At 60.7% G+C, this 115,343-nt stretch carries 99 protein-coding genes, 2 pseudogenes and 1 riboswitch (1 of these 102 cut by a window edge); of the genes and pseudogenes, 54 read left to right on the forward strand and 47 right to left on the reverse strand.

The genetic code is table 11. The features are described from left to right. Positions 1-30 precede the first annotated feature (30 nt). Positions 31-909 carry a LysR family transcriptional regulator gene (locus tag QRN36_RS14615; RefSeq protein ID WP_285424689.1) on the forward strand — a complete coding sequence of 293 codons (879 nt, stop codon included), beginning with the start codon at positions 31-33 and terminating at the stop codon, positions 907-909. A 115-nt stretch (positions 910-1,024) separates the two neighbouring features. Here QRN36_RS14615 and QRN36_RS14620 read toward each other — a convergent pair whose 3' ends face one another. After that, complete coding sequence (locus QRN36_RS14620; protein WP_285424690.1) at positions 1,025-1,918, reverse strand: LysR family transcriptional regulator; 894 nt, start codon at positions 1,916-1,918, stop codon at positions 1,025-1,027. A gap of 94 nt (positions 1,919-2,012) precedes the next feature. Here QRN36_RS14620 and QRN36_RS14625 point away from each other — a divergent pair, with 94 nt between their 5' ends. The 3 genes from QRN36_RS14625 to QRN36_RS14635 all read left to right on the forward strand — a co-directional run bounded on the left by QRN36_RS14625 (position 2,013) and on the right by QRN36_RS14635 (position 4,563). After that, complete coding sequence (locus tag QRN36_RS14625) at positions 2,013-3,179, forward strand: MFS transporter (RefSeq protein WP_285424691.1); 1,167 nt, start codon at positions 2,013-2,015, stop codon at positions 3,177-3,179. Between the two features lie 292 nt (positions 3,180-3,471). Further along, complete coding sequence (locus QRN36_RS14630; protein WP_285424818.1) at positions 3,472-3,669, forward strand: hypothetical protein; 198 nt, start codon at positions 3,472-3,474, stop codon at positions 3,667-3,669. A gap of 102 nt (positions 3,670-3,771) precedes the next feature. Next, complete coding sequence (locus QRN36_RS14635) at positions 3,772-4,563, forward strand: GIY-YIG nuclease family protein (RefSeq protein ID WP_285424692.1); 792 nt, start codon at positions 3,772-3,774, stop codon at positions 4,561-4,563. Positions 4,564-4,631: 68 nt separating this feature from the next. Here the strand turns inward: QRN36_RS14635 and QRN36_RS14640 are convergent, their stop codons facing one another. Beyond that, a complete protein-coding gene (locus QRN36_RS14640) occupies positions 4,632-5,072 on the reverse strand; it encodes a thiol-disulfide oxidoreductase DCC family protein (RefSeq protein ID WP_285424693.1) in 441 nt (146 codons plus the stop codon). A gap of 179 nt (positions 5,073-5,251) precedes the next feature. Continuing rightward, positions 5,252-6,439 (reverse strand): MFS transporter, encoded by a 1,188-nt coding sequence (locus QRN36_RS14645; RefSeq protein WP_285424694.1) that lies wholly within the window; start codon positions 6,437-6,439, stop codon positions 5,252-5,254. A gap of 110 nt (positions 6,440-6,549) precedes the next feature. Here QRN36_RS14645 and QRN36_RS14650 point away from each other — a divergent pair, with 110 nt between their 5' ends. After that, positions 6,550-7,470, forward strand: a complete 921-nt coding sequence (locus QRN36_RS14650; protein ID WP_285424695.1) for a LysR family transcriptional regulator — start codon at positions 6,550-6,552, stop codon at positions 7,468-7,470. Positions 7,471-7,539: 69 nt separating this feature from the next. Here QRN36_RS14650 and QRN36_RS14655 read toward each other — a convergent pair whose 3' ends face one another. Further along, positions 7,540-9,129 (reverse strand): diguanylate cyclase, encoded by a 1,590-nt coding sequence (locus QRN36_RS14655; RefSeq protein ID WP_373568751.1) that lies wholly within the window; start codon positions 9,127-9,129, stop codon positions 7,540-7,542. A gap of 112 nt (positions 9,130-9,241) precedes the next feature. Further along, positions 9,242-10,159: a LysR family transcriptional regulator gene (locus tag QRN36_RS14660; RefSeq protein WP_285424814.1), complete on the reverse strand. Its 918-nt coding sequence runs from the start codon at positions 10,157-10,159 to the stop codon at positions 9,242-9,244. 116 nt (positions 10,160-10,275) lie between these two features. Between QRN36_RS14660 and QRN36_RS14665 the strand changes: the two genes are divergently transcribed. The 3 genes from QRN36_RS14665 (at position 10,276) to QRN36_RS14675 (ending at position 14,345) form a co-directional block, all read left to right on the forward strand. Then, entirely contained in the window at positions 10,276-11,769 is a 1,494-nt protein-coding gene (locus QRN36_RS14665) for an MmgE/PrpD family protein (protein ID WP_285424696.1), read from the forward strand. A 78-nt stretch (positions 11,770-11,847) separates the two neighbouring features. Further along, a complete protein-coding gene (locus QRN36_RS14670) occupies positions 11,848-13,308 on the forward strand; it encodes an MmgE/PrpD family protein (RefSeq protein ID WP_285424697.1) in 1,461 nt (486 codons plus the stop codon). An 89-nt stretch (positions 13,309-13,397) separates the two neighbouring features. Continuing rightward, positions 13,398-14,345 carry a LysR family transcriptional regulator gene (locus QRN36_RS14675; protein WP_285424698.1) on the forward strand — a complete coding sequence of 316 codons (948 nt, stop codon included), beginning with the start codon at positions 13,398-13,400 and terminating at the stop codon, positions 14,343-14,345. Positions 14,346-14,378: 33 nt separating this feature from the next. Here QRN36_RS14675 and gstA read toward each other — a convergent pair whose 3' ends face one another. Then, a complete protein-coding gene (gstA, locus tag QRN36_RS14680; RefSeq protein ID WP_285424700.1) occupies positions 14,379-14,990 on the reverse strand; it encodes a glutathione transferase GstA in 612 nt (203 codons plus the stop codon). Between the two features lie 380 nt (positions 14,991-15,370). Further along, on the reverse strand, positions 15,371-15,763 hold the full coding sequence (locus QRN36_RS14685; protein WP_285424701.1) for a hypothetical protein: 393 nt from the start codon (positions 15,761-15,763) through the stop codon (positions 15,371-15,373). A 458-nt stretch (positions 15,764-16,221) separates the two neighbouring features. On the opposite strand from QRN36_RS14685, the gene QRN36_RS14690 reads away from it, so the two are divergent. Beyond that, on the forward strand, positions 16,222-18,177 hold the full coding sequence (locus QRN36_RS14690; protein ID WP_285424702.1) for a bifunctional diguanylate cyclase/phosphodiesterase: 1,956 nt from the start codon (positions 16,222-16,224) through the stop codon (positions 18,175-18,177). On the opposite strand, the gene thpR is transcribed toward QRN36_RS14690, so the two are convergent. After that, positions 18,174-18,707, reverse strand: coding sequence for an RNA 2',3'-cyclic phosphodiesterase (gene thpR / locus QRN36_RS14695; RefSeq protein ID WP_285424703.1), 534 nt, complete (start codon positions 18,705-18,707; stop codon positions 18,174-18,176). The two genes, QRN36_RS14690 and thpR, sit on opposite strands and share 4 nt — an antisense overlap. 137 nt (positions 18,708-18,844) lie before the next feature. Between thpR and QRN36_RS14700 the strand changes: the two genes are divergently transcribed. The 4 genes from QRN36_RS14700 (at position 18,845) to QRN36_RS14715 (ending at position 22,797) form a co-directional block, all read left to right on the forward strand. Then, positions 18,845-19,276, forward strand: a complete 432-nt coding sequence (locus QRN36_RS14700) for a LexA family transcriptional regulator (protein WP_093458193.1) — start codon at positions 18,845-18,847, stop codon at positions 19,274-19,276. Beyond that, complete coding sequence (locus QRN36_RS14705) at positions 19,263-20,543, forward strand: Y-family DNA polymerase (RefSeq protein ID WP_285424704.1); 1,281 nt, start codon at positions 19,263-19,265, stop codon at positions 20,541-20,543. The genes QRN36_RS14700 and QRN36_RS14705 overlap by 14 nt, the downstream gene beginning before the upstream one ends. A 166-nt stretch (positions 20,544-20,709) precedes the next feature. Beyond that, positions 20,710-22,005, forward strand: a complete 1,296-nt coding sequence (locus QRN36_RS14710) for an MFS transporter (protein ID WP_285424705.1) — start codon at positions 20,710-20,712, stop codon at positions 22,003-22,005. A 15-nt stretch (positions 22,006-22,020) separates the two neighbouring features. After that, positions 22,021-22,797 carry a substrate-binding domain-containing protein gene (locus QRN36_RS14715; RefSeq protein ID WP_285424706.1) on the forward strand — a complete coding sequence of 259 codons (777 nt, stop codon included), beginning with the start codon at positions 22,021-22,023 and terminating at the stop codon, positions 22,795-22,797. Here the strand turns inward: QRN36_RS14715 and QRN36_RS14720 are convergent. After that, positions 22,783-23,691: a LysR family transcriptional regulator gene (locus QRN36_RS14720; RefSeq protein WP_285424707.1), complete on the reverse strand. Its 909-nt coding sequence runs from the start codon at positions 23,689-23,691 to the stop codon at positions 22,783-22,785. The two genes, QRN36_RS14715 and QRN36_RS14720, sit on opposite strands and share 15 nt — an antisense overlap. A gap of 314 nt (positions 23,692-24,005) precedes the next feature. Here QRN36_RS14720 and QRN36_RS14725 point away from each other — a divergent pair, with 314 nt between their 5' ends. Beyond that, complete coding sequence (locus QRN36_RS14725) at positions 24,006-24,797, forward strand: phosphatase PAP2 family protein (protein ID WP_285424708.1); 792 nt, start codon at positions 24,006-24,008, stop codon at positions 24,795-24,797. On the opposite strand, the gene QRN36_RS14730 is transcribed toward QRN36_RS14725, so the two are convergent. The 5 genes and pseudogenes from QRN36_RS14730 to QRN36_RS14745 form a co-directional block, all read right to left on the reverse strand. Then, a complete protein-coding gene (locus QRN36_RS14730) occupies positions 24,714-25,151 on the reverse strand; it encodes a hypothetical protein (protein WP_285424709.1) in 438 nt (145 codons plus the stop codon). The two genes, QRN36_RS14725 and QRN36_RS14730, sit on opposite strands and share 84 nt — an antisense overlap. A gap of 124 nt (positions 25,152-25,275) precedes the next feature. Next, the gene (locus QRN36_RS14735; protein WP_285424710.1) at positions 25,276-25,551 is read right to left on the reverse strand and encodes a hypothetical protein; all 276 of its coding nucleotides are present in this window, start codon (positions 25,549-25,551) and stop codon (positions 25,276-25,278) included. Between the two features lie 70 nt (positions 25,552-25,621). Further along, positions 25,622-25,984 (reverse strand): annotated as a pseudogene (locus tag QRN36_RS27470) (hypothetical protein); the annotation flags it as partial. After that, positions 25,981-27,309 (reverse strand): voltage-gated chloride channel family protein, encoded by a 1,329-nt coding sequence (locus QRN36_RS14740; RefSeq protein WP_285424711.1) that lies wholly within the window; start codon positions 27,307-27,309, stop codon positions 25,981-25,983. The gene QRN36_RS14740 and the pseudogene QRN36_RS27470, both read right to left, overlap by 4 nt. Before the next feature lie 80 nt (positions 27,310-27,389). Then, a riboswitch (Fluoride riboswitch) is annotated at positions 27,390-27,462 on the reverse strand. Positions 27,463-27,647: 185 nt separating this feature from the next. Further along, the gene (locus QRN36_RS14745; RefSeq protein WP_285424712.1) at positions 27,648-28,541 is read right to left on the reverse strand and encodes a LysR family transcriptional regulator; all 894 of its coding nucleotides are present in this window, start codon (positions 28,539-28,541) and stop codon (positions 27,648-27,650) included. Between the two features lie 120 nt (positions 28,542-28,661). Here QRN36_RS14745 and QRN36_RS14750 point away from each other — a divergent pair, with 120 nt between their 5' ends. The 3 genes from QRN36_RS14750 (at position 28,662) to QRN36_RS14760 (ending at position 30,260) form a co-directional block, all read left to right on the forward strand. Continuing rightward, positions 28,662-29,108, forward strand: coding sequence for a GFA family protein (locus QRN36_RS14750; RefSeq protein WP_285424713.1), 447 nt, complete (start codon positions 28,662-28,664; stop codon positions 29,106-29,108). A 12-nt stretch (positions 29,109-29,120) separates the two neighbouring features. Continuing rightward, a complete protein-coding gene (locus QRN36_RS14755) occupies positions 29,121-29,588 on the forward strand; it encodes a GFA family protein (RefSeq protein ID WP_285424714.1) in 468 nt (155 codons plus the stop codon). 138 nt (positions 29,589-29,726) lie between these two features. Then, entirely contained in the window at positions 29,727-30,260 is a 534-nt protein-coding gene (locus QRN36_RS14760) for a GNAT family N-acetyltransferase (protein ID WP_285424715.1), read from the forward strand. A gap of 166 nt (positions 30,261-30,426) precedes the next feature. Here the strand turns inward: QRN36_RS14760 and QRN36_RS14765 are convergent. From QRN36_RS14765 to ehuB, 5 genes and pseudogenes are all read right to left on the reverse strand, one after another. After that, positions 30,427-30,621: pseudogene (locus QRN36_RS14765) on the reverse strand (nucleotidyltransferase family protein); the annotation flags it as partial. Positions 30,622-30,966: 345 nt separating this feature from the next. Then, on the reverse strand, positions 30,967-31,761 hold the full coding sequence (gene ehuA, locus QRN36_RS14770; RefSeq protein ID WP_285424716.1) for an ectoine/hydroxyectoine ABC transporter ATP-binding protein EhuA: 795 nt from the start codon (positions 31,759-31,761) through the stop codon (positions 30,967-30,969). An 86-nt stretch (positions 31,762-31,847) separates the two neighbouring features. After that, entirely contained in the window at positions 31,848-32,504 is a 657-nt protein-coding gene (gene ehuD / locus QRN36_RS14775; protein ID WP_285424717.1) for an ectoine/hydroxyectoine ABC transporter permease subunit EhuD, read from the reverse strand. Beyond that, the gene (gene ehuC, locus QRN36_RS14780; protein ID WP_285424718.1) at positions 32,501-33,160 is read right to left on the reverse strand and encodes an ectoine/hydroxyectoine ABC transporter permease subunit EhuC; all 660 of its coding nucleotides are present in this window, start codon (positions 33,158-33,160) and stop codon (positions 32,501-32,503) included. The genes ehuD and ehuC overlap by 4 nt, the downstream gene beginning before the upstream one ends. An 80-nt stretch (positions 33,161-33,240) precedes the next feature. Next, complete coding sequence (gene ehuB / locus QRN36_RS14785; RefSeq protein WP_285424719.1) at positions 33,241-34,101, reverse strand: ectoine/hydroxyectoine ABC transporter substrate-binding protein EhuB; 861 nt, start codon at positions 34,099-34,101, stop codon at positions 33,241-33,243. A gap of 322 nt (positions 34,102-34,423) precedes the next feature. On the opposite strand from ehuB, the gene QRN36_RS14790 reads away from it, so the two are divergent. The 7 genes from QRN36_RS14790 to QRN36_RS14820 all read left to right on the forward strand — a co-directional run bounded on the left by QRN36_RS14790 (position 34,424) and on the right by QRN36_RS14820 (position 43,126). Further along, positions 34,424-35,818 carry a PLP-dependent aminotransferase family protein gene (locus tag QRN36_RS14790; protein WP_285424815.1) on the forward strand — a complete coding sequence of 465 codons (1,395 nt, stop codon included), beginning with the start codon at positions 34,424-34,426 and terminating at the stop codon, positions 35,816-35,818. 132 nt (positions 35,819-35,950) lie between these two features. Then, positions 35,951-36,922: a hydroxyectoine utilization dehydratase EutB gene (gene eutB, locus QRN36_RS14795; protein WP_285424720.1), complete on the forward strand. Its 972-nt coding sequence runs from the start codon at positions 35,951-35,953 to the stop codon at positions 36,920-36,922. A gap of 31 nt (positions 36,923-36,953) precedes the next feature. Then, complete coding sequence (locus tag QRN36_RS14800) at positions 36,954-37,946, forward strand: cyclodeaminase (protein ID WP_285424721.1); 993 nt, start codon at positions 36,954-36,956, stop codon at positions 37,944-37,946. A 60-nt stretch (positions 37,947-38,006) separates the two neighbouring features. Continuing rightward, positions 38,007-39,197 carry an ectoine hydrolase DoeA gene (gene doeA, locus QRN36_RS14805; RefSeq protein ID WP_285424722.1) on the forward strand — a complete coding sequence of 397 codons (1,191 nt, stop codon included), beginning with the start codon at positions 38,007-38,009 and terminating at the stop codon, positions 39,195-39,197. Between the two features lie 3 nt (positions 39,198-39,200). After that, on the forward strand, positions 39,201-40,202 hold the full coding sequence (gene doeB, locus QRN36_RS14810) for a N(2)-acetyl-L-2,4-diaminobutanoate deacetylase DoeB (protein ID WP_285424723.1): 1,002 nt from the start codon (positions 39,201-39,203) through the stop codon (positions 40,200-40,202). Between the two features lie 63 nt (positions 40,203-40,265). Beyond that, positions 40,266-41,747: an NAD-dependent succinate-semialdehyde dehydrogenase gene (locus QRN36_RS14815; protein WP_285424724.1), complete on the forward strand. Its 1,482-nt coding sequence runs from the start codon at positions 40,266-40,268 to the stop codon at positions 41,745-41,747. After that, positions 41,744-43,126 carry an aspartate aminotransferase family protein gene (locus tag QRN36_RS14820; protein ID WP_285424725.1) on the forward strand — a complete coding sequence of 461 codons (1,383 nt, stop codon included), beginning with the start codon at positions 41,744-41,746 and terminating at the stop codon, positions 43,124-43,126. The genes QRN36_RS14815 and QRN36_RS14820 overlap by 4 nt, the downstream gene beginning before the upstream one ends. A gap of 255 nt (positions 43,127-43,381) precedes the next feature. Here the strand turns inward: QRN36_RS14820 and QRN36_RS14825 are convergent, their stop codons facing one another. Then, complete coding sequence (locus tag QRN36_RS14825; RefSeq protein ID WP_285424726.1) at positions 43,382-44,188, reverse strand: sulfite exporter TauE/SafE family protein; 807 nt, start codon at positions 44,186-44,188, stop codon at positions 43,382-43,384. Between the two features lie 119 nt (positions 44,189-44,307). On the opposite strand from QRN36_RS14825, the gene QRN36_RS14830 reads away from it, so the two are divergent. From QRN36_RS14830 to QRN36_RS14875, 10 genes are all read left to right on the forward strand, one after another. Next, positions 44,308-45,084: a helix-turn-helix transcriptional regulator gene (locus tag QRN36_RS14830; RefSeq protein WP_285424727.1), complete on the forward strand. Its 777-nt coding sequence runs from the start codon at positions 44,308-44,310 to the stop codon at positions 45,082-45,084. 197 nt (positions 45,085-45,281) lie between these two features. Then, positions 45,282-48,170, forward strand: a complete 2,889-nt coding sequence (locus QRN36_RS14835; protein ID WP_285424728.1) for a chemotaxis protein CheB — start codon at positions 45,282-45,284, stop codon at positions 48,168-48,170. Positions 48,171-48,182: 12 nt separating this feature from the next. Next, positions 48,183-50,381 (forward strand): bifunctional diguanylate cyclase/phosphodiesterase, encoded by a 2,199-nt coding sequence (locus QRN36_RS14840; protein ID WP_285424729.1) that lies wholly within the window; start codon positions 48,183-48,185, stop codon positions 50,379-50,381. 619 nt (positions 50,382-51,000) lie between these two features. Next, a complete protein-coding gene (locus QRN36_RS14845) occupies positions 51,001-51,717 on the forward strand; it encodes a gluconate 2-dehydrogenase subunit 3 family protein (protein WP_285424730.1) in 717 nt (238 codons plus the stop codon). A 5-nt stretch (positions 51,718-51,722) separates the two neighbouring features. Further along, a complete protein-coding gene (locus QRN36_RS14850) occupies positions 51,723-53,495 on the forward strand; it encodes a GMC family oxidoreductase (protein WP_285424731.1) in 1,773 nt (590 codons plus the stop codon). 10 nt (positions 53,496-53,505) lie between these two features. Beyond that, positions 53,506-54,837, forward strand: coding sequence for a cytochrome c (locus QRN36_RS14855; RefSeq protein WP_285424732.1), 1,332 nt, complete (start codon positions 53,506-53,508; stop codon positions 54,835-54,837). A 329-nt stretch (positions 54,838-55,166) separates the two neighbouring features. Next, a complete protein-coding gene (locus tag QRN36_RS14860) occupies positions 55,167-56,030 on the forward strand; it encodes an alpha/beta fold hydrolase (RefSeq protein WP_285424733.1) in 864 nt (287 codons plus the stop codon). 57 nt (positions 56,031-56,087) lie between these two features. Continuing rightward, entirely contained in the window at positions 56,088-56,936 is an 849-nt protein-coding gene (locus QRN36_RS14865) for a fumarylacetoacetate hydrolase family protein (RefSeq protein WP_285424734.1), read from the forward strand. A 203-nt stretch (positions 56,937-57,139) separates the two neighbouring features. Then, positions 57,140-58,069: an AEC family transporter gene (locus tag QRN36_RS14870; protein WP_285424736.1), complete on the forward strand. Its 930-nt coding sequence runs from the start codon at positions 57,140-57,142 to the stop codon at positions 58,067-58,069. Positions 58,070-58,184: 115 nt separating this feature from the next. After that, complete coding sequence (locus tag QRN36_RS14875; protein ID WP_285424816.1) at positions 58,185-60,314, forward strand: EAL domain-containing protein; 2,130 nt, start codon at positions 58,185-58,187, stop codon at positions 60,312-60,314. An 89-nt stretch (positions 60,315-60,403) separates the two neighbouring features. Here the strand turns inward: QRN36_RS14875 and QRN36_RS14880 are convergent, their stop codons facing one another. From QRN36_RS14880 to QRN36_RS14900, 5 genes are all read right to left on the reverse strand, one after another. Continuing rightward, the gene (locus tag QRN36_RS14880) at positions 60,404-60,667 is read right to left on the reverse strand and encodes a DUF2790 domain-containing protein (protein WP_285424737.1); all 264 of its coding nucleotides are present in this window, start codon (positions 60,665-60,667) and stop codon (positions 60,404-60,406) included. An 835-nt stretch (positions 60,668-61,502) separates the two neighbouring features. After that, positions 61,503-62,207, reverse strand: coding sequence for a XopG/HopH/AvrPtoH family type III secretion system effector (gene xopG / locus QRN36_RS14885; protein ID WP_285424738.1), 705 nt, complete (start codon positions 62,205-62,207; stop codon positions 61,503-61,505). A gap of 4 nt (positions 62,208-62,211) precedes the next feature. Beyond that, positions 62,212-62,700, reverse strand: a complete 489-nt coding sequence (locus tag QRN36_RS14890; RefSeq protein ID WP_285424739.1) for a hypothetical protein — start codon at positions 62,698-62,700, stop codon at positions 62,212-62,214. Positions 62,701-62,743: 43 nt separating this feature from the next. After that, positions 62,744-63,985: an MFS transporter gene (locus QRN36_RS14895; protein ID WP_285424740.1), complete on the reverse strand. Its 1,242-nt coding sequence runs from the start codon at positions 63,983-63,985 to the stop codon at positions 62,744-62,746. 74 nt (positions 63,986-64,059) lie between these two features. Beyond that, a complete protein-coding gene (locus QRN36_RS14900) occupies positions 64,060-64,965 on the reverse strand; it encodes a LysR family transcriptional regulator (RefSeq protein ID WP_285424741.1) in 906 nt (301 codons plus the stop codon). Positions 64,966-65,053: 88 nt separating this feature from the next. Here QRN36_RS14900 and QRN36_RS14905 point away from each other — a divergent pair, with 88 nt between their 5' ends. The 3 genes from QRN36_RS14905 (at position 65,054) to QRN36_RS14915 (ending at position 67,322) form a co-directional block, all read left to right on the forward strand. Continuing rightward, a complete protein-coding gene (locus QRN36_RS14905; protein WP_285424742.1) occupies positions 65,054-66,178 on the forward strand; it encodes an alanine racemase in 1,125 nt (374 codons plus the stop codon). Between the two features lie 68 nt (positions 66,179-66,246). Continuing rightward, positions 66,247-66,645 carry a RidA family protein gene (locus QRN36_RS14910; RefSeq protein WP_285424743.1) on the forward strand — a complete coding sequence of 133 codons (399 nt, stop codon included), beginning with the start codon at positions 66,247-66,249 and terminating at the stop codon, positions 66,643-66,645. Next, positions 66,642-67,322: an HAD-IA family hydrolase gene (locus tag QRN36_RS14915; RefSeq protein ID WP_285424744.1), complete on the forward strand. Its 681-nt coding sequence runs from the start codon at positions 66,642-66,644 to the stop codon at positions 67,320-67,322. The genes QRN36_RS14910 and QRN36_RS14915 overlap by 4 nt, the downstream gene beginning before the upstream one ends. A gap of 14 nt (positions 67,323-67,336) precedes the next feature. Here QRN36_RS14915 and alaE read toward each other — a convergent pair whose 3' ends face one another. After that, entirely contained in the window at positions 67,337-67,798 is a 462-nt protein-coding gene (gene alaE, locus QRN36_RS14920) for an L-alanine exporter AlaE (RefSeq protein WP_285424745.1), read from the reverse strand. 314 nt (positions 67,799-68,112) lie between these two features. On the opposite strand from alaE, the gene QRN36_RS14925 reads away from it, so the two are divergent. Then, the gene (locus QRN36_RS14925; protein WP_285424746.1) at positions 68,113-68,856 is read left to right on the forward strand and encodes an SDR family NAD(P)-dependent oxidoreductase; all 744 of its coding nucleotides are present in this window, start codon (positions 68,113-68,115) and stop codon (positions 68,854-68,856) included. 143 nt (positions 68,857-68,999) lie between these two features. Here the strand turns inward: QRN36_RS14925 and QRN36_RS14930 are convergent, their stop codons facing one another. Then, entirely contained in the window at positions 69,000-70,010 is a 1,011-nt protein-coding gene (locus QRN36_RS14930) for a DMT family transporter (RefSeq protein WP_285424747.1), read from the reverse strand. Between the two features lie 133 nt (positions 70,011-70,143). On the opposite strand from QRN36_RS14930, the gene QRN36_RS14935 reads away from it, so the two are divergent. After that, entirely contained in the window at positions 70,144-70,638 is a 495-nt protein-coding gene (locus QRN36_RS14935) for an Lrp/AsnC family transcriptional regulator (RefSeq protein ID WP_285424748.1), read from the forward strand. A 167-nt stretch (positions 70,639-70,805) separates the two neighbouring features. Here the strand turns inward: QRN36_RS14935 and QRN36_RS14940 are convergent, their stop codons facing one another. Continuing rightward, entirely contained in the window at positions 70,806-71,918 is a 1,113-nt protein-coding gene (locus QRN36_RS14940; RefSeq protein WP_285424749.1) for an L-dopachrome tautomerase-related protein, read from the reverse strand. A 105-nt stretch (positions 71,919-72,023) separates the two neighbouring features. On the opposite strand from QRN36_RS14940, the gene QRN36_RS14945 reads away from it, so the two are divergent. Continuing rightward, entirely contained in the window at positions 72,024-72,983 is a 960-nt protein-coding gene (locus QRN36_RS14945) for a LysR substrate-binding domain-containing protein (protein WP_373568754.1), read from the forward strand. Here the strand turns inward: QRN36_RS14945 and QRN36_RS14950 are convergent. The 3 genes from QRN36_RS14950 to QRN36_RS14960 all read right to left on the reverse strand — a co-directional run bounded on the left by QRN36_RS14950 (position 72,962) and on the right by QRN36_RS14960 (position 74,874). Then, positions 72,962-73,453, reverse strand: a complete 492-nt coding sequence (locus QRN36_RS14950) for a cupin domain-containing protein (RefSeq protein WP_285424751.1) — start codon at positions 73,451-73,453, stop codon at positions 72,962-72,964. The genes QRN36_RS14945 and QRN36_RS14950 overlap by 22 nt on opposite strands. A 78-nt stretch (positions 73,454-73,531) precedes the next feature. Then, positions 73,532-73,846, reverse strand: coding sequence for a putative quinol monooxygenase (locus QRN36_RS14955; protein ID WP_285424752.1), 315 nt, complete (start codon positions 73,844-73,846; stop codon positions 73,532-73,534). A 35-nt stretch (positions 73,847-73,881) separates the two neighbouring features. Then, complete coding sequence (locus QRN36_RS14960; RefSeq protein ID WP_285424753.1) at positions 73,882-74,874, reverse strand: zinc-dependent alcohol dehydrogenase family protein; 993 nt, start codon at positions 74,872-74,874, stop codon at positions 73,882-73,884. A 104-nt stretch (positions 74,875-74,978) separates the two neighbouring features. Between QRN36_RS14960 and QRN36_RS14965 the strand changes: the two genes are divergently transcribed. Continuing rightward, complete coding sequence (locus QRN36_RS14965; protein WP_285424754.1) at positions 74,979-75,869, forward strand: LysR family transcriptional regulator; 891 nt, start codon at positions 74,979-74,981, stop codon at positions 75,867-75,869. Between the two features lie 82 nt (positions 75,870-75,951). Here QRN36_RS14965 and QRN36_RS14970 read toward each other — a convergent pair whose 3' ends face one another. Beyond that, positions 75,952-76,791: an SDR family oxidoreductase gene (locus tag QRN36_RS14970; RefSeq protein WP_285424755.1), complete on the reverse strand. Its 840-nt coding sequence runs from the start codon at positions 76,789-76,791 to the stop codon at positions 75,952-75,954. An 11-nt stretch (positions 76,792-76,802) separates the two neighbouring features. Between QRN36_RS14970 and QRN36_RS14975 the strand changes: the two genes are divergently transcribed. From QRN36_RS14975 to QRN36_RS14995, 5 genes are all read left to right on the forward strand, one after another. Continuing rightward, a complete protein-coding gene (locus tag QRN36_RS14975) occupies positions 76,803-77,816 on the forward strand; it encodes an AraC family transcriptional regulator (protein ID WP_285424756.1) in 1,014 nt (337 codons plus the stop codon). 317 nt (positions 77,817-78,133) lie between these two features. After that, a complete protein-coding gene (locus tag QRN36_RS14980) occupies positions 78,134-79,396 on the forward strand; it encodes a c-type cytochrome (RefSeq protein WP_285424757.1) in 1,263 nt (420 codons plus the stop codon). Continuing rightward, a complete protein-coding gene (locus QRN36_RS14985) occupies positions 79,393-79,872 on the forward strand; it encodes a (2Fe-2S)-binding protein (RefSeq protein ID WP_285424758.1) in 480 nt (159 codons plus the stop codon). Before QRN36_RS14980 ends, QRN36_RS14985 begins: the two co-directional genes overlap by 4 nt. Then, a complete protein-coding gene (locus QRN36_RS14990) occupies positions 79,859-82,096 on the forward strand; it encodes a molybdopterin cofactor-binding domain-containing protein (protein ID WP_285424759.1) in 2,238 nt (745 codons plus the stop codon). Before QRN36_RS14985 ends, QRN36_RS14990 begins: the two co-directional genes overlap by 14 nt. Positions 82,097-82,352: 256 nt before the next feature. Beyond that, positions 82,353-82,613 carry a hypothetical protein gene (locus QRN36_RS14995; RefSeq protein WP_285424760.1) on the forward strand — a complete coding sequence of 87 codons (261 nt, stop codon included), beginning with the start codon at positions 82,353-82,355 and terminating at the stop codon, positions 82,611-82,613. A gap of 75 nt (positions 82,614-82,688) precedes the next feature. Here QRN36_RS14995 and QRN36_RS15000 read toward each other — a convergent pair whose 3' ends face one another. After that, positions 82,689-85,070 carry a TonB-dependent siderophore receptor gene (locus tag QRN36_RS15000; RefSeq protein ID WP_285424761.1) on the reverse strand — a complete coding sequence of 794 codons (2,382 nt, stop codon included), beginning with the start codon at positions 85,068-85,070 and terminating at the stop codon, positions 82,689-82,691. Positions 85,071-85,349: 279 nt separating this feature from the next. Beyond that, a complete protein-coding gene (locus tag QRN36_RS15005; RefSeq protein WP_285424762.1) occupies positions 85,350-86,255 on the reverse strand; it encodes a LysR family transcriptional regulator in 906 nt (301 codons plus the stop codon). Between the two features lie 191 nt (positions 86,256-86,446). Here QRN36_RS15005 and QRN36_RS15010 point away from each other — a divergent pair, with 191 nt between their 5' ends. Further along, a complete protein-coding gene (locus QRN36_RS15010) occupies positions 86,447-87,223 on the forward strand; it encodes an SDR family oxidoreductase (RefSeq protein ID WP_285424763.1) in 777 nt (258 codons plus the stop codon). Positions 87,224-87,248: 25 nt separating this feature from the next. On the opposite strand, the gene QRN36_RS15015 is transcribed toward QRN36_RS15010, so the two are convergent. Then, positions 87,249-88,166 carry a LysR substrate-binding domain-containing protein gene (locus QRN36_RS15015; RefSeq protein ID WP_285424764.1) on the reverse strand — a complete coding sequence of 306 codons (918 nt, stop codon included), beginning with the start codon at positions 88,164-88,166 and terminating at the stop codon, positions 87,249-87,251. 193 nt (positions 88,167-88,359) lie between these two features. On the opposite strand from QRN36_RS15015, the gene QRN36_RS15020 reads away from it, so the two are divergent. From QRN36_RS15020 to QRN36_RS15035, 4 genes are all read left to right on the forward strand, one after another. Beyond that, positions 88,360-89,109 carry an SDR family NAD(P)-dependent oxidoreductase gene (locus QRN36_RS15020; protein WP_285424765.1) on the forward strand — a complete coding sequence of 250 codons (750 nt, stop codon included), beginning with the start codon at positions 88,360-88,362 and terminating at the stop codon, positions 89,107-89,109. Positions 89,110-89,205: 96 nt separating this feature from the next. Beyond that, positions 89,206-90,507, forward strand: a complete 1,302-nt coding sequence (locus tag QRN36_RS15025) for an MFS transporter (RefSeq protein WP_285424766.1) — start codon at positions 89,206-89,208, stop codon at positions 90,505-90,507. Between the two features lie 19 nt (positions 90,508-90,526). Then, on the forward strand, positions 90,527-91,375 hold the full coding sequence (locus tag QRN36_RS15030) for a transketolase (RefSeq protein WP_285424767.1): 849 nt from the start codon (positions 90,527-90,529) through the stop codon (positions 91,373-91,375). Beyond that, entirely contained in the window at positions 91,372-92,379 is a 1,008-nt protein-coding gene (locus tag QRN36_RS15035; protein ID WP_285424768.1) for a transketolase family protein, read from the forward strand. The genes QRN36_RS15030 and QRN36_RS15035 overlap by 4 nt, the downstream gene beginning before the upstream one ends. A 54-nt stretch (positions 92,380-92,433) precedes the next feature. Here QRN36_RS15035 and QRN36_RS15040 read toward each other — a convergent pair whose 3' ends face one another. Next, the gene (locus tag QRN36_RS15040) at positions 92,434-92,904 is read right to left on the reverse strand and encodes a potassium channel family protein (RefSeq protein WP_285424769.1); all 471 of its coding nucleotides are present in this window, start codon (positions 92,902-92,904) and stop codon (positions 92,434-92,436) included. Positions 92,905-93,028: 124 nt separating this feature from the next. On the opposite strand from QRN36_RS15040, the gene QRN36_RS15045 reads away from it, so the two are divergent. Then, complete coding sequence (locus QRN36_RS15045) at positions 93,029-95,614, forward strand: EAL domain-containing protein (RefSeq protein ID WP_285424770.1); 2,586 nt, start codon at positions 93,029-93,031, stop codon at positions 95,612-95,614. Between the two features lie 70 nt (positions 95,615-95,684). On the opposite strand, the gene QRN36_RS15050 is transcribed toward QRN36_RS15045, so the two are convergent. After that, a complete protein-coding gene (locus QRN36_RS15050) occupies positions 95,685-98,090 on the reverse strand; it encodes a DUF3772 domain-containing protein (protein ID WP_285424771.1) in 2,406 nt (801 codons plus the stop codon). Positions 98,091-98,188: 98 nt separating this feature from the next. After that, positions 98,189-98,875, reverse strand: a complete 687-nt coding sequence (locus tag QRN36_RS15055) for a lipopolysaccharide kinase InaA family protein (RefSeq protein WP_285424772.1) — start codon at positions 98,873-98,875, stop codon at positions 98,189-98,191. A gap of 810 nt (positions 98,876-99,685) precedes the next feature. Here QRN36_RS15055 and QRN36_RS15060 point away from each other — a divergent pair. Together QRN36_RS15060 and QRN36_RS15065 are read left to right on the forward strand one after the other, a co-directional pair. Continuing rightward, positions 99,686-100,594 carry a hypothetical protein gene (locus tag QRN36_RS15060; RefSeq protein ID WP_285424773.1) on the forward strand — a complete coding sequence of 303 codons (909 nt, stop codon included), beginning with the start codon at positions 99,686-99,688 and terminating at the stop codon, positions 100,592-100,594. Positions 100,595-100,632: 38 nt separating this feature from the next. After that, positions 100,633-101,814 (forward strand): DUF2314 domain-containing protein, encoded by a 1,182-nt coding sequence (locus tag QRN36_RS15065; protein ID WP_285424774.1) that lies wholly within the window; start codon positions 100,633-100,635, stop codon positions 101,812-101,814. A 15-nt stretch (positions 101,815-101,829) separates the two neighbouring features. Here the strand turns inward: QRN36_RS15065 and tssA are convergent, their stop codons facing one another. The 9 genes from tssA to tssH form a co-directional block, all read right to left on the reverse strand. Continuing rightward, positions 101,830-102,930: a type VI secretion system protein TssA gene (tssA, locus tag QRN36_RS15070; protein WP_285424775.1), complete on the reverse strand. Its 1,101-nt coding sequence runs from the start codon at positions 102,928-102,930 to the stop codon at positions 101,830-101,832. Positions 102,931-103,031: 101 nt separating this feature from the next. Beyond that, positions 103,032-103,550 carry a type VI secretion system tube protein Hcp gene (locus tag QRN36_RS15075; protein ID WP_285424777.1) on the reverse strand — a complete coding sequence of 173 codons (519 nt, stop codon included), beginning with the start codon at positions 103,548-103,550 and terminating at the stop codon, positions 103,032-103,034. 165 nt (positions 103,551-103,715) lie between these two features. Beyond that, positions 103,716-106,211: a type VI secretion system membrane subunit TssM gene (gene tssM, locus QRN36_RS15080; protein ID WP_285424778.1), complete on the reverse strand. Its 2,496-nt coding sequence runs from the start codon at positions 106,209-106,211 to the stop codon at positions 103,716-103,718. Beyond that, on the reverse strand, positions 106,208-107,134 hold the full coding sequence (gene tagF / locus QRN36_RS15085) for a type VI secretion system-associated protein TagF (protein WP_285424780.1): 927 nt from the start codon (positions 107,132-107,134) through the stop codon (positions 106,208-106,210). Before tagF ends, tssM begins: the two co-directional genes overlap by 4 nt. Positions 107,135-107,165: 31 nt before the next feature. Next, the gene (locus tag QRN36_RS15090) at positions 107,166-111,089 is read right to left on the reverse strand and encodes a type VI secretion protein IcmF/TssM N-terminal domain-containing protein (RefSeq protein ID WP_285424781.1); all 3,924 of its coding nucleotides are present in this window, start codon (positions 111,087-111,089) and stop codon (positions 107,166-107,168) included. 30 nt (positions 111,090-111,119) lie between these two features. Beyond that, positions 111,120-111,833, reverse strand: coding sequence for a type IVB secretion system protein IcmH/DotU (icmH, locus tag QRN36_RS15095; protein ID WP_285424782.1), 714 nt, complete (start codon positions 111,831-111,833; stop codon positions 111,120-111,122). Next, complete coding sequence (gene tssK, locus QRN36_RS15100) at positions 111,830-113,173, reverse strand: type VI secretion system baseplate subunit TssK (protein WP_285424783.1); 1,344 nt, start codon at positions 113,171-113,173, stop codon at positions 111,830-111,832. Before tssK ends, icmH begins: the two co-directional genes overlap by 4 nt. Continuing rightward, positions 113,166-113,903 carry a type VI secretion system lipoprotein TssJ gene (gene tssJ, locus QRN36_RS15105; protein WP_285424817.1) on the reverse strand — a complete coding sequence of 246 codons (738 nt, stop codon included), beginning with the start codon at positions 113,901-113,903 and terminating at the stop codon, positions 113,166-113,168. The genes tssK and tssJ overlap by 8 nt, the downstream gene beginning before the upstream one ends. A gap of 39 nt (positions 113,904-113,942) precedes the next feature. Beyond that, positions 113,943-115,343, reverse strand: partial view of a type VI secretion system ATPase TssH gene (gene tssH / locus QRN36_RS15110; protein ID WP_285424784.1) — the 3' portion only. The gene runs 1,197 nt beyond the window's last position; the window shows 1,401 of its 2,598 coding nt (coding positions 1,198-2,598); the start codon falls outside the window, past its right edge; its stop codon occupies positions 113,943-113,945.

Consider the following 115,343-nt stretch of genomic DNA (forward strand, 5'->3'; position numbering starts at 1 on the left):
AATTGACTGATCCGCTGATGGAGCAATGTGTTGGAATATCTCAATGACATGGCGTTGTTTGTCGAGGTTGTAAAAGTGCGCAGTTTTCGGCGAGCTGCCGAAGCGCTGAACATGCCGAACTCCACGCTTTCGCGCCGTATCAGCGGCCTGGAGAAGGCCATTGGTCTTCGCCTGTTGCAACGTACAACTCGGAAGATTGAGCTGACCGAGGCGGGGCAGCTCTACTACGAACGCTGTAAACGGATCGTCGACGAGGCAAGACTGGCCCATGAGCAACTCGGCGAAATGCTGGCTCGGCCGAGCGGCTTGCTGCGGGCGTCGCTTCCCGTGGATTTTGCCAACGTCTATCTGGCGCCGCTCATCGCCGAGTTCGCCCAGCTCTATCCCGGCATCAGTTTTGACTTCGATCTCACCCCGCGTCAGGTGGATCTGGTCAGTGAGCCGGTGGACGTAGTCATCCGCATGGGAGAGCCTGCGAACTCCAATCTCATCGCGCGGAAGCTGGCGAGTATTCAACGCTTTCTCTACGCCTCACCTCACTATCTGCAAACGTCGGGTGAGCCGCAGTCGCCTTCGGACTTGAGCGGTCACGAATGCCTGCGGCTGCGCGGGCCAGACTCGGATCGCTGGACGCTTTCCGGTGGCGGTGAAACGCAGCAGGTCGATGTTGGCGGGCGCTTTCAACTCAACAGCGTGGGCATGCTGAGGCGCCTGGCCTCGTTAGGGCTGGGCATTACGTTGCTGCCCGAAGGTATTGCCGCTCAGGACGTGGCGGACGGGAAACTGCGACGGATCCTGGTGCAATGGCAAGCGTCACCGGTCTCGGTGTATGCCCTGACCGAAACGCGATTGCTCCCGGCCAAGACTCAGCGTTTTATCGAATTTGTGCGCGACAGGCTGCAGGCCTGAGTGGAATGCCAGTCCACCGCTTCCACGGCAAGCGGCAGGCAGGGCTATCACGCGCCGCCTGATAGGAGAAAGTGGTTCCGCTTCCGGCGATCAGCTGACCCGTTAGACGGCCGCTCTAAATCCGGTGATGCTCCACCAGAAAATCCACGAACAACCGAACCCGCGCCGGCATCGTCGCACCCCCGACGAACACGGCATGAATGGGCTCCTGATCGCCGGGGTTCCAGCTTTCCAGAAGCGGCAGCAGATCGCCGCGTTGCAGGTCTTCACTGACGGTGAAACGGCCGATGCGCGCAATGCCGGCGCCGACTCGCGCAAGCTGCGCGAGCGCTTCGCCGCTGCTGCATTCGATGTTGCCGCTGACCTGGAGGGAAAACTCTTTTCCGTCGCGCATGAACGGCCAGTTGGGTTCGGCACGCCGGAAATTGAAGCGCAAGCAGTTGTGGCGCAGCAGGTCTTCCGGCTCTTCGGGGATGCCGTGGCGCTGCAGATAATCAGGCGATGCCACGACCACCTGGCCGGTATCGCCGATTCGTCGCGCGGTCAGCGGACTGTCGGGCAGATGCCCGAAGCGGACCGCCACGTCGGCCTGACCGCCGAGAATGTCCACTACCTCATCGCCGAGTGTCAGGTCGACGACGATGTTCGGGTAACGGGCGCTGAACGCTGCCACCAATGGAACGATCGCCGTCCGCCCATGACCGAGGGCGGCGCTGACCCGCAACCTGCCTTTTGGAACGCCTTGGTCGGCGATGGCTTCTTCGACTTCCGCCATGTCGGCGAGGATGCGCATGGCGCCGCGTAGAAAGGCTTCGCCTTCGGCGGTGAAAGTGATCGCCCGGGTCGTGCGCAGCAGCAGGCGGGTGCCGAGGCGCTGCTCGGTACGCGCGATGATCCGGCTGATGGCCGAGGGTGTCAGGCCCAGTGCGCGTGCAGCGGCGGAGAGGCTGCCTTCCTGCGCCACGGTGGCGAACACAGCCATTTCACCTGACCTGCCGTTGACGTCCATTCGTGCTCCTCGCGCAAAGGTGATTGCCAAAAATGCCGTCTACCGGCTTCAGACGCTGGATCGTAGCATTAGCGGCATAGATAAGGAGCCTTCCATGCGTATCAATCCACCACTTGTCGCACTCGCCATGGGTGCCTTCGGCATCGGCGTCACCGAGTTCGCCCCCATGGGCATGTTGCCGGGCATCGCTGCCGATCTCGGCGTTTCCATTCCTGCCGCGGGGCTGCTGGTCAGCGCCTACGCCTTGGGCGTGTTGCTCGGCGCGCCGCTGATGACCCTGACCACCGGCCGGATTCCGCGGCGTTATCTGCTGATCGGACTCATGGCGATCTTTACCCTCGGAAATCTGATGTCCGCACTGGCGACCGATTACTACAGCCTCATGGTCGCCAGGGTGGTGACCTCCCTCAATCACGGAGCGTTTTTTGGCGTAGGTTCCATTGTCGCTGCCAGCGTCGTCGCCCCGGAAAAACGCGCCGGGGCAGTGGCCGCCATGTTCATGGGGCTGACCGTCGCAACGATCGGCGGGGTGCCGCTCGCCGCCTGGTTTGGCGAATTGTTCGGCTGGCGCACGGCGTTCTGGGGCATCACCGGCCTGGGCGTGATCGCGATGACTGCGTTGTGGTTCGCGCTGCCCAACCTGCGCTTGCCGCAGAGCGTCGGTGCACTGGCTGAAATCCGTGTGCTGGGCCGCGGCCCGGTGTTGGGCGCCTTGGCCCTGACGGTGGTGGGCTCGGGGGCAATGTTTACCGTATTCACCTACATCGCGCCGATCCTCAGCAGCGAGGCCCACGCGTCCACCGCTTTCATCACGGCGATGCTGGTGCTGTTCGGCGTGGGCTTGACGCTGGGCAACGTCTGGGGCGGCAAGGCTGCAGATCGCTCGATCGACCGGACGCTGATCGTCTCACTGAGCGTGCTGATCCTCGTCCTGCTGGCGTTCACGGTGCTCATGCAATGGCCGCTGCCCGCCGCCGTGGCGATCCTGATCTGGGGTATCGCCAGCTTCGCTCTGGTGCCGCCACTGCAGATGCGCGTCATGGAAGCGGCCAAAGACGCGCCCAACCTGGCATCGGCGGTGAACATCGGCGCCTTCAACCTCGGCAACGCCATCGGTGCAGCGCTGGGTGGCGCGGTGATCAATGCCGGCCTGGGATACCCGGCAATCTCCCTGGCCGGCGCCGCCATGGCGGCGCTGGGACTGCTGATGGTACTGGCCTTCGCCTGGCGCTCCAGAACGGTTGCCGCAGCGGTGGTGTGAGGAGAGGGAGCTTGAGTGCAGGGCGCAACAGCGGTTCTTGCGCCCAGATGCGTGGCCTGACTGAGCATCGACCACGTTGGGCCCGGAACAGATCCACCCGTGCTCTCGGGCGCAATAAGTGGCTAGGTGCATGAACGCTGCTTAACCACTAACTGCCGACAACGATCCTGAGCCTGACGCTGTCCAGCTCTTCTATTCCGGTAGTCATCCCGCACCGAAACTCACTTTCATGTGGCACATGGCCATAACTGGTTGTAAGCTGCGCCGCCCAAATTTGATATGGAATCAATGCATGAAACTGAACATCGCATGTCTGCTGCTGGCGGTCACCGCGCTCTCTGGCTGTGTCCAGACGGCTTACAGCAAAAGCATCACTGTCACCAAGGATGGGGAAGGCCGGGTCGTCCAGACCGTTGAGACGGAGACTGTCACCCAGCCAGGCAACGGTTACCAGATGCGACTTGAGAAGATCAAAGGCGTCCAGCCGTAATCCTTCTTGATAGAAAGCCGGCGTCATCCTCCCCGGAGCGCTGGCGATTTCCCACGACTGAATGGAATCTGACGCGTGTTTATAACCTTGTTGCGGCATTGCATGCCCGAGCTCGACTTGAAAAAAGCCAAGCTCCATCTGGCCGGATTCAACCAAGTTGAAGAGCCTATCGATCAGTTTATCGCGGGCACATTCGACAGGTGGCAGTCCTATCAGAATGCCAAAAATTTCAGCCGTCAGTATTTGATCAGCCTGATCCAGATCCCTGGCACGAAGCGTTGGCTCTTTGCGGGCGTCTACGACCAGTTGGTGCCAAAGGCCAGGCCGGAAGGCAAAAGAACCAAGTGGCAATACACCTACCGCCACCTTGAAGGGTTCGAAGAACTCGAGGGCAGGCTGATCCTCGAGTACGCACGCGCCGGCCGCCAAGCTTATGTCTATGCAGACAAAGTCGTCCCGGACATGCGAGTTCATTCCATTCGCCCCAAACGCCTGACCGTAGGCGACTTCCCCGGTTTCAAGGCTGTCGATATCAGCCACAGCACCCTGAAGGTGATCGTCAAAGAACAACTTGAATCCTGGAAAGCTGCCTTGAGCAGCGTTGCAGGTGTGTACCTCATCTCGGATCGTGAGCACCACATGCTTTACGTAGGAAGCGCGACGGGAGAGGACGGCATTTGGTCTCGATGGGCGACGTATGCTCACGGAGGGCACGGTGGCAATGTCAGGCTTAAAGCACTTGAGAAAGCAAAGGGCGCGATCTTCAGCAACGGCTTCTACTTTTCGATCCTGGAAATTGCAGACAAACATACCGGTGAAAAACAAATGACCAAGCTCGAAAACGAGTGGAAGAAGCGCTTGCTCACCCGGGACGCGGGTCTCAACGGTAATTGACGGCCTGCGCCGCGGACTGAGAGCACGCTTTGACCATCAAGCATGCTTACGAGGTTGCCAAAAGGCGCTTACCGTCTCAGAAAGCGTTTCGGGTGGTCGGAGGGCGGCGTGCGGCTGCTGTCGTACCTGCCGAACAGACGGTAGCGATTCAGCGCGACTTTGTCGTACATCCAGTCGCGGACCTTGCGCGGAACACATTTCGCTACCCTGAGCCAGGGCCACGGCGGCGGCAAGCGAGCGAGGATTTCGAACATCGCGTCAGAGCGAACGAAGAACCGGTCGTCAGTAATCAGCACCACGGTGTTGAATTGATCGGTTGGCAGCCCGGCCCATTTGAGCAGCGCCTGGCCTTGGGATGATTGCACCGTCGCGAGGAGAATCCGGCCCGGACGGTCATGTTGAATGATGAATTTCGCCCACCCGTTACACAGCTTGCAGGTGCCATCGAAGAGCACCACCGTTTCGCCGGTTTGCAGGAGCGGGGCAGAGCAGGAGGGCTGGTTGATCATCGCGGGTTCCCATGGGTTTGCCAGGCGCAGTGATCGTCATCTCGCCACCTCGCAGATTTGCCATCGTTAATCAGTGCAAGCCATAGTCGCATAACCACGGACACGCCGCCGGGCTGGAAGCACAGGAGGCCGATGCCCCTGTGTCTTCGACGGCGTTCCGCTGGTAATGAGGTGCGGCCCTAGCGCTTGCGCATCATGAGCAGCGCGATGACGACCGCCATCGCTGCAATCACCGTCGCGATCCAGCCCAGTGCGCCGAGGCCGAATTGGCCGATGCCCAGACCGCCGAGGATTGCGCCTAGCCCGATACCCGCGTTTGCCGCCGAAATGTTCAGCGACGCCGCGAGCGCCTGGGCTTTCGCGCCTGCCTGCATCACCCGGACCTGGCAGATGGGGAAGAGTGCCGTGTACGCCACGCCCCATACTGCCAGCGCGCAGATCAGCCAGGGATGATTGGCCGCCAGAGGCGCGGCGGCGGTCATGCCGACGCCCAGCACGATCAGGAACAAGACCATCGCCCCAAGCGGGTAGCGATCCACCAGCGCTCCGCCCCAGTGGTTGCCGATCATGCCCACGGCGCCGAACCCCATCAGCCACCATCCCACTTGGTTTGCCGGAACGCCGGCCAGGCTTTGCAGGATGTCGGCCAGGTAGGTGTAGGCCGTGAACATCGCTGTGAACGTCAGCACCGACAGCAGAATGTGGGCGAGAAAACGTGGCTGTTTGAGGATGTCGGTCTGTTTCTCGCCTTGCTGTTTCTGCGGGGACGAGGGGAGCGTGGGCATGCAAAGCTGCATGAGCGCCGCGATGATCAACGAGATGACGGCAAGCACCCAGAAGCTGCCGCGCCATCCGAGGGAGTCAGCCGCAACGGTACCCAACGGCACGCCGAAGACCAGCGCGGCGGAGATGCCCAGATAAACCCGCGAGACGGCTTTGCCAGAGTTACCGGGACCTGCGAGTTGCCCGGCGGTCTCGCTGGCGGTTCCCCAGAAGACCGGCAAGCCGAGCGCAGGGATGAACCGCGCCAGCGCCATTACCCAGATGTTGGTCGACAACGCGGCAAGCACGTTGGACGCCGCGAAAACCAGCAGGATCAGCGTGAACAGTTTCTTGCGTTCGACGCCCGCCAGTCTGGCTGTGAGGACAGGCCCGAACAGCATCACGGTGAACGCGAAGAGCGTGACCACCTGACCGGCTACGGCCACCGAGACGTTGAGGTCGCGCGCCATCGCCGGCAACAGCCCGACGATCAGGAACTCGGTGGTGACGATGATGAAGGCGGCGACCGCCATGATGAGGATCTGAACGGCGGATCGCGCGAAAGCGGAGGGCGCTGCCACCGCTTCTGTGGTCGAGGGATGCATGAAAGGTGACGCTCCAAGGGATTTTGGCATAGCCTATTAGAGATTTGCCGTCTCATCCGGGATATAAATGATCGGTCATGCGGAACTGGATTCAGTAATCGAGAGGTGCCATGTATTCTTCGGAGCGGCTTAAAGGAATCGATGTGTTCGTCACGGTCGCTGATGTGGGCAGCTTCGCCAGTGCCGCGCTGCGCCTGAATCTGACGGCATCGGCGGTCAGCAAGAGCGTCGCCCGGCTGGAGCAGCGATTGGGACAGCGCCTGTTCGCCCGGACCACCCGACGGCTTTCTCTGACCGAGGCGGGCGTCAAGTATTACCGCACCTGCACCGGCGTGCTGGCTGACCTTGAGGAATCGGAGCTGGAGATCGCTTCTGACCGGCATGAGCCCCATGGTCGGGTGCGGATCGACTTGCCAGCTTCCTACGGACGCCTGCACGTGCTGCCGTTGATACTCGAGTTCGGTCGGGCGTATCCGTCGCTTCACCCGCACATTTCCTTCTCGGATCGCTTTGTCGATCCGGTCCATGAGGGGATCGACATCGTCGTTCGAATCGGTGGGCCGGACGCCTGGCATTCCGGTCTTGGCCACCGGTTCATAGGCGCCCAGCGTCTGGTGTTCTGCGCGGCACCGCGTTACCTCAGTGAGTTCGGTACGCCGCGTTCAGTCACGGAACTGGAGAACCATCACTGCATCGCATATGGGCTCACGGATGGGCAGGTTGGCCCGTGGTTTCTCAAGGGCCGTCTGCCGGGCGATCAGGAGCGACGCGTCATCCATCCCCGCATTGCGGTGGGTGACGGCGAAGGCGAAGTGTCGGCAACACTGGCGGGCTATGGCATTGCGCAATTGCCTACCTGGCTGGTTCAGGGGCATCTCGATGAGGGGCGCCTGGTTGAGGTTCTGCCCGAGCTTGCAACGGAAGGTCTGCCGATGAACCTTGTCTGGCTCAAGACCCGCGAATCGTTGCCGAAGGTGAGCGTCCTGTTGGACTACCTGAGTGAACATCTCGCGCCCCATGGAAGCGTATGAAGCGCTGCGGCGTCGGTGGGTTCAGCGTGCGGGCCGGACTGCGTTTTTCGACTGCAGCCGACGTCAGGCCTACGGCGCTTCGTAATCCAGCACACTGCTGGCCGCCTCGGAACACCACCGGTTCCGGCCGCCGTTCTTCGCAACGTACAAGAATGCATCCGCCGACTTGATCAGGCCTGCCGGCGTGGTGCCGTCCCTGGCCGGTGTGCCGCAGGCGACGCCCGCGCTTGCGGTCACCCTGCCGAGCGGATGATCGGCATGTTCGATGTCCAGCGCCCGAACGGCTTGCAATATCTCCTCGGCCAACTGCCCGGCGCCGTGGGCATCCGTGTCCGGCAGCAGCACCGTGAACTCTTCACCGCCGTAACGCACCGCCAGGTCCGCTGGCCGCTTGAGGGCTTGTCGGATGGCCGACGCCACCTGGCGCAGACACTCGTCACCGGCAGGGTGGCCATAGCGGTCGTTGAAGCGCTTGAAGTAATCGACATCCAGCATGATCAGCGCCAGAGGCGTGCCTTGGCGCCGCGCCCGTTCCAGCTCCTGTGCCAATGCGATATCCAGCTTTCGACGATTCCCCAGGCCCGTCAGGCTGTCTGTCAGCGCCATGTCGTGCACCGTCTGATGCGCAATGCGGATCTGCTCCTCCAGTTCGATGCGCGCACGCAGCTGGGTCAGCACCAACACCCCGAAACCGCTGAGTCCGGCGATGAGCACGAGCAGCACCATGCCGGTCTTGAACAGATCATGGCGCCATGGCCCCACGAAAGACTCCCGCGAAAGGCCCGCTTCCACGACGAGCGGATACGACGTCAGCGCTCTGTAGGCATATAGCCTGTAGGTGTTGTCGATGACCGCCTTGACCTCGGCGACACCTTCGTTCGAAAACGGGAGATAGCGGGTGAAAATCTCGCTCTGCGCAAGGCTGCGGTCTGTCGTCGGGGCCACGAACGGGCGCCTGACCAGCACTTCGCCGCTGCGCATCGCCAGCACCAGCGCGCCTTTGTCATCAATCTTGAAATCCCCGTAATAGTCGAGGAAATAGCTGACCTTGATGGTGCCGAGAAGCACGCCGGCAAACGATCCATCGGGGTTGTCCAGCCGACGGGATATGGGAATGACCAGCTCCCGCGAGGAGCGGCTTTTCACAACGTTGCCGATGCGAATCTCTCGCCCGGGATGGGTGCGGTGGAAGGCGAAATATTCACGGTCGGCATTATTGGCCGTTTCGGGGGTGATGTACTGATTGGTCACGACCCAGTCGCCGTTCGCCGCATAGATGAACAAGCCCTGAAGCTGCGGCATGATCCTGGTTTGCTGGTCGAGCAGGGCGCGGATCCGGGGAACATCGATGTTGCCGAGCCCGTCGCCCTCGACGCGCTCGCGCAACTCGGCGGTCAGCACATCGACCTGGCGGACGGCATCTTCGGCGTGTTGCGCCGTGGCCTGGGCAAGGTTTCTGGCGGAGTCCTGGGCGGACGCATACGCATGCCGGTAGTCCCTCCAGGACCTCCACCCCTCGACGGCCAGGAATGAAATCACCATGAGCAGCATGAAGCTCAAGGTCAGTCGAAAGACCGTCGCGCTGTTGCCACTGTTCAACGCCAGGCCTTCGCGGCCGGGATCGGCTGTCGAAGGTCTCATGGGTTTGCGTCCACGCATCATCAATCCTTACAGGAGGCTTCCAGGCTGCATCAGACCACCGAAACGGGTGCGATTCGGTAGACATCAGCACAGGTGCCGATGCTCGGTGAACGAGGCGATTTGCGCTGGATCATCGATCGCCGGCGGCTTCCTGACCGTTCGCGGTCGAAGACAGGATCATCTGGTACAGGCGCTCGGCGGCTGGAGAGAGCACGCGTCCGCGGCGCTTGATCAGCCCGCTGGTGCGGTTGAGCACGGGCTTGATCAACGGCACGGCGCATAATTCCGAGCGCATCAGGTGAGGCGGAATCGCCAGTTGCGGAACCGCCGCGACGCCCAGACCGGCGGCCACCATGTCGACCACAGTCCGGACGTGCCGGGCTTCGCAGATGGCCGTGGGCAGGTCGGGAACGTCCGCCAGTGCCAGGTCCAGCAGCAAACGGTTGCCGCTGGCCTTGCTCACTGCGATGTAGTCGTGCCGGGTCAGCTCCGCCCAGGTGACCGAACGCCGGGACGCCAGCGCATGGTCACGACGGCAGGCCACCACGAATCGCTCCTTGAAGATCGGGACGAACTCCAGATTCGCTTCCTGCACACCGATGTAGTTGATGCCGAAGTCGGCCTCGTTGCGCGCCACCGTGGACAGCACGTCACTGGCGCCTTCGTCCAGCACGCGGACCAGAATGCGCGGGTACAGCCGTTGATATTCGGTCAGTACCGTCAGCAGGCAGTGATGCACGGCGGTCGGCACGCAAGCGACAGTGACCTCACCGCGCAGGGTGCTCGTGCCTTCTTTTATCCCCATGAACGACTCGTCGAACGTGTTGACCACCTGACGCGCTTTACGGGCGAACTCGCGTCCGGTGGCCGTCAGCTCGACGCGGCGGGTCGTCCGCTCCAGCAGTCGCACGCCCAGATTGCTCTCCAGTTTCGAGATCCGTCTGGACAACGCGGGCTGCGACAGATGCAGCTCTCTGGCGGCAGCACTGAAGCTTCCAAGCTCCGCCACGGCCACCAGCGCGCGCAGATCTCCCATCTCCACATTCATGTTAACCATGCATAAGTACCCAACATTATTGCAATTAACTTAGCAGAAGTTGTGCGTCATGATCATCGCTGCGTGAAAGCACATGCATCCAGATAATGACAAGCACAGGAGCATCCATGAATTCTTTCAACCGCCGCACACTGCTCAAGGCTGGCGCCATTGGGTCCGTCGCCGCAGCCGCCCCGGGCCTGGCATTTTCGGCTGAGCCCAAGGCATCGGGTGCGTCCAACTCAACGGCTGTCGCCGGTGGCGCGAACGCTTCGGAGGGTAAAGACGTCACCCGGATCCTCGCCGCCTACCTGGTGAAGGCCCGATATGAGGATCTGCCCGCCAACGTGCGCAGGGAAGGCTGCCGCACGCTGATGAACTGGGTCGGTGTTGCGGTCGGTGGCTCCCATCATGAGACGGTTGAGCGAGCGATCGTTGCGCTGAAACCGTTTTCGGGGCCAGAACAAGCGAGTCTGCTGGGGCGCAGCGAGCGGTTCGACATCATGAACGCGGCGTTTCTGAATGGCGTCGCCAGCCACATTTTCGACTTCGACGACACGCACCTGAAAACCATCATCCACCCGGCCGGGCCAGTGGTTTCGGCGATTCTGGCCCTTTCGGAGTATCGGCCGGTGTCTGGAAAGGCGTTTCTCAACGCCTTGGTTCTGGGCGTTGAAACCGAGTGCCGGATCGGCAATTCCGTTTACCCGGAACATTACGATGTGGGCTGGCACATCACGGGCACCGCCGGGGTGTTCGGTGCTGCCGCGGCGGCGGGCAAGCTGCTTGGGCTGACTGAGCAGCAGATGGTCTGGGCACTGGGGCTGGCGGCCTCGCAGCCGGTCGGGCTGCGGGAGTCATTCGGATCGATGAACAAAAGCTTCAACCCTGGCCGGGCAGCGAGCAACGGTCTGTTCGCAGCCTTGCTGGCCGCCCAGAACTACACCAGCTCGGAGATGATGATCGAGGCGAAACGTGGCTGGGCGCACACCATCAGCACCAAGCAGGATTTCACTCAGATCACCGACGGATTGGGCAGCCACTACGAGTCCGCGCTCAATACCTACAAACCCTTTGCCTGCGGGATCGTGATCCACCCGGCCCTCGATGCGGCCATCCAGTTGCGCAACGAATACAAGCTGACCGCTGACCAGATCGCCAGAGTCGACTTGAAGGTTCACCCGCTCGTGATCGAGCTGACGGGCAAGAAAACCCCGAAGATCGGTCTGGAGGGCAAATTCAGCATTTACCACTCCGTTGCCGTTGCGATCGTTCAGGGCGCCGCGGGCGAGCGCCAATACAGCGATCAGGCGGTGCAGGATCCGACGGTCGTTAAATTGCGCGATCGGGTGGTGGCGACCATCGACCCCGCGATCAAGCCCGAGCAGGTCGACATGACCATCACCCTCAACGACGGACGTACGCTGCACAAATTTATCGAGCACGCGATCGGCAGCGTCGAAGTGCCCATGACGGATCAGCAACTGGACGCAAAATTCCTCGATCTGGCCAAAGACATCCTGTCGCAGACTCAGGCTGAGCACCTCATCCAGCTGTGTCGCAATGTCGAGTCGCTGGCCTCGGCTGCCGAGATTGCCAAGGCGGCGACCTCAAAGGCCTGAGCCTTCCAGCGCGGTGCCGTTTCATCTCCCATGACAATAATCGTCCCGCGTCCATCACGACGGGACACTGGAGGCTCCATGAACACATTATCGTGGTCCCGTCGCCGGGTGCTGCAAGGCGGTGCACTGCTTGCGGTCGGACTGACGCCCTGCGGAGCGCTGCTGGCGTCGGAAAAAACCGGCGACATCACGGCGCAGCTTGCCCGTTACATTGTCGCCTCTCGGGATCTTCCGTTGCCGGACGCCGTGGCGGTGGCCTGCAAGAACCACATTCTGGATACCTTCGGCGCGATGATTTCCGGTTCGCAGATGCGCCCGGGCCAACTTGCCCTTCGCTACGTCGCGGGCCAGGGCGGCACGGAGCAGGCCTCTGTCGTCGGGTCGGGGTTTCGTACCACTGCCATCAACGCGGCACTGGCCAATGCAATGTGCGCGCACTCCGATGAAACCGATGACTTCGAACCGGTGACCAAAGCCCACCCGGGCAGTTCGGTCGTGCCTGCTGCGCTGGCCATGGGCGAGTCGCGCCACAGTAGCGGCGAGGCGTTCATGCGCGCGGTGGCGCTGGGGTATGACACGGGCTGCCGTTTGCTGATGGCGCTCGGGCCTGATCTGGTCAGGGGTTCGCATCGCAGCGCCGAGGGCACCGCGGCCACCTTTGGCGCGGTCGCCGGGGCGGCATCGCTGGCCCAGTTGGACGCGCTGAACACCTGTTATGCCTTGTCCTATGCCGCGCAGCAGGAGTCGGGCATCTGGAGCTGGGTCAAAGACCATGACCATATCGAAAAGGCATTCGATTTTGCCGGCATGGGGGCGCGTAACGGGGTTCAGGCGGTGAGCATGGTCCAGGCCGGCATGACGGGCGTCGCCGACGTGCTGGACGGCACTCACAATCTGTTGATTGCGCTCTCGACCCAGCCCCGGCCGGAGCAGATGGTGGACGGCCTCGGCAAGCGTTTCTTCGTGGTCGAAACCGCGATCAAGACGTACTCGGTCGGCTACCCGATCCAGTCGCCCCTCGACGCCATCCTCACCTTGCGCAAGGCCCATGGACTGACCCCGGACAACGTTCGGAGCATCGAAGTCAGGGTGCCGAGCGATGCGGTCGGCATCGTCGGTGACAGCGCCATGCCGGACGTGAACTGTGCCCACATGGTGGCCGTGGCGCTGGTCAAAGGTCAGGTGTCGTTCGTCGACAGCCACGATGCCGCGCTGATGCATGACCCCGGGCTGGTCGCGCAACGCAGCAAGATCAAGGTGTTCGCCGATCCCGCGCTGGACGACCCCGCAGCCCCGCGCGGTGCCAAGGTCAGCGTGACGATGACCGATGGCCGGACCGTTACGCATTACACCCGTTTTCCGTCCGGTACGAAGGAAAACCCCTTGAGCGTGGAGGCGGTAAACAACAAGGTCCGTGACTTGATCGTTCCGGTGATTGGTCAGGATCGCGGCGAGCGTCTGATCGAGCAGATCAACCATCTGGAGCGACTCAAGGACGTTGCACAACTGCGCGAGCTGCTCATTGCCCAAGGTGCGTGAGGGGCATGGTCTTCGCCCCGACTCGATGGCACATTGGGCGACTGCTGGCCAAAGCAGTCATCCCGCGAGGGACCGAAGGAGGAGGGGCCGTGTTCAACAAATTGCTGGCAATGGAAGTCTTCGTACAGGTCGTGGACTCGGGTGGATTCACCCGTGCCTCCGAAAACATGAAGATGCCCAAGGCGACAGTGACGACCCTCATCCAGTCCCTGGAAGCATCGCTTTCGGTCAGGCTGCTGAACCGCACCACCCGCCACGTCAGCGTCACCGCCGACGGCGCTTCGTTCTATGAGCGCTGCCTGCGCATTCTGGCGCAGGTGCGGGATGCGGAAGACGCCGTCTCGCAAAACCGACTGAGCCCGTCAGGTCGTCTGCGGGTCGATGCACCCACGGGCCTTGCCAGCGAGGTGATCATTCCGGCGCTGCCGGATTTTTTTCAACGCTACCCCGACATCTGCCTGGAACTGGGCTGCAGCGACCGCCCGGTTGAGCTGCTCGAAGAAGGGGTGGACTGCGCCATACGCGGCGGTCGCCAGCTCGCGGATTCCCGATTGATCGCCCGAAGCGTCGGCGCCATGCAGTACGCCACCTGCGCCTCACCGGCCTATCTGGAACGCTATGGTCGCCCGCTGCACCCCAGCGATCTTGCCCGTCACCGCTGCGTCAACTATTTCTCCGCACGCACCGGCAAGATGTTCGACTGGTATTTCACGCGAGCGGGTGAGCGTGTGCAGGTGGCGCTGTCCAGCCACATTGCCCTGAGCGACAGTTACGCCTGCACCGCGGCAGGGCTGTCCGGACTGGGCATCGTGCAGATGGCGAGTTTTCTGATGGCGCCTCTGGTGAAGGACGGGCGTCTGATGGTCGTGCTGGAGGATTGGGTCAACGAGCCACTGCCGGTGTACGCGGTGTACCCGGAAAACCGTCACCTTTCGGCGAAAGTGCGCGTGTTCATCGACTGGGTCGCCGAGTTGTTCGGCAACACCAGCACCTTGCGCCGAGCACCATCGTCGGTGGCGACGCAAGGTGAGGAGTGAAGGTCAAGGTCCTCCGGTTCGTCGGTTGGTCAGCTACGCGGCACGAAGTCCTTCAGCAATGAGGGCTGCGCGTACGGCCGGACGCAGCTCCATGCGCCCGAGGAATTGCTGGATATGAGCGTAACCCGAGAGGTCGATGTTCACCCGTGAAGGCCAGGTCAGCACGTTGAACAGGTAGGCGTCGGCCAGGGAAAACCGGTCCCCCAGCAGGTAATCGTGTGTTGAGAGATGCCCGTCGATGTTCGCGAACACGTTCGCCAGATTGCCCTCGGCGAAACGGCGCTTGGAATCGGCGTCCACGAACGATGAGAACATCACGGCCATGCCTTTGTGCAGGTCGGTCGCGACGTAGTTCAACCATTCCATGGCCTCGTAGCGCTGGCGGGTGCCAGGTGCGGGCAGCAGTTGACGCTCAGGACGCTGATCAGCGATCCATTGCAGGATCACGGCGCCTTCGGTGATGACATCGCCGTCGTCCAATTGCAGCGCCGGGACAAAGCCTTTGGCCGTGACCGCGTAGTAATCGCCTTCAGCGGTCTGCTTGGTGCTGAAATCCACTTTGACCAGATCGAAATCCAGCCCGGCCTCGCGTAACGCGATCTGTGGGGACAACCCGCAGGAGCCCGGAGAAAAATACAGCTTCATGATCACCTCTGTTTGCAGGGACGACGTAATCGTCGATTGAAGAACGGCTCGCACCCCACCGCGTGATGACACTCGTGCACCTGCCGCGCCGCCACGCCGAAACCGCTCTGGGCAGGGCTTATTGGCGCGCCGGCGGGTGAGTGGCAATGGGAGTCCAATCGGGACGGAGAGACTGTAACGAGCCCGCGCATAGCCATATACGGGGCGGCGCTGAAATCAGTGTTCAGGGGACGGAACAATCCACTGGGTCTTCGCGCCGGACGCAATCATCCGGCGCGTGGCGGGCATGCAGCTATCTGGAGGCGAACGCTGCATTCGCAGACCCGGCCCGGGATTCAGCGGGCATGAACCCCGAGCGGACGCGCTATGGCGTGCCGGATTTACCGAGGAAACTGGTTATTGGTGGTGCCCTTGGCGGTGTCGACGAACCAGAAACCGTGGTCGTCGGCTTTCACAATGTTGCATTCCTCGCCGTAGGCCGAATACGTCACGCAAATGACGTCGCCGGTGATCTTCCATTTCCCGGTTGCTTCGGGATTGCCGCTGATCTGAATCCTGGCGTTGCCGTCGGGCGACAGCACCTCGGTGAACGTCTGTCCGCTTGAGGTCACGCTCTGATGGGGGCGGCCAATGAATTGACCGGAGATTTCGGTGCCGCTGAGTTGCCTGGCGCCGGTTGGCGGTGGCGAGTGCGCGTCCTTTACCGGATTGTGTCCGTCGGACGCGCAGCCGATCAGCAGTGCTGCGAATACCGCAACGTAAATGGCTTTCATGAGTCATCCCTCTCGTTAATGAAGGTATGAGCCATTTGCAGCGGGAAACAACGTATCAACGGCACACGACTGACATTCCTTGACGATCTGCCTGGGAATAAACAGATGTTCAGGCAACTGACTCCCATTGAATCTAGCAGGTTACGCCAGCGCTGTTGGTTGGCCGAAGACCTGACGCCGCACTTGCCGGGATCAGCGGACTGCAACGGGCATGATGATCGTGCCCGGACCGCTCTGCGACGCGGTCAGACGCGCTGACACGACGCGCGTAACTCGTCGCCATTTTATCGGCTGAGAATGCTGCAGGCCGCGCCGTTCAAAGCTTTGCTCCCCATTTAATGCTATGAGCGGTATTCAGAAATGCCATCCATGGCCGATGGATAAGGCAGGCGTAATAAGCGCTTTACTGCTGTGACCAACAGCATTCTCGTGATTTCGTGAGCGCTTGAGCATCAACCATGAAGAGTTCCTTTTTGCACCGTCTGAGGCCGTTGATCACGGTGCAGCGCGACAATCCCCGCTTACTGAAAGCTCAGTACGTCGCGCTGTCCCGGCAGTTGCCGATCATGTACGCGATTCTGCTGATCAACACTTTGGCCCTGGCTGCCACGCACTACACCATTGCGCCGCGCTGGCTTGCGCTTTATGTACCGGCTGCGCTGACACTGCTGGGCAGTGGGCGCGCCTTGATGTGGTGGCGCTTGCGAAGCGTGCCTGCCACACCCGAACGGGTTTTCAAGACACTCACGCGCACCAACCGTCTGGCGTTCTTCATCGCCCTGAGTTTCACCGCCTGGGCGTTGGCCCTTTTCCCGTACGGGGACAGCTATACCCGTTCCCACGTCGCGTTCTACATGGCGATAACCGTCATCGCCTGCATCTTCTGTCTGATGCACTTGCGCTCCGCCGCGCTGACCACCACGGTGGTGGTCAACCTGGCATTCGTGGTGTTTTTTCTGGCGGCGGGCAACCCCACTTACACCGCCATGGCGATCAACGTGCTGCTGGTGTCCGCGGCGATGATCCTGGTGATGCACGACCAGTATCAGGACTTCACGCGGTTGGTGAACACCCAGGCCCGCTCGGAAAAACTCAGCGAAGAAAACCAGCGGCTCGCCAACGAAGACAGCCTGACCGGATTGCCGAATCGGCGACGGTTTTTCTCGCTGCTCGATCAGGGCCTGGCGCAAGCTCGGCTGGACGGGGCGAAACTGGCCATTGGACTCATCGACCTCGATGGCTTCAAGCCGGTGAACGATGTTTATGGGCACAGGGTAGGGGACAAGCTGCTGTTTCAGGTCGGGCAGCGTCTGCTGGAATTTGTGACGGCGGATGTGCAACTGGCGCGGCTCGGCGGCGATGAGTTCGGCCTGCTGGTTCAGCACGTCGAGTCAGAGCAGGACCTGATCGCCGTGGGCGACCGCATAAGCGACGCGCTGCGCGAGCCCTTCATCATCGGCAACATCCAGATCGCGATCAGCGCCTCCCTTGGGCTGGTGATCTTTCCGGACATGGCCAGCGATGCCGTGGAAGCTTACGAATTCGCCGATTACGCGCTGTACGACAGCAAGCGCGCGGGCGCCGGGACACTGTGTCTGTTTTCGACGGCGCACTACCGCGACCTCAAGCGCGACGGCGCGACCGAACAGGGGTTGCGACGGGCCAACATCGTCGAAGAGTTCGATCTGGTGTTTCAGCCCATCGTCGACGTCCACACGGGGCGAACAGTGGCGTTCGAGGCGCTGGCGCGCTGGGTCAGCCCCGATCTGGGACCTGTGGCGCCAGGCCTGTTCATTCCGGTGGCCGAGCGCATCGGCTTCATCAACCGGCTGACGCTGCCGCTGCTGAAGAAAGCCTTGGCCGGTGCTTCGTTCTGGCCCGACGATGTTCGGCTTTCGTTCAACCTTTCAGCCCATGACTGCGGCTCCAGGGACGCCGTGATCAAGATCATCGGCGTCATTGAGCGCAGCGGTTTCGCGCCGCACCGGTTGGACTTCGAAATCACCGAAACGGCCGTCATACAGGATCTGGATCAGGCCCGCTGTGCGATCAACGCGTTCCGCGAGCTGGGCTGCGGCGTCTCCCTGGATGACTTCGGCACCGGCTATTCCAGCCTGAGTCAGCTTCATGCCCTGGCGCTGACCAAACTCAAGATCGATCGCACGTTCATCAGTGGGATCGAAGGCAATGCCGCCAGCTACAAGATCGTCAAATCACTGATCGCATTGAGCGCCGACATGGCACTCGAGTGCGTCAGCGAGGGCGTGGAGCGTTTGGAAGAACTTGAGGTGCTCAAGGCATTGGGCTGTTCATTCGTTCAAGGCTATCTGGTCTCCAGACCCATCCCCCTGGAACAGACCGCCGAGTGGCTGGGCAGGCACTGGCGCGCAGAACCTGTCCGTCAACCGGCCTAGGCAACCGGAAGCAGCGGCCACTGCGCCACCACGCGGTACTGGCCTTTATGGGATTCGTAAAGCGTGAAGCGGTCCGCTCGCAGCACGAATTCGCAAGGAGTTTCCGCCTCCGGCACCGAGCCCTGATAGTCACGTGTCAGCGTCAAGTGCGGGCGAAATTCCTTGTGCTTCTGATCGCTCGTGAAAGCCAGCATCGCCTGTTCCAGCGCGTAGGACAGGCGCAGCAGCTGGGGAGGGGCTTCCTCGGGCGTGAGCACCAGCGCTTTCGATTGACGCCAGGCATCCAGCCGGTCGAGAACCACTGTCAGCGGTGTTCCCGGCATTTTGATCCTGGCTGCGGCGGCGCAAATCTGCGGGATCTGCGCCTTGTCGACGGATCCCAGAAACAGCAGCGTGAGGTGAAAGTTAGCGGTGGGCACCGGACGACCGCCGCGCAGCGACAACGCTGTTCGCCATTGAGAGATAGACTTCCTCAGCGCCGGCGGGCAACCCAGGGCGAAAAACAGTCGCGATTGCGGTTCATGGCTCAACGTATTCTCTCCTCACGTTACTGGTGCGGCTCATCCAGGCCTGTCACCCGTCGAAATGTCATGCGCATAAGATTGACCGCAAGCGGCGTAAATCGTTAACTGTATATACATACAGTTATCCTGCACAAGGCTGCAACATGAGCATCACCTTTCTCGGGCCACTTTCGGCGGGCGGCGAAAAACTGCCGCTCTACTCGTTCCACGTTCCGGCAGGCTTCCCGTCGCCTGCCGCCGATCACATCGAAAAGCATATATCGCTGGACGAGCTTTTCGACATCCGTGCGCCCCATGTGTACCTGGTGAAGATCGACGGAGACAGCATGCAAGGTGCCGGTATCTATCACGGCGACATCGTGATCGTCGATCGCAGTCTCGACGCTGAACATGGCGACATCGTCATCGCCGCGCTCAACACCGAGCCGCTGTGCAAGCGGCTGCACAGGCGTGAGAACGAATTGATCCTGATGTCGGAGAATCCGAAATACCCGCCGCGCCACGTAATGGAGGGCGACGAACTGGTGATCTGGGGCGTGGTGAAATACAGCGTTCGCGATCATGACAAACCCTGAGCCGGTCTTCGCGCTGATCGACTGCAACAGTTTCTACGCCAGCTGCGAGCGGGTCTTCAGGCCTGATCTTGCGAAGACGCCCATCGTGGTGCTGTCGAACAACGACGGTTGCGTCATCGCGCGCAGCTACGACGCCAAGCCTTTCGTGAAAATGGGGCAGCCGTACTTTCAGATCAGAGACCATCTGCGTCGCAACGGCGTGGTCGCGTTCAGCAGCAACTATGCGCTCTACGGCGACATGAGCGAGCGAGTGATGACGATCATCGAGTCGATGGTGCCGGCGCTGGAGGTGTACAGCATCGACGAAGCCTTCGCGGACCTGACCGGCATTCCCGGCGACCTGACGGCGTTTGGACGCAAGATTCGCTCGACCATCTACAAGCGCACCGGCATTCCCGTCGGGGTGGGCATCGCCCGCACCAAGACCCTGGCAAAGCTCGCCAATCACACGGCCAAGCGTCTTCTCGACAAGACCGGCGGCGTGGTGGACATTTGCGAGGCCTTCAAGCGCGACTGGACCTTGCGCAACACTGACGTAGGGGAGGTCTGGGGCATCGGCAGAAGGATGAAGGCTCACCTGGACGTGATGGGGATCAAAACCGCGATGGATTTGGCGAGGTCGGACGCCTGGACGCTTCGCCAGAAGTTCAGCGTGGTGATCGAGAAAACCGCGCGGGAGCTGGCGGGTACTTCCTGCCTGGAATTGGCTGAGGCGGACGTGCCCAAGCAGGAAATCTGCTGCAGCCGGATGTTCGGCGAGCGCCTGACCGAGATCGCGCCGATCAAGGAAGCGGTGGCCACTTATATGCATCGGGCGGCGGAAAAGCTCCGGGCGCAGAACTCGCTTTGCAAGACGATCCGCGTGAGCATCCGTACCGGCATGTTCAATATGCAAGAGGCCCGGTACGCCAATGGCGCGCTGATAGAACTGCCGTACCCCACCAACGATGTTCGCCTGATGACGAAACGTGCGACCGAGGCCGTCGATCGAGTCTTCCGCCCGGGCTACAAATACAGCAAGGCCGAGGTCCTGCTCATGGATCTGCGCCAGCCTGGCGAGTTCACCGACGACCTGTTCGCCCACGTCCAGACGCAGGCTGCCAGCCGAATCATGAGTGTGCTGGACGGCATCAACGGCCGCTGGGGCCGCGGCACGCTGCGGGTCGCCAGCGTGCCTCGAGACCCGGGATGGGCCATGCGCCGGGACCTGATGAGCCAAAGCTTCACCACCCGAATCGATCAGCTGTGGACGGTCAAGGCGAGATGACAGACGAAGTGGGCCGATGGCCTTGCAAACAACGACAACGATGCAGGCAGTGATCGCTTTTGCGCATCAATAGATGAAAATTCAGCGATTATCGAATGCGTCCGTTTCCCACAGAATCTCCAGTTACAAGCGCTTACAAACACTCTAAAAAACGCTGGAGAACACAATGCAACAGCCAAACCTCGCTTCCAGAGGCGCGTCGAAGGCAGGCATGGTCTTTCGGGTCACGTCCGGAAACTTCCTGGAACAGTTCGACTTTTTCCTTTTCGGCTTTTACGCCACCCATATCGCAGCCGCCTTTTTTCCCGCCTCCAATGAATTCGCCTCGCTCATGATGACCTTCGCCGTGTTCGGCGCGGGGTTTCTGATGCGGCCACTCGGCGCCGTATTGCTGGGGGCCTACATCGATGATGTCGGCCGTCGCAAGGGATTGATCGTCACGCTGGCAATCATGGCCAGCGGCACCTTGCTCATCGTGCTGGTCCCCGGTTACGCCAGCATCGGGCTGTGGGCTCCGGCGCTGGTGCTGCTGGGGCGGCTATTGCAGGGGTTCTCGGCGGGCGCGGAGATGGGCGGCGTATCCGTGTACCTGGCGGAAATGGCGACGCCTGGCCGAAAAGGCTTCTATGCGAGCTGGCAGTCGGCGAGTCAACAGGTGGCCATCGTCGTCGCAGCGGGATTGGGCTTCGCCCTGAATCTCTGGTTGACGCCGGTCGATCTGGCGCAATGGGGCTGGCGAATTCCGTTCGGGATCGGCTGCCTGATCATCCCGTTCATTTTCCTGTTGCGTCGCAGCCTGCAGGAGACCGAAGAATTTGCGAATCGCACCCATCGACCGACGATGAAGGACGTGTTCAACACGCTCTACAACAATGCCAGCATTGTGTTCCTGGGCATGCTGATGGTCGCCATGACCACGACCGCGTTTTACATGATCACCGTGTATGCGCCGACCTTCGGCAAAACGGTCCTGCAGCTTTCTACCAGCGACGCGCTGATTGTCACGCTGCTGGTGGGTGTTTCCAACTTCATCTGGCTGCCCATCGGTGGCGCCCTGAGCGACCGCTTCGGGCGTAAGCCGCTGCTGGCGGCCATGTCGTTACTGACCCTGATCACGGCGTATCCCGCGCTGTCGTTCCTGGCTCAAGCGCCTTCTTTCGCACACATGCTTGAGGTGTTGCTCTGGTTCTCTTTCCTGTACGGGATCTACAACGGCGCAATGATTCCGGCACTCACGGAGATCATGCCCGTGGAGGTTCGGGTCGCCGGTTTCTCCCTGGCGTACAGCCTCGCGACCGCGATATTCGGCGGTTTCACGCCCGCCGTTTCAACTTGGTTGATTCACATGACGGGGGACAAAGCAGCGCCCGCGTACTGGATGATCTTCGCCGCGCTTTGCGCGTTTGTCGCGACGCTGGTGTTGTACCGCCGCCTGTCTGCTCAATCTCTTGCAACTGCTTAATTCAAGGAAGTGCTCATGCCATCGTTATTCAAAACCTGCCACGCGCTGTTACTGGCTGGATGGGCGTTCAGCGCCGCTGCCCACGCCGAGGAGCTGACCGTGATGACATCGGGCGGCTTTACGGCTGCCTATCAAGGGCTGGCTCCCGCCTATGCAAAGAGCAGCGCCAACACGTTGAACACAGTGCTCGGTCCGTCCATGGGCAAGGCGCCGGAAGCGATTCCCAACCGACTGGCGCGCGGGGAGCACGCCGATGTGGTCATCATGGTGGGCTACGCCCTGGATGAGCTGATCAAGCAGGGCAAGGTCGATCCGGACTCGCGCGTCGAACTGGCCGATTCGCGCATCGGCATGGCCGTCAAGGCTGGCGCGGGTACGCCGTCCATTGCCACTGATGCAGAATTGAAAAAGGTGCTCCTCAGCGCAAGATCCGTTGCCTATTCCGACAGCGCCAGTGGGGTCTACATCGAGAACGAACTGTTCAAGAAGCTCGGGATTGAGGATCAGCTTGCGCCCAAAAGCAAGATGATCGAGCGTATCCCGGTGGGCTCGGTCGTCGCGAAGGGTGATTACGAGCTCGGATTCCAGCAAGTGGCAGAACTGCTTCCGGTGCCAGGCATTACCTTCGTGGGCAAAATTCCGGAAGACGTCCAGTCCGTCACCCGCTTCGCCGGTGGTATCCCGAAAAATGCGCAGCATCCGGCTGAAGCCAGACGGCTTCTGGAGTATCTGGCATCCCCGCAAGCTCAGGTCACCGTTCGCTCCAGTGGCCTGGATTCAGTCCCTCGCTAAGCGCGCAGGCAGTTCGCGTATAAGCCGCTCCAGCGCCAGCGCCGCAGGCGTCAAGGTACGCCCGCGGCGCTTGAGCAATCCCATTTGCCTCACCACTTCAGGTTCCGTGAGGGCGACGCTGGCAAGAATGGGATGGGTCGCCACCGGCATGGCGATGGAAGGCACTGCCGCCAGCCCCAGGCCTGCCTCGATCAGACCGAGGACCGTCGTCACATGACGGGCTTCGCAAACGCTTTCCCTGGCAAACCGGACTGCGGGCAACGCCCGGTCGATGACCAGTCGGTTTCCGGAGGACTTATCCAGGGTGATGTAATCATGCTGATAGGCTTCGGCCCAGGTGATCGAGCTTCTCGAGGCGATCGGGTGATCCTTGCGGCAGGCGATCACATAGCGCTCTTCCATGAGCAGACTGAACTCGATTTCAGGGGCCAGGTTTCCTGTAAAGCTCACGCCGAAATCTGCCTCGCCCGAGGCCACCGCTGCGCTGACTTCATTGGCCGAGGCGTCGATGAGCCTGATCTTGATCCTGGGGTACTGCGAGTGGAAATCCCGGATCGCATGGGGCATGAAGTAGTAGGCGGCGGAGGGGACGCAGGCGATCGTCAGCGTCCCGGTGCGCAAGGCCCCGCCATCACCCACACTCAACAACGCCAGATCAAGATCGTCGAGCAGTCGTTCCACCTGGGGCAAAAACGCGCGTCCGACATTGGTCAGCGTGACCCTTCGTGTCGTCCGCTCGAAAAGCTTGACGCCCAGCGCTGTCTCAAGCTTCTCGATCCGACGACTCAGCGCAGACTGCGTGATGCGGATCGAGTCGGCCGCGCGCCGGAAGCTGCCTTGCTCGACAACGCCGCGAAAGGCCAACAGGTCGTTTAGATCGAAGTTGATACTCACCGCTTAACCCGCATCTGATCGAATACTGGCATCAATGTTAAAGGGTTGCCGGACAGCTCACCATCCGACTGATCAACAGGCCCCGTTTCAACGCATAGCGGCCGGGCCGCCTTTGGCATGGCCCCAGATGCATGCGGGCGGGGTATAGGCACTGCTTATAGAAAGCATTGTATTTAGGTCTTGGACGTTATAACTGGCGGGGATCACTATCGCTCCAACAGCACATGAGGAAACGTACATGTAGATTTCACGGGCTCTTTACGCGCGCTCAGACACAGTCCCCGCTGGGGCGTATGCAGGTCATTGGAGGAAGGATGAGCACCAACACGAACGCAGTGGGTTTTCTGGCCGGGGTGGTTCTGATGGTGTTTGTCGGGCGGCTTATCGTTCGCTCGGCGCTTTTGAAAAGGCCCAAGTCGCCATGTTCCGGGGCAAACGTTGGGTTTGAGTTCAGACACTTGCTGTCAGCCGCCGCGATCATGGGGAGCCTCATACTCGTGCTGGCCTGTCTGGTACTGAAGTGGAGTGGCATGGCCCCCATCGACGCTCAGGTGAATGCGCTGTTCGAGCCGTTTCGTACTCCCTGGCTGCTTCAGATCTTCGTGCAGGTCACGTCTCTGGGCACGATCCTCTCAATGGGCGTGATCATGGTGATTGTGTCGGCGCTACTATGGGCGATGGGCCGGTTGGCAATACTGATCCCCCTGTGGACTTCGTTCTTGGGTGCAGAGGTGACGACCTGGGTAGTCAAATATGGGATCGACCGAGCCAGGCCTGATTTTCTTCAAGGCATTACCGAGGCGAACCCATCGTTTCCGAGTGGTCATGCGACTGCCGCTACTGTTGTCATTGGATTTATAGGCTTCATCATCGCCCGCGAACTTCCCACCCGAGGCTTCAGGGTCGAGGTCGGAATCTGGTCAGCCACGATCATCGCCGCGATTTGCTTGAGCAGGCTATTCCTCAGCCTGCATTACCTCAGCGATGTGATCTGCGGATTCCTGGTCGGCTCGTGCTGGTTACTAATTGGCGTGGCATTCGTGCAGCGACAGTTCCCGGCCAATGGCGACGTACTTGTCGGCGCGTCGCATCGGCGAGGACATTGAGGGTCTGGGGTCGTCACTCCGCTCGAACCAGCATGAACAGGTAACCGCCGCAATGGCGATAGCGGGCACCAGAAATGCCCCGACGATGAGTTCGGGGACTTCGCCCGCCAGCGGCCCCAAATGCCCCTCCTGACCAAACTGAAACAGCTCTGACATTTGTGTGGAGGCCGCCATGATGCTCAGGCAGTAAGCGGTCAACGCACGAAACTTCTCCTTCAGGTGAGCAGCGTGATGAAAGATCGTGGCAGCAACCACCATGCTTGCCACGAACAGCAGTGCAAAGTCAGGCAAGGCGTCTGTGAAGTACCGTCCCAACAGCAGGCCCAGCCCAACGCTAGCCATCAGCAATTTCATGGGTTGACTCTCCCGTTCGAAGTGCGTCGTCGGGCTAATGTTTGCGTCTCTTCAGGCATGACTATGTGTCTCAAAATATCTGTTCCCATCGTTGAGTGGGGCGGAGCCGGTGTGAGCCCGATCATCAGTGTCGTTGGGCACGCAGTTGATGACCGGGCATGCAGGCAATGGCGGTGGCAGGAACCTCGGCTTTACAAGTCGCTTCATTCAATTCCCGTGACGCCACCACCGCACCTTCCACTTCGGTAATGCTGTACCAGCCGTCACTGGAGACCCACTGACTCGCGGAGATCGCGGCAACCAGCAAAGACCACCACAGCAGCCGGATCAACAGCTGCCTGTTTGCGTCAAACCAGCCATGGGAGGTTGGCGTTGGACGAGCGTTGTAGATTCGATACATGCTGCCGTGCTCCAGTCAGAGGGTGTGGTGATGGGGAATTGCGCCTTCTACTTGAAGTCCCGTGTGAGATGGAGCCGTCCAAAATTGGCAGCTCACAAAGCATCAGTACTGCGCGGACTTTGCGCAGTTCTTCAGCGTGATCGCTCAGAAACGCACGTAATCGATCCTCGGTATCCAGCAGCTCCAGACACTGGGGATGACGCATCCCGCCCAGCTCAGGGTGATGATGGGAAAGGCGCTGACCGGGTAAGTAACCTGCGGTCACGGTGCGAAGAATCACCTGCTCGATCTTCGCCGCAGTGGCTACTCTCAACAGGTGTTGAGCGAGCGCAGGAGGACTGAGTCGGTGCCAGAACCGGGTCACACGAGCACGGCTCGCACTTGGAAAGTACAGTTGCAACAGGGTCAGGCGATTCGGTTTTGACTCATTCATTTCTGCTTGTCCTCGACGACCGGTTTTGGTGTGCTCGTTGCGTTGCGTTGCGCGTGAAAGGTCTTGATCTCCGAAAGGCGGATATCAGTGGGCAGCACGTGACGATGTTTGCTGTGGCCCACGCGCTGGGCGTGATAGATCCCGGTATGACCGGACACCAGATAGCTGGCGATGCAGGCAATCGCGGCGAGCGGGGCGATCTCGGGGCCGAACAGCTCCATGGCCATGACGATGGTCGCCAGCGGGGTGTTGGCGGCGCCAGCGAAGACCGCGACGAAGCCGATGCCGGCGAGCATCGAGAACGGCAGGTGTAGCAGCGGTGCAAGGGCATTGCCCAGCGTCGCGCCGATGTAGAACAGCGGCGTGACCTCACCACCTTTGAACCCTGTGCCGAGTGAGGCGACCGTAAACGCCAGCTTGCCGAACCAGTCCCAGGGCGCGACCGGCACTGCAAAAGACTGAACGATGCCCGGAATGCCCAAGCCGATGTACTGGTAGGCGTCCAGGGCCCACACCGCTGTTGCCACCACGATCCCGCCGAGCACAGGGCGCAACGGCGAGTAGGGAATCAGCTTTTTTATCCATGCACCAAGGGTGTGGGTGGCGGTGGCGAACAGCAGCCCCGCCAGCCCGAACACGATGCCTGCGCCGACCACGGCTATCACCGTCCAGAACTGCACGGGGGCGATCTCGCCGATGACGTAGTGGGTGTGCACGACGCCCCAGAGCAGCCCGACCTGATCAGCGACGATGGCGGCGACCATGCACGGAAACAGCGCGTCGTAGCGCATGCGGCCGATGGCGAGCACTTCAAGACCGAACAATGCTCCGGCCAAGGGCGTACCAAAGACGGAAGCGAAGCCTGCGCTGATGCCTGCCATGAGCATGATGCGGCGATCTTCACGGCGCAGGCGGAACAGGTGGGTTATCTGATCGGCCAGCGCGCCGCCCATTTGCACGGCAGTGCCTTCACGCCCGACCGACGCGCCAAACAAATGGGAAATCACGGTGCCCGCAAGCACCAGAGGCACCATGCGCAGTGGCACGGTTTTCTTGGGGTCGTGGATTTCGTCGATCAGCAGGTTGTTGCCCGCGTCCACTGGCTTGCCGATCAGGTGGTAAACCAGCCCCACAGCAAAGCCCGCCACGGGCAACAGCCAGATGGCCCAGCGGTGGGTTTCACGCCATTGGGTCGCGTGATCGAGGGAGAACAGAAACAGCGCGGAAGCCGATCCCGCTAGAAGCGCTACGGCACTGGCTAGCACCAGCCATTTGCCGATGTAGGGAAGCAGGTCGAGTTGTTCAGGTTTTCTGAGTTTTGACATGGGGTCAGCCACACAAAGGAACGTGAGCCTGACCAAAAGGGGATTTCGCGCGCGAACGCCTACAGCCCTGTCTTGATCAGGTGTCTGTAGGCATCATCAGCTGCTATGGGCGCAGCGGTTGGTAAGTGGAGGAATGCCATCTCCAGCGCCCGATCATAGAGATTTCGCCCCGAGATGTAAAATTTCGTTACGACGAGGAGTGGTAGCGATCCTAAGATCGTGATGGGCGGCAGAAACGTCGAGTGCACTTCACACATTAATCTGTGTGTCTGCTTATGGCCGATCTCCGCCATTCGCGAAATACCGCTTTGAGTCGCTGTCCGGTGCCGGTTCACTAATCAGGCATCAGCCAAAAAGCGTGAAAGCGATTGCGAAAGTGCATCGAATAGCAACGTCACACGCCGTACTCGCTTGAGGTCGTGATGCATTGCGACCCAGACGTCAACCGGGAAGTCCACCAGCTCGGGCAGGACGCGAACAAGGCCATGACGCTTCGCGAGTTGGCTTGAGCAGACACCGATACCCAGGCCCGCCCGCAGTGAGGCGAACTGAGCCAGATGGTTATCGCTGCGAATGACAGCATTCTCTCCCGTACAGAAAAAGCCCCGTTCCCGGAGGAATGTTTGCTCCGTCAGATTGCGGTCCGGACCGATCACGGGGTATTCGGTCAATTCATCTGCGCAGCGAGGGAGGCCTCGGTGCTCAATCAGTTGCGCCGTGGCATAGAGGCCAACACGCAAGTCGCCCACGTGGCGGGTGACGACCGCCGCTTCGCTCGGGCGACGAATCCGGACGGCCACATCCGCTTCCTGCAATGCAAGATCTTCCAGTCGGTTCGAAACGCTTAACTCAACCGCCAACCGGGGTTGGGCAGCGCGAATCTCGCCCAGCATCGAGGGCAGCACCTCGACACCCAATAGCTGACTGCTTGTCACGCGTACTCTTCCGCCTGGCACGTTGGCCTGTGCAGATGCGGCACGGGCAAACGCTTCGGCCGCCAATGCCATTGATTGCGCATGGTCGACCAATTCCCGAGCAGTGTCCGTGGGCATCAATCCCGCAGGAGAGCGAACGAACAGGCTGGTTCCTACGCTGTGCTCCAGCGAATCGATGCGTCGTCGCGCGGTGGCCTGTGCAATGCCCAGCGCGCGGGCGGCCGCCGACAGGCTGCCTGTTCGCAGAACAGCCAGGAAAACCCGCTGGGTTTCCCACTGAAGTGGCGGGATGTTCATACATTTCCTATGAGCCGGTAGTAAGGTTTGATCAATTTTAATCAGGTTGAATAATGGGCATGCTTGACCCGGTCGATGCCCGGCATCAAGAGTCTATTGTTGAAACAAGAGAATTTGCCCATGAAGCTTGCAGGAGCCTGCCGTTGCGGCGCCGTATCCTATCGCACAAACAGCGACATTCAGGCGGCGGTCTATGCCTGCCATTGCCAGTACTGCCAGACCTGGAGTGGCAGCAGTTTCGCGCTGCATGCTCTGCTGCCCAGTGAGGCTTTTGTCCTGGAAGGGCCGACTCTGGAATACACCTATGAAGACCAGAGCCACATTGCGCATCATTATCTGTGCGCGACTTGCCACACACGGCTCTACAACACCACAACCGCCGCCCCGGGTTTCTGGGTGCTGCGCGCAGGCACGCTCGAAGATCGCTCCTCGTTGAGCCCGATGGCTCATATCTGGGTCAAACACAAGCAACCCTGGCTGACGCTTCCTGCCGACGTCGCCACTTGGCCGGAAAGCCCGACACCCCAGGAATTTGCCGCCGCGTTGAACGCTGGCCGATCAGACTGAACCGAGGTACTCATGAGCAATGACGAATACTGTGTCACTGGCAGTTGTCGCTGTGGCCAGGTGACATTTGAAGTGCGGTCGCAACCGGTGATGACCAGCGCCTGCCACTGCGTCGGCTGTCAGAAAATGTCGTCGAGCGCATTTTCCCTGACCGCACTGTTTCCGGCCGAAGCGTTTTTCATCCACCGAGGCTCGCCGGTGATTGGCGGCATGCATGGCTCAACCCGGCACTATTTTTGTCCTCATTGTTTGTCCTGGTTGTTCACCCGCCCTGGCGAAAGTGACGCATTCATTGGAGTGCGCAGCAGCCTGCTCGACCAGCCCCAACGTTACGCGCCATTCATGGAGACCTGGGTTCGAGAAAAGCTGCCTTGGGCCAACACGGGAGCACGGGTGAGCTACGACGCTTTCCCCAACCCTCAGGATTACCCTGCGCTGATGGTCGAGTTCGCAGAGACTGGCCCGGTTGCCAGGAATTAGCGTCAGGGCTGGCGCTTATCTGTATGCGGTCAGCGGCAGCTTTCGACTGATTCTCTTGAAAAACTCAAGCATCTCTTTGCGTTCCGCCTTGGGCCAAGAAAGGACACAATCAGTGCACGACCATGAAATGTGATTTCGATGACCACGATAATTAAACGACTGACCCCGGATCATGCCTCGTTGTATCGAGCGCTAATGCTTGAGGCTTATCGCCTACATCCTGATGCTTTTACTTCCGATTTCGGCGAGCGCGAAGCCTTACCCATCGACTGGTGGGAGAAAAGGCTTAATAGTGGATCTGATGCTGCCGATGTGGTGTTCGCTGCGTTCGAGGGTGAGGATTTGCTTGGTGTCGCTGGACTTTCTGTTGAAAGAAGAAAAAAAGCCAGCCACAAATCCACGCTCTTCGGAATGTATGTTCCACTCGCTCATCGAGAGAAAGGCATCGGATATAAACTGCTGCGCAGCGTCTTGGCCTATGCGAAATCCCAGTCTCAGCTTTTGCTCGTTCAGCTCACCGTCACCGAGGGCAATCGAGGTGCACAAGGGCTCTATGAGCGAATGGGATTCAAGCCATTTGGAATAGAGCCTTTGGCGGTAGCAGTAGGGCAGCAATTCGTTTCGAAAGTGCACATGTGGCACGATCTACGAAACGATACCTGCGAAAATTAACGCCCATTCGGGTCATTCTTGATTGGCTCGTATCGCTGCTGTCTGGCTTGCGGCGAAATATACCCACCGGCCAGCGGCAGAATACGCAGCATGATGGGACAGTTTTCGAGTGGGCAGAATCGGCCGATAGCCGACATTCGCCAGCCAGCTACTGCAATCCCGCAGCGTCGTACCAGATGACATCAATGTCGTCAGGCAGTGGGGAATATGCTCGCTGGTGAAGTCTGTCCCATACCAAACTGCGTACGAAACCCGCCGCCACCCAGCAGTCCGGGGCATTCAGCGCACGAACGTGCCTGAGAATTCGCATTCGGGCAGGATCCTGAACAAGGTGCTCCCTTATCCACTGTTCTTGCGCCATGAGGGTTTCTGGATTACGCGTCATCTTGAATGGTTTTACCGATGCCATTGCGTTGGTAGCAGGTGAGTGGTTTGAGCAGTGTATGTCGGCTCCACGGACCGCAGTGGACAGGCACTTGCGCGATGGCTACATAGCCCGCCCGTTGATACCACTGGGCGATGTCGACACCCAGGGGCTCGATGATCGCGCCTACGCAACCTCGTTGCGCAACGAGTGGCTCTGTCTTGTGCAATACCTCGGATGCCAGCCCGCAGAGACGCCACTGCGGAGCGATCCATAGAAAGTCGACGAACAGACAATTGAACCCCGTACGGCCTGTGACGCCTCCGAATGCTACGGTCTGTGTCAGTTCGCTTCCTTCACAGCGCTCAGGAAAGCGCAGGTGCGCTCCTCGCGGGGATGTTCAAATATCTGCGCGGGCGTGCCTTGCTCGTGGATCTGGCCCTTGTAGAAGAAACATACCCGGTCAGCGAATTCCCGGGCAAAACCCATCTGGTGGGTAACCATCAGCATTGTCAGACTGTGCTCGGCACCAAGCCTGCGAATGACGTTCAGCACTTCGCCACACAACTCGGGGTCCAGGGCTGAGGTCACCTCGTCGAACAGCATGACCTTGGGCCGCATCGCCAACGCTCGGGCGATGGCCACCCGTTGCTGTTGCCCCCCGGACAACTGCGACGGGTAGTGGTCGAACTTCGATCCCAGCCCTACCAGCTCCAGCAGATCGGCTGCTCGCTCGCGCGCTTCGGCGGTTTTCATGCCCAACACGTGAACGGGCGCTTCGATTACGTTTTGCAGCGCGGTCATGTGCGGAAACAGGTTGAAGCTCTGGAAGACCATGCCGATTTTTCCACGCACGCGCCGAATATGGCGATCATTGGCCGGCACCAGCAAGCCACCGCGGCCGGGCATGTGGGTCAGCGATTCGCCGTCGACTTCGATCAGGCCTTCATCGATGCCTTCCAGGGTCATCAGCACCCGGAGCAAGGTGGATTTTCCCGAGCCACTCGGGCCGATGATCGCGACTTTCTCGCCCGGCGTGATGTTCAAGTCCAGCTTGTCCAGCACGGTGAAGTTGCCGTAGCGCTTGGTCACCTCCTTGAAACTGACCAGCGGCGCAGGTGCGGCGGAAAGGGGCATGGCGTTCGCCTCATGGGGTGCCACCGTCGGCGTGAGGGTGCTGAGTTGCGAAAAGGCAGCCGGTGGGGTTGATGCGGAAGAAGTCATTAGCGTAGCTCCAGGCGCAACTCGAGGCGCCGTACCAGATAGGCCAGAACAATACTCAAAGCCAGAAAGAACAGGCCGACCATGGTGATCGGTTCCAGGTAGCGGAATGTTTCAGAGCCGGTGTTTTTCGCTTGCTGCATGATCTCCACGACGGTGATGGCCGACAGCACGGGGGTGTCCTTGAGCATGGCGATCAGGTAATTGCCCAGCGGAGGCAAGATGGGTCGCAATGCCTGCGGCAGGATGATGTTGCGGTACGCAATGTACGGACCCATGTTCAGGGCGGTCACGGCTTCCCATTGCGCGCGGGGCACGGCATCCAGTCCGCTGCGATAGACCTCGGCAATGTAACAGGCATAGTGCACGCCGATGCCGATGACCCCGACCTGCATGGCGGTCATGCTGACGCCGTAGTTGGGCAGCACGTAGTACAGGAAATACACCTGAATCAGCAGCGGCGTGCTGCGGATGAATTCAATCACCAGCGCGATGGGCCACGACAGCCATACCCGGTTGCTGCGCCGTGCAATCGCGAGGAACAGCCCAAGCACGATAGCGATCACGAAGCCCAGCAAGGTAATGCCGAGGGTATTCAGCGAAGCCCGTAGCAGTTCGGGAAGAATCTGCAGCGCGTAATGCCAGTCGAAAAAGCTCATGAGAGGCCTCCCCGCATGCGTCCACGACTCAAGCGACGCTCGATCCAGCGCATGCCGAAGTTGATCATCTGTGCCATGACGAAATACATGATCAGCGCCAGGGTGAAGATTTGCAGGGTTTCGAAGGTCGCCTGATCCAGCTGCCGGGCGCGGAAGCTCAGGTCCGACAGGGTGATGAGCGATACCAGCGAAGTGTTCTTGAGCAATTCGATCAGCAGGTTTGTGCCAGGGGGAATGGCAGCCAGCAGGGCCTGCGGCAGGATGATTCGGCGAAAGCGGGTTAACGCGCTGAAGTTCAGCGCCACCGAGGCTTCGTACTGGCCCTTGGCGACTGAGCCTATGGCCCCGCGCATGACTTCGGCACCGTATGCTCCGATGTGCAGACCCAGGCCCACGATGGCGACAGCGAAGGGGCTGAGCTCAATGTTGAAAGGCGGCAGCGGCAATACGAAGAACAGCCAGAACAGCTGCACCAGCAATGACGTACCGCGAAACAGCTCGATATAAGCGATGGAAAACCAGCGTAACGGCAGCCAGGGCGACAGGCGTCCCAGCGCCGCAAGGATCGCGGCGACAATGGCCAGCAGCGACCCGTAGAACGTGACCTGGAGTGTCACCCAGGCGCCTTGCAGCATCAGCGGAAGTAGTTCACCCATGGTTCGACCCGAGACTCTGGTTTACGCAGGGAACGGGCGCCGCACCCGTGCAGCGCCCCTCGTGGTTCAGGACCGTTCGATCACGGCTGGCCGCACAACTCGGCCGCCGTCTTGGTGGTGATGTTGTCCTTGTCGAAACCGAACGGCGCCACCGTCTTGAGGTGATCCTCGCTGCCCAGCCATTTCTTCAGCTCGGCATTCACCGCATCGCGCAGGTCCTTGTCCTCAGGGCGGAAAGCCAGCGCGCCGTAGCCGATATGCGATGGATCGTCTTTGAACTCGGTCATGGCTTCGACTTTTTCGCCGCCTTTGCCAGCCAGGCCCTTCATCGTCAATTGTGTGCCCACCGCTGCATCCGCACGCCCGGCGCGTACCGCTTGCAACTGTGCGGTGGTGTCCGGCACCTGGAGAATCTGTGAATCCTTTACGCCGGCATCGCGGGCGTACTGCAGATTCACGGTGCCGGCCATGATCGCCAGTTTCACATCGGGATTCTTGGCGACGTCCTCGTAGCTGTGCAGCTGTTTCGGGTTGCCCTTGGCGACCAGCAGCGCGTCCGGCAACTGGTACTGCGGATCGGTAAAGATCACTTGTTTACAGCGTGCCGGCGTGATGTACATGCCCGCAGCGATCACGTCAAAGCGGCCAGCGCGCAGCCCAGGAATCAGTGAGCCCCACTCGGTCAGTACCCCGTCGACCTTATTGATGCCCATTCTGGCAAAGATGATTTTGGCGATCTCTGGCGATTCGCCGGTGACCTTGCCGTCGGTTTCGGTGTACGCGAATGGCGATTCGTTGGCATAGCCGATCCGGACCGTACTGCTTTGCTTGACCGTTTCGAGCGTGGTCGCGGCGTGCGCGCCGGCGGTCAGCCCGAATACCGCACAAGCCACGAACAGGCGACGCAGGGGAAGGCTGATGCTGTGTGCAAAATTGCTCATCGATAAAATCTCCTGTTTGTTGTGGACCCGTTGCAAACGGCTCTGTGTTAGGAGGCAGTGACGCTAAGAGCAAGCGCACCGGCGACGACTTTTCAGGCCGGTTGGACGGCGGCGCCGTTTCGGTGCAGGTCGGTGGGACTGTTTTTTGTGTGTGATGATGGCAGCTTTACTTCGACCTGGCACCGAGCATACAAAAGGACTGCCGGTCCATGCATTGCACTAGGACAATTGCAGCACGTGTATTCTCGGGCGATGCTGGACGCGCTTGTTCAGGAGGTGCATTCCTGCGCGCAAATGAGCTCAATGAGGGTCTTCAGCAATGATGGAACAGTGGCGAGCAGCGGTCGATCTGGCCCGAGGCGGCGAATCCAAATACAAGATCCTGGTGCAGGCTATCGCCAACGACATTGAAAAGGCCGTTCTGGTGGACGATCAGCGCTTGCCACCGCAACGCCAGGTGGCCGACGCCGTAGGCATCAGTGTGCAAACCGTGACCAATGCCTATAAGGAGCTGGAGCGTCAGGGCCTGGTGCGTTGCGAGGTCGGGCGTGGCAGTTTCGTCTCGCGGCGCATGAGCGACCGCGTCGCCACTTACATCCTCGACAGCCCGGAGCGCGCACTGGTGGACTTCTCCACTGCGCGGATCATGCACACCCGTGAGCATGATCGCTTCTGGCGCGATACCTGCGCAGAACTGAGCCAGGAAGAAGACCAGCCGTGGATTCGCGCTTGCCGGCCCATCGCCGGGTTTGAGTCTCACCGTGAGGCAGCTGCGCACTGGATCACACGCCAGGGGCTCAAGGTCGAGCGCGACAGCGTTCTGATCACCAACGGTGCGGCGCACGGCATCTTTCTGGCGTTGGCCTCGCTGGCAGGTCCCGACGACGTGGTGCTGTGCGAAGGCTTGACCGACCACGGCGTCATCGGCAGTTCCCAGGTGTTGGGTTTTACCCTCAAAGGCCTGGAAATGGACCGCTTCGGTATCGATCCCGAGCATTTCGAAGACATGTGCAGTAACGAGCGCATCACTGCGCTGGTCTGTACGCCAAATCTGAATAACCCCACCACCAGCCTGATGCCCGATGCCAGACGCAGGGAGATTGCCAGCATCGCCCGGCGATTCGGCGTGCACATCATCGAGGACGACGTTTACGGGCCGTTGCTGGACGAGCGCAGGGCGCCGCCTATCAGCCATTATCTGCCGGAATTGTCGTTTTACTGCACAAGCATGACCAAGTCGATTTTGACGGGGTTGCGCATCGGCTTTCTCACGGTGCCCAAGCGCCTTGCCTTGCGCACTGAAAGCATCTTGCGGGTGAACAGCTGGATGGCGACGCCGATGATGGCCGAAATCGCCGCCCGCTGGATCCGCGATGGCCGTGCTGACACCTTGTTACGGCTGCAACGCAAACTGCTCAACGGACGCCAGGCCATGGTCAGCGAACATCTGGGCGAGCACATTCTGGGGCAACACCCGAACGCATTGAGCGTCTGGCTGGGCGTGCCGCCCCACTGGGAAGTCGACAGCCTGGTGCGCACGCTGCGTCAGCGTCATATTGCCGTGGCGTCGCCCGACCCCTTCACAGTGCGCGGCGTGGCACGTGCCCGCGGCGTCAGGTTATGCGTGGGCGCGGAGTGCAGCGATGAAGAGATGCGCGAGGCACTGACAAACATGCACGAAATCTTTGGGCAATATCCGAGCATTCACGAGTTCTAGCCGGGGCATGAGGCTCATCCGTCGCAGGGCTCACTTGCTTGCGAAAAAGATTTACGCAAATTGACCTAGTACATTCATCAGCACAATTTTGCGCTTTTAGACTGCGACCAACACTCAGGTCGGGACGCGGTCATGTCAGGGTTGCAGCTCAACGATGTTTATCTGGCTCGTCAGCGCATTGCGTCTCTGGTCCGGGCAACGCCGATGGAACACTCGCCAAGCCTCAGCAGGCATATGGGCGTGCCGGTTTACCTCAAGCTGGAGTCGCAGCAGATCACGGGCTCCTTCAAGTTGCGCGGAGCCAGCAATGCAATCGCCCAACTGGATGCCACCGCCAGACAAAAAGGTGTTGTCGCCGCGTCCACGGGCAATCACGGCCGAGCCCTGGCCCATGCCGCCGCGCAATCAGGCGTCAAAGCCACGGTGTGTCTTTCCGCGCTGGTACCACAAAACAAGGTGCAAGCGATCCGCGATCTGGGAGCCGAGGTGTGCATCGTCGGCCTCTCCCAGGATGACGCGCAACGCGAAGCTGAACGCATCAGCGCGGAGCAGGGCGCAACCTTGCTGCCACCCTTTGATCATCCCGCGATCATTGCCGGTCAGGCGACCTTGGGGCTGGAGATCGTCGAGCAAATCCCGGATGTCGCCCAGGTGCTGGTACCGCTGTCCGGTGGCGGACTGTTTTCCGGAGTGGCCTTGTCACTCAAAACCATCAATCCAGATATCTGCCTGCACGGCATCAGCATGCAGCGTGGTGCTGCAATGCATGCAAGTCTCGCCGCCGGGCATCCTGTCGAGGTCGATGAAACGGCCACTCTGGCCGACTCTCTCGGCGGCGGCGTGGGTCTGGACAATCAATACACCTTCGCCATGACCCGCGACCTCTGCGATCACCTGCACCTGCTCGATGAAGCGTCCATCGCCAATGGCATGCGCCACGCCTATCGGGAAGAGCGCCAGGTGGTGGAGGGCGCGGCTGCGGTGGGGATTTCTGCCCTGCTTGACGGACTGATAGAGCGTCGTGGCCCCATCGTGGTGGTGGTCAGCGGGCGCAATGTCGACATCGATCAACACCTGCGCGTGGTGGCAGGGGCCAACCAATGAGCCCACTCGACACTGAAAATGGAGCGTTGTAATGGCTGACGTTTTGCTGCTGAGCGAAGCTGACTTGCGCGCCTGCATCGCGCTGGATTTACCCAGCGTAGAGGCGATCGAGCAGGCGTTTTATCTGCTGGCGACCGCAGCGGTGGCGATGCCGCCCATCCTGCGGCTGGACATCCCCGAGCACCGCGGCGAGGTCGACGTCAAGACGGCGCACCTGCCAGGGCTCGAGCGTTTTGCGATAAAAGTCAGCCCGGGTTTTTTCGACAACCCCAAGCTTGGGCTGCCCAGTCTCAACGGCATGATGATGCTGTTGTCTTCGCGCACCGGCCTGCTCGATGCCTTGCTGCTTGACAACGGTTATCTCACGGCCATCCGCACTGCCGCTGCCGGGGCGGTCGCCGCGCGTTGGCTGTCGCGGGAAAACAGCCATCGCGTCGCCTTGATCGGAGCTGGTGAACAGGCGGCTTTGCAATTGCAGGCACTGCGCCTGGTCCGTCCTGTCGACGAGGTGCGGATCTGGGCTCGCGACATCGGCAAAGCCGAGGCCTTGGCAGCGCAACTGCAATACGCCAGCGAGTTGAATATCCGTGTTTGCGCCAGCGTGGACGAAGCGATGACGGGGGCTGACATTGCCGTCACCTGCACGCCCAGCCGCGACCCCTTGATTGCAGACCATCACCTGAGCCCGGGCCTGCATATCACGGCCATGGGTTCAGACGCGGAACACAAGAACGAGATCGCTGCGTCTGCGCTGGCCAAAGTCGACCGCTACGTGGCTGACCGGCTGAGCCAGACCCGCGTTCTCGGCGAGCTGCATCACGCCCTCACTGCCGGGGTGTTGCGCGACGAATCGGCGCTCACTGAACTGGGGCAGATTGTTGCCGGGCAACGGCCAGGGCGCAGCGACGACCACCAAATCACCTTGTGCGACCTCACCGGCACCGGAGCTCAGGACACCGCCATCGCCAATCTGGCGTTTGCCCGCGCGAGGGCGGCTGGCAGAGGGCTGCACTTCGGCGGCTGAGGGTGGGGTCATGGGTTCAGAACAATTTCACACAGTGCGTCATCTATAGAGGGCATCTGCATGTCTCGAATAGTCGTCAACCTTCCTTTTTCGCGAGAGGAATATGCTCAGCGCCTGGCCAAGGTGCGCCAGTCGATGCAAGCGCAGGGCATTGAGCTGCTGGTGGTCACCGACCCCTCGAACATGGCGTGGCTGACCGGCTACGACGGTTGGTCATTCTACGTGCATCAGTGTGTGCTGCTGGCGCTGGACGGCGAGCCGGTCTGGTTCGGTCGCGGGCAGGACGCCAATGGCGCCAAACGCACGGTGTTCATGCAGCACGACAATATTGTCGGCTACCCGGACATCTACGTGCAGTCCCGCGAGCGTCATCCCATGGACTACCTGTCTCGGGAAGTGATTACGGCGCGCGGCTGGGGCTCCCTGAACATCGGCCTGGAAATGGACAATTACTATTTCAGCGCCGCCGCTTATCTGTCGCTGAAAACACACCTGCCCAACGCCACCCTGGTGGATGCGGCCGGATTGGTGAACTGGCAGCGCGCGGTCAAGTCGCCTCAGGAAATCGAATACATGCGCATCGCGGCGCGGATCGTCGAGAACATGCACACCCGCATCGTCGAACGGATCGAGCCGGGCATGCGCAAGAATGAGCTGGTGGCCGAGATCTACAGCACCGGGATTTTCGGGGTGGATGGGCATGGCGGCGATTACCCAGCCATCGTGCCGCTTCTGCCTACGGGCTCTGACGCCAGCGCCCCACATCTGACATGGGACGACACGCCCTTTGAAAAAGGCGCGGGGACGTTCTTCGAGATCGCCGGCTGCTATAAGCGCTACCACTGCCCGCTGTCGCGGACCGTCTACCTGGGCAAGCCGCCGCAGCATTTTCTCGACGGCGAAAAAGCCGTCGTCGAAGGCATTGCCAAAGGCCTGGAAGCGGCAAAACCGGGTAACACCACCGGCGACATCGCCAGGGCGTTTTTCTCGGTGCTGGAGAAATTCGGCATTCATAAGGACAGCCGCTGCGGCTACCCGATCGGAATCAGTTATCCGCCTGACTGGGGCGAACGCACCATGAGCTTGCGCCCCAGTGACACCAGCGTGTTGCAGCCGGGCATGACGTTCCACTTCATGCCGGGCCTGTGGATGGACGATTGGGGGCTTGAGATCACAGAAAGCATTCTGATTACAGAAACCGGCGTCGAAACGTTTTGCAACGTGCCGCGCCAGCTGTTCGTGAAGGACTGATCCATGAGCGAATTACCCGACAACCCGATCAGCGCCACCGTCGATTTCGACCGCGATGGCGTGCAGCACGGCTTCCTCAAACTGCCGTATTCGCGTGACGATTCGGCCTGGGGCGCGGTGATGATCCCGGTCAGCGTGATCAAGCGTGGAGCGGGGCCAACGGCGCTGCTCACGGGGGGCAACCACGGCGACGAATATGAAGGCCCGGTGGCGCTGAGCAAACTGACGCAGCAGCTGAGCGCGCAAGAGGTCAACGGACGGGTGATCATCATTCCGTTCATGAACACCCCCGCGTTTCATGCCGGCCGCCGCACCTCGCCCATCGACAGAGGCAATCTGAACCGCAGCTTCCCCGGAAAGCCGGACGGCACGGTCACCGAGAAGATCGCCGATTATTTCCGCCGCACTTTGTTGCCGTTGGCGGACATCGTTCTGGACATCCATTCCGGTGGCCGCACCCTGGATTTCCTGCCGTTCGCAGCGTGCCACGTACTGCCTGACAAACAGCAACAAGCACGCTGCGAAGCGGGCATGCAAGCGTTCAACGCGCCTTACAGCATGCGCATGCTGGAGCTCGATGCCGCCGCTATGTACGACACCGCCGCCGAGCAGCAGGGCAAGGTGTTCGTCACCACTGAATTGGGTGGCGGTGGCTCGTCCACGGCGCGCAGCGTGAATATTGCTGAACGCGGTGTGCGCAACCTGCTGCTCCGTGCCGGCATTCTCGAAGGTGAGGTGCAGCTTCAGCCGACTGTCATGCTGGACATGCCCGATGAGCGCTGCTTTGTGGCAAGCGAGCACGACGGGCTGCTGGAAATGTGCCGCGATCTGGGCGATGAGGTACGCGAGGGTGAGGTCATCGCACGGGTGCATGACATCCGACGCACTGGCGTGGCGCCGGTGGAGTATCGGGCCGGTCGCAGCGGATTACTGGCAGCCAGGCATTTTCCGGGACTGGTGCAGTGCGGCGACACGCTGGCGGTGATCGCCGAGGTGGTCGGCTGAGGGCGTGCAGGTCGCAAGCGTGTGACGCCCCAGACGGCACCCTACAAACAAGAGGTGGATGTGATGAAGACTCAACACCCCGATCTGTTCAGGACCCGCTGCTATGTCGATGGCCAGTGGCTCGACAGCGAGCATCGGCAGGACGTCCACGACCCGGCGACGCAAGCGCTCATCGGCCAGGTGCCAATGCTGGACCGTACGCAAATCATTTCCAGCGTCGACGTAGCGCAGCGCGCCTTTGCTGGCTGGCGAGCGTTGAGCATTGCAGCGCGAGGCAAGATTCTGCAGCGTTGGGCTGACCTGATGTGCAAGCACGCCGAGGACCTGGCGCAGATTCTCAGTCGCGAACAGGGCAAACCGCTGGCCGAATCCCGCGGCGAGATTGCCTATGCAGCCAGCTTCATTCCATGGTTTGCCGAAGAAGCCCGGCGTTTGTACGGGCAGAACATCCCCAGCCACATCCCGGGTGCGCATCTGGGCACGGTCAAGGAACCGGTGGGCGTCTGTGCCTTGCTGACGCCGTGGAATTTCCCGTCGGCAATGATCACCCGCAAGGCCGCCGCCGCATTGGCCGCAGGCTGCACCGTGGTGATCAAGCCTGCCCACGAAACGCCATTTTCGGCGTTGGCGCTGGCGCAACTGGCCGACGAAGCCAGATTTCCGGCGGGCGTCTTCAATGTCGTGATGGGCGAGCCGCAAATGGTCATGCAAACCCTGGTCAAGGATACCCGGGTGCGGGCGGTCAGCTTTACCGGCTCCACTCGCGTGGGCAAGTTGGTGCTACAAGCCGCCGCCCATGACGTCAAGAAGGTCGCGCTGGAGCTGGGCGGCAATGCGCCGTTCATTGTCTGCGCCGATGCCGATATCGATCACGCGGTGAAGGTCGCGATCGAGGCCAAATTCCAGACCTCGGGCCAAGACTGCTGCGCGGCCAACCGGATCATGGTGCAAAGGCCTGTCTATCAGGCATTTCTCACGGCGTTCACCGCAGCGGTGCGCACACTGAAAGTCGGCCCCGCAACAATCCAAGGTGTCGAGCAAAACGTCCAGATCGGCCCGCTGATGCATCAGGCAGCGTTCGACGCCACGGCTGATCGGGTCAACGACGCCGTCAGGCTCGGCGCCAATTGCCTGGTGGGCGGGGAACGGCATGCCCTCGGCGGTTTGTTCTTCCAGCCGACCGTGCTGGCGGACGTAACACCGGCCATGCGCGTCTACCAGGAGGAAAATTTTGCGCCCATCGCCGGCGTCATGCCGTTCGACTCGCTCGATCAGGCGGTGCAGATGGCCAACGACACCGAGTACGGGTTGGCGGCCTATATCTGCTCGAATCGACTGGACGTGATCTACCCCCTGATCCGCCGTCTCGATCACGCGATGGTTGCGGTCAACGGCGTGAAATTCACCGGCCACCCGATTCCATTCGGCGGCATGAAAGCCTCCGGGCTGGGACGCGAGGGCGGCAGCGACGGTTTCGAGCCGTTCGTGGAAACCAAATATTTTTGCCTGCATCACCAAGGGCAGTTCTCAGGAGAACCGGCATGAGCCAGGAATACACTTCGCTGTTCGAACAAGACCGTGCGCACTTCATGCACCCCTCCACCCACGCCCATGATCACGCCAGCGGCGCGCTCAAAGGACGGATCGTCAAAAGCGGGGCGGGGATTCGCATTCGTGACCATGAAGGGCGAGAGCTCATCGACGCGTTTGCCGGCCTGTATTGCGTGAACATCGGCTACGGACGCACGGAGGTGGCCGATGCGATCCATCGCCAGGCCACTGAACTGGCGTATTACCACACCTATGTCGGGCACTCGACCGAAGCGATCATCGAGCTCTCCAGCCGAATCATCGACTGGGCGCCCGAGGGTATGAAGAAGGTCTACTACGGCCTGTCCGGTTCGGATGCCAACGAAACCCAGATCAAACTGGTGCGCTACTACAACAACGTACTGGGACGCCCGCAGAAGAAAAAGATCATCTCCCGCGACCGCGGCTATCACGGCTCGGGAATCATGACCGGCAGCCTCACCGGCCTGGCGTCGTTTCACCAGCACTTCGACCTGCCGGCCGAAGGTATCAAGCACACAATCTGCCCGCACTGGTACCGCAAGGCGCCGATGGGCATGGATGAAGCGGCGTTTGTACGCTATTGCGCCGACGAGCTGGAAAAGATGATTCTGGCCGAAGGCGCCGACACGGTTGCGGCGTTCATCGGTGAGCCGTTGATGGGCACTGGCGGCATCATCGTCCCGCCCGCTGGCTACTGGGCAGCGATTCAGGCAGTGCTGGACAAATACGACGTGCTCCTGATCGCCGACGAAGTGGTCTGCGCATTCGGCCGTCTGGGTTCGAAGATGGGCAGCCAGCGCTACGGCATGAAGCCTGACCTGATCACCACTGCCAAAGGCCTGACCAGCGCTTACGCGCCGCTCTCTGCGGTGATCATCGGCGAGAAGGTCTGGAACGTGATCGACGAGGCTTCGCAGCGAGACGGCGCCATGGGGCACGGCTGGACTTACTCAGGTCACCCCATCTGTGCAGCGGCTGCGCTGGCCAACCTGAACATTCTCGAGCGCGAAAATCTGACGCAAAACGCTGACGAGGTGGGCGCTTACCTCAACAATCGATTGCGCGAAACCTTCAGCGGTCACCCGCTGGTGGGCGAGGTGCGCGGTGACGGCATGCTCGCTGCCATCGAGTTCATGGCGGATCGTGAGCAGCGCACGCCCTTCGATCCATCGCTGAAAATCGGCCCCAAGGTGTCGGCCGCTTGTCTGGAACGCGGCATGATCGCACGAGCCATGCCCCACGGTGACATCCTCGGCTTCGCACCGCCTTTGATTCTCAGCCGTGAAGACGCGGATCTGATCGTCGGAATCGCCAAGGACGCAGTGGACAAGGTCGCAGCCGAAGTACTGTAAATCGAAAGTACTGTGAATCGAACGCTCACTGAGGCAAGTCGGCACGCATGAGTGGCTCATCCGTGCCCATTGATAGCGTCTGCTCGGCCGTTCAGGTTCCGGAACGGCCGAGCCGGCCGTGTGGCGATCCGATGGATAGGGTCGCAATGGCAGGGTGCGCGCCAATCATCTGGCCCGCGAAGTCGGCGGATATGCAGGCCGTCTGTCTGCCGTGGATCACTGCCCATCAGCGTTTCAGGCGCTCGTACCGGGTAATCACTTGACCACCAGGCTCAACCCGACAGCGACCAGTAACGCGATGTAGATGCGGGCATGCAGTCTGTCGGGGATATTCCCGGCGAGCGGTAATGCCAGGCGCACGCCCATCAGGGAGCCGGCGCTGAGCAGTACCAACGCCGGAAGATAGATGTAGCCGAAAAAGCCGCTGTGTATGCCCGGCATCTGGAGTTGCCCCATGACGCCGTACATCAGCGCGCCTGCCATTGCCACCGGCAGGCTCAGCGGGTTTGCCAGCGCTGACGCCTGGGCCATGCTCAGGCCGGACCTGCGTAGCATCGGCACCGTCATGACACTGCCACCGACACCCAGCAACGCGGCCACGACGCCAATGCCGATGCCTTTCAAGGGCACGCCATGCAGTCGCCGCGCGGTAGGGTCTGACGTGTGCAGAAACCCCTTGCGGAACAGGCAGTCGGCGATGGTCAGCGCGAGATAAGCGACAAACCCTGCACGGACCGCGTCACTGCTCATCGCACTGCCGAGTATGGCCCCAGCCACCGCGCCGAGCGCGATGTACCCGGCGAGTGGCCAGACATAGCCGCCGACCAGTCGGCCTGCGCGCCGCTGTCTGACCGTGGCCACCCATGCGCTGACGACCATGACGGCGGTCGATGTGGCGACCGCGATCTGCATGGCGTTGTCATAGCCGGCGTCGCCGGGGGCATGGCTGGACATCACCAGGTGGTAGACCAGCGGCACCACGACGAAGCCGCCACCGAATCCAAACAGCACCGTGGTGACCCCGGTCATGCAACCTAGCACTGCCAACAACAAAAGGCTCATCCCGTATCATCCATTGCTCAATGTGAATCGAGCGGGCATCTTATTGCCGCGATACAAACCGGACTTTCGCGAACGCGCCTACCGTGTTTTCGTTCCGGCCAAGCTTCTGGATCTTGACGATGCGCAACGCTTCTATCTCACTTCTCGACGGCACCCCTCGTTCCGTCGTTGCGATCTGCACCGAGTATGAATACGGCCATCGTCTGCCGATGCACACCCACCGACGCTCGCAGTTGCTGTATGGATCGAAGGGTGTGATGCAGGTGACGACGAGCCTTGGAACCTGGGTCGTGCCGCCGCAGCGTGCGGTATGGATCCCTCGGGAAGTGCCCCATGAAGTGCTGTTTCTGGGCGTGACGACCCACAGTCTGTACATCGAACACGCGGAGTCAGTGATCGCCGATGCACGTTGCCGGGTGATCGACGTCAGTGTGTTGATGCGCACTCTGCTTCAGGAGGCGGTGGACATGCCGCTGGAGTATGAGGAGGAGGGCAGGGACGGCGCCCTGATCAAGCTGTTGCTGCATGAAATAGAGCGCGCGAATCAGCTGGCTTTACAGATCCCGATGCCGTCGCACGAGCGGTTGCTGGGCATGTGCAAAGCCTTCCTGCTGACACCGGACATCAACACCTCGCCGCAGGCGTGGGCTGATGCACTGTTCATCAGTGTACGGACGTTCAATCGGCTCTTCAGGGAGCAAACCGGCTTGAGCTTCGGGCAATGGCGACAACGCGCCTGCGCGATCCTGGCCCTTGCACGGCTGGCGGAGGGCCACAGTGTGACAATCATCGCCATGGAGATGGGGTATGACAGCCCCGCAGCGTTTGCCACGATGTTTCGGCGGGTGACCGGCAGGCCGCCTTCGTTCTATCTATCGGCCCAGGACGCAAGGTGATGCAGCCGCGCAGCTTCGCGCCGAGGGACATCTGCGGGCCGATGATTGCCGACCGCCTCACTAGGCGGCAAAACGCAGCACTCACGACATCCGGCCAGTGCGCCGGAGGGGATGTGCCTGTCTGTCGGTCACTCCGGGACGCTTTAGACCCGGATAATCGCTAAGATAGAACGCCAAACACCTGCGCAGGCTCTCCAGTGCCATCCATTCAAACTTCTACCGTGCCTGAGAACCGCCTGGTCGTCGGGTTGGGGGCGTCGGCAGGCGGCCTTGAGGTGTTGCAGCGTTTTCTGAGACTGATGCCGGCCGACACCGGCTTCAGCTTTCTGGTGATCCAGCACCTGGCTCCGGCCATGCCGAGTCTGTTGAGCGAAATCCTGGGCCGCGGGACGTCGATGAAAGTGGTCGACGCCCAGCACGGCGCTGCCCTGGAAGCGAATACGGTCTATGTCCTGCCACCCAATCGCGACCTCTGCATTGAGGGAAACACGCTGGTGTTGCAGGCTGCCCGGACGTCAGGCGGTCTGCACCTCCCTATCGACATCTGTTTCGCTTCAATGGCAAGCCAGCTGGGCGCGAACGCCGTGGGCATTGTGCTATCCGGTACCGGGCACGACGGCACTCGGGGCTGCAGGGCTATTCTCGACGCCGGAGGCAGGACGCTGGTGCAATGGCCGGAAGAGGCGACTTACAGCGGCATGCCGAGCAGCGCCATCGAGGCCGGTAACGCCAGTCATGTCCTGACGCTGGAGCAGATGCCTGAACTGCTTCTGGGACGTAAGGTCGATCCCGTGGCCAATACTGCAGTGGGCGAGTCGTTGCAGCAGATATTGGTGCACCTGCGCACGGTCACCGGCCACGATTTTACCCAGTACAAGAAAACCACGATCGCCAGACGGATCGAACGGCGCATGCAGGTCCTGCAGATCGCCAGTGAAGCCGAATATTCGAGCCTTCTGCAGCGTTCTGCGGTCGAGTGCCAGCTGCTGTTCAATGAATTGCTGATCAACGTGACCCAGTTCTTCCGGGACCCGGAGGCGTTCGACGTCATGCGCGACGAGATCCTTGGGCCTATGCTCGATGGCGAGGCGACCGACGCCGAGTTTCGCGTCTGGATCGCGGGCTGCGCCAGCGGCGAGGAAGCGTACTCCGTGGCCATTGTGTTGCATGAGTTGCTGCAATCCCGTCAATCCCTGCGCAAAGTGCAGCTGTTCGCGACTGACCTGGACGCGGAAGCAATCAAAGTCGCGCGCGCCGGGCTTTACCCCCCGACGATTGCCCAAGACATGAGCGCCGACCGCCTGAAGCGCTACTTTACGGCGGTCGAAGGCGGCTACCGGGTCAGGAAAGAAATCCGCGAGATGATCGTGTTCGCGGTGCAGAATGTGATCAAGGATCCGCCGTTCACGCGGCTCGATCTGCTTTGCTGTCGCAACTTGATGATTTACCTGGGGGCCGCGCTGCAAAACCGCCTGATCCCCACGTTCCATTATTCGCTGAAGCCTCAGGGCGTACTGTTTCTTTCTCCATCGGAGAGCATTGGCAGTTACGCCACGTTGTTCAATACATTGCACCGCAAGTGGAAGTTCTACCGGGTCAACAAGGCCCACAACAACAGATTGATGCAAATGGGCAGCAGTCTGTCCTGGCTTCCTCAAAAAATCAGCCGACCGCCGGACCGTACCTTGACCTTGACCAAAGAAACCAACCTCGCTGAACTGACTCGCCGCGCATTGCTTCAGGATTTCGGGCCCGCGTCGGTCGTAACGGATCTCGCTGGCAACGTGCTCTACGTGCATGGCGATACCGGGAGTTACCTGCGTCCCGCCCCCGGGCAGGCGAGCCTCAATGTGGTCGACATGGCCCGCGAAGGCCTTCAGCTGGAGCTGCGCAGTGCCGTGCGGCGTGCGACGCAAAGCGCAGAGTCGACGTCCGGACACTTGGTCACGGTGACCGGCGATGGCATTGCCCGCCGGGTCAACTTGAGCGTGCGGCGCATGGCGGGGGCTTCGCAGGGCGAACAATTGCTGTTGATCACCTTTCAGGAGACGGCCGACCCGGCATTCGTCGAAACCGACGGGGACACACAATCCGTCGTGGCGCAACCGCCTCCAGACCGTCTGCACCTGCTGGAGCGTGACCTGGCCTACACCCGCGAAAACCTGCAAGCCACGATTGACGAGCTGCAGCACACCAACGAGGAACTGGGTGCGGCGAATGAAGAAATGCAATCGACCAACGAGGAGCTGCAATCCTCGAACGAGGAGCTGGAAACCTCCAGGGAAGAGCTGCAGTCGGTCAACGAGGAGCTGGTGACGGTCAATGCGGAGCTGCAGGCCAAGATCGAGCAGTTGGGCGACATGCAGAACGACATGAAAAATCTGCTCGACAGCATAAATATCGGAACTATATTTCTTGACACTCAACTGATCATCCGACGCTTCACCCGGGACGCCGTCAAACTCTACCGGTTGATTCCTAAGGACATCGGACGGCCTCTGGCCGATATTTCCTCGCACATCCAGTCAGTGGATCTGCTCGTTCCCGCACAGGAAGTGCTTGATATGTTGATACCTCAGGAAGTCGAACTGTGCACGGTCTCCGGGGACTGGTTCCTCGCACGTCTGGCGCCGTACCGCACGCTGGACAACGTCATCAGCGGCGTGGTCATGACGTTCCACGACATCAACTCGCGAATTGCCAACGAACGCGCCGTTCAGGCTGCGCGCGAACTGGCGGAGGCCATCGTCGACACGGTGATAGAGCCGCTGTTGCTGCTGGATCAGGACCTGTGCGTCGTGTCCGCCAGCCGTTCCTATTACCTCACGTTCGCCACCAACGAGAGCCAGACCACCGGCCGCCGGCTCTACGAGCTGAACAACGGTCAATGGGACATCGCAGCGCTGCGCATGAAGCTGGGGACCATTCTTGAGGATGACACCAGTTTCGATGGCTTCGAGGTCACCCATCACCTCACGGGCACAGGGCCTCAGACCATCGTGCTCAACGCCCGGCGTGTCACCGGCGAGGGTGCGCGACCGCATCTGATTCTGTTGGCCATGCAACCTCAACCTTCCATTCTCTAGGCCCTGACCGTCATGAAGCCGACGACTGCCGCGCCCTTTGCTCAGATGCCTCTGGGAGTCGGTGGCCCTGAAGACAGTGATCTTCTAGGCGCGTTGCGGCTTCATCAAGTCGAACTCGAGACGCAGAACGAGGAACTGCGTAGCGCTCAGGCGGCATTGGAGGCTTCGCGGGATCGTTATCTGGACTTATACGAACACGCACCGGTGGGTTATCTCACGCTGGATGCCCACGGCGTGATTCAGGCCGTGAACCATACCGGCGAAACGATGCTGGGCTGGCCCAGAAACCGGTTACTGCAGCGTCGTTTCGCCGGACGAATCCTGGAGGCGGATCGCGACCAGTGGCAGCAAGTGTTTGCCAGGCTGTTCAGGGACGGCGTGGCGCAGGAGTGTGACGTGTCTCTGCAGCGTGCCGATGGCAGCCACTGGCAGGCACGGCTCAACTGTATTCGGCAACCAGGCGAGGTACCGGCGATACGGCTGACCTTGACCGATCTGACGTCAGGTCGGCTGGTCGAAAGCCGCCTGAAACTGGCGGCCAGCGTTTTCACCCATGCGCGCGAAGGGATCATGATCACCGATGCGATCGGGACGATCGTGGAGGTCAATCACGCGTTCAGTACCATTACCGGGTACTCGCGGGCCGATGTCGTGGGAAAAGACCCGCGCCTGCTCGCCTCGGGTTTCACGCCGGCAGCCCAGTATGTGAATCTGTGGGACAGCCTGAAGCGCAAGCATTACTGGCAAGGCGATCTGTGGAACCGGCGGCGCAACGGCGAGTTATTCGCTGCGCGGCAGACGATCACGGCCATTCTGGATGCTCAGGGCCAGCCTCAGCATTACGTCGCGCTGTTCACCGATGTCACCGAGTCCCACGAGCACCAGCGCCAGCTGGAATACATCGCCCATTACGATCCGCTGACCCATTTACCCAATCGCGTGCTGCTGGCGTCGCGCATGCATGAGGCCATGGCCCTTGCGTCAAGTAACGGCACGCAACTGGCCATCGCTTATCTTGACCTTGATGGCTTCAAGGCCATCAACGACGAACATGGTCATGAGGTGGGCGACAGGGTGCTTGCCAACGTATCGCGACGCATGAAGCAAACCTTGCCTGAGGGTTGCACCTTGGCGCGTCTGGGTGGCGACGAGTTCGTTGCGCTGATTGTCGATCTCGATCAGGTCTGCGACAGCGCGCTGGTGTTGGAGCAATTACTGGCCGCAGCAAGCGACACGGTGGGCATCGGCACGTTGAAGGTGGCGCTGTCGGCGAGCGTGGGCGTCAGCTACTACCCGCAGGAAGGCGACATAAGCGCCGACCAACTGCTGCGCCAGGCCGATCAGGCCATGTATCAAGCCAAACTGGCGGGTAAGGATCGCTTCCATGTGTTCGACGCCAAGAACGATCAGGACATGCGTGGGCACAATGCCCGGCTGGACCGGATCGACAGGGCCATTCGCGAGAACGAGCTGCGGCTTTATTACCAACCCAAGGTCAACCTGCGCACCGGCGAAGTCGTCGGCGCAGAAGCGTTGCTGCGCTGGCAACACCCGGAAAGGGGGCTGCTGATGCCGGACGATTTCCTGCCGCTGATCGAGAGCAATCCGCTGTCGGAAGTGGTAGGCGAGTGGGTGCTGGAAAATGCCCTGATCCAGATTGCGGACTGGCAACGTGAAGGATTGCTGCTGCCGGTCAGCATCAATGTCGGCGCCCGGCAGCTCCAGCGGCCGGACTTCGTCGCCGACCTGATGGATCGGCTGGCCACACACCCGGATGTCGAGCCGCGGATGCTGATCATCGAAATCCTCGAAACGAGCGCGCTGGAAGATATCGAAGGCGTGTCGCTCACGTTGAGCAAATGCGCCTCGCTCGGCGTGCATTTCGCGCTGGACGACTTTGGCACCGGGTATTCGTCGCTGAGCTACCTCAAGCGCCTGCCAGTGGCCCAGTTGAAGATTGATCAGACGTTCATTCACGGGATGCTCGACGCCCCTTCTGACGTGTCGATCCTGCAGGCGATCCTGGGGCTGGCGTCGGCATTCGGACGTGAGGTCATCGCGGAAGGTGTCAACAGCCCTGCGCAGGCGGCTCAGCTCTTACAGCTTGGATGCGAGGTGGCTCAGGGCTACGGCATTGCTCAGCCAATGCCGCCGTCAGCCATTCACGACTGGATAGACCGCTGGTCAATGGACCCCAGACCTTGCTTTTAAATGATCATCGATTGCCCGCGCGTCAGCTTCAATCTTTCGAACTGCAATGCTGGCTGCCGGAACGGCGGTTGTTCTGATTGACGCACTGATTTATTCATCAAACGTCTGTTGCAGCACAATCGTGCAAAGTATCGCGCATGAGTGCTATACCAGGATCTTGAATGGCGAGAGTCTTATGTTCGGTGCAACGACTGGTACTTGCCGGATGTTGCACTGGCGCGCCAGGGATGCCCAATATGGCATGTCGTTAAGCGTGTCTGACTTGCAGTCTCCTCTTATGTTTCATTCCTCATTGACGAGAATGTTCTCGTGACAGCCTGGCACCCTTGCCGGGCTTTTTTTATCTTCCAACTTTCCCTCTTGCGCTTTAACGGGTATCCATGCGCATGCCCAGAATAAGACTCGACTCCAACTTTAAGTAAGTGGTTACTTCATGGATTAACATAATTTGTACGCTTGTGCTTTAGCACATCCGTGCTAGATGCAGCATTTAACGTTCACTACTGTGGCCGCAACTACTGTTTATTTAATCGCGCGATGATTAAGCAGTCATTTATGGCGAATGAGCGTCATTCGCCCATGACGCCCTCTGTTTATTCACGAATTACGGATAGCTGAAATGTCAGACAATTCGAGGCGGAACTTTATAAAAGCCGGTTTGACGCTAGTGCCCGTTGTGACTATCGCGCCTCAGTCCGTGTTCTCGGCGCCCGCTGCGCCGCCGCAGGAACTGGTTGAATCCTCAGCCTCCAGCCAGCGATACCTTCCTCGTTTTTTTACTGAATCGGAGTGGGCGTTCATCAATGCTGCTTCGGCGCAACTCATCCCCGAGGATGACATCGGCCCAGGGGCGGTCGCGTGCGGAATTCCCGAATTTATTGATCGGCAGATGGAAACTCCATACGCCCATGGCGCGCTTTGGTATATGCAGGGGCCGTTTCTGACTGACTTGCCTGCGGAGCTCGGGTACCAGCAAAAACTGACGCCCAGAGATATCTATCGTCTCGGCATCCAGGCCAGTAACGCCTGGTGCCAGAAAGCGCATGGCAAGGCGTTCAATGAACTGGCGCCTGAGATGCAAATCGCGGTGCTTCGCCAATTGGAAACGGATGCTGTCGCCATGGACGACATGATGAGTTCGCTGTTCTTCGGTCAACTGCTGAAGAACTGCAAAGAGGGGTATTTCGCTGACCCTGTCTACGGCGGTAACAAAAAGCTGTCCGGATGGAAAATGATCGGGTTTCCAGGTGCTCGCGCAGATTTTGCGGATTGGATCGATCACCCGAACGAGAAGTATCCGTTGGGCTCTGTGTCTATCGACGGTAAGAGGAGCTGAACCCAATGGCCACTGAACATTCTCCAGTCGATATCGTCATCGTCGGTTTCGGATGGACCGGCGCGATTGCGGCGATGGAGCTGGCTGATTCAGGTCTGGAAATCCTTGCCCTGGAGCGCGGCGAGATGCAGGACACGTCCACCACGGCGAGCTATCCGAACGTGATCGACGAGCTTGCCTACAGCACTCGCGGCAAGTTGCTTCAGGACCTCTCCAAAGAAACGGTCACCATCCGTCATTCCAGCAAGGACGTCGCCGTGCCGTACCGTCAGCACGGGGCTTTTCTGCTGGGGAACGGCGTCGGCGGAGCGGGTTTTCACTGGAACGGCATGTCCTGGCGGGCGTTTACGGCAGACCTTCGGCTGCGAAGCCACTATCAGGAACGGTATGGCAAAGCGTTTATTTCCAGAGAAATGACGATTCAGGACTACCCCGTCACGTATGAAGAACTGGAGCCCTATTTTGCCCAGTGGGAGGATGTTGCCGCCGTTTCCGGCAAAGCAGGGAACATCAACCATCAGATTCTCGCGGGGGGCAATCGCTGGGAGGCTCCCCGCAGTGCCGAATATCCTTTGCCGCCTCTTCAATCCATTTACGGCGCACAAGTGTTCGGAAAAGCCGCGAATGAGCTGGGTTATCTGTCTTTCCCGGTGCCTGCGGCCAATGCTTCCGGCCCCTATACGAATCAGTATGGCGTGAGACTGGGCCCCTGCAATTTCTGCGGTTTTTGTGAGGGTTACGGTTGCTACATGTATTCAAAGGCGTCCCCTCAGACTTCCATTCTGCCCGCATTGAAGCTCAAGAAAAATTTCACCCTGAAGCCCAAATCACATGTGTTGAAAGTCAATACCGACTCGACCGGGAAGGTGGCTACCGGCGTTACCTATGTTGATCCTCAAGGGCGCGAAATTTTTCAGCCAGCGAAAATTGTTCTGCTGTGTGCGTTTCAGATGCATAACGTCCGGCTTCTCCTGCTTTCGGGTATCGGCAAACCCTACGATCCAGAATCGGGTGAAGGGGTGGTCGGCAAAAATTACGCTTATCACATGAACAGCAGCGTCAACGTGCTGCTGCCCAGGAACACGCAGTTGAACCCCTACATCGGGGCCGGCGCTGCGGGAACCGCGATCGACGATTTCAACGGCGATAATTTCGATCACGGCCCGCTCGGGTTCATTGGCGGCGCCAGCGTCTATCACCTGCGAACGGGCGGCCGCCCCATTGGGCAGAGCAAGGTGCTCAAGGACGGTCCGAACTGGGGGAAGGGCTGGAAGGAAAGCGTGCAGGAAGACTACCAGCGAACGTTGCCTATTTACGCTCAGGGCACTGTGATGTCCTACAGGGACACGTATCTGAGCCTTGATCCCACCTACAAGGATGTTCATGGCCAGCCGCTCTTGAGGATGACATTCGACTGGCACGAAAACGAGTTTGCGATGATCAGGCATGCCATCGACGGTGCTACGCAGATAGGCAAGGCCATCGGTGGCGACATCCAGATCAATCTCCGTAAATCAGGCACCCATTTCGATACCCGGGCTTACCAGAGCACTCACACCACAGGCGGTGCAATCATGGGGGACAACCCTGCGAGCAGCGTCGTGAATCGTTATCTGCAAAGCTGGGACGTCCACAATCTGTTCGTGATGGGGGCGTGCGCGTTTCCCCAGAACCTGGGGTACAACCCGACGGGTCTGGTGGCAGCGCTGGCTTACTGGTCCGTCGATCACATCAAGAAGCAGTACCTGAAAAGTCCCGGCCCTATGGTTCAGGCTTAAGGAGCCCGACATGACGAAAACGCTTTTGGCAGCGCTTTGTGTCGGTGCGACGCTCTCTGCGTGGGGCGCAACTGATCAGGCATCTCCCGCGGCGCGTGGGGAATACATCGCGCGCGCGGGGGATTGCATCGCCTGTCATACCGTCAAAGGCGGGCAGCCGTTCGCGGGTGGATTACCGCTGGCAACGCCTATCGGGATGATCTATTCCACCAACATCACACCCGATGCAACAACCGGCATCGGTTCCTACTCCTTTGAAGCGTTCGAAAAAGCGGTCCGAAGAGGTATTCGCAAAGACGGGGCGACGCTGTACCCCGCGATGCCTTTTCCGTCGTACGCGCGGATCACCGATGACGATATGCACGCGCTTTATGCGTACTTCATGACCGGCGTCAAAGCGGTGAACCAGCCCAACAGGGACGTGGACATACCCTGGCCGCTGTCGATGCGCTTCCCGCTGGCTTCCTGGCGGTGGTTGTTCGCCCCGGACAAGACGGGTCCCAGCCCAGTGACTACCGATGATCCGGTGCTGCAGCGCGGGGCTTATCTGGTAGAGGGGCTCGGCCACTGCGGTACATGCCATACGCCTCGGGCGATTTCCCTGCAGGAAAAGGCGCTGACGAACGCCGAGGGCGACGAGTTTCTGTCTGGCGGCGCGCCCATCGAAGGTTGGATTGCCAAGGATCTGCGGGGCAGCCCGGTCACTGGTCTGGGTCGGTGGTCGGAGCAAGACATCGTTCAGTTTCTGAAAAGCGGCAGAAACGAACACACCGCTGTGTTCGGCGGCATGAGCGAAGTCGTCGACCACAGTCTTCAGCACCTGACGGACGCCGACCTTACCGCGATCGCCCGTTACCTGAAAACGTTGCCGCCGAGAGCGGGTGAAGCCACGGTGGCTGGAAACGATGACGGCGGGGTGACTCGAAAACTCCATGATCTGCTACCTGATTCATTGGGCGCGAGGGTTTACGCGGACAGCTGCATGGCGTGTCATCGAAGTAACGGCGCGGGGTATGCGCAAACATTCCCGTCTTTGGCGGGCAACACGGTTCTGAACGATCCCGCGGCCGATTCCGTCATTAAAATCGTCCTCACCGGGTATACCGTTCCCGCGACCAAAACTGCGGTGACCGAATACACCATGCCGGGATTTGGCTGGAGGTTGGCCGATGATGAAGTCGCCGCTGTGGTGACATTCGTGCGCCAGTCCTGGGGCAACACCGGCAAAGTGGTGACTGCCGAGGAGGTCGCCAGCGTTCGAAAAACGGTCGCCCCAGAAGACATGCAAGCGCCGAATATGTCGGTGCATGATGGTGCGGTTCAGAAGCGATTCAGCAAATAGTGTTGCAACCCGATTTCCATGTTGTTGGAAAGATCAGGCATCACGTTGCGTGATGATCGGGATCGACAGTTTGCAGTGTTGAGAAACTTGATGCCCGAATACGATGGTCCCCAGCGCACGTGTTCAACACTTGATCGCGACTTACCATTGTCTGGCAAGCAGGCAAACATCATTTCGAATAAGGAATGATGGGCAATGGGTATCAGAACCGTTAAATACTTTTTATTGATGTGTGAATGTCCGCTGAGCATCAGCTCTTTCACTCCGATGATACGCGTCTGGACGCTGGGCTCGGAGATTCAACGTAAAGCAACTTGAGAAGCGATAATATGAAAGCCACCAAGAGTTACACCATTGAGGCAAACGGGATTCGCCAGCACGTCGTCGAGGCGGGTGAGGGGCCTCCCGTCATTTTGCTCCATGGGTTTCCGGAAACAGGTTATGCATGGCGCTTTCAGATTCCGGTGCTGGCGGAAAAGTACCGCGTCATCGTTCCCGATCTTCGCGGTTATGGCGAAACCGATAAGCCGGCAACAGGCTATGACAAGCGCAACATGGCCATGGATATTCGTGAGCTGATGCGTAAGTTGGACATACCTAAAATCGCGCTTGTCGGTCATGACCGGGGCGCCCGGGTCGCCACGCGTTTCACCAAAGACCATCCTGAACTGGTCGACCGACTGGTGGTGATGGACAACGTTCCAACGCGGATCGTGGCGCGTGATATCAACGCAAAGATCGCCAAGGCTTACTGGTTCTTCCTGTTTCACCTGGTTCCGGATTTGCCGGAAGCATTGATTGCCGGCCGCGAACACATCTGGCTGCGGCATTTTTTCTCCGACTGGTGTTACGACCCGATGGCCATTTCCGGGGAGTCGTTCGACACCTATGTGCGTGCCTATCAGGCACCCGGCGCGGTGAGAGGCGCGATGGCGGATTACCGGGCCAACGCTCAGGACGTGGCTCAGGATCTGGAAGATGGTCACGTCAAGATTGCGTGCCCGACCATGTCGCTGTGGGGGGCCGATTTCTATGCGGTCGGCAAGCTGTTTGACATGGCCCAGGTCTGGTCCGAGATGGCCAGCGATCTTGAAACCCACGCGATCGACCAGTGCGGGCATTTGCCGCAGGAAGAACAGCCAGAGGTGGTCAACGATCTCCTGTTGAAGTTTCTCCAGAACTGGCGCGGCTGATCCTGCCCTTTTGACGGGCCTGTACATCACACATCTGCAACCGCAGTGGAGACATTTATGAAGCTTGTTAGATACGGCGTGCAGGGCGAGGAACGCCCTGCAATCCTGGATGACGATGGCTGTTTGCGAGACCTTTCAGAGCATGTCGACGATATTGGCCCACCGACCCTGTCGGCCGCCCAGCTTGCTCGTCTGGCCGCCCTCGACACCGATTCCCTCCCCATTGTGAAGGGCGACAATGTTCGTCTGGGTTCCCCGGTAGGTTTCATTGGCAAGATCATTTGCATAGGCCTGAACTACACAGACCATGCCGCCGAAGTGAACCTGCCATTACCTTCAGAGCCCACCATCTTCATGAAAGGCTGTCATGCCACCGGCCCCAATGATCCGGTCCGGCTGCCGAAGGGCTCGGAGAAAGGAGACTGGGAAGTTGAACTCGGGATTGTCATGGGTAAACCTGGGTTATACATCTCGCAAGACGATGCGCTCGATCACGTGGCCGGGTATTGCGTGGTAAACGACCTCTCAGAGCGTTCTTATCAAATGGACCGGGGAGGGCAGTGGACCAAAGGCAAGAGCTTCCCGGGCTTTGCACCCGTCGGCCCGTGGCTGGTGACGCCTGACGAAGTGGGCGACGTGGGTAATCTTTCCATCTGGCTGGAAGTCAACGGGCATCGTTATCAGGACGGAAGTACACGCAACCTTGTATTCAATGTGCCGCAAATCGTCAGCTATGTTTCCAACTTTTATCAGTTGGAAGCGGGCGATCTCATTATAACGGGGACGCCTGCCGGTGTTGGGCTGGGGCAGAAGCCTCCGGTGTTTTTAAAGCCGGGCGATAGTGTCAGGGCGGGTATCGACAAGCTCGGTATACAGCAGCAGGAAATACGGGCGTGGAAAGACTGAACGAAGTCAAACGCAGTTTCAGATCCGTATAGACACACATCTCATCCATTCTTGACGGCATCAGGACTTGCTGTTTTTCAGCAGGTCCGAAGCCGCGCGGATACTTCACTCTTTTCTGATTCAGGCTTACACGGTGGTGGGTCGGGCTGGCTCGTTGCCGGACAAGATTGTCAAAACTTTCAATGATTCACCGGACAACTATCATGAATGTGCTGTTTTCAGTTGTACTGCCGATATTTGCACTGGTGGCTGCCGGATGGGCTGCAAGACGATATGGCTACCTGGGCCCCGAAGGCGCGCGCGAATTAAACCAGTTTGTCGTTTACCTGGGCATGCCAGCACTGCTTTTTCAAATCATGGCCAATGCAAGCTGGCATGATTTGAACCAGCCGGGGTTTGCCATGGCATTCGGCCTGGGGTGTGCGGTCACCTACGGCGTGACGGTTTACGTGAGGCTGAGGCAGGGGGCGCCGCTGGCAGATGCCAGTCTGGACGGCCTGAACGGAGGCTATGCCAACGTTGGTTTCATCGGGTTCCCATTGTGCCTGGCAGCATTCGGCCCGCAGAGCCTGCCGCTGGTCACCATCACCGCGATTCTGACGGTGAGTGTGCTGTTCGGGGTCGCCGTGCTGCTCGTCGAAATAGGCATACAGCCCAAGGGCAACATGAAAGCGATCATGGGAAAAGTTGCCATCTCGCTGGCGAAAAACCCGATGTTGCTGGCGCCTGTTCTGGGCGTGCTATATGCCGCATTCGCCCCAGCTCTCCCGGCCGGGCCGAACAGGTTTCTCGGCCTTCTTGCGAGCGCCGCCAGTCCCTGTGCACTGGTATCTCTCGGGGCATTCATCGGCGATTGTCACGGCAGTTTCAACTGGCCACGGGTCAGCGCGCTGGTTGCATTCAAGCTGGTTTTTCAACCATTGGTCACATGGATTATCGCTGCCTTTGTCTTTGGTTTGCCCCACGATCTGACCGCCATTGCGGTGGTGGTATCGGCGCTTCCGACCGGTACGGGGCCTTACATGCTGGCTAATCTGTACAAGCGCGACGCGGGCACGACTGCCGGCAGCATCCTCACATCGACACTGCTATCCGTAGCCACCATCGCGATTCTGATCTCCCTGTTCAAATGATTCGCCGCAGGGGCGATAGCGCCTGCTTACGCGCGAACTGACCAGGATTGACGTCTGAACACGATTCATCTGCTTCGAGATCACGCTGTCGTCGCCACCTGAGTGAGCAATCATGATGTCCGAAAGAGCGGCAACCATTCTGATCGTTGATCAGGCAGCTGGAGCGTGCCACAAGATGACAGCGCTGCTGCAACGTCAAGGCTACAAGACGGTGTTGGCATGCAGTGGCGAGCAGACGCTCAAAACCGTCAGGCGCACGCCGCCGGATCTGATTCTGCTGTCTCACGCCGTGCAGGGACCGAGCGCTCGGGAAATTGCACTTCAACTCAAGAGTTGTGAGTCCAGCGCCCGCATCCCCATCATCATCGTGTCGACCATTGAAGATTGTGAAGCCCGAATCGCCTGTCTGGAGGCGGGGGCAGAAGACTGGCTGTCGAAACCGATAGACAGTCCCGAGCTGCGGTTGAAAATGCGCAACCTCATCAGGCTGAAAGAACTGTCGGATTATTTGAGAAAGCACAGCCTCATGCTGGAAGCCGAACTGCTACAGCGCACCATCGACGTGGAACGTTTTCGCTCTGCGATGGACTCGTCGAGCGAGGCCATTTTCCTGACAAGTCGTACACGCATGGCGTTCATCGAGATCAACGCGACCGCAGCCAGATTATTGGGCTACACCTGCGCCGAACTGCGCTCTATCGGGCCGGCCGAGCTCGGAGAGCTTTCGATACATCAGCTCGAGCAGATTTACGACGCTGTTATCGCGGCACCCGGTAATACGGCTCCCAGTGCGAACAGGATCCGACGCAAAGACGGCAGCTACATCACCGTACAAGTTCACCGCCAGGCTTATCGTTGCGGGGAGGACTGGATCATCGTTGGCAGACTTCGAGAACGTGTCCACGGCCAGTCATTGAGTCACGGCTCACTGGACATGCTCAGCTATGATTTTTTAACCGGGTTACCCAACCGCAAACTGTTCTACACCACGTTGCAGATGGGCCTTTCCCAGGCCTCTCTCAACGGGTGGCGGCTGGCTGTAGTCACCGTCGACATCGATAACTTCAGGGTTGTGAACGAAGGCTGGGGACACTTTGTCGGCGATCAATTGCTCGTGGGGGTGGGTCGCCGGCTGGCCGGTTGCCTTGACATCAGTGACACCCTGGGGCGAATGGACGGTGATGAGTTTGCCCTGATTCATATCATCAGGGACGGCGTGCCCCAAGCCCAGGTGATCGTGGAAAAGATCCGAGAGTCGCTGCGCAAATCTTTCCATATCAACGATTGCACGATCTCAGTGACGGCCAGCATAGGCATCGCGTTTTACCCGGACGATGGATACGAAGCAGCCTCCCTGGTCAGCCACTCGAACGTGGCGCTGAATCGCGCAAAAGGGGCCGGTCAGGATACGTACCGGTTTTATACCGCACAGATGAACAGCAATATTCGTGAACGGCTGGAAATGGAAGTGGCGTTGCGAAAAGCAGTACAGAACAAAGAGTTCGAACTCTTCTATCAGCCCAAGGTGACCCTTTCGAATGGAAGCGTCTGCGGTGTGGAAGCATTGCTTCGATGGCGTCGAGAAGATAATACGCAGACATCACCCGCCGTTTTCGTTCCGCTCCTTGAGAGCCTCGGCCTGATCGAACAAGTGGGGCGATGGGTAATCGTCACCGTTTGCAAGCAGATTTCACTCTGGACACGCTCTGGTCATCAGCCCTACCAGGTTGCAGTCAATGTTTCCGGAAAGCAAATCAGCGAGGGTGATCTCGTCGATGTGATAGGTCACACACTTCAGCTGTACGGCGTTGACGCCCGATGGTTGGAGATCGAACTGACCGAAAGTTCGTTAATGGAAAACACACTGCCGATTATCGAGTGTTTGCAACGTTTAAGGGCATTGGGGATAAAAATTTCAATTGACGATTTTGGCACGGGCTATTCAAGCCTGGCTTATTTGCAACGGTTCCCGATCGATAAGATAAAAATCGACATTGCGTTCATTCGAGACGTGACGACGAATCAAAAGGATGCCGCTATTGTGCGAGCCATTATCGAATTGGCGCACAGTCTGCAACTGCAGGTCATTGCGGAAGGTGTCGAAACGGTGGAACAGGTGCGTTTCCTGAAGTCCGAATCATGTGATCAGGCCCAAGGCTACTTGTACAGCCGGCCCATACCGCTCTGTGAGCTGGAAGCTTTTTTCGACGATGGCTATCAAATACAGTGGGTAGATGGCGCTTGAGAAAACGTGATGAAGGATAAGCATCGGCCCGGACATCGGGTGCCCTTTGGACAAGGGCACTCATACCGGCTTGCTCGGGTCCCTCACGATCAGCCGTTCTGGCAGCCGTAACCTTCCAGCGTATAAGCGAGGTTATGTTTGACGCCCTTGCTGTCGAGGTAAATCATATGCGCCTCTACCGGGCCGCAGTGGTCAGAAGTCGCAGCGTCGCTTGTCATGTCGATGACTTTGGAGATATCCAGGTGAGTCCCCGGTTGGAGATGTTCGATCGCCGGATTAGGTTCATTGTTCTTACTGTTGGCTGAAGCAAATACACTCACGGCCATCAGTGCAGCGAACGTCAGATATTTCATGATGTTTCTCCAGTGCTTAAGTAGGTAAGTGGTTAGAGCAGCATGTCTGTTGCTCTTGGGACTTATATTAAGCGCCGTTGAAACTTGGCAGAAATCCAGCGTGTCAATTCTGACGATCAGCCGCAGTGATGGCTGACGGCTTACCCGTATGTTCGACTGGACGTAGGGGGGAGCAGCGACCAGGACGCGGCTTTTACTGTCTCAGCCAGTCAGGCAACTGTGATTCAGGGCAGTATCGATAGCGAACGGCTTTGTCGCCCGTTCCCCAGGTGAAATTCCGGGCGTCATGAACGGTGACGTTTTCCCTTGCTGTGACGCGTGGCCCATCCCCGGCAGGGGTGTCGATGCACGATTGATCGACGGTGTAGTGATTTCCTTTATGTTCGATCACGGTTGCCAGGCAGAGGTGGGTAGCCGATCCGTGGACGCCTTTACCGTCATAGTGTTTGATACCTGCATTCGCAGGATCTGCACAACTCTGCCCCTTGGACACGAACACGCCATGCTTGAGCGGGAGCACTCCACGGGTGGAGGGCGAGGTGTCTGCGCTCGCTACGCTCGCTGCCAGCGAAATGCCCAGGCTCAAGCTTCGTACGACCAGACTGACTGTGGAACGAGACATGAGTGGCTCACAGAATTGACGGGTGGATGCGCCCAGTTTAACCACCCTCTAATCAACCGGCCAATGCGCGATGATTCCGATGCTCGACGGCGGCCGTGGTGCACTGTTGTGAGGAAGGCCGTCGAGAGGCAAGCGCGGGTCTGACCGACTCCTGCGTTTACAACGCTGGCATCGAGTGACCGCGACGTGCGACGGTCGTCTCACCCCTCAGCCTCAATCCTCTTCAAATGAATCCCTGGGCCGACTGAAGACCATTTCGGCGTTGTCCTCAGGCTGATAGACAGGTGGGGCGGCGCGGTACTGGGCGCGAAGCGGCAGATCATGTTCCCGCCGTATGCCGTTTTCGCTCAGCGGTTTACCGGCATACCTGCCGATACCGACCGCGCGCTCTTCTTCGATGGCGGCCGGCGTGCCGGACTGGTACCTGTCGCTGCCGTCGCCCCCCGTGTAGGTGCCTTTCATCATGCGATAACCGTGAACAAGTTCGTGTGCCAGCGAAACGAACGCGTGGTCTTCGTCATTGACGAGGCGAGGTCTGCCGTGGGCATCGATGTCCGGATATTCCGACGGATTCCAGTCGATCACCGCAGACGAGCCTTCGGCTTTGCGCCAGCCTGTTTTCCTTGCCAGCGAGGAGGCTGTCCGGTTGTTTTCCTTATTCAGGTCACTGTCCGGAATCCCACGAGCCAATGCCTGGCGGGTGGTCAGCGCTGCTCTGGCAGCGGAGCTTATTTCCGCGCTCGTGACATTGATGCGCAGCGAGCGTCCATGGGTGGAGTATCTGGCGATTTCAGCGAGCAGGTTGGAGCCGTTGGGGCGGCTGGCGATTCGTTGCAAGGCGGTTTCAGCTTTCTGAACGCCTGCCGGGTTGTGAGCCTCGATGCTCACATGGGGAGCGACAGTGCTTTGGATGCGCATGATTTCAGCCCAGTGAGGAAGGGTGCAAGTGCCTGCTCGTCGCACGCTGTTGAAGAGGGTTGGCAAGCGGAGGTCTGCGCACGTTTCTGCCGCAGGCTTCAGCGCGATCGATGCATCGCTGCACGGCCTCGACGCAGTGTGCGAAGCGATCGTACAGATCAACGATCTCGCGCTCGCTGGCCTGAGCGAGATGTTGTTTGGTCCAGACGACAACCTCCCGGGTCTGGGCCACCGCGGCGATGGTGATCGACGGGTTGTGGCTCACGTCCAGATTGGCCTGCAGCAAGTCCATCAACAGGTCCGCAGAAGGCGACGCCGACAGTTTCAGGCTTGCACTGAACGCCACGTAGTCCTCAAGACGCTGGACGTCGGTGGCGACGCCACACTTGAGCGTCAACCTGACTTCGCTCTCGGGCGCTACCGTGGGCTGAGGCTGACCCAACAGCCTGAATAGATGAAGAATGACCCGCTCGTAATCCTGCGCTGCTGTCATCACTGACCTCCGATAAATACGCATGTGTGGCACGGGCTCTGGATCAGGTTCCATCGTCCAGCCCGTGCGCAGCGTTATCTGTCGGGGTCAGCGCGAGGCGATTCCGGCCACGCGCTTTGGCAAACCACCACACCGTCCATGCCCCAAGCAAGGTGGCGAGCACGGCGAAGGCAAGGATGACATTGCGGATTCCCAACGGTGCGGCCAGCAACGCCACCATTAAGCCGGCAAATGGCTGGGAGGCGTTGTTGAGCAGCGTGATCACGCCGACCGTCTTGCCGAAATCCTGAGGCGGTATCACCCGCTGCCGGAGGGTGCGCATGTAGACGTTGAACATCTTGTCGAACCCGACGATCAGCAGGAAACCCAGCGCATATCCGGGCAGATTCGGGCTGAGGGCGCAGACGAATGCGCCGATCGCGATCATCGAGTAACCGACACTGCCCAGCAGGCGAAGCGACCACACCTTGCGCGCGAGAACAAACAGAATCGCGATGGTCGTGACCGCACCGACCGCTTGCAGCCCGGCGTAAGTGTCCTTGCCGGCGCCGTACTGGCCGATGACCATGGCTGCCGAGGTGGCGAGGGTGACGCCGACGATCAGGTTGACGCCCACCGCCAGCGTGATGATCTTCCTCAGCTCGGCGAAGCTCACGATGTGCCTGAATGCGACCCGCAAGGGTTGCAGCCAGACATCGTGATGTTGCTCAAAGGCCGGCAGCGTAACCCGGCTCGAACGTTGCCACGCTCGCAGGCTCAGGTCCGCCAGCAGGAACAGGCCGGCGACCCAGAGCACCACCCAATGCCACGCCCAGACTTCGAGCATCAAGGCCGCCAGCACAGGCCCGAGCACCAGCCCGGTCTGGTCGGCAATCTGAGAATAGGACAGGGTCTTGGTGTAGCTGTATTGCTGGAAGATATGTGGCATCACCACTTCGCGCGCCATGATGCCTTGGGTGGTCAACACCCCGCACAGGGCGGACAACGCGATGAGCCAGCCGATGCCGCCCACCATCCCGTAAAGCCCCATCGCCAGCACACAAAGCACTGCTCGATAGACCTGACTGACGTGCAGGATCCTGACCGGCGAGTACTTGTCGCACAGCGCGCCGCACAACGGAAACGCCAGAAATCGCGGCAGCGATTCCACGAAAAAGGCGAGCCCTGCCCACGAGGCGCTGTCGGTCGTCTGGAACACCACCAGCGGCACGATGAATAACAGAATCTGATCCGCCAGCCGCGACAGAAACAGCGAGGTAAAAAAAGCGAGATAACCCTTACGCACATAAACTCCTGTCGTTGAGCGGGCTCGTTGCCTTTGGCTGAGCAGGCTGGCCGGGCGGTTTCGATGATACGCACTCAAGCACGCCACGGCGGCTCGGGCTGGAATGACTCCTGCAGCAGGCGCATGAAGTTGCGGGTTCGCTCCGGCAGGCCGTCGCGCTGGTGGGTGAGGGCGACCACATCGGCGTCCGGCAGTTTCCAGCCGGGCAGCAGTCGCACAAGCGTTCCCTGCGCCAGGTCGTGGGCGACGTCCCACTCCGAGCGCAGGATGACGCCGAGTCCGTCGCAGCCCCATTGCTTGATGACGTTGCCGTCATTGCTGCTCAGGGAGGCCTGTACCCGCACGCTTTTGCTGTTTCGACCGCGGTTGAAATGCCAGAGGGTGACGTCTTCGTTGTTTTCCCGCAGGGCGATGCATGGCAGCTCGGCAAGCTGTTCCGGAGATTCGATCGGGCCGTGCCGTGCGATGAACGCCGGTGAGGCGCAGACGTACCGGCGGTTGGCTGCGAGGGTTCGACACACCAGGTTCGAAACGCCGAGCTGGCCGATATGGATGACCACGTCGAAGCGATCTTCAACTTCCAGCATCGGCTGATCGGACAGGGTCAGGACGATTTCGACTTCAGGATGCAGGAATTTGAAGGCTGCGACCGAGGGCGCGACATACTGCCGGCCGAAGCCGAACGGCGCATTGATTTTCAGTTTTCCGACGAAGCCCCGGCGGCGTTCCTGCAGGTCTTCGAGCAAGGTATCGAACTGCTGCAACAGGCCTGTGCCCCGCGCGCAGAGCAATTCGCCCTCGTCGGTGAATCGCAGTCGACGCGCTGAGCGGTCCACCAGGCGGACGTCGAGTTTCTTCTCCATCAGCTGAAGTCGCTGAGTGACCGCGGAAGGCGTCAGGCCCAGTTTTCGGGAAGCTTCCAGCAGGCTCTTGCTCTCACGGATGATCAGCAGAAAGCGAATTTCAAAAGCGTCGATCATTAAGAAATACTGAATTATAGAGTGAATGAAGCTAACGTTCAGACCGGTAATTTGCGTCTTAGAATAGCGCCATTACCGGAGAGAACACATGCCCGATCTGACTGAAACCCCCTTGCTGTTATTGGACCGTGACCGGCTGGACGGCAACATTCTGCGCATGCGAAACACGTTGGCACCGTTCGACGTCACGTTGCGGCCTCACGTTAAAACCAACAAATGCCTGGAAGTGACCGAGCGCCTGTTCGACGGTGCAAAAGGGCCGATTACTGTGTCGACCCTGCGCGAGGCTGAGTTCTTCTTTGCTGCCGGTTACACCGACATCCTGTATGGCGTGGGCATCGCGCCCAACAAGTTCGCCCACGCAGCGCGCCTGCTGGAACAGGGAGCGGCGCTGAAGCTGGTGCTGGACAACCTTCAAACCGCTCGCCTGCTGGCTGACTTTGCCCGCGACTGCGACTCATCGTTCGAGGTGTTGCTGGAGGTCGACTGCGACGGGCACCGCTCGGGAATACCGCCGGATTCTCCGTTATTGGTCGACATCGCCCGGCTGCTCGAAGGAAGCGGGGTTAAGGTCAGCGGCGTCATGACCCACGCCGGAAACGCTTATGACAGCCAGTCTCGCTCGGACATCGAAGCCTTTGCCCGTCAGGAACGTGAGGCCGTCGTCAACGCTGCCGGACTGCTGCGAAAGGCCGGCTTCGAGACACCGATTGTCAGCGTCGGCTCAACGCCCACGGCGCTGTTCGCTCAGGACTTGGCCGGTGTCACGGAGGTCCGCGCAGGCGTGTTCGCGTTCTTCGATCTGGTGATGGCCGGGTTGGACGTCTGTGACGTGCAGGAAATTGCCGTCTCGGTGCTGACGACGGTCATCGGCCATCAGCCGGAAAAGGGCTGGGTCATCGTCGACGCCGGCTGGATGGCGCTGTCGCGCGACCGAGGGACGGCGAAGCAGCGCGTCGATCAAGGCTATGGCGTCGTTTGCGACCTGTCCGGCCGACCCGTCGCAGACCTGATCGTGACGGCGGCGAACCAGGAGCATGGAATCATCACCTCACGCTCCGCGAATCCTGCTGCCGTCCAGGCGCTGCCCGTGGGCACTCAGTTGCGGATCCTGCCCAATCACGCCTGTGCGACCGCTGCCCAGCATGCCGGTTATCACGTCTTGGCCGAGGGGCGTCGTGTCGGTTACTGGCCACGCATCTCGGGTTGGTGAATGGGCGTCTGAAAGCGCTCGTGGCCCGCTTAAACCCATGGCTTTAACGCATGAAGAGGAAAGCATCGATGAAAGTCGTCAACTCAAAAGACCTGCCTGTGCCGGGCGGTCATTACTCGCACGGGGTGGTCTCGGGAAATTTGCTGTTCGTGTCTGGACAACTGCCGTTCAACCCCCACACAGGGACCTTCCCCGAGGGCATGGAAGCTCAGTTTGCCCAGGCCATGGCCAATGTGGAGGCCGTGCTGCAGGCGGGCGATGCAACATTGGCAAGCTTGATCAATGTGCAGATCTTCATCTCGGACGTGGCGCACTGGCCGCTGGTGAACGCGCTGTACGCCCAGTTTCTCGGTACCCACAAGCCTGCGCGCGCAATCATTCCCTGCGGCCAGTTGCATCACGGTGCCCTCGTGGAAATCACCGCCGTTGCCGAACGCGTCAACCCTGAACAGGAATCGCTGAAATGACTTCCCCTGCGCTGCGATACACAGGTCCCGTCCAGCCCGCCGCGCCGGTTGAACTGGTGCTGTTTGATTTGCTGACCGCCTTGCTCGATTCCTGGACCTTGTGGAATTCCGTCGCTGGATCAGAGCAGATGGGGCGGACCTGGCGGATGGCTTACCTGAAAGCGACTTATGGCTGCGGCCGTTATCGGCCCTACGAAACGTTGGTGGAGGAGGCTGCGATCGAAGTGGGTCTGGGCCCTCGGGCCGCTGCCCGACTGGAAGCGCGCTGGGGCGAATTGCAGCCGTGGGCAGAGGCCAAAGCCGTGCTGGCAGCGCTCAAGCCTGGTTATCAGTTGGGAGTCGTGACCAACTGCTCGGACAGACTGGGTCACATCGCGGCCGACCTGCTGGGTGTGCCGTTCGACGTGATCATCACCTCTGAGAAAGCCGGTTTCTACAAACCGGATCCTGCGCCTTATCGGCTGGCGTTGGAAACTGCAGGCGTCGAGCCGGCTCATGCCGTGTTCGTTGCAGGTTCAGCCTATGACCTGTTCGGCACGCAGAAAGTGGGGCTGCCGACGATCTGGCACAACCGCATTGGTCTGACGGCGCCCGAGGGCGCTCCTGAACCGCTGATCACAAGGCCCACTCTGGAGAGTCTGCAAGCGGACCTGGCGAGCATCGCGGTGCAGGCATAGAACGTACCTTCGGGTCAGCTGTTGAGCGACATCGGTTTTTCGCCGCCCGGCGGCAAGCCAAACACCTTGCGCACGCCGTTCAGGAACGCGCCATAGGGCCGGCCCAGCAAGAGCATCATCAGGGCCGCGCCGAGGGTGCCGCGTACCAGACCGCCTCCCGATGCGCCGCTGAAGGCAATGATGGCCGCGTAGATCGGCACTTGAAAACTGACCAGGGCGATACTGTCCCAGAGCAGCATGGACGCCCGGCCAGGACCGGCGCGCTTCATCAGCCAGTCCCGCCACAGGCCGTAAGGCCTGGCGACGGGAATCATCAGCACGGCGCCGAGCAGGCGCGCATGCAGGACCTGATCCCAGGTCATGCCGGCAATGAAACGCTCATTGATGATCCCGGTGGTCGTGAAAAACAGGATCAACGCCGTGGTGTCCGCCAGAAACGCGGTGCGACGCAGTGTCCGTTCGGTAGGTGGCTGCAAATCCCGTCTCCTTCTGGTCATGTGCAAGGTGTCAGGCCAAGTGAAACCTGACTGTTCGGGACATTCACTTTGCCAATGGCGAAACTGTAACTTAGCTGTGCGCGCGACGCCCGAAAGGAATGTAGAAGATGATTCATCATCTGTGAACAACGGCAGCGCGTGTCATTCAGACCTCGTTGGAGTCCTTAAGACAGCAAACGGCGGTAGTCAAATGCACCTGTTTATTTTGCAGGTTATTGATTTATATAAACTTTAAAAATGGCACGCTTCATGTAATCACTCGGTAAGCATTCTGACTACCGAGGTGAAGAAAAATGAAGAGTGAGTTCGGCAATCGTCTGGCAGTGGTCACGGGCGCCAGTTCGGGGATTGGCCTTGCGCTGGTGCAGCGGTTACTCGAGAGCGGGGCATCGGTCGTGGCCATGGCGCGAAGTCGTGGCGGGCTGGCGCCGTTGGAGGAAGTCGCGGGAAGTCGACTTCACGTCATCCAGGGCGATGTGCGGGAGCCTGCCGATCTGCAAAGGGCCGCGTCTTATACTCGAGCCCTCGGCCCGGTGGACTTTCTGGTGCCCAACGCCGGCGTGGCGGTGCTGCAAGACACCCTGGACACGAACGGCTTTGATCGTAACTGGTCAGTCAACGGAGCCGGAGCGCTCAACACGTTGTCGGCTTTTCGGACTCAGCTGGCGTCGCCGGCATCGGTGGTGTTCATCGGCACGTTTCTCAGCGCCTTGGCGTTCCCCGGCCTTGCTGGCTACATCGCCTCGAAAACCGCGTTGACCGCCCACGCCCGCACACTGGCTGTGGAACTGGCGGGCGCCGGCATTCGTGTGAACGTGGTGTCGCCAGGCCCGACGGCGACACCGATCTGGAGGTCCCTCGGCCTGGACAACGTCAAGCTGACCGCGGTGGCGCAGGCCGTCAACGAGCGGTTGCTCGACGGCACGTTTCTGGAGCCTGAGGCGGTGGCGGATGTGATCATGTTTCTGCTGTCCGGCAGCGCCCGCAGCATCTACGGCCAGGAAGTCATCGTCGATGGCGGGTACACGCTGCGCTAGCGCGTGAACCCATGAAGACCGGCACGGTGCGTTATTCGTCTTCGATGCCGAGTGCCGGTCTTTGATTAATGCTCGAAGGCCAGTGGTCAACCCGCAGCCTTCTGATGCGATTTGTGTTGTGCCGCCCTGCAACAAGGCCGGGCTCAGCGTCCTCCCTTGATTCGCGCATCGGTCATGCCCGCTGCCTCAGGCCGTGGGCCTGGCTTCCTGGAACCCATGGTCACGAAGAGGATGCCGCCTGCGATCGCGATCACGCCTGCCGTCAGCGATGGGGTCAGGTGCTCGCCGAGCATGGCAACCGACATCAGCAGCCCCACGATCGGTACGCCAAGCATCGCCGACGCCATGCTGGTGCTGGAAAGCCACATGCTTGCCGCATTTACGGCACAGAAACAGAACGCGGTCGCCAGTGGCCCGACGAACAGGATGACCTCCCAGAAGGTGCGTGATCCATCCCCTGAAAACGGGCCTTCCACTGCTCGGGCGAGTATCAGCAATGGCACCGACGCGACGAGCATTTGCCACGGCGCCAATTGATACGCACTGGAGTCTCCCTTGTAGTAGCGCAAGTGGAGAATGCAGATGGCCCAACAGAGTGACGCGCAGAGCAGCAGCAGATTCGCGCGGATGATCAAACCGTTGTTCCAGTCGAGCGCCATCGGATTGAACAGCACCGCCACGCCGGCAATGCCGAGCAACGTGCCGATCAGTTGGGTGCGAGTGAGTCTTTCACGAAAGAACAGCACAGCGGCCGGCAGTACCCAGAGCGGCGTGGTGTAAGCGAGCACCGCTGAACGTCCGGCCGGAATGTCCGCCATGGCCACCGAGCCCAATACGGTGAACGCCAGCATCTGCAAAAGGCCAACGCTCAAGAGCAGCGGCAGATCCCGGCGTGTCGGCAGGCGCAAGGTGCCGGTGATGAGTTGTAACGCGAAGAGGCAGGCGGCGCCGGTGACGAATCGACTCGCGGAAAACCAGATGGGCGTGATGTGCGACAGCCCGGTTTTCATCACTGGCCAGTTGGCCCCCCAGATCAGGATGGCGATCAACAGCAAGGCCAGGCCGTTGGCTTGTCTGGACCTGAGGTTGAATCGGGTTTGTCCGCCCTGAGTGCAGGCTGCCGCGCCGGGACATTGATCGCTTGCGTTCCCCATGATGCTCACCTCATTAGTTGATGAGGTCATTTTAAATGATGGGTATCAGATTATTTCTCTCAAGATCCTTGCCAATCGCCACTACGCAGTATAAATATTCTTCAAAAACGTCAATTTGAAGAGTAAATACCCTATGCATCGTTTGGATCGCACCGATGTGAACATCTTGAATCAGCTTCAGGCTGACGCCCGGATTACCAATGCCGAGCTGGCGCGTGCGGTCAATCTGTCGCCGACGCCTTGCTTCAACAGGGTCAAGGCCATGCAGGAAAAAGGGCTCATTCGTCAGCAGGTGACGCTGCTCGATCCAGAGCCGCTGGGCTTGCACCTGAACGTCTTTATTCACGTCAGTCTGGAGAAGCAGGTCATCGAGGTGCTGGCGCGATTCGAGGCGGCGATTGCCGAGCGCCCGGAAGTCATGGAGTGCTATCTGATGTCCGGCGATGCGGACTATCTGATCAGGGTGCTGGTGTCGTCCATTCAGGCGCTTGAGCGGTTCATCCTTGACCATCTCAGCAAGATTCCCGGCGTTGCGAACATTCGTTCCAGCTTTGCTCTCAAGCAAGTGAGGTACAAAACCGCCTTGCCGCTGCCGCCCAACGGAATGACCCTGATTGAAAAGACCTGATCGAGTGGTGCGCACCTTTCAACACGACGCTGAGCTGGCGTCGCCTTAACGGAGGTGCCAGGGCCGTGGGACAGGTGAGGTGCCAGCGCGTGGGAGGCAAGTTGAAGCGATGGACACGCTGCCCGGGTGGCGGACAGCGTGTGGAGATGGGCGGCCGACTGGCAACCTTAGCGGGTGGAAGGTTTCGAGACCTCCAGTCTGAATACCTTGAGCGGCCATTGGACCTTCGACGTTCCCCCGTTGAACAGGCCGACCCGATCGACTTGAGCGGCCGGCAGGTAAATGCGGCCTTGCGGATCGAATGCGGGGGCATCTACCCAATGCAGTGCAGGGTCGGAAACGATGCTCTCAATGTTGCCTGAGACGCTGATGCGCTTGAGGGTATCGGTTGCCAGGTCGCTGAAATAGAAGTTGCCTTGCTTGTCCATCGCCGTGCCGCCCACCGGAGGCAGGTCACGCCAGAACTGAACGCTGGCGGAGAGTGACTCAGGCGCCAGCGCGGCATCGTTGAGCAAGCGTGTTTCAACCTTGTACCACGGGCCTTCGAGCGCGGCGAAGTACAGCCATTTGCCGTCGATGCTGGTTTCCAGCGGGTCGGAATGAACGCGCAGTGCCGTGCCATCGGGAGCTCTGACCACCTTGCCGCTCAGGACGATATCTCTGTCTGCCGGTGCGTGGGTCGCCGGGCTGTCCTCTAGAACCCGGCGCATCGAACCGTTCTTCAGGTCCAGCACAACGATGCCTGGCACGCCCGCATCGCTCAAGTAAGCGTGATCGCCGTTGAAGCGGATGTCATCGATATAGCTGCCGTCTTTGGCGATCGTGGAATCGAGCACGATCACTTTGACCGTTTTGCCGGACTGCACATCGACGACCACAAGCTTTGCGCCGCCGGGGATGACATGCCCGCCGAAACCGGTGACGCCAGCGTCGACGATCCACAACTGCCCCCGGTCATCCTGATGCAGGGCGTTGACGTTGATGAACCGCTGCGACGCGGGAATCGATGCATCGTCGCTGTTCCAACGGGCGTCTGGAAAAGCAACGGGCTCGCCGCTGGCATTCAGTCTGGATACCGACGGTCCTTTCATCCCTGTCCATTTGGGACCTGATACGTAGACCTTGCCGGCGCTGTCGACAGCGACGGCGTTCCACACCGCCTGCGAGGCATGAGCGACCACCTCGAGCGCACTGTCGGCGGCATTGGCATTGGCATTGGCATAAGCGGCGAATACGCTCATGGCCACGGGAACCAGCCAGCGTTTCTTGAAGGTTGTCATCGGCGAAACTCCGTTGAGAGTTGAAAGTAGAAGACGATGATCGCGTTTCCCGAATATCCTGATAATCACGTCAATACTGGAAAGAATTTCGTCGCTATGAAGAAGATCATCCGTCTGGACGACCTGCACATGTTCGTGACAGCCGCCAAGTTGGGCAGTTTTTCAGCGGCGGCCCGTGCGCTGGACACATCCCCCGCATTCGCCAGTGCGGCCATTCAGAGGCTCGAGGGCCAGCTCGATGTGCGCCTGTTTGTGCGCTCCACCCGGCGCCTGCGCATTTCCGACGAAGGTGAGCGCTACCTGCCTCATGCCGAGGCGGCATTGATTGCGCTGACCAGCGGCGAAAGGGCTCTGGATGAGGGGCGTGACGAGTTGTCGGGGCCGATACGGTTGTCCATGCCGTCGGACCTGGGACGCAACGTGCTGCTTCCGTGGCTCGAAGCCTTTCAGGCCGAGCATCCACTGATCCAGTTGCAACTGCGCATCAGCGACAGCGTGGTCGACTTCTTCACTGACCAGATCGATGTCGGCATTCGTTATGGCCTGCTTGCGGATTCAAGCCTGATCTCGCTGCCTCTGGCGCCGTGGAACCGGCGCACGCTCTGCGCGTCACCCGATTACCTGGCCAGGCATGGCGTGCCGGAAAACCTGGATGCCTTGACCCGGCACAATTGCCTGCGCTACGTCATGAGCGAGCAGACCCACGAGCGGTGGACCTTTCATACCAGAAATGGCCCGAAAACCGTGGTGGTGACAGGCGATCGGGTGAGTGATGACGCGGATGTCGTGCGTCGTTGGGCGGTGAGCGGAGCGGGTATCGTTTACAAATCCCGAATCGATGTCATGGCCGACCTCAAAGCCGGACGGCTGGTCGAAGTCTTCGCCCAGGAAGTGGGTCAGCCTGCTCCCTTGCAGATGGTCTGCGCACACCGTCACTCGCTCACGCCTGCCGTGCATAAGCTGCGCACATTTCTCGCGGCGCGGTGCAGCCAGTTGCACGATGTCCCGCGCGACAGCCAGGACATCACGCCCCCGCCGCTGGATCAAGAGGCGGGCTTGATGTAGTTGGCCGTACCGTCGATCCAGTCCTGGCGGGCTGGAGTGAAGACATCGACGTCGACAGTGCCGTCCTCCAGCGAACGAAACTCATGGGGCACATTGGCCGGAAACACGATCACTTCCCCGGCGCGGACCACGAAGCGCTTTCCTTGCGAGAAAACTTCAACCGATCCCGCGGTAATCCAGGTGATCTGTTCGTTGACGTGGTGGTGCAAAGGGACGACAGCGCCTTTGGCGAAAACCCATCTGGCCAGCGTGCTTTGGGCGTTGTGAACGGTTTGACGGGTGATGCCGGCACCCATGTTCTCCACCGGAATCTGACTGAAGTCGTACAGGTCCGGCAGGGCATGCCGGAAGGGCGATATCGTCGGTTGCTGGCCTTTTCCGGGCGCATCGGCGATCGACGGCTCAGCCGCGATGGACTGACCGCTCAGGAGAACGAGTGAGGCGAGGAGCGGAAGGGCGAATGCTTTCATGTTGAAACCCAATAAGTTGCTGCAGGCGCCGAGACTGCGGTGGCGCCCGGCGCAGTGTTCAAGGAAGGGCGGTCAGCCTCATTGCACGAGGTCGAGCACTCGGACGTCCAGCGGGGCGGCCAACAGTGGTTCCGCCGTTTTCAGGAACTGCTGGAAGTGGCCTGAAGCGGCGTGCTCGTCGAGTGCTTTTTGATCCCGCCAGATCTCGTAAACGATCAGCACTGTCGAGTCGGCGCGATCGACATGCAGGTCATACCGAATGCAACCCGGCTCCTGCCTCGAGCGTGGGACTAGCGTCTGCAGTGCATTCAATAACTGCGTTTGCGCGCCTTTGACCGCCTGCAGTGTGGCAACCAGGTAGAGCGGTGTGGCTGGGCTGGATTGGCTGTTCATCAGATGACCTTCCGGCAGAGTGTGTGAGGTGGCGATCAGCGGGCGATCACGATTTTTCCGATGGCTCGGGCGGATTCCAGTCGATCATGGGCAGCCCCGGCGCCTTCTCGGGTAAACGCAAAACGCTGGTCGATCAGCGGCCGTATCAGACCTCTGTCGACGAGCGCCGCGACCCTGCGAAGGATGTCGCCATGATGCTTTCGCTCGACGTTGTGAATGATCTGAATGGGCATGAACACCAGATCGAGCTTGAGCCCTTTGAAATGCATGTCGGTCAGGTCATAGGTGTCGTAGCCGATGATGGAAACGACGTGACCTTTGAGTTTTGCGGCTTTGAGCGAATTCTGCAAAACCTTGCCCCCGAAGGTGTCGAACACCGTGTCGAAGCCCCTGGAACCGGTAATGCGTTCGCTGTATTGCTCGGGCGTTTCGGCGTTGTACAGCGCGATTTCATCGGCGCCCAGTTTTTGCGCGATGGCCGCCTTTTCGGACGTTGAGACAGTGGTGGTCACCCGGGCCCCCATGGCCTTGGCCAGTTGAATCGCAATATGCCCCACGCCACCGGTGCCGCCCTGAATCAGCACATCATCCATCGGCTTGATCGACGCGCGATCCACCAGGGCTTCCCACGCGGTGATCGATACCAGCGGCAGCGCGGCAGCGTCGGCGAAGGACAGCGACTCAGGCTTGAGAGCGATCAGGTCCGCATCGGCCTCCATCTGCTCGGCCAGTGCGCCCGGAATACCGACGACTCCGCCGGCACAGCCATAAACCGCGTCGCCTACTTTGAAGCCGGTCACGCCTTCGCCCACGGCGCTGATGATGCCTGCCACATCCATATGCAGAACCGCCGGAAAGGTGAGCCCTGCAGTCCCTTCGCTGCCTTGACGGATCTTGGTGTCGACAGGGTTCACACTGGTCGCCTGCACGTCGATGACCACATGGCCGGGACGGGCCTGAATGTCCGGCAGGTCCATGTCTTCGAAGACTTGAGAGTCCCCATGCCGGTTGATGACGATCGCTTTCATCGTTGCTCCAGAAGTCAGTTCACAATGGCTGAAAATTATCATCGAGCAACTGGAACGAATAGGCCATAATCGTTGCGACTTACGGTCCCATTGGTTGCTAATACATGCTTGATTCCATCGATGACTTGCGATTCTTCGCCGAGGTCTATGCCAGCGGCTCCATTCGTGCCGCCGCAGAAAAACTCGGCATCAGCCCGGCCGGTGGCAGCAAACGGCTGCTGGGACTTGAAGATCGCATCGGTCATCGCCTGTTCAATCGCACGACGCGCCGCCTGAGCCCGACGACCTACGGCGAACACTTTCACCCCCATGTGCTGACCATCCTCGAAGGCGTCGATGCCGCTCAGCGCGTGCTCGCCAACGATGCCGACATCGCCGGCAGACTGCGTATCACTGCGTCGGCGACGCTGGCGCGCAGTTACCTGTCAGAGGTGGTGAGCAGTTACCTGAATCGCTACCCGAAGGTGTCGGTGGAGCTGGATCTCACAGACCGCATGGTCGACCTGATCGCCGAGGGCGTGGACCTCGCCATCCGCTACGGCGCGCTGGAAGACTCAACCCTCATCGCCCAGCAGATCACGCCCTGCAGACGGCTGGTCTGCGCGTCCCCCGCGTACTGGCGCGACCACGGCATGCCTTCGAGCCCGGCGCAGCTCAGCGCGCACACGGCCTTGATCATCGGGGCGCAGCGGCGTTGGGTCTTCGCCCGTGACGATGTCCAGGAGGCTGTGCGCATGCGAGGAAGGTTCGCGGCCAGCATGGGGGAGGTCGTGAAACAGATGGCCCTCGACGGACATGGCGTTGCACTGCTCGCCGACTGGCACGTTGCCGAGGATTTGAGAGCAGGGCGTCTGGTCGAGGCGCTGGCCGACTGGAGCGTAGAGCCTCCGATCGGCATCTTTGCGGTCTACCCGTCGCGAGAAAACGTTTCGCCTGCCGTGCGCAGCTTTATCGCCCACCTCAAACAGCAGGTCAGCGAAAAGCCGTTGGCATGACGTGATGGCCGAGGCCTGTTCAGCCCACGCACTCCAGGCCTGAGCAGGCGCTGCGTGGCAAGGGCCGTCGACCGTCCGGCGTTCAGACACCCGGCGGGAAATCCGTGGAGAAAGCAAGTTCGCGTTGAGCTTCCAGGTCCGCCAGGCGCTTGCCGATTTGCTGATGCATCGCGTTGAAAGCGTCACTGCCCAGCGCAATGCGTCGGGGCGCCGGATGCTGGTCGACGCTGTCGATCATCACTCGCACCATTTTTTCGGGATCACCCTGAGGGACCGCGGTGGCGGCCTCGATCATCTTGCGTGCGAGGTTGGCCGGAGAGTCATCGTACGCCGCAAGCGGCGGCGTGAGCTGCGAATTGGCATATCGAAAACGGGTTCGCGCGCTGCCCGGTTCGATCAACGTGCAGCCAATATTGAACGTGGCGACCTCCATTGAAAGTGCGTCGAGGAAGCCTTCAATGCCCCACTTGGCGGCGTGATACAGCGAAGCGCCAGGAAACGCGGCTTGCCCGCCCACGCTCGACAATTGAATGATTCGCCCGCCGCCGGTGTCACGCAGATGAGGCAGCGCCGCGCGAATGACCTGCATCGAGCCGATCAGATTGGTGTTGATCTGATGGAAAAGTTGCTCATCCGTCGCTTCTTCCGCAGCCCCGAAAAGCCCGTAGCCGGCGTTACTGACCACAACGTCGATCCGGCCGAGCGCTGCGAAGGCACGGTCGACGACGGGGCGCACGGTCAGCGTCTGGGCCACGTCGAGCTCGGCCAGCCATAAATGTTCAGGGTAACGCGCCTGAAGGTCGGCGACGCTGGACAGCGTTCGCACGGTTCCCGCAACCCGGTCGCCGCGGGCCAACAGCTGCTCAGCCATGATGCGACCAAAGCCGCTGCTGATTCCGGTAATGAGCCATGTACGTTGCATCTGGAGTCTCCTTGGAAAAACAGGATGTCCATTTTAGGGGCGGGTATTGTCCGATTGATGAGGTATCCTCTCGTTTTCATGCGCGAAAATCTGATATGCACGCTGATCCCTTTTCTGACCTGTTGTGGATGATGAACGCCCGAACAGTTGCCTCGGGTGGATTGATGGCCGGGGGCAAGTGGGCGCTCGACATTCCCGCTCCGGATAACGTGAAGTTCTGGGGTGTGGCACGGGGCAGTTGCTGGCTGAAAATCAAGGGGGTCAGAAAGCCCATTCATCTGCAGTGCGGTGAAGTCGTGCTGATGACCGCCGCGCAGCCCGTCATCATCGCAAGTGATCTGAAGGCACCGCGGATGGCGCTGCAGGATTTGCTCGGCTCCCGCCAAGGCGCCATTGCTTACCTGGGCAGCGGTGAAGAGTTTTTCATGATCGGCGGTAACGTTCAGCTGGCTCACGCAAACGCCGATCTGTTGTTGAACGCGCTTGCCGGACACGTGCATATCAGCGCCGAGTCAAGGAGAGCGCCAAGCTTGCTCTGGTTGTTGAACCGGATGATCGAGGAGCGCGAAGAGGACATGCCCGGTGCGTCGGCGGCTTCGTCGCAACTGGCGCATCTGCTGTTCATCCAGATCCTGCGCGCCCATCTCGAAGGGGGAGGGAGGGTCGATCCCGGTTGGCTGAAAGCGGTGAGCGACAAGCGTCTGGCTCCCGCTCTTCGTTTGATTCACAGCGATCCCGGGCGCACCTGGCCGCTGGAGACGCTGGCCCACGCGTCGGCCATGTCTCGCGCGGCGTTCTCGGCGTATTTCAAAAGTGTCGCGGGCATATCCCCCGTGGCGTATCTGACGGCGTGGCGAATGAAACTCGCCGAACGAGCGCTGCGCGAGGAGCGGGTGTCACTCAGCGCACTGGCCCAACGACTGGGGTACGGGTCCGACAGCGCCTTCAGCAACGCCTTCAAACGGCTCACCGGCGTTTCACCCAGCCACTACCGGAACGCCCACGCAATCGACGGCGAGGGATGATCGAGCGTTGCTCCGTCGATCCCGCTGATCCTGCGCCTCGCCCATACCCCAACGCACCGCGACGCTGAATTCAGCACGAACCTTCAAGACCCTGTTCCTGCACGGGCGATCATTCCCGCAACACCGCTGTTGCGACGGGCGCAAAGCTTCGTTGCGCGGCGGGGCCATTCTGCCGAGTCGCACGCTCCTCTACGCTGGCCTCATCGCTGGCATGCCGCTCCAGGCCAGATCCAGCGAGATTGCTGATACTCAACGGCGCCTCAACTGTCTGGTTGGCGGCGCGTCCGGAAAGCTCGTCACAGGGAGAAGGCGTCCTGATGAATCGCAGAACACTTTGCGGTGCGTTGCTGGGTGCGGGAGTCGTAGCGGGGGTTTGCGCGTTGCTGATCCTTTGGCGTCCTGCCATCGATCCCGTCACCGTCGTCCCCACGTTCGATCTGCAGCAGATTGCGCGGGGTGCTCGGGTGGCCGAAGCGGGCGACTGCGCCGTCTGCCACACTCGCCCGGGCGGCAAGTACCTGGCGGGCGGTCTGCCGCTAGTGACGCCGTTCGGCACGCTGTACACCACGAATATCACCCCAGACGCTGAAACCGGCATCGGCCAATGGTCGCCGGACGCTTTCACCAGAGCGATGCGCAAAGGCGTCGCCCGTGATGGTCACTTTCTCTATCCCGCATTCCCCTATCTGCACTACAGCCAGATGAGCGACGGCGACATTGCCGATGTGTACGCGTACCTCATGAGCGGGCCGCCGGTTCATGCGCCAGCGATGGAAAACCACATGAACTTCCCGATGAACATCCGCCCACTGGTTGCGTTCTGGAACCTGCTGTTTCTGCACACCGATCCGATCGTCGCCGACCCGAGCCGCAGCGAGCAGTGGAACCGTGGCCGTTACCTGGTGGACGGCGCCGGGCATTGTGCCGGCTGCCATTCGCCGTTGAATTTCATCGGTGCCGAGAAGTCGGGCGAGTACCTTGCCGGCGGCAGCGTTGACGGATGGGACGCACCGTCGCTGCTGGGAATGGCGACCCGCGCTCAGCCGTGGAGCAAGGATCAACTGGTCGGCTATTTGCGCGGCGAGGTCGTGGCACAGCACGGCACGGCAGCCGGACCGATGCGGCCGGTCAGCCTGAGCCTTGGACGTCTTCCGGCCACTGACGCCGAATCGATCGCGGAATATGTGCTCAGCCTGACCTCGAGCGAGCACGTGGCCGAGGTGACCGCGGCGCGTCAAGCACCTGCCGCGCAACAGTCGCTCGGCGAATCACTGTTCGCTGGCGCCTGCGCGGGCTGCCATGCCCAGGCGGCGCCGATGCGCGTCATCGATGGCCGTCCGGGGCTGAACCAGACGTCTGCACTTCGTGCGGCCAGCCCGCGCAATTTCCTGCAGACCGTGCTGCAAGGCATTCCCGCGATGCCGGGCAAACCGGGTCCGGCCATGCCGCCGTTTGCGGCAAGCCTGGACGATGACCAGATCATCGCGCTCGCCGCCTTCCTGCGCGCGCAATCGAACCCTGCCCAGCCATGGCCGGACCTTTCTGCCACCCTCCACGACTTGCGCCAGGAGGCGAAATGACTCACTTGACTTTGAACGTCAACGGCTCTGCCCATGCGCTGGACCTCGAGCCGGACATGCCGCTGCTGTACGCGCTGCGCAACCATCTGGGCCTCAATGGCGCAAAATATGGCTGCGGCCTGGGCCAGTGCGGCGCCTGCACGGTGCTGGTCAACGACAAGCCGGTGTTTTCCTGCCTTACGCCGTGTGCCGGCATGGAGGGCAAACGGATCCGCACGGTCGAGAGCCTGGGTACCGCGGAGGAGCCGGGCGAACTGCAGCAGTCCTTCATCGAGAGTCAGGCTGCGCAGTGCGGTTACTGCATCGCGGGCATGCTGATGCGGGCGCAGGCGCTGCTCGAGCGTGACCCGCACCCCGACGAGGAGGCGATTCGTGCGCACATGGCGACCAACCTGTGCCGCTGCGGCACGCACCTGCGCATCATCGACGCGATCAGTCGGATCGCCCGGCGGGAGGTGCCCCATGAGCAACAATGACGCAGTGGGTTTCGGCCGCCGGGCGTTTCTCAGGGGCAGCACGTTGCTGGTCGCTTTTTCCCTGATGCCCGTTGCCCGGCGGGTGCTCGCCGACACCGAGGTCGATACGTTGGGGACGGTGATACTGGCGCCTGATCTGGCGGGCAGTCTGCGCACCAATCCCTACCTCGACGCGTGGATCAGAATCGACCCGCAAGGCATCACGGTCTACACCGGCAAGGTGGAACTGGGAACGGGGGTCAAGACGGCGCTGCTGCAAATCGCGGCGGAGCGACTGGAGGTCTCGCCCAAGGCGATCAACCTGCTGACCGCCGACACCGCGCTGACGCCCAACGAGGGTTACACGGCCGGGAGCCACAGCATCTTCGACAGTGGCACGGCGCTGTTCAACGCTGCCGCGCAGGTTCGCCAGTTGCTGCTGGAATCAGCCGCGCACCGCTGGGGCGTCGACCTGGCATTGCTGAAAACCGTCGACGCGACCATCCACGCACCGTCGGGCCAGACGATGAGCTACGCCGATGCCGTCGTCGGAGTCGATCTGCATCGCTATGCCCAGCAGCAATCCCCTGCGATGGCGCCTCAGGCGTTCAAGCTCATCGGGCACTCGATACCGCGTCTGGACATTCCGGCCAAGGTCAGTGGCGGCGCGGCGTTCGTGCAGGACATGCGGCTGCCCGGCATGCTGCATGCCCGGGTGATTCGTCCGCCGCGTCCTGGCTGCCGGCTGGAGACTTTCGACAGCGAGGCGATCGCGCAACTGGCCGGCGTGGTCAATGTCATCCGCGATGGCAACTACCTGGCGGTGGTCGCCAAAGACGAGTGGCAGGCGGTCAAGGCGATGCGACTGGGGTACGAGTCGGCTCAGTGGAGCGGCGGCGAGGCTGTGCCGGATTCGGCCTCCATCCACACGCTTCTGAAGCAACTGCCGGCCCGACGTTATCCCATCAGCCATACGGGCTCATCTTCCCCGGGCGGCGCGAAGACTTACCGCGGCAAAACCACCAAGCAATACCTCATGCACGGGTCGATCGGCCCTTCGTGTTCGGTGGCCTGGTTCAAGGACGGCATGCTGACCGTCTGGACCCACACGCAGGGCGTGTATCCACTGCGCGCCGGTATCGCGCAAATGGTCGGCCTGCCGCTGGAAAAGGTACGCTGTATCCACGTCGAAGGTTCCGGTTGCTATGGGCACAACGGTGCGGACGATGCGGCGGCCGATGCTGCGCTGATTGCCATGCGATCCTCGAATCTGCCGGTGCGCGTGCAGTGGATGCGCGAGCAGGAGAACCTCTGGGAGCCCTACAGTTCGGCCATGGTCACCGAGCTTGAGGCGAGCCTGGATGCCAATGGCCGCATCGGGAATTGGGCGTATGAGCTCTGGACCACGCCCCACAACGAGCGAATCGTCAATGCCGGGCGGCTGATTCCCGCACGCCTGTTGGCGCGTCCTTTCGCGTCCGCGCCCTCGGTGCCCATCGCGCAACCGGAGGGCGACGGTGATCGCAACGCCATTCCGTTGTACGAAGTGGGCGCGACCCGGATCGACATGAATTTCGTGACCCAGATGCCGTTTCGCACCTCCGCCATGCGCTCGCTGGGTGCGCATATCAACATCTTTGCCATCGAAGCCAGCATCGATGAGCTGGCCCGGCAGGCCGGTGTCGATCCCGTGCAGTTCCGTCTCAGCCACTTGACCGACCCGCGTGCACGCGCAGTCGTCGAACAGGCACGGGACGCATTCGGCTGGCCGGGCAAACCGGCGGCTGCCGGCTCCGGTGTGGGTTTCGCCTTCGCGCGTTACAAGAACATCATGGGCTACTGCGCCGTGGCCGTTCAGATCAACGTTCACCCGCAGACCGGTGAGATCAGCGTCGAACGGGTCGTCACTGCGGTCGATGTCGGCCAGATCGTCAGCCCTGACGGGCTGCGCAATCAGGTGCAGGGCGGCATTGTCCAGTCGATCAGCTGGACGCTGTTCGAGCAGGTCGACTACGACGCTGGCGGCGTGCGCAGCTACGACTGGAGTGGATACCCGATCCTGCGGTTCCCGCAGCTTCCCCAGGATGTACAGGTCCACCTGCTGGATCAGCCTGGCGAGCCGTTCCTCGGCGCCGCCGAGATCGTGCAGGGCCCCATGGCCGCGGCGCTCGGCAATGCCCTGGCCGACGCAACCGGCAAACGCAGCCTCGACTTGCCGCTGAGCCGCGCGCGGCCGGTGGCTTGAGTGGCTGTCAGCCGGAAAGGTCTGAAGCGGTCATGTCGCGCTGTCGAGAAGGTGCACGCGGCGACGACCGCGCAGGTTTTTGTGCGGGACAAGCTGACAACGTTGGAACCTGCGCAGGAGCGATGTGTCTCAGCGCAATAACCCGATTGGCTTTTGAACTATGACGACTTGGTACAGCAGGTCCCTCGGCACTTCGTCGACGATCTATGCCGCGCTCCATGACTTGAACACGCTATGTACGCGGATATGCCCCACCGTGACGGTTCCTTACCTGCTGGTCATCGATACGGTGACCGTCGAAACCATCGCCTTTTTTGCACCCGAAGACGCCGCGCTCGGCGTAGCCTTTGGCGCAACGCCTTGCTCGGCGCCGGTCATTGACGGGATTCGGTTCGTGGATCTGGGGTATTCGCCGTTGCCGCCGTTCGAACTGCAATCCGGGCTCGGGACCACGGGGCAGTCTGGCGGAGCAGGCGAGGCAGGGGTTGCCGCGTCCAGGGCCTCTGCCCACTGCTGAGAAGAGGCCTGGTCGTCGGCTTTTACCGGCGATCAGCGATGCTGCCCGAACCGTTTCGGGCAGCAGGTTTTCAGGTCAGAGCGACCATTTCACCGAGAACATCAGATTGCGCGGGTCGCCATAGACACCCGTGCCCGAGGCGTTGGGGATGCCCTGCCAGTAGCGGGTGTTGAACAGGTTGTTGACGTTGACGCGGCCGTCCCAGTGCTCGTTCAGCTTGTACCCTGCCATCAGGCCGACGATGCCGTAGGCGTCCTGATCCGCAGTGCCCGTTCCAACCCGGTTGAAGGTCTTGCTCTGCGCCAGAACGTCGGCACCGACGCGCCATTTCTGCAGTTCGCCAGGCAGCGTGTAGGAGGTCGCCGCTTTGAACAGGTGCTTGGGCTGTTCCGGGGCAAAGAGCTTGCCTTCGTTGTTGTTCGGGTCTTTCTGGAACTGACTCAAGACGTAGGTGTAGGACGCAGAGAACTGCCAGTCAGGCGTCAGCGCACCGCTGATCTCAGTGTCGATGCCGCGACTGCGGACATTACCGGCCTCCGAACAGCTTCGGGCAGGGAAGCCCGGGCAGTTGGCCGAAGTCTGATTGTCGAGCGCGTAAGCACGGTCTTCCTGCTCCAGCTCGAACAGCGCCACCGACGCGTTGAGCGCGCCATTGAAGTACTCACCCTTCAGGCCGATCTCGTAGTTCTTGCCGGTGGACGGCTTGAGCACGCTGCCTGCCGCGTCCAGCTCGCTTTGCGGCTTGAAGATCTCCGTGTAGCTGGCATAGGCAGAGTAGGTGTCGTTCAGGTCGTAAATGACACCGGCATAAGGCGTCACTTCGCGCACGGCTTTGTAGTCGCTGTCGCCCTTGAGGTCGTTGTAGTCGTACCAGCTGACACGGCTGCCGATGATCACATGCAGCGGATCGATCGGGTTCAGGCGCGCTGCGGCGTAGATGCCTTCCTCGGTCGCAGTGTTCTGCACGTTGTACAGGCTGGTGTCGACGTTTGGTTTGGGCACCGAGTGAGTCGGGTTGTAGAGGTCGATCGGCGTACCGTCTGTCCAGCCGCCCCACTGGTGGAACTTCTCCTGGCGGTGGCTGACGCCCACGACCAGTTCGTGCTCGCGACCGAACAGCTGGAACGGGCCGGTCAGCGATGCGTCGAGGTTGGTCTGATCGTCGTCGTCGCGGTATTTGCCGTGGTACTGCTGGAAACCCAGTCCGTCATAGTTGCCGACATAGCTTGAGAAGGTGTCGGCCTCGGCCCAGATTTTCTGCGCGGCGATCTTCGCGGACCAGCCATTGTCGAACCGGTGGGTGAGGTCAGTGAACAGGCTGATGTTGTCTTTGTTCCAGTACGACCAGTCGTTGCTGAGGAAGGTCGAACGCTTCAGGTGCAAGTCTTCGCCATTCGGGCCGCTCGGCAGTCCGCCCCAGTCCGACGTGTTGTCGTCGCGCTGCTTGGATGCGCCGATTGTCCAGGTCGTCGAGTCGTTCAGGTCGGCTTCCAGGATGCCGTAGAACGTCTGACGCTGATTTTCGCGAATGTCGGAGAAGCTCTTGTCGTCTTCGTAAGCTGTGACGACGCGCCCGCGCACGGTGCCGGATTCGTTGAGTTTGTTCGAGGCGTCGATCTCGGTGCGATACCGGTCCCAGCTGCCTGCGCTGGTGGTAACGCTGACCTGCGGCGTCGCGGTCGGACGTTTGCGCACCAGGTTGAGCGTCGCCGCCGGGCTGCCGGCGCCGGTCATCAAACCGGTGGCGCCACGCACCACTTCAACGCGGTCGTACATGGCCAGATCGGCACCGGAAATCACGTCTTGCGTGTAGGTGCTGATGCTCGTCGGCAGGCCGTCGTACATGATGTTGTCGATCTTGAAGCCGCGCGACAGGAACTCCTGACGGTCAGACGCGGTTTTGTGCAGCGTCACGCCTGGCGCGTATTTGACCACGTCGTTCAGGTCGTTCATGCCCTGATCTTCCATGCGCTGGCGCGTGATGACGCTGACCGATTGTGGCGTCTCGCGGATCGACAGCGGCAGCTTGGTCGCCGTGTTCATGGAACCCGTCGTATACGAGCCCGAGTTCTCGGTCGTGGCCATGCCGGCGATGCCGTAGTCGGCATTGATGTCCACGCTCTGCAATGCGACCTGGCCCTGGCCTGCCGCAGCCGTCTGCGCTGACGGAACGACCCGCGCCGTGTTTCCTTCGATGGCCATGGTCAGCCCGCTGCCCGCCAGCAACTGCTGCAACGCCTGCGCCGGCTCAAGGTCGCCGCGAATGGTGGGCGCCTGCTTGCCCGCGACGGATTTCGCGTCGAAGACCACCTGCATACCGCTCGAATTGCTGACTTGAGTCAACGACGTTGCCAGGGATTGGGCAGGCATATCGAAATGAACAGGTGCAGCGATCGACATCGGGGTGAAGCCGACTGCAACAGCAGTGGCCAGAAGCGAGAAAACTGGGCGGTGCATGAAGAAGCTTCCTGAGGTTTAAAGATCTGCTCAGCTTCCCTGCAGGTGTTGTAAAGCGTGCTCCGTCACGCATAGCAAAGCGCCATGAGGGCCGGATGTTAACAAAAATTTCACATATTACAAATGCAAATCGTTCGCGATCAAAAACAGGAGAGATTCATATTTGATTTTCGGTGTAAGTCTGAAATACGGATATTCAGACACCCACAGTGCCACCACCTCGGCCTGTCCACGGATTATCTCGGCAAAGTTATCGGAGCTGCGGCGGGAATCGCGCCGTCAGGTGTTCATCGGATTGGCGCGTGCCAGGTCGATGAAGGCTCTGAGCGCAGAGGAGGGATTGCGCCGGTTGGCGTAGTACAGGCACAGATTGTCGCGAGGAGGCGTCCAGTCTTCCAGCACTCGCTCGAACTGCCCGGCTTCGATCTCGGGAATGACGTCCTGCTCCATGAAAAATCCCAACCCGACGCTCTCCTGAACCACAGCCTTGGCCACGCTCGACTCATCCAGGGTAAGGGGTCCGGTGACATCCAGCCGGGTCGTTTCTCCGTTCTTTTCGAAGTGCCACGGGTAGATCCCGCCGTTTGGCAGACGGATTCGCAGGCAGGGGTGCTTGAGCAAATCGGCCGGTGTATGCGGGCGGCCATGGACCTTGAAGTAGGCAGGCGTGCCCACCACGGCGTAGCGCTGCGACTGGCCAAGGGAGACCACGATCATGTCGCTGGGGATCAGATTGGCCGCCCTCACGCCCAGGTCGAACCCGTCGGCGACAATGTCGACCAGGCGGCCTTCGGTGACCAGGTCGATGTGCACCTGCGGATAACGCCGCATGAACTCCAGCACCAAAGGCAGAAGTGCGGCGCGGGCAGCGGTGGCGAACGCATTGATGCGCAGCACGCCGGCAGGACCGGCATTGTGGGAGCGGACCGCGTCCAGACCGGCGCGCAGGTCCTGTAGCGCAGGCCCGACGTGCTGAAGAAACAGTTCGCCCGCATCGGTCAGCGACACGCTGCGGGTGGTGCGATTGAACAAACGCGTTTCCAGACTCGCCTCCAGCTTCGCGATGGTATGGCTCAGCGCGGTGGTCGAGATGTCGAGGTCGATGGCCGCCTGGCGGAACGAGCCTCGACGCGCAACCGCCATGACGGCGTCCAGTTCGTTGAGGCTGACGCGAGGATCGGGCATTTGATTGTCCTGAAAAGCGGGATAGGTCGTTAACGATTGGCCCAGTTGAGCAAATTATCCTACAGGCGGCAAGATGGATCGGGTGAACAACACATCAATCTGATCCGGGAAAAACCGCTTATGAATCTTCGACTTCCTGACGTCCAGCAGACGTATTTCGACATCGGTAACGGCTCACTGGGGACCACGCCATGAACCTCAACCTGAACGGCAAGCGAATTCTGGTCACCGGTGGCACCAAGGGTGTGGGGCAGGCGGTGGTGAAGCTGTTCACCGAGCAAGGCGCCCGCGTGCTCACGTCAGCCCGTCAGCCGACTCCTGAACTGCCGGACGAGATGTTCGTGACGGCTGATCTGTCGACGCTCGAAGGCTGCGACGCGCTGGTCGCCGCGACCCGGCAACGCCTTGGCGGGGTCGACGTCATCATCCACGTACTGGGCGGATCATCCGCACCCGGCGGCGGTTTTGCCGCGCTTGACGAAGAGCAGTGGCAGCGCGAGCTGGCCCTCAATCTTCTGCCCGCCGTGCGTCTGGACCGCGCCTTGCTGCCGGATATGCTGCAGCGAAAGGAGGGTGTCGTCATCCATGTGACCTCGATTCAAAGTCGGCTGCCATTGCCTGAATCCACCACGGCGTATGCCGCCGCAAAGGCGGCGCTCTCGACCTACAGCAAAAGCCTGTCCAAAGAGGTGTCGCCAAAGGGTATTCGTGTGGTGCGAGTGTCGCCGGGCTGGATCGAAACCGAAGCGTCGGTGGCATTCGCCCAGCGTCTGGCCGATCAGGCAGGCACCGACTACGAAGGCGGCAAACGCCTGGTCATGGACGCCATCGGCGGCATTCCACTGGGTCGACCCTCGACGCCCATGGAAGTGGCGCAGCTCATCGCCTTCCTGGCGTCGCCTTACGCGTCGTCCATTACCGGGAGCGAATTCGTGATCGATGGTGGAACGGTGCCCACGGCCTGGTGAACATCCCGCACGACCCGGCATGGGTTCAGAAAACGAACCCATGCCCCAGCTCGCCTTCCATCCACTCGAGAAACCGTCGTACCCGAGGAAAGCTTGAGTGGGCTTTGGGGAACACCAGGTGATGGGCGGCGACCGGTGCGCTGAGCGATTCGGGTGAGACCTCCACCAGTTCCCCCGAGGCCAGGTATTTTTGCGCCAGCAGCGAGCTTTCCAGCGCGAAGCCCAGGCCATGGCTTGCGGCTTCGAGGGTCATGTAGGAGCGATCGAAACTCAGCGCGTAAGGATGCTCCGGGCGTGCCAGGCCGTGTTGGGCGAACCAGGCAGGCCACTTCAACAGCGTGGCTTCCGACAGGATCAGGTCGCGGTCAAGCAGATCCGCGGCCTCCCGGACCGGCCTGCGTGCGAGCAGTTTCGGCGCCGCCAGTACCGCGAACGTTTCGTTGCGCACGGTGCGCACCTCATAGCTGGGCCAGTTGGGCACGCCGTGACGAATGTCGACATCGATCTTGTCCCGGCTGAAGTGCAGCGACTCATACGAGCAGGAGAGGTTGATCTGAATGTCGGGATGAGTCAGGCGAAAGGCTTCCAGCCGCGGCATCAGCCACAGCAGTCCGAAACTTGGCGATGAGTGCAGGCGCAGACAATCGAGACTGACGTCGCTGCTCGCGCGTTCGGTGGCCACGGCAAGGCTGTGCAGCAGGCCGGAAACGTCCTTGAGGTATTGCTCGCCCACCGGCGTCAGGGTCACTCCCCGGGCATTGCGTACGAACAGCTGGCGGCCAATCATCGCCTCCAGATTGGCCAACTGATGACTGACCGCAGACGGCGTCAGGTCCAGCGCTTCGGCCGCTCTGGCGACGTTGCCGAATCGCGCCGTCTGCTCGAAGGCCTGAATTGCTCTCAACGGTGGCAGGGACGGTGCGACGTCGGAAGGGGTGGACATACCCGCAGACTCCTTGTTGTTCTTGTTTTCCAGCAGCCTGTATTCAAGCACCGCGCGGGTGGATTTGACGAGAGCTGAATTTCTTTCAGCATCCAATGACTTTTGCGCCATTGCTCGACCTGTCCGCGAGGCAGAAGCTGAGCCCATCGATTCCACAGAATCGAACCCATAACAATAATCAGAGGTTTCGCTCATGCTTCTTCAAGGCAAAGTCGCAATCATCACCGGCGCCGCATCCGCCCGAGGAATCGGCCGCGCCACCGCTGCCACCTTCGCCCGCCACGGCGCCCACGTGGTCATTCTGGATCTGGACGAAGCCGCCGCTCGGGATGCTGCTGCATCGCTCGGCGAAGGCCATCTGGGCCTGGCTGCCAATGTCGCTGATCAGGCTCAGGTCAACAAAGCGATCGCGCAAGTGATCGAGCGTTACGGCCGCATCGACGTGCTGGTCAACAACGCCGGGATCACTCAACCCCTCAAAACCCTCGACATCGGCGCCTCCGATTACGACCGCGTGCTGGACGTCAGCCTGCGCGGCACGTTGCTGATGTCTCAGGCGGTCATCCCGCTGATGCGCGAGCAATCCAGCGGCAGCATCGTGTGCATGTCTTCGGTGTCTGCGCAGCGTGGCGGCGGGATCTTCGGCGGACCTCACTACAGCGCGGCGAAAGCGGGGGTGCTGGGTCTGGCCAAGGCAATGGCGCGTGAACTGGGGCCAGACAATGTGCGGGTGAATTCCATTGCGCCCGGGCTGATTCACACCGACATCACCGGTGGCCTGATGCAGGATGAGCGCCGCCACGCGATCATCGACGGCATTCCGCTGGGCCGACTCGGTGAAGCCCAGGACGTCGCCAACGCGGCGCTGTTTCTGGCCAGTGACCTGTCGACCTACCTGACCGGCATTACGCTGGATGTCAACGGCGGGATGCTGATTCACTGACGACAAGTGGCCGGGCGAACTGCCCGTACTGTTCTGGATCGATGATCTGCCGGGCGACTCGCCTGGCGGTCTATAAAAACAAGAGATCGGACAATCATGATCACCACCATGACGCTCGACGCGGCTTCGACCGTGCGCTCCAACGCCTATCGCAAAACAGCCTGGCGCCTGATGCCGTTTCTCATGCTGTGCTACCTCTGCGCGTACCTGGATCGGGTCAACGTCGGCTTTGCCAAACTGCAAATGATGAATGACCTGTCGCTCAGCGAGACCGTCTACGGGCTCGGCGCCGGCATGTTCTTTCTGGGCTATTTCCTCTGCGAGGTGCCGAGCAACCTGATCCTGCACAAGGTCGGGGCGCGTCGCTGGATCGCCCGCATCATGATCTCGTGGGGCATCATCTCCGCGCTTTTCGCATTCGTCGAAACCGCCTGGCAGTTTTATGCCTTGCGCTTTCTGCTGGGGATCGCCGAAGCCGGACTGGCCCCAGGCCTGCTGCTGTACCTCACTTACTGGTTTCCGTCGTACCGGCGGGCAAAGATGACGGTCCTGTGGTTCGTGGCGATCCCGCTGTCCGGCATGGTCGGCGGTCCGCTCTCGGGCTGGATCATGAACCATTTTGCCGGCATGCACGGGTGGGCGGGCTGGCAGTGGATGTTCGTCCTGGAGGCGATTCCTACCGTCATCGTCGGGCTGTTGGTGCTGACGTATCTGAAGGACGGCGTGCATCAGGCGACGTGGCTCACTGACGACGAAAAGGCGTTGGTCAACAAGGAACTGGCGGACGACAACAGCCGCAAGGTGACCCATGCATCACCGCGCGAGTTCATCCGCGACCGGCGCCTCTGGTTGCTGGCCTGCATCTACTTCTGCGTCGTCATGGGTCAGTACGCAATCACGTTCTGGCTGCCGACGCTGATCCGCAATGCCGGTGTTTCCGATCCGCTGCACATCGGCCTGCTGACCAGCCTGCCGTACATCTGCGCGATCGTCGCGATGCTGTTGATGGGGCGAAGCGGCGATAAACACCGCGAACGCCGCTGGCATCTCGTGCTGCCCATGATCGCCGGTGCCATCGGCCTCACGCTGGCGGCGCTGATGGGGGGCAACCTGGTGTTCTCGGTATTGAGCCTGTGCCTGGCCGCCGCCGGCGTGCTCTCGGCCTCGTCGTTGTTCTGGATGTTGCCCACCACGCTGCTGGGCGGTGTTTCCGCAGCGGCCGGTATCGCCGGGATCAACAGCTTCGCCAACCTGGCCGGTTTCTGTTCGCCCTATCTGATCGGCTGGATCACCACCAGCACCGGGTCCAGCGCCATCGGCATGTACCTCATCACTGCGGTGCTGTTCCTCGGCGCATCGCTGGTGCTGCGCATTCCGGCCGCGTCGGTCAATCGTTGAGTCAATGGAGTCTTCTCAAATGACGGTTCATGCATCACACACCAGTCTGGCGCCGCTCGCCGAGCGCGCTTACAACATCCGTCGTCATGCGCTGCGCATGGGGCAGGTTCAGGGGCAGGGCTATGTCGGGCAGGCGCTGGGCGCCGCCGATCTGCTGGCCGTCTCGTACTTTCATGCGTTGCGCTATCAGCCGGAAAATCCTGAGTGGGAAGGGCGTGACCGCTTCTATCTGTCCATCGGTCACTACGCGATTGCGTTATACGCCGCACTGATCGAGGCCGGCGTCATACCGCTGGACGAGCTGGAAACCTACGGCTCCGACGACAGTCGCCTGCCGATGTCAGCGATGGCCGCCTACACCCCGGGCATGGAAATCACCGGCGGCTCGCTGGGGCACGGACTGGGCATTGCGGTCGGTGCCTGTCTGGGCCTCAAGCGCAAGCAATCCGGCTCGTTTGTCTACAACCTGTTGTCCGACGGTGAGCTGAACGAGGGTTCGACCTGGGAAGCCGCGATGTCGGCCTCGCACTGGAAGCTCGACAACCTGATCGCGATCATCGACGTGAACAATCAGCAGGCCGACGGACGCTCAAGCGAAATATTGGCCTTCGAGCCCATCGTCGACCGTTGGCAGGCGTTCGGCTGGTTCACGCAGCGTGTGGACGGCAACGATCTGCAGGCACTGGTCACCGCCTTCGATGCCGCCCGCCAGCACACCGGCAGTCAGCCCCGGGTGATTATCTGCGACACCCGAATGGGCAAGGGCGTGGACTTCCTGGAAAACCGCGAGAAGACGCACTTCATTCGCGTCGATGAAAACGAATGGGATCTGGCATTGGAAAACCTTCGGATCGGGAGCAGCAAATGAGCACAGTCTATACTCCGGCAGGCACCAAGAAGCGTCTGACCACATCGGCCATGATCGCCTCCATCGCCTCGGAAGGGCAGGCCACGCGCTCTGCACCGTTCGGGCACGCGCTGGCAGCGCTGGCCGAGCAACGCCAGGACATCGTCGGCCTGTCCGCAGACCTCTCCAAATACACCGACCTGCACATTTTTGCCAACGCGCATCCGGAGCGTTTTTATCAGATGGGCATGGCCGAACAGTTGCTGATGAGTGCCGCCGCCGGCATGGCCCGCGAAGGCTTCACGCCGTTTGCGACCACTTACGCGGTGTTCGCGTCGCGTCGCGCGTATGACTTCATCTGCATGGCCATCGCCGAGGAAAACCTCAACGTCAAAATCGTCTGTGGTTTGCCTGGCCTGACCACCGGCTACGGCCCTAGCCATCAGGCGACCGACGACCTGGCGATCTTCCGGGCGATGCCCAATCTGATGATCGTCGATCCCTGCGATGCGGTGGAAATAGAGCAGGCGGTACCCGCCATCGCCGCGCACCAGGGCCCGGTGTACATGCGCTTGTTGCGTGGCAACGTGCCGGTCGTGCTCGACGAGTACGGCTACACGTTCGAGATCGGCAAGGCGAAAACCCTGCGCACCGGCAACGATGTGTTGATCATTTCCACCGGCCTGATGACCATGCGCGCCCTTGAAGCGGCAGAGAAACTCAGAGCCGACGGCGTCGACGCGGCGGTGCTGCACGTGCCGACGGTCAAGCCGCTGGACGAACAGACCATTCTGGCCGAAGCGCGGAAACCCGGCAGGCTGGTGGTTACCGCCGAAAATGCCTCGATCATCGGCGGACTGGGCGAAGCGGTGGCCGGGTTGTTGATGCGCAATAGCGTGACGCCGACCTTCCGGCAGATCGCGCTGCCCGACGCCTTCCTCGATGCCGGCGCGCTGCCGACCCTGCATGACCGCTACGGTATCTCCACTGACGCGGTCGCCGCACGGATCAAAGCCTGGCTTTGAGCCAGATCCGCACGGAGCCGCCCGTAGCGGCGGTTCCGCGCGCCCGCCATTGAATCAATGGGGATGCCTGTCGTGGGCGCTGCGGGGTTTGCCGCGCTCGCCTTGAACGCCCCAATATCGCTGCATTTCGAGGAACAGGAACGAGGCGGTCCAGGTAATCAGCACCAACCCTGTCAAGCCTTCCAGGCCTGTCAGAAACTTCAGCGGCCCTGTCGGGGTGATGTCGCCGAATCCGATGGTGGTGAACGTCGTGAACGAGAAATACACCGAGTCCATCAGACTGCCGTCGTAGTTGCCGGTCAGTTGTCCCAGGCTGCCGGATGCATTCATGGCGTAGTACCCCAGCGCGAATATCCACACCTCGATGGCATGAGCGACCAGCGCGCCCAGCACGCCGAACACCAGGGTGAAGCGGTGCCACAGGTTCAGTCGGGGCATCAGCAGGTTGAGTCGCATCAGGCACTCGTAATGGACGATGACCGCAGTGGTGATGATCAGAACGTTGATCAGGGTGATGAGTAACATGGCAATGCCCTCTGGCAATCTCTGAGTGCGCCTCGCCCCGACAGACCGAGCGTGCTAAATCCTTGAGCCGGGCGGCCGATACGCTGGTATGACTCTCTGCTGCTTCAATGCCTGGCGATCGCCCATGTCCGAACCTACAGCTCCTATCGTCAGCCTCGCGCTACGCCGCTCAAGTGTCACGATCATTCGTGCATCGCTGTTCAAATTCGTCGGCCTGCTGACGGGCGTTTTCCTGCTGACCGGTTACCTGCTCGTCTACCTGGCCAATGACCTCGACCAGACCGAGGAGGCCGAAAGCGCGTTCTACACGGAAAAGGCCGTGCGGGCGCTTGAGAAGTCCATTAGCGCCACGGTCAAGGACTACGCGTTCTGGGGGGACGCCTATAAACACCTGCATCTCACCGTCGATACCGACTGGGCGTACGTGCGTCAGAACGTCGGGCCGACACTGTACGCAGACTTTGGATTTCAAGGCGTGTTCGTCGTCAATGATGCGGATCGAACGGTCTACTCGGTCATCAACGGCGAGCTGAAATCCGCGGACGCCTCCAGTTGGCTCAAACAGTCACTGGCGGGTGTGCTGAGCAAGGCGCGCGCCGGCGCAGAAGCGGAGACGCCAACGACCACGTTCGTCAACATAGGCGGACATCCGGCGCTGGTCGGCGCCGCCGCTATCACGCCCGGAACCGACCCGGCGGTGGAGGCCGACGACCGAACCCCTTCGGTCCTGCTTTTCATCGACGTGCTGGAGGGACCGCGCCTGGACACCATCGGCAGGGACTTCGGGGTGGATCGCCTGCGCGTCGCCGCCCCGGACGAGCTTGGCGGCCGATCCGTTTTTGCGCTGGGCGACAACGGCGCTGCCGGCAGCCTGCACTGGAATCCGCCCAAACCGGGTGAACGCCTGCTCGGCATGGGCTTGCCGATGGTGGGCATCGCGGCGCTGCTGGTCTACCTCATGGCGTGGGCAATTTTGCGCCGCACCACGGCCAGTGCCCAGGCGCTGGATGCCAGCTACGAATCCTTGCAGACCAGTCAGTCCGCTCTGGCGATCAGCGAAGCGCGCTTTCGCGATGTGGTTGAAGCCAGTTCTGACTGGGTCTGGGAGATCGATCGCCAAGGGCGGTTCACTTACCTGTCCGAACGGTTCGAGGGGGTTACCAGGCTGTCCAGACAGGCGTGGCTCGGCGCTTCGATGGACGATCTGCTGTGCACGGAGCTGGGCTCGGTGTCCCAGTGGTTGAGCATTCCCAATCGTCGGCCGGACATCAGCGTGCAGTGCCGCTTTGTCGACACTCAAGGCCAGCAACGCATCACCCGACTCTCTGCCAGAGCGATGGGCGAGCTTGGCTTTCGCGGTACGGCGACGGATGTCACCGAAGAAGTCGAATCGCGTCGGCGTATCGAATTCCTGTCCCAGCACGACGCGCTCACTGGATTGCCCAACCGGACCCGGCTCAGGGAGTTTCTGGACGGCAAGCTCAAGACCCTGCCGACGGTCGAGCGCCCGCTGGTCATGCTCAGCCTGGACCTGGACCGCTTCAAGCCGGTCAACGACCTGTTGGGGCATGCGGCCGGCGACGCTGTCTTGAACAAGATCTCCAGCCGTCTGGCCAGCTGTGTCCGGCATGGGGATCTGGTCGCGCGCATCGGCGGTGATGAATTCGTGCTGATCCTGACTGACGTCAGCGGTCAGGAGGAGGTCGAGACCCTTTGCCAACGCCTGATCGACTCTGTCGAGCGACCGATCCGGATTGGCGAGCAGGAGGTGTTCGTCAGCGCCAGCATCGGTATCGCCATGGCGCCGACCGACGCCAACGAGGCCACCGAACTGCTCCGTTACGCCGACATCGCCTTGTACGAGGCCAAGTCCGGCGGGCGTAATACCTGGCGTTTTTATGCCGGCGACATGAACTCGAAGATTGTCGAACGTCGCCGCCTGGAAAGCGATCTGCGTTTCGCGATCAAGCACGGCGAGCTGCGCCTGCACTTCCAGCCACGCTTTCGCATCGCTGACGCGAAAATGGTGGGTGCCGAAGCGCTGGTGCGCTGGCAGCACCCGGAACGCGGCCTGATTGCGCCGGATACGTTCATCCCCATCGCTGAAGAAACAGGTCTGATCCTGGCCTTGAGCAACTGGGTCATGGAGGCGGCTTTCCGCTACGCGGCCAGTTGGCCGGAACCGCTGTTCGTTTCGGTCAACCTGTCGCCTACGGAGTTCAAGCGGGGCAATCTGGTGGAGCGTGTTCAGCGGGCGCTGCACGATTCAGGGATCGAGCCTTCGCGGGTGGAGCTTGAGATCACCGAAAGCGTCATGCTCGATGATGCGCCCGGCGCGCTGGACGTCATGCGCACGCTCAAGCGGCTGGGCGTTCGCATCGCCATGGACGACTTCGGCACGGGTTATTCGTCGCTCAGTTACCTGCGCACATTTCCGTTCGACGGGCTGAAAATCGATCGCAGCTTCCTGTCCAGGCTGGGCGCCACCGAAGATGACCGGTCCATTATCGAAGCGATCGTCGGGCTGGGGCACGCGCTGTCGCTGACGGTCACCGCCGAGGGGATTGAAACCCCGGAGCATCTGGCAATGCTCAAATCGGTGCTGTGCGACGAAGGACAGGGGTATTTCCTCAGTCGCCCGCTGGACACTGACGGCTTCAGCGCGCTGGTGCGGGTGACCGAGAGCGCTCAGTCGCCCGACAACGCCTGATCGACGGCGTCGTCGGTCAAATCTGACAGGGCAGGCGGCCGAAGTTGCCTGAGTGCGAGCTCTGGCGTGCTTATTGTTCCGGCGACGCGGCTTTCAGGCCTTCGTTGATCAGGACCATGCTTTGTGGCGAAGACAGCGGAATGCCGAGCTCACGCAGACGCCCCAAGACCGTGAACAGCAGATCGCTTCTCGCACCGCCCACCGAGCGCGGGCTGTTGACGTAGCCGCTGACGCTGATGATCACGCCGGTGTTGGTCAGGTCCTTGAAGGTCACCGACGGCGCCGGCGTGTCGAGGATCGCTTCGTGTTCGGTGAACGCGTGCAACAGCAGCTCGCGGATTTTCAGGACATCGGTGTCCAGCGGCAGGGTGAGGGAAATCCCGACGACCCCCAACGCATTGCCCATGGTGACGTTGCGCACGTTCTGCGTGATGAACTGCGAGTTCGGCACGATCACCGTCGAGCGGTCGGACATCTGGATTTCCGTGGCGCGGACATTGATGCGGCGGATGTCGCCCTCGACCCCTGCCAGGCTCACCCAATCGCCGACCTTCACCGGCCGTTCGGTCAGCAGGATCAGGCCGGAAATGAAGTTCTGCACGATAGCCTGCAGACCGAAACCGATCCCCACCGACAGCGCGCTGACGACCCAGGTCAGGTTGGTCAGGCTGATGTGCAGCGTGGACATCACCACCGCCACGACCAGGACGAAGCCGATGTAACCGATCAAGGTCACCAGCGAGGCTTGCATGCCGGCGTCCATAGTGGTTTCGGGCAGCAGTCGCTCGCTGAACCAGCGCTTGAGCACGCGCACGCCCAGCAGCCCGACCACCACGCAAATCAACGCCATCACGATGTCGCTGGGCACGATGTTCAAGTTGCCCAGCGATTTGGACGTGACGTCGAGTTGCGCAAAGCTATCGAGCAGATCGCCAGGGCTTGAACCCGAAGGCAGGAACGCGAGCAGCACGGCCGTGAACAGCAGCAACGTACGGCCGATCCCGGCAAGTACCGTGCTGGCTTGCGCCTGGTGGCGCGGCGACAGGCCCAGTGCCGAACCCAGCGCCATGCCACCAGGCTGCTTGGGCGACAGAAGCGTTTCGCAGATGTCACCGAAGCAGGCGATCAGCAGATAAGCAGTGGCTGAAACCACGCTGATCCAGAGCAGCTTGACCGCCAGAAAATACGCCAGCGTCAGGTAGCCGCCCAGCAGGGCCAGCAGGCTCAATCCGGCCCAGACCGCCACGACGAACGGAATCAGCCCGGCGAAACCGGCCAGCCGTTCCAGCTCGAAGCGACGACGCACCCGGCGGTAACGCACCAGCGCGAAAACGAACACCAGCGATATCACCAGCGCGGTCAGGCCGTTGACTGCAACCGTCAGCGCCAGGCTGCTGGCGATTACGCTGTTGATGCGCTCCTGGGTGCCGATGATCATCAGCGCCAGCGCCAGCACGACCGGGAAGCGGCCCATCGCCGTGGCAATTTCGTTGGGAATCTGCGGCAGCCGCCAGGAAGGGTGGGGCAGCATCAGCAGCGCCCGACCCATGCCGACGATGAAGGCACAGAAGGTGATCAGCGTCTGCACCTGATCGAGCAGATTGACCACGTCGTTGCTGAGCACCGCACCGCTGACAATCCCCCAGCGCAGCAGGGAAGTGGCAGTGGTGATGGTGAGAATGGTCGACAGCCCGACGGCCAGTGCCAAAGCGCTTCGACGCAGGCGACCTTCCGGCAGCCAGCGAATCATTGCCCAGATCAGCAAGCGCTCCAGCAACCGCCGCACCACCACCCAGATCAGTACCGCGCCCAGCACGACGCTGAACAGAAACACCCGATTGCCCGGCGCCAGCGCCGTGTTGAATACGCGGCGTACGTCGGTCAGCAAACCGTTCATGCGGCCCAGATCGTCATCGGTAGGACGAATCAGCGTGGACCAGAACGCCGAGCTCAGCGGGCTGGCCGTCCGTGTGCTGATCTGCGAGTCGAAAAGGCTGCGGCGCAGGCTGAAAATCTGCGTCGCCAGATCCCGCGCGGACTGGCTCAGCGTGTTGGCCTGACGTTCATCGTTGACCAGCGCATTCTTCTGGTTGGTCAGGGTCTTGCGCTGGGCGGTCAGGGTCGACGCTTCGTCGGGTTGCACCGGCCCCAGAATGTTGAGCTGATCGTTCAGGTGCTCGATGTCAACGCCTTGCTGAGCGATCAGCGCATCGGCCTGTTTCTGCACCTGCAACGCCGCCTGACGCAAATTGGAGAGCAGGTCATCGTTGGCGCTGCCCGTGACTTTTTGCCGGATCTGATCCAGTTGCTCATTCAGGTCATCCAGGCTCGGCGCCTCGACGGCCGGCGTCGCGCTGTCAGCGTTATCGACCGAGGGCGCCTGCGCTGGCGCCGATTGAGCCATGGCAGGCGCGATGATGCACAGCAGCAGCGCGAGCAGTCCGGCATAAAAACGGTTGGACGAGACGTGCAGCATTCTCTTTCCTTCTTGCGTTAAGCGGCTCGACCCTGTCCCTGCGTGAAGCCATGAGTGTGAACGTCAGGCGGCGACCGTCGCGCGGCAGCCCGGGCGCGTCAAGCCGACGCCAGGGACAGCGGGCGGCCCAGACCTTTTTCATAGTGCGACAGAAAATACTGCCACTCCACATCGCTCCAGTAGGAATGACGACGCAACTGCGGAATGTCGTGCCGGGCAGCGCGCAACGTACTGGCGCGACCGTGGGATTTCTCGAGATCCAGCAGCGCCAGTTCGAAATCCGCGCCACGCTCGGTATCCAGCGCCTTGATGAAAATATGTTTGGAGCGCATGCAGCCATGCTGCCAGCGGCCCAGGTGCATGCGCGACAGCAGCACGGCGAGCTTTTCCAGGACTTTCAAATGCTCTTCCTGAGTCAGCTGCGTGCGAGCGCCCTGGTCATACCAGGTGTCCAGGTCCTGAAAGCCGTTGAGGTCTTTGGTGACCAGAACGCCGTGCCAGACACCTTTGACTTTTTCTGCGCCGTAGTAGATCGGCTGAGGGGCAGTGACACCCAGTTGCATCAACCTGGAAAGCGCCCGGCCTTCACGCATGACGGTCGGCCGGCCGAGCGGGTATTTCAGGCTGCGGAACAGGTGGCCGGTCTGACGCTTCACATACACGGTCTTGCCATCATGAACGACACGCTGAACACCGCTTGTGCCACTGCGTCGCACATTGGGCTCTTCGACCCACGGACCCGAGGTGCTCCACCAATACGAAAAATCCTGCTCACGTTGGCGCATTGCGCACTCCCGTTTCAAATTATTGTTAATAAATATTCAGGCAGTTATGCCCGAACATGGGTGCGAAAGACCGTCACGGTTGCCCCATGGCTTCACGAAATCGTCCGCAGACGCCGCTTTTTGCAGAAGACTTTGCAGATTCGCCAAGGCCTTCGCGCCGACTCAACATTGCGGGCGGTTCAGAGACCTTTGCCGACATCAATAGTTGCACCATCTTAAACTGTAACACGCTGTTGCACCTCATTCTCGACTTATCCCCCGGCGCAGGACCGGCTTAACCGGGAAGGCATCTGACGTCCTGCCGGAATATTTCGGGGTGATCACACGGTCTTCTTCCCGGCTGAAGCCGGTCCTACAACGCGCGTCCTGCGCACACCGCATCCCCGCGTACACCTCGTTCAAACCGTAGGACCGGCTTTAGCCGGGAAGGCGTCTGACGCCCCGCCGGAAAATTCAGGGTGATCACACGGTCTTCTTCCCGGCTGAAGCCGGTCCTACCACGCGCGTCCTGCGCACACCGCACCCCCGCGTACACCGCGTTCAAACCGTAGGACCGGCTTTAGCCGGGAAGGCGCCGGACGCCTCACCGCAAAATCAAGGCGTCAATGCGCGGTGCTGGGAAATGGGCCGCAGTGCTCAAAATCAGAAATAATCGGATCCAATAGGGAATTAATTCGTCAGCGAAGGCTCTAGGTCGTGGCGCATGGCAACTTGTCCGTGCGCCAGCCTCACACGTTACAGCGCCGTCTGACGGCGAAGCCAATGCGGACGGCGCTGCTCAATCCACACTGACAGGGATGCAACCTCTACATGCCAACCACTTCTTCGACGGTGCCCGCCAGCGGCGAACTCGTCGCCACGTTTCGTTATGGCAAAGGCTTTTTAATTTTTCTGTTGATCTTCGGCGCCGTCATGCTCGCCATGGCCGTCTTCGTTCTGTACCTGAGCACCATCCTTCCGGACGCAGCTTCCGAGCCTGTCGCCGTGACGACACGAAGCACAGGCACGGTCCAGTTCTCCAGCACCGCGATGCTGGTGTATGCCACCAGCGCGTTCCTGGCGCTCATCGGCATCGGCGCGTTCGGTGTGCGTGCGTGGCACAAGAAGATGCGTCTGAGCCAGTACGAGCTGTATGAACACGGCATCGCCGAGACTACTCAGGGGAACACGACCTACCTGCCGTACACCGAGATCGAGGATGTCTACCTGTTCAGCTCAGGTCAGGCGGGGTTCTCCGGGCTGATCACCAATCTGGCCTATCGTCGCAACGCCTCTGAGCTGTTGCGTCGGGTCAATGAAGCGTTGAAGGGTTTTCAGGACTTTCAGCAACGGTTCCGCGAGTTGTATCTCAACGCTCGCCAGCCAGTAGTGCTGGAGACCCTGCGCGCAGGCGGCAGCGTAACGTTCAACTGCATCGATTCCGCGCAAGTCTGGCGTAAACGCGCAGCCGGCAATTTCCTGGAGATCAAGACGCTGCCGATCGTGGTGTCCCGCGATGCCTTGCAGGTGCAGGGCAGCAGCGTGCCGATGTCCTCCCTTGGCAGCGTCGACCTCTGCGCCTGGAGCGAGAAAGTGGTGATCAAGGATCAGGCCGGCAACGTGGTGCTGTCGACCGTGGCGACCGGCATTCTGAGCCACGACCTGTTCCTCTCCACGCTGGTTTTGCTCAAAGACGGCCAGACGCAGGAACCCTCCCACGCTGCGCCTTTGACGGCCTGATCACTGGCTTGAATTGAAACAAACGGAATCGCGGATCAATGTCGGAACACACCATTTACAGCGTCAAAGGGGAAAGCGAGGAACTGAAGGCGGCCGTGGCCAGCGCCCGGACGACCTTCAAGTTCTTCTGGCGAGAGTTGTCGTGGGAATCGCGCAGGATCGTCAAGTGTCTGGATCTGGCGGCGGTCAAACTGTCGTTCACTCTCGACCCGGACGACCCTCAGATACCCGCAGTCGAAAACATGTGGGTGGGCAATGTCGAGTTCGACGGCCAGACCATCACCGGCGTGCTGATGAACGAACCTCGCTGGGCGACGTCATTGCAGGCGTCGGATACGGTCTCGTTGCCGTTCGAGGCCCTTAATGACTGGATGTACGTACGCAACGGCCACGTCTATGGTGGATTCACCGTGGACGCTTTGCGCGCGGGCATGAGCGAGGACGCTCGCGATGAGCATGACAGGGCGTGGGGGCTGGATTTTGGCACGCCGGGCCTCGTTGAAGTGGTGCCCGCCCCGGATGATCAGCAACCCTGGCTGCTGTCCCGAAACCTGGACAGCGCAGAGGATCGGCAGACGCTCGCCACTCTGGAACACACCGAACATCCAATGGCGTTGGACATGCGAGAAAAAGTAGAGGAGGGGTTGCAGGAGCATCCGCACGTCATTCACGACTACGATCCGGCGGGCTGGCTGATGCTGCACCGCGAAGTGCTGGCAGGGAATTATCCGGTGGTTGCTGCGCTGCTGCGCCACGGCGCCGATCCGCTGGCACCCAATGTTCATGGGCAGACCTCGCTGGCGCTGGCAAGCGCTGCGGGCTGGCCGCGAATCGTCGACTTGCTGCAACGCAGCGCCCCGGAATATCACGGTCAGGTCCCGTCCCGCGGGTTCCCTCTGTGGCCGATCGGCTTTGCACTCATGGCACTCGGGCTGGGCTGGCTGTACTACTTGGTGATTCACCCGCTGCAGGAGACCTGGGGCGGGCGCTCGGTCGAGATCGCCCGTTCATGGGATTTCCTCGGCGCGGTCATGGTGTTGGGTTATGGCATCGTATCCGGCACAGGCCCTTGGTACTTCAGGTTGCGCATGCGCACGCCGCAATGGGGCGGCTCGCGCGTGCTGGATCTGATCGCGCTGCTGATTGGCGCGGTTATCGCCTTCACGCTGCACGACCAGCTTCAACATTATGTGATCGGCTTCCACAACAGCACTCGCTAGTGCCACTCAGACCTGTCAGGCCTTCGATTCCTTGGTCCCCAACACATCGCGAATGCCATCCACCACGTTGCTGTCCTTGATCACGTCGTTCAGCCAGCCTTCCAGCGGCATGTTGCCCCATTTGATCGCGCGCTCGATCAGGTAGGGCACAGGGCTTTGCGGCTCGGTCTGTTTGAAGAACTGCGCCACGCCGGCCAGCAGGGTAAAGGCCTCGTCGCGGGTCAGCGGGGTTGTGCGCAATGGCGCTGGTGCGGTGTCTTTCGCGGTCATGGCCATGGCGCCACCTGAAGTATTCGGGGCCTCGATCGCGGCCGCAGGTTCGGATGGCGCCTGCGCTGCGGGAGCGTTGAGTTCGACGCCACGGTCTTTGAGCAGTTTTTCGGCGAGTTGCGCGGCACGGGAAAGGATTTCGACCAGCGCGGCGAAGCTCGGTGCTTCATGGCCGAACAGTTGATCGGCAGTGGCCTGCAGCTGACGACAGGCGTGCAGGCTGTCGTTGATTTCAGCAGCCTTGCGCACGAAGTGTTCAGTGTCGGTGAGGACCACCGAGCGCTGGAAGATTTCCGCATTGATCTTGCCTTCGTCCAGCGCGATGCGCATGGCCTGCTGATTCTGCAGGGCAAGGTTTTCAATGTGGCGCGACTCGTCGTAGCGCAACAGGCCGAAGCCGTCGCCCTGAGTGATGGGCAGGCCACCGACCACATCGGCCAAGGTGGTTTTCAGCCAGGCCAGTCGGGCGGCGCGCTCGTCCAGGCCCTCATCGAGCGCCGGATACAGGCCATCCCAGAACTGCCGCAGGATTCGCTCGGCCAGGGTCAGGCCGAAGGTGATTCCCTGGAAATGGTATTTGTGCGCAAGCGCTTCACTGAGCCAGGCGACGAGCATCAGGTCCTTGCTCTGCTGAGCAAGTCCCTGTGCGGCCAGGGTGATCGTCAGGTCCCAATCCGATGATTTCAGATCGGTCTGCCAGTCACCCTGGGTAAGGTAATCAGGGTCTGCTCGACGAGCCTCTTTGACGTTGTCGAACAGCGTGGAAAAGCTCAGGTCTTCGCCGCTGCCTCCATTGATCGGCGCTGTCAGTTCGGTCAGTGAAAGGTCGTTGAGAAATTCAGACATGGTCAACTCGGAAATGAATGAAAGAACACCATGCCGATCGGATCGGCATGGTGTTGAACAAGGGCCATCGCCATCGGCGGTGGCCCAGGGTGCTTACGCGATCACGCGAAAACCTTGTTGGCGGTACGGTCCCAGCCGCCAGTGACGTTACCGCCACCCTGGCCGTCGGCACGGCTCTGCTGGGTGTAGGTGGTTTTGATGCGTGCGAAGTTGAAGCTGATTTCTTCGATCGGCAGATCGCTCACAGCCTTGTCTTCGCCATCCTGGTTGCCACCGGCGATGGCCTTGACCGACGACACGACAACCTCTTCCAGGTTGATGGTCAGGTAGGTCAGCTTGTCGCCGCCGGCACGGTTGACGTTCAGCTGGATCTTGGCGATGTGAGTGCCTTTGCAGCAGGCTTCGAACAGCTTCGCGGACGCCTTGTCGACGGCTTTGCGAATGCTGAAATCGCTCAGCGCGACGCGCTCGGACGACGCACCACCCGAGGAGCTTGCAGTCGCCGAAGTCGCTTGAGTGGCGCCGTATTCGTAGCCCAGAACTTCGATCCAGTCCTTGTGCTTGTCGTCCAGCACTTCACCTGGAATCCCGTCGATCTGAATATATGCGTCAAATGCCATTTTTTACGTCTCCATTTTCTTACATTTAAGGGCCAGCCTTACCTGCGGCCAGATCTCAGCCCCTTGATTTGACCTCCTTGATCATTCAAGAGAGGTCTGTTGCCGCTGCCTCAGCCTCCGCACGCAGAGGCTCAGGCGCCGGTTTCTTCTGAGCGGTATGCGTACTCAGTTGAGCGCGCGCACCTCGATTTCCACCCGTCGGTTAGGCTCCAGGCATTGAATGAGTTGCGGCCTTGGCAACTGCATGTCGCACTTGACCAATGGTTTCTCGCTGCCTTCGCCCACGGCCTCGACCAGTTCGGCGGGCACGCCCTTGCCGACCAGATAAGTCTTGATGGTTTGGGCACGTTGCCTGGACACCTGCAGGTTGCCTTGCGGGTCACCCAGCTGGTCGGCGTGGCCGGCGATGATGATCTTGCCGATGTTCGGGGTGCTCAGCAGCTTGCCGGCGATTGCGCTCAGCTGGCTCTGGCCCTCGGTTTTCAGGCTCTGGAAATCAGCGCGGGCAAACGCGAACAGCGTGTCCGACTCAAGGGTGATCGTCTCGATCGAACGCAGCGACTGCGACAGCAGGCTGTTGATGTAATTGCGCGAGCTGGACGTCAGGAACGCGTTGTCGAGGATCCTCGGCACGTCCGGTTCGTGGATCTGATCGCTGTAGAAATTGACCTGGCGGCTGGCGAGCTCGTAGTCGGTTCCCGCATTCGGGGCGACCGCGTAGGCCGTCATGTTTTTGCCCGTCTGTCGTGCGATGGCGGGGTACCAATAATCCGGAATTCTGGCTTTGAGGAACGCCGGGTCTGCCTTCTCGCGCTGGGAGCGTGACAACATCACGTAGGTCTCCAGCGTGGCCTTGCCGAAGTCGGCAATCGACTGAGCGCGGTTATCGGCCGGCAGGGCTCGGGGCTCGACGCTGTCCACGCCGGTGACGGGCATCAGGTCCTTGGCGTTGCGCTGATACACCTTGATCGTGGTCAGCAGATACAACGACCGGGTCAGGTTGTCGGCGGTTGGTTTGAGCATCACGGTTTCAAGCCGGCTGAAGTAGCGGCTGCGCAATACCGGCTCGATTTTGTAACCCTGGTACAGGCCCAGACGCAGGCGCAGCGGAACGCCCTGATCGTGATGCCGCGCGTAATAATCGGCGGTCCAGAAACGCAGCCGGTCAAGGGTCTGCCAGGACGTGTACTGCTGCGGCGTGGCTTTGTCCTGCGCCGCTGCTGCGGTCAATTCCGACGACAATGTTTCGATGGCGGACGCGTTGTTCCAGTACGACCAGCCCCACAGACTGCACAGCAGCAGCGCGACCAGACTGGCGCCGCCCACCCACGCCGCCTTGCGGCGACGCTCGCGGAAATTGGTGGTGTACAGCGCGACCAGATGCTGGTCCGGAATGATGACCTTGCGAAACAGGCTGTTGATGAACAGCGGCTGCGGTTGCGCGTTGCCGCTGGCGCTCGCCAGCTCGGCTTGAAGGTGAAAACGCTCGCTGACCTGGCGAGTGTGGCCGCCCAGTTCCGGCGCGTCGGCGTCCAGCGCGCTGGTGAAATAGAAGCCGCGCAGCAGTTCCGCGTTCTGGTACGGGTTGGCGCGCAACAGGGCATCGACGAACTGCTGCAGCCTGGGCTTGAGCGCCGCCAGTTCCAGCGGGAAACGGTAGACGGCGGAGTCCTGCCGAGTGATCTGAATGTCCTGCAACACCAGTTGCTGACTGGCCACTTCCTGCCAGTACCGGGTCAGTTCGTCCATGGCGACGCCGAAGCGCTGACCCCAATCGGCCTTTTCGTAATCCTTGTGCGTGAAGGTCTTGCCCATCACCTCGCCACGGGCGACCTCGTCCAGGCGCCGGTAGAAGGCGCTGAAGCCCGGCACCAGGTCGCATTTGGTGAACACCAGATAGACCGGCAGGCGCACTTCCAACAACGAGTGGGTTTCCTGAATGCGCTCGCGCAGACGTTTGGCAAGGCGCTCCTGATCCTCCACCGAGCTCTGCAGGATGTCATGAATGCTCACCGTCACGATCAGCCCGTTGAGCGGACGCCGCTGGCGATGTTGACGCAGCAACTGGAGAAACGCGCGCCACTTGCCGGCTTCTTCCTGGTTGTTCATGTAGCGCCCGGCAGTGTCCAGAAGCACGGCCTCGGAGCTGAAAAACCAGTCGCAATTGCGCGTGCCGCCCAGCCCGGCGACCCGCACGCCTTCGCGTTCGGCATACGGGAAATTCAGGCCGGACTGATACAGCATGGTGCTTTTACCCGCGGCCGGCTGGCCCACCACCAGGTACCACGGCAGTGCGTACAGCGCGTCCTTGCTGGCGGTGCCGCGGGGCTTGTTGCTGTGCAGGCGGTCGATGCTCTGCAACAGACGTTCGCGCAGCAGGCTGACTTCTTCGCGGTCGGCAGGGCTGGCGTTGAGCACCGCCTGATCGGCGTCATCGCGCAGCAGGCCTTCCAGGTTGTGATGCCGCGAAGCGCCGCGATAGAGCAGCAGCACGTAACCGGCGGACAGGACCAGGAACAGACCGATACCGGCCAGCAGGCTGTGCAGGGAATTGAAGTCCAGCGCGCGCCCGATGGCCCACACCACGAAGAGCGTCAGAAAGAAACAGATCCCCAGAATGTAGGGCTGATAACGCAGAAAGTAATACTTGATCTTGTTCATACAGACTTCACATCCGGCGCGTCGACAAAACGGTCGATGACGTCATAAAGGGGGCATTCGGAGTCAGGAAATTCCGGCGGCCGATGGTGTTCGTCGAAGGTCGCGAAGTTCGCCAGTACGTCATAGTTGCCCGTGCTGTCGCCATTGCCGGTCAGCACGGCGTACAGGCTGTGGGCGCTTCGGGACGGAAAGCAGAACAGCTTCGGGCGCATGAAGTCATCGGCCAGCACGCTCACCTGCGGCGATACCCGGTTCACACTCAGGCGTGTCAGCCAGTCGACCCACAGATCCGCGGTGGGGTTTTTCAGGCCGCGCTCGGCGGGCAAGGGCAGGCACACGCTCGGCGCATCGGCGTGATGCAGCGGGCGGCGCAGGGCATGCAGCCGGGTCAGCACCGCATGGGTGATGAACTCCGGGTAAGAGTTTTTCAACGCGTCGCTGATGTCGCGCAGGTTGAAGTTACGCAGAAACTTTTCATGCACCTGGCGGAACAGCGCGAAGTCCTGACCTTGCAACGGGCGCAGCGCCCGGATTTTTTCAAACAGCAGCGCCGGCTGTTCACCCTGCACGCCAAGGTGCAGCAGCGACTTGATCTGCGCGCAGAACAGTTCGCTTAGCGTGAACGGGTTGATCAGACGTTCATTTTCCAACGCCTTGAGCGTCTGGAAAATGAAGAACGGATAGCGTCGCTGACTGGCATCCATCGAGCTGATCAGACCGCCCAGCAGCCAGTTGCCCGACCGCGCACGGTAGGAAAAGAAACACACCGGCAGGCGATCGAACAGATTGCGCCAGTCCTCGCGCGGATGAATCGACGCCAGCGAATCCTGCAGCCAGCCGTCGAATTCGCAGACCTCGTCAGCGGCGCCATGCAGGCTGACGAAGTCGGCGCTGGCCGGTATTTTCCCGAAGCAACCGATCATCGGCCGATCCTCAGGTTCAAGGCGTGCCAGCTCACTTGGTTCGCCCGTCCGCAACGTTGACCGAGGTGTTCAACGCGCTGAGCGCCTTGACGTTGGCAAGGTCGGTCAGCTTGACGCCGCCGTAGTTGCGCACAGCAAGGCTCACCTGACCGTTGGCGGTGCTCCAACTGAAGCGTTGTTGAATGCCGTCCAGATCATCCACACGAGCGCTGTCGTTCATCCGCAGCAAGCCCCAGCGGCCCGGGTAATCGAACACGGTGATGCGCTCGCCGGTCAGCGTCACCACATCCAGACGAGCGCCCGGTGCCGTGGTCGTGCCCGGCCAGGAGAAACGGCTCCAGCTGGTTTTGCCGTTGCGGTAATGCTGCTCCTGACCATCCAGGGTGAAGATGATGTCGGTGAAGTAGGCCGACGGTTCGAGCATGATTTCGAAGCCGTTTTCCTTGTCCGACAGGCTGGCGATCACTTCGCCCAGAGAACTGGCCTTGTCGATGCTGTTGACCATGTTCGGATTGACCAGCGGTGCAGCCTTGGCGCCGCTGCTCATGCCCAGGCCTTCACCGCCGGAGAGGTTACCGATCTCATTGCGCTTGAAGTTCGGCAGCAGGCCGGATTCGGGATCGACGAAACGCTGCAGGTCTTTGACCGAGGCTTCGTTGCGGCTGCCGGCCGCAATCGGGTAGCGGTGCGCCATGACCTGTTCCCACGGCTTGGCGATCTGCTGCGCCCAGGCTTTGGCGATCTGCTGGCCGGCCGGATCGCGCAGGGTTTCCCAGGCGAACTGGATCGGCAGGCTGAACAGGCTCTGCAGCGAAGCCGACAGGCTGCCCTGGCTGGTGTCGACAGTGGTTTCAACGTAGTTGCGTACGTTAGTCACTTCGCTCGGCTGACCTTCCAGCGTTTCGCTGATCAGCTGCTTGCTGCTCTTGCCCACATCCTGCGAACGCTGGATGTTGTTCATGCGCACCTTGAGCTTGCGCAGTGCCGCCAGATAGCGATCCATGATCGTGCTGTCGGCACCCTCGGAGTTCTGCGCGGCGAACACGCGGGACACCGGCTCGAAGCGTTTCGCCAGGCTGCCGTCGTCTACCGGCGGCAGCGGCGACAGCATCGCCATCGACGACTTCTGCGGATCATCGAACAGCCCGGTCACCTTGCCCCAGAACGTGTCTTGCGGCGTGCTGCCAGGTTGCTGCGTTTCACGCGGGGCAGGCAGGTCCCATTGCGTGTTGTCATTGACCGCCGAGAGCAGGATCTTGACCGGCGAGTTCTGCACGTCACTGAGCAACGACAGCTGTTCGGTGGCGTTGGCCATGTCGGTGAAATGCCGAACGCCGACACCGTTGAGCAGGGCGTACCAGACCTGCGCGTAGTCGCGTTTGTAACGCGCCATGAACTCACGCATGAAGTTGGCTTTTTGAACGATGCTGTCGCCGCCCTCGCCATCGAGCACCCAGTCGGATTCGTTGCGCAGATTGCCCGAGACCAGCTTGATCAACTCCGGTTTGACGAAGCCGTCCCAGCCTTGCCGGGTGAAGATGGCCGGCACCGCTTCACTGCCGTAGAGCAATTGGCGGCCGGGCAGTGGCACCAGATCGTTGAGGCTGATGGCCGGGAACTGACGGCTGGATTCCAGCTGCAGGCGAAGGTATTCGCGGTCCACCAGCGAGCTGGAGATCATGAACGACTTCAGGCTCTTGCGCGTGCTGTCGACCAGTTGTTCGTTGCGCGGCAGGGCAGGGGCCTGACCGTTCTTGAGCAACTGCACGTACATCGGCGCGTTGTCCTGGATCACCTGATCGCTGACCGGGCTGGCCTCGGTCGAGGTGCTGGCCCAGGCGACCGGCAGCGCGGCGCTGACGAATTCAGGGTCCGGATGGGCACCGGGCTGCGTCAGCATCAGGTACAGCTTGAGCGAGTTGTACGATTCGATGATCGACGCCACCTGCTGCTCATCCAGACGCCCGAGCATCTCCTCGGACAGCGACAGTCCGCCGGTGGTCGCCGAAAGTTCGGCCGCGTCACTTGCGGTCGCAGGGTTGCGCAGGTCGGCCATGGCGCCGTCGCGGGTTTTGCTGGCGGCGCCTCTGGCCATGCCTTTGAGCCGGTTGCCCGCATCGCCGGCACTGCGCGGAATACTGCTCAGCGTCGGTTTGCCTGCGTTGGCGGCAAGGTTCTGCACGCCCCGTTCGATCAGTTTCTGGCCCTTGCCGGCTTTACCGGTCGCCTTGCCGGCGGTGGCCGGGAAGTCGTTCTGCGGGTCCATCGACTTGGCGAACTCGTTGAACGTGCGCATCTGCATTTGCAGCTTCAACGCCACTGGCTCCAGCGCCTGAGTGCGCAGTTGCTGGAGGTACGCCGACTCGGCGGCAGCGAAGATATCGTCGCCGCGGTACAGGCCTGCGCTCAGTTGCAGCGGTACGCCTTTGGCGCGATGTTTTTCGATCAGTGTCAGTTGATCGCGCAGCAGCTCCAGGCCTTCGCCTGCCGCCATGCGCTGGTCACGATCGGGCGCTGCGTTCAGGTCGCTGATTTTCTGTTCGAGCGCTGCGATCCACGCGCGATTGTTCTGAAATGCCAGCGCCTGCCAGCCGATGAAGGCAAGGCCGGCCAGTGCCGCCAGCGCGATCAAGGCCGGGCTCAGCGAGGTGTCGCGGCCGGTGCGCGACTGATAACGGGTCAGATCACGGTCGGCAAAGATGACGCGACGGAAGGTGTCGGTAATGAAGTAACTGCGGTCGCCGACCTTTTTGCCGCTTGCCTCGCCGACGGTCAGAGGATCCTGACCCGGCAGCAGCGCGAAGGACTCCGCCAGATCGTCCTCGTACACCTGACTCAATTGCTGGTCGGTCTGCAACGCACTGGTGAAATACAAGCCACGCAGCAAGAGCGGGCTGCCGTGACTGGCCGGTTGAGTGAAATGCTCGAGGAACTGCTCGAGCACGCCCGACAGCTCGGCAAAATAGTTCGGGAAGTTGAGCAACGCGCTGTTGGCGTCCGCGCCCAGGTGGATCATCTGCGCGTCGACGTGACGCTGAATGCCGTTGTGCAGATTGGCCAGTTTGCTGTCGAGCACGGCGCGCAGGCCGAGGCTTCGGATCTCCGACAGGCCGAACGTCATGCCCAGCGGCTGCTGCCGTTCGGTGAGGTCCAGACCGTCGAACGCCTGATTGAAGCCAGGCAGTTGGTCAGTCTTGCTCAGCATCAGGTAGATCGGCGGGTTGGCGTCCAGGCAACGTGCATATTCTTCGATGCGCGAGACCAGCTGGGTGGCCATCTGCGCGCGCTCATCGGCAGTGGCCGCCAGCAATTCGGGCAGGCTCACGACCAGCACCAAACCGTTGACCGCCGCCTTCTTGCGCTGCTTTTTCAGCAGTTGCAGGAATGCGGTGAATTCGCTGGCCGACTGATCGTCGCGAAGGTAACGCCCGGCAGTGTCGATCAGCACCGCATCGGGGCTGAAGTACCAGTCGCAGTGCTGCGTCCCGCTGTCGTTGTCGTTCTGGCTGCTGGCAATGCTGGCAGACAGGCCCGAACGGGTCAGCAGGGAGGTCTTGCCCGCCGCCGACATGCCGATGACCAGATACCACGGCAAGTCGTACAGGGCCGAAGAACCGCCGCCGCCTGCAGAGCGGTCGGCACGCAGCATGGCGATGGCGTGCTTGAGCCTGTCTCTGAGCACCTGCTGGTCGCGGAATTCGCCATTGGATTTCAGCGAGCGATCGACTTCGATCTGCACCAGGTTTTCGAGGTTGCGCTCGATACGGATGCGCTTGTACTGACGCAGCACGATGATCAGCACGTAGAAGGTGCTGACGATCAGCATGGTTTCGAGCAATTGCTCACGCGACCACTGCACACGCGGGGCGATGAACCCGCACACGACCAGGCTTGCCGCCCACAGCGCGAGGATGAGGAACCAGAAGCTTTTTAACGCACGAAGTAATGTTTTCATGTCTTCCTGACTCGGTTACCTGACCATTGCTCAGGCACTGAACAGCTGGCTGATGTGTTCTGACAGTACGGCGACGTCTTTGCCCAGCAGCCAGTCCAGCGTCAGGTAAACACCCACGCAGACCAGCGCGATGAGCGCCAGATAGAGCCAGACCGGCACCTCATGGCGCAGCATCTGCGAGACCTGATCAGGCAGCGCCCAGTCGGGCGACAGCGCTTTGGGCGTCTTGCGGTACCGTGCGATGTCCTGACCGAGGGTATTGGCCAGATAGCGCAGCTGATCTTTCTCGCTCAGGCCGAACTTGCCTTCAAAGCCCAGCGCCAGACACAGGTGGTAAACCTCCAGCACATCGAGATTGTTTTTCACGTCGGCACGCAGCGAGTCGATCTTCTCGAAGAAGCCTTGACCGGCCAGGTGCACGCCGAAATAGCGGAACTGCAAGGGCGACAGTTCGAAGTGGCGGCGCAGCTCGTTGTCACCCGAGCGCAACACGCTTTCATCGAGAAATGCGCAGAGCGCGTACTGCGTGTCCTTGACTTGGTCGACGCTGTAATTGGCGCTGCGTGCGTCACGCTCCAGCTGGGTGAAGAACCCGTCGACGCTGGCTTCGAAAGCGCTGATCGACGTCACCTGGCGACCACGACGCACGATCAGCGCCATGCTGATGAAGTCCTGCACCAGATCTTTCAACGTGGGTTTTGCGACAATGGCGGTCGTTGCGCCTTGCATCACGGCTTCGTTCATTTGAGGACCGCCATCAGTTCAAGCTTGAGATTGGTGAAGGCACTGGGTGCGTAGAAAGATATGGCCTGGGCTCTCATCATGCGTTCGTAGACGCGGCCATGGGGCTCGATGGAGAAGTAGTGGTTGTCCAGTCGCACCGGGATCGCATTGGGCAGGCGAGTGGAGTGATTGAGCGTGACGCCGGGCATCGCGCTGTTGACGACCACTTCGATGTCTTCCGGCGAGCCGACCTTGAAGGCCCGTGGCACCAGCTCCAGCAGGCTGGAACCGGGCATGTCGGCGTGCACCGAAATATAGAAGTCGGCTTCGGCAAGGCGCGGATCGTGCAGCTGGCCCTGCCAGTACGATGGCTTGGTCTGGGTCAGGTTGATCATGATGCATTGGTTCGGAATGACGTTATCGAGCAGCACCCGGATCATCTCGTCGAGCTTGACCAGCGAGGCCGCCGGATCGTGATGGTCGTATTCGGGAATATCGTTGAGCTCGGTGTCCAGAGAGAAAGTCAGCAGGCCGCCCGCGAGCTCCGCGAGAAACAGATAAAGACGTTCCGGGTGCAGGCGTGGGTGGGCAAGCAGATGCGCCAGGTTCGGGTACGCACGGTTCACGGTATTGAGCAGCCAGAACAGCGTGACATCGCTGGAGCCGAACTCGGCGATCTGGTCGGCACGTTCGCGACGCCGGCCTGACAGTGCCTTGCTTTTGGATTGCAGCGCGCCGAGCAACCGTTTGCCCAGACCGTTCAGCGTCTCATGATTGCCCAGGTGCAAGGTGGGGTGCACGAAGTGCGTGTCCAGATTGAAGCCGCCGATGTTATTGCGCGACAGTCGCGCCACCGGGCAGTAGCTGTAGCCGTCCAGCGTGTCGCCGTCGACCAGCATCACCACGTTCAGCCGCAGGCTGGTGATCTCGTTTTCCAGATCCCCTTCGTTCAGGTCGGGCAGGGTGTCGAACTGCTTGCGAAACCGTCGCGCGCTTTTCTGCTCCTGACCGTCCTCGACGTAATTCAGACCGAATGGCTCGGGCAGTTTCAGCGCCGCGTAGACCTTGAAGTCATTGCCCTTGAGCAACTCCCTGAGGTCCCTGGCGGCCGGCAACGGGTCGTGCTGAGGTGCATCGAAGAGGCTGCCGTCAGGAAACACCAGCTTCAGTCGTTTGAGCTGCAACGAGCCGTTGGCCAACGCTTCTTCATCGATCTGCAGCGTCTGCACGCCCCAGTGAAACGGCGTGCCGCGCAAGGTCGACTCGGCGAGCTGGTGTTGGTGGAACTCGTCCTGATATTGAAAATGCTGCGGCAGAAGGAACATCCCTTCGGACCACATCACACGGCTCTGCTTACTCATGAACGCCTTCCAGGAGTGAATCGAATTTTGACTGCATGCCTTTCTGCGCGGAGTCGGCGGCGCTGTCCTCGGCTTTCTGAACCACCGCGTCCTGCATTTTCTGCGCGAGGGTCGGGTTGGCCGGGTCCTGCGGCAGGGCGTTGTTTCGGGCGATCTGGGCTTCGGTTGGCGTCTGGCGCAACACATCGGCGCCGCGTACGGCCACCACCTGGTTGTTGTCGACCAGCACACGCAGACCATCGGATGAGAACCAGATCCCGTCCTTGCGCAGCGAGTTGGCGTCGAAGGCGACTTTCCACCGGCTCTTTTCTTCCGAGCGGAAGAAGGCGGCAACGCCGACATAGCCGGTGGCCTTGTTCAACGGCCATTGGTTGTTCTGACCCATGCCCGGCAGCAAGGTGATTTCCTGGCTGTCGATCAGCGTGTTGCCGAGCGCGCGTTGCGGGTCGTCCCACAGGGAGTCGGCGTCGGTGGACGCAAAGCGCTCAAGTGCGGTGAGTTGATAGACCCGCAGCACCACCGACAGCGGTCTTCCCGAGTCGTCCGGGTTGAGCTGATTGCCGCCGTCGGAGGTCAGGATCACCTTCTCTTTATCGCCGAACAGCATGTCGCCCGCCCAGGTGTCGTCGACGCGCTTGCTGGCCCGGTCGGTAATGCCGCAGGCGGTCAGCGCCATCACCATCGTCAGAACGGTGAAACCCTTGATCCAGCCTGCGCTGGCACGTTCCATGTTGTGCATCTTCATGACTACTACCTATGAATGCTCGAATCAGGTCAGGCGGTAGGCGAAGTCGCCGTCGCTGCCCAGTTCGATGTCCAGCCGTTGAATCGGTTTGTCCTGGGCCATGCGTTCGAGCACGTGCTGGGCGAGCTCCGGCATGAGCGTCTTGGACAGAATGTTGTCGATGTTGCGCGCGCCGCTGTCGACCTCGGTGCAACGTGCTGCAATGGCCGCCACCAGCGACTCGTCGTAGCCGAGCACGGCCTGATGATTGCGTTCGAAACGCTTGCGGATGCGCTCCAGCTTCAGGGCGACGATGCGTTGCAGAATCGCGTCCTTGACCGGGTAGTAAGGGACGATGGACAGGCGGCCGAGGAACGCCGGTTTGAACACCTGATTCAACTCATCGCGCAGGCCCTCGACGATTTCGTCAGGCGTCGGCTGCTCGGTCGCGTTCAGGCACCACTGCATGATCCGGTCAGTGCCGGTGTTGGAGGTAAGGATGATCACGGTGTTGCGGAAGTTGATCTCGCGGCCTTCGCCGTCGTCCAGCACGCCTTTGTCGAAGACCTGGAAAAACAGCTCCAGCACATCGGGGTGGGCCTTTTCGACTTCATCGAGCAGCACGACGCTGTAGGGTTTGCGCCGTACCGCTTCGGTCAGCACGCCGCCTTCGCCATAGCCGACATAACCCGGCGGCGAGCCTTTGAGGCTGGAAACGGTGTGCGCTTCCTGGTACTCGGACATGTTGATGGTGATCACATTGCGTTCGCCGCCGTACAGCGTGTCGGCCAGCGCCAGCGCGGTTTCGGTTTTGCCGACGCCGCTCGGACCCAACAACAGAAATACGCCGATGGGCTTGTTCGGGTCTTCCATGCGCGCGCGGGAGATCTTGATGCGTTTGCCGATTTCCAGCAGCGCGTGGTCCTGGCCCAGTACGCGCTCGCCCAGAAGGTCCGGCAGGCGCTGCACGGTCTCGATTTCGTCACGCAGCATCTTGCCCAGGGGAATGCCGGTCCAGCCGGAAATCACTTCGCCGATGGTGCCGCCGTCGACCAGCGCGTGAACCAGCGGCTGTTCGCCTTGAACGGCTGCGAGTTCGGCGCGCAACGCCGAAATCTCCTGGGCGTCGGGCGTTTCGCTGGCGCTGGTGCGGGCAAGTTGCTCGACCAGTTCCAATTCGCGTTTCCATTGGTGCTCAAGGGCTTCGCGTTGCTCCAGGGCGGTTCCCAGCTCCTCGTTGAGTGCCGCGAGGCGACGAGCATGATCGCTGCCTTTGGACGCTTCCTGCTGCAATACGGTGATTTCCGCCTCGACGTTTTCAATGAGGCGTTTGCAGTCTTCCAGCGCGCCGGGTTGGGCAGATTGCGCCAGCGCCACCCGCGCACAGGCGGTGTCCAGTACGCTGACCGCTTTGTCCGGCAGCTGGCGTCCGGTGATGTAGCGATT

Origin of the sequence: Pseudomonas sp. efr-133-TYG-103a (assembly GCF_030209235.1) — a bacterium.
GTDB lineage: Bacteria > Pseudomonadota > Gammaproteobacteria > Pseudomonadales > Pseudomonadaceae > Aquipseudomonas.

Bases quoted from the DNA above. Each gene is read 5' to 3' on its own strand.
- QRN36_RS14620 (WP_285424690.1), bottom strand. From the start codon at position 1,918: ATGGACGTCAACGGCAGGTCAGGTGAAATGGCTGTGTTCGCCACCGTG.
- QRN36_RS14625 (WP_285424691.1), top strand. From the start codon at position 2,013: ATGCGTATCAATCCACCACTTGTCGCACTCGCCATGGGTGCCTTCGGC.
- QRN36_RS14630 (WP_285424818.1), top strand. From the start codon at position 3,472: ATGAAACTGAACATCGCATGTCTGCTGCTGGCGGTCACCGCGCTCTCT.
- QRN36_RS14635 (WP_285424692.1), top strand. From the start codon at position 3,772: ATGCCCGAGCTCGACTTGAAAAAAGCCAAGCTCCATCTGGCCGGATTC.
- QRN36_RS14640 (WP_285424693.1), bottom strand. From the start codon at position 5,072: ATGATCAACCAGCCCTCCTGCTCTGCCCCGCTCCTGCAAACCGGCGAA.
- QRN36_RS14645 (WP_285424694.1), bottom strand. From the start codon at position 6,439: ATGCATCCCTCGACCACAGAAGCGGTGGCAGCGCCCTCCGCTTTCGCG.
- QRN36_RS14650 (WP_285424695.1), top strand. From the start codon at position 6,550: ATGTATTCTTCGGAGCGGCTTAAAGGAATCGATGTGTTCGTCACGGTC.
- QRN36_RS14655 (WP_373568751.1), bottom strand. From the start codon at position 9,129: ATGCGTGGACGCAAACCCATGAGACCTTCGACAGCCGATCCCGGCCGC.
- QRN36_RS14660 (WP_285424814.1), bottom strand. From the start codon at position 10,159: ATGAATGTGGAGATGGGAGATCTGCGCGCGCTGGTGGCCGTGGCGGAG.
- QRN36_RS14665 (WP_285424696.1), top strand. From the start codon at position 10,276: ATGAATTCTTTCAACCGCCGCACACTGCTCAAGGCTGGCGCCATTGGG.
- QRN36_RS14670 (WP_285424697.1), top strand. From the start codon at position 11,848: ATGAACACATTATCGTGGTCCCGTCGCCGGGTGCTGCAAGGCGGTGCA.
- gstA (WP_285424700.1), bottom strand. From the start codon at position 14,990: ATGAAGCTGTATTTTTCTCCGGGCTCCTGCGGGTTGTCCCCACAGATC.
- QRN36_RS14685 (WP_285424701.1), bottom strand. From the start codon at position 15,763: ATGAAAGCCATTTACGTTGCGGTATTCGCAGCACTGCTGATCGGCTGC.
- QRN36_RS14690 (WP_285424702.1), top strand. From the start codon at position 16,222: ATGAAGAGTTCCTTTTTGCACCGTCTGAGGCCGTTGATCACGGTGCAG.
- QRN36_RS14700 (WP_093458193.1), top strand. From the start codon at position 18,845: ATGAGCATCACCTTTCTCGGGCCACTTTCGGCGGGCGGCGAAAAACTG.
- QRN36_RS14705 (WP_285424704.1), top strand. From the start codon at position 19,263: ATGACAAACCCTGAGCCGGTCTTCGCGCTGATCGACTGCAACAGTTTC.
- QRN36_RS14710 (WP_285424705.1), top strand. From the start codon at position 20,710: ATGCAACAGCCAAACCTCGCTTCCAGAGGCGCGTCGAAGGCAGGCATG.
- QRN36_RS14715 (WP_285424706.1), top strand. From the start codon at position 22,021: ATGCCATCGTTATTCAAAACCTGCCACGCGCTGTTACTGGCTGGATGG.
- QRN36_RS14725 (WP_285424708.1), top strand. From the start codon at position 24,006: ATGAGCACCAACACGAACGCAGTGGGTTTTCTGGCCGGGGTGGTTCTG.
- QRN36_RS14730 (WP_285424709.1), bottom strand. From the start codon at position 25,151: ATGAAATTGCTGATGGCTAGCGTTGGGCTGGGCCTGCTGTTGGGACGG.
- QRN36_RS14735 (WP_285424710.1), bottom strand. From the start codon at position 25,551: ATGTATCGAATCTACAACGCTCGTCCAACGCCAACCTCCCATGGCTGG.
- QRN36_RS14740 (WP_285424711.1), bottom strand. From the start codon at position 27,309: ATGTCAAAACTCAGAAAACCTGAACAACTCGACCTGCTTCCCTACATC.
- QRN36_RS14745 (WP_285424712.1), bottom strand. From the start codon at position 28,541: ATGAACATCCCGCCACTTCAGTGGGAAACCCAGCGGGTTTTCCTGGCT.
- QRN36_RS14750 (WP_285424713.1), top strand. From the start codon at position 28,662: ATGAAGCTTGCAGGAGCCTGCCGTTGCGGCGCCGTATCCTATCGCACA.
- QRN36_RS14755 (WP_285424714.1), top strand. From the start codon at position 29,121: ATGAGCAATGACGAATACTGTGTCACTGGCAGTTGTCGCTGTGGCCAG.
- QRN36_RS14760 (WP_285424715.1), top strand. From the start codon at position 29,727: ATGACCACGATAATTAAACGACTGACCCCGGATCATGCCTCGTTGTAT.
- ehuA (WP_285424716.1), bottom strand. From the start codon at position 31,761: ATGCCCCTTTCCGCCGCACCTGCGCCGCTGGTCAGTTTCAAGGAGGTG.
- ehuD (WP_285424717.1), bottom strand. From the start codon at position 32,504: ATGAGCTTTTTCGACTGGCATTACGCGCTGCAGATTCTTCCCGAACTG.
- ehuC (WP_285424718.1), bottom strand. From the start codon at position 33,160: ATGGGTGAACTACTTCCGCTGATGCTGCAAGGCGCCTGGGTGACACTC.
- ehuB (WP_285424719.1), bottom strand. From the start codon at position 34,101: ATGAGCAATTTTGCACACAGCATCAGCCTTCCCCTGCGTCGCCTGTTC.
- QRN36_RS14790 (WP_285424815.1), top strand. From the start codon at position 34,424: ATGGAACAGTGGCGAGCAGCGGTCGATCTGGCCCGAGGCGGCGAATCC.
- eutB (WP_285424720.1), top strand. From the start codon at position 35,951: ATGTCAGGGTTGCAGCTCAACGATGTTTATCTGGCTCGTCAGCGCATT.
- QRN36_RS14800 (WP_285424721.1), top strand. From the start codon at position 36,954: ATGGCTGACGTTTTGCTGCTGAGCGAAGCTGACTTGCGCGCCTGCATC.
- doeA (WP_285424722.1), top strand. From the start codon at position 38,007: ATGTCTCGAATAGTCGTCAACCTTCCTTTTTCGCGAGAGGAATATGCT.
- doeB (WP_285424723.1), top strand. From the start codon at position 39,201: ATGAGCGAATTACCCGACAACCCGATCAGCGCCACCGTCGATTTCGAC.
- QRN36_RS14815 (WP_285424724.1), top strand. From the start codon at position 40,266: ATGAAGACTCAACACCCCGATCTGTTCAGGACCCGCTGCTATGTCGAT.
- QRN36_RS14820 (WP_285424725.1), top strand. From the start codon at position 41,744: ATGAGCCAGGAATACACTTCGCTGTTCGAACAAGACCGTGCGCACTTC.
- QRN36_RS14825 (WP_285424726.1), bottom strand. From the start codon at position 44,188: ATGAGCCTTTTGTTGTTGGCAGTGCTAGGTTGCATGACCGGGGTCACC.
- QRN36_RS14830 (WP_285424727.1), top strand. From the start codon at position 44,308: ATGCGCAACGCTTCTATCTCACTTCTCGACGGCACCCCTCGTTCCGTC.
- QRN36_RS14840 (WP_285424729.1), top strand. From the start codon at position 48,183: ATGAAGCCGACGACTGCCGCGCCCTTTGCTCAGATGCCTCTGGGAGTC.
- QRN36_RS14845 (WP_285424730.1), top strand. From the start codon at position 51,001: ATGTCAGACAATTCGAGGCGGAACTTTATAAAAGCCGGTTTGACGCTA.
- QRN36_RS14850 (WP_285424731.1), top strand. From the start codon at position 51,723: ATGGCCACTGAACATTCTCCAGTCGATATCGTCATCGTCGGTTTCGGA.
- QRN36_RS14855 (WP_285424732.1), top strand. From the start codon at position 53,506: ATGACGAAAACGCTTTTGGCAGCGCTTTGTGTCGGTGCGACGCTCTCT.
- QRN36_RS14860 (WP_285424733.1), top strand. From the start codon at position 55,167: ATGAAAGCCACCAAGAGTTACACCATTGAGGCAAACGGGATTCGCCAG.
- QRN36_RS14865 (WP_285424734.1), top strand. From the start codon at position 56,088: ATGAAGCTTGTTAGATACGGCGTGCAGGGCGAGGAACGCCCTGCAATC.
- QRN36_RS14870 (WP_285424736.1), top strand. From the start codon at position 57,140: ATGAATGTGCTGTTTTCAGTTGTACTGCCGATATTTGCACTGGTGGCT.
- QRN36_RS14875 (WP_285424816.1), top strand. From the start codon at position 58,185: ATGTCCGAAAGAGCGGCAACCATTCTGATCGTTGATCAGGCAGCTGGA.
- QRN36_RS14880 (WP_285424737.1), bottom strand. From the start codon at position 60,667: ATGAAATATCTGACGTTCGCTGCACTGATGGCCGTGAGTGTATTTGCT.
- xopG (WP_285424738.1), bottom strand. From the start codon at position 62,207: ATGCGCATCCAAAGCACTGTCGCTCCCCATGTGAGCATCGAGGCTCAC.
- QRN36_RS14890 (WP_285424739.1), bottom strand. From the start codon at position 62,700: ATGACAGCAGCGCAGGATTACGAGCGGGTCATTCTTCATCTATTCAGG.
- QRN36_RS14900 (WP_285424741.1), bottom strand. From the start codon at position 64,965: ATGATCGACGCTTTTGAAATTCGCTTTCTGCTGATCATCCGTGAGAGC.
- QRN36_RS14905 (WP_285424742.1), top strand. From the start codon at position 65,054: ATGCCCGATCTGACTGAAACCCCCTTGCTGTTATTGGACCGTGACCGG.
- QRN36_RS14910 (WP_285424743.1), top strand. From the start codon at position 66,247: ATGAAAGTCGTCAACTCAAAAGACCTGCCTGTGCCGGGCGGTCATTAC.
- QRN36_RS14915 (WP_285424744.1), top strand. From the start codon at position 66,642: ATGACTTCCCCTGCGCTGCGATACACAGGTCCCGTCCAGCCCGCCGCG.
- QRN36_RS14925 (WP_285424746.1), top strand. From the start codon at position 68,113: ATGAAGAGTGAGTTCGGCAATCGTCTGGCAGTGGTCACGGGCGCCAGT.
- QRN36_RS14930 (WP_285424747.1), bottom strand. From the start codon at position 70,010: ATGGGGAACGCAAGCGATCAATGTCCCGGCGCGGCAGCCTGCACTCAG.
- QRN36_RS14935 (WP_285424748.1), top strand. From the start codon at position 70,144: ATGCATCGTTTGGATCGCACCGATGTGAACATCTTGAATCAGCTTCAG.
- QRN36_RS14940 (WP_285424749.1), bottom strand. From the start codon at position 71,918: ATGACAACCTTCAAGAAACGCTGGCTGGTTCCCGTGGCCATGAGCGTA.
- QRN36_RS14950 (WP_285424751.1), bottom strand. From the start codon at position 73,453: ATGAAAGCATTCGCCCTTCCGCTCCTCGCCTCACTCGTTCTCCTGAGC.
- QRN36_RS14955 (WP_285424752.1), bottom strand. From the start codon at position 73,846: ATGAACAGCCAATCCAGCCCAGCCACACCGCTCTACCTGGTTGCCACA.
- QRN36_RS14960 (WP_285424753.1), bottom strand. From the start codon at position 74,874: ATGAAAGCGATCGTCATCAACCGGCATGGGGACTCTCAAGTCTTCGAA.
- QRN36_RS14965 (WP_285424754.1), top strand. From the start codon at position 74,979: ATGCTTGATTCCATCGATGACTTGCGATTCTTCGCCGAGGTCTATGCC.
- QRN36_RS14970 (WP_285424755.1), bottom strand. From the start codon at position 76,791: ATGCAACGTACATGGCTCATTACCGGAATCAGCAGCGGCTTTGGTCGC.
- QRN36_RS14980 (WP_285424757.1), top strand. From the start codon at position 78,134: ATGAATCGCAGAACACTTTGCGGTGCGTTGCTGGGTGCGGGAGTCGTA.
- QRN36_RS14985 (WP_285424758.1), top strand. From the start codon at position 79,393: ATGACTCACTTGACTTTGAACGTCAACGGCTCTGCCCATGCGCTGGAC.
- QRN36_RS14990 (WP_285424759.1), top strand. From the start codon at position 79,859: ATGAGCAACAATGACGCAGTGGGTTTCGGCCGCCGGGCGTTTCTCAGG.
- QRN36_RS15000 (WP_285424761.1), bottom strand. From the start codon at position 85,070: ATGCACCGCCCAGTTTTCTCGCTTCTGGCCACTGCTGTTGCAGTCGGC.
- QRN36_RS15005 (WP_285424762.1), bottom strand. From the start codon at position 86,255: ATGCCCGATCCTCGCGTCAGCCTCAACGAACTGGACGCCGTCATGGCG.
- QRN36_RS15010 (WP_285424763.1), top strand. From the start codon at position 86,447: ATGAACCTCAACCTGAACGGCAAGCGAATTCTGGTCACCGGTGGCACC.
- QRN36_RS15015 (WP_285424764.1), bottom strand. From the start codon at position 88,166: ATGTCCACCCCTTCCGACGTCGCACCGTCCCTGCCACCGTTGAGAGCA.
- QRN36_RS15020 (WP_285424765.1), top strand. From the start codon at position 88,360: ATGCTTCTTCAAGGCAAAGTCGCAATCATCACCGGCGCCGCATCCGCC.
- QRN36_RS15025 (WP_285424766.1), top strand. From the start codon at position 89,206: ATGATCACCACCATGACGCTCGACGCGGCTTCGACCGTGCGCTCCAAC.
- QRN36_RS15030 (WP_285424767.1), top strand. From the start codon at position 90,527: ATGACGGTTCATGCATCACACACCAGTCTGGCGCCGCTCGCCGAGCGC.
- QRN36_RS15035 (WP_285424768.1), top strand. From the start codon at position 91,372: ATGAGCACAGTCTATACTCCGGCAGGCACCAAGAAGCGTCTGACCACA.
- QRN36_RS15040 (WP_285424769.1), bottom strand. From the start codon at position 92,904: ATGTTACTCATCACCCTGATCAACGTTCTGATCATCACCACTGCGGTC.
- QRN36_RS15045 (WP_285424770.1), top strand. From the start codon at position 93,029: ATGTCCGAACCTACAGCTCCTATCGTCAGCCTCGCGCTACGCCGCTCA.
- QRN36_RS15050 (WP_285424771.1), bottom strand. From the start codon at position 98,090: ATGCTGCACGTCTCGTCCAACCGTTTTTATGCCGGACTGCTCGCGCTG.
- QRN36_RS15055 (WP_285424772.1), bottom strand. From the start codon at position 98,875: ATGCGCCAACGTGAGCAGGATTTTTCGTATTGGTGGAGCACCTCGGGT.
- QRN36_RS15060 (WP_285424773.1), top strand. From the start codon at position 99,686: ATGCCAACCACTTCTTCGACGGTGCCCGCCAGCGGCGAACTCGTCGCC.
- QRN36_RS15065 (WP_285424774.1), top strand. From the start codon at position 100,633: ATGTCGGAACACACCATTTACAGCGTCAAAGGGGAAAGCGAGGAACTG.
- tssA (WP_285424775.1), bottom strand. From the start codon at position 102,930: ATGTCTGAATTTCTCAACGACCTTTCACTGACCGAACTGACAGCGCCG.
- QRN36_RS15075 (WP_285424777.1), bottom strand. From the start codon at position 103,550: ATGGCATTTGACGCATATATTCAGATCGACGGGATTCCAGGTGAAGTG.
- tssM (WP_285424778.1), bottom strand. From the start codon at position 106,211: ATGAACAAGATCAAGTATTACTTTCTGCGTTATCAGCCCTACATTCTG.
- tagF (WP_285424780.1), bottom strand. From the start codon at position 107,134: ATGATCGGTTGCTTCGGGAAAATACCGGCCAGCGCCGACTTCGTCAGC.
- QRN36_RS15090 (WP_285424781.1), bottom strand. From the start codon at position 111,089: ATGAAAACATTACTTCGTGCGTTAAAAAGCTTCTGGTTCCTCATCCTC.
- icmH (WP_285424782.1), bottom strand. From the start codon at position 111,833: ATGAACGAAGCCGTGATGCAAGGCGCAACGACCGCCATTGTCGCAAAA.
- tssK (WP_285424783.1), bottom strand. From the start codon at position 113,173: ATGAGTAAGCAGAGCCGTGTGATGTGGTCCGAAGGGATGTTCCTTCTG.
- tssJ (WP_285424817.1), bottom strand. From the start codon at position 113,903: ATGGAACGTGCCAGCGCAGGCTGGATCAAGGGTTTCACCGTTCTGACG.